The organism is Streptomyces cyaneochromogenes, from assembly GCF_003963535.1.
In the GTDB taxonomy this organism is placed as follows: Bacteria; Actinomycetota; Actinomycetes; order Streptomycetales; family Streptomycetaceae; genus Streptomyces; species Streptomyces shaanxiensis.
On record NZ_CP034539.1, the window covers coordinates 2,912,084 to 3,027,426 of the forward strand.

Annotated in this window: 93 protein-coding genes (1 of these 93 cut by a window edge); 56 read left to right on the forward strand and 37 right to left on the reverse strand. The window is 70.5% G+C overall.

The genetic code is table 11. From position 1 onward, the window contains the following. Nucleotides 1-19: 19 nt before the first annotated feature. The 7 genes from glnII (at nt 20) to EJ357_RS13005 (ending at nt 7,760) form a co-directional block, all read left to right on the forward strand. A complete protein-coding gene (glnII, locus tag EJ357_RS12975) occupies nt 20-1,051 on the forward strand; it encodes a glutamine synthetase (RefSeq protein WP_126391736.1) in 1,032 nt (343 codons plus the stop codon). A gap of 104 nt (nt 1,052-1,155) precedes the next feature. After that, on the forward strand, nt 1,156-2,079 hold the full coding sequence (locus tag EJ357_RS12980; protein WP_126391738.1) for a DUF6891 domain-containing protein: 924 nt from the start codon (nt 1,156-1,158) through the stop codon (nt 2,077-2,079). Nucleotides 2,080-2,329: 250 nt separating this feature from the next. Continuing rightward, entirely contained in the window at nt 2,330-2,887 is a 558-nt protein-coding gene (locus tag EJ357_RS12985) for a winged helix-turn-helix domain-containing protein (RefSeq protein WP_126391740.1), read from the forward strand. Nucleotides 2,888-2,971: 84 nt separating this feature from the next. After that, nucleotides 2,972-4,012 (forward strand): NAD-dependent epimerase/dehydratase family protein, encoded by a 1,041-nt coding sequence (locus tag EJ357_RS12990; protein WP_126391742.1) that lies wholly within the window; start codon nt 2,972-2,974, stop codon nt 4,010-4,012. Between the two features lie 52 nt (nt 4,013-4,064). After that, entirely contained in the window at nt 4,065-5,363 is a 1,299-nt protein-coding gene (locus EJ357_RS12995; RefSeq protein ID WP_126391744.1) for a sensor histidine kinase, read from the forward strand. Beyond that, complete coding sequence (locus tag EJ357_RS13000; RefSeq protein WP_126391746.1) at nt 5,348-6,001, forward strand: LuxR C-terminal-related transcriptional regulator; 654 nt, start codon at nt 5,348-5,350, stop codon at nt 5,999-6,001. The genes EJ357_RS12995 and EJ357_RS13000 overlap by 16 nt, the downstream gene beginning before the upstream one ends. A gap of 202 nt (nt 6,002-6,203) precedes the next feature. Beyond that, entirely contained in the window at nt 6,204-7,760 is a 1,557-nt protein-coding gene (locus tag EJ357_RS13005; protein WP_126391748.1) for a DUF1996 domain-containing protein, read from the forward strand. An 87-nt stretch (nt 7,761-7,847) separates the two neighbouring features. Here the strand turns inward: EJ357_RS13005 and EJ357_RS13010 are convergent, their stop codons facing one another. Then, nucleotides 7,848-8,282: a hypothetical protein gene (locus tag EJ357_RS13010; protein ID WP_175647381.1), complete on the reverse strand. Its 435-nt coding sequence runs from the start codon at nt 8,280-8,282 to the stop codon at nt 7,848-7,850. A gap of 121 nt (nt 8,283-8,403) precedes the next feature. Here EJ357_RS13010 and EJ357_RS13015 point away from each other — a divergent pair, with 121 nt between their 5' ends. The 5 genes from EJ357_RS13015 (at nt 8,404) to EJ357_RS13035 (ending at nt 13,684) form a co-directional block, all read left to right on the forward strand. Then, nucleotides 8,404-8,904 carry a tetratricopeptide repeat protein gene (locus EJ357_RS13015; RefSeq protein ID WP_228473039.1) on the forward strand — a complete coding sequence of 167 codons (501 nt, stop codon included), beginning with the start codon at nt 8,404-8,406 and terminating at the stop codon, nt 8,902-8,904. Nucleotides 8,905-8,998: 94 nt separating this feature from the next. Then, a complete protein-coding gene (locus EJ357_RS13020; protein WP_126391752.1) occupies nt 8,999-10,924 on the forward strand; it encodes a hypothetical protein in 1,926 nt (641 codons plus the stop codon). A 94-nt stretch (nt 10,925-11,018) separates the two neighbouring features. After that, a complete protein-coding gene (locus EJ357_RS13025; protein WP_126391754.1) occupies nt 11,019-11,915 on the forward strand; it encodes a metal-dependent hydrolase in 897 nt (298 codons plus the stop codon). Then, nucleotides 11,915-12,937 (forward strand): PDR/VanB family oxidoreductase, encoded by a 1,023-nt coding sequence (locus tag EJ357_RS13030; RefSeq protein WP_126391756.1) that lies wholly within the window; start codon nt 11,915-11,917, stop codon nt 12,935-12,937. Before EJ357_RS13025 ends, EJ357_RS13030 begins: the two co-directional genes overlap by 1 nt. A gap of 57 nt (nt 12,938-12,994) precedes the next feature. Beyond that, nucleotides 12,995-13,684: a TetR/AcrR family transcriptional regulator gene (locus EJ357_RS13035; RefSeq protein WP_126391758.1), complete on the forward strand. Its 690-nt coding sequence runs from the start codon at nt 12,995-12,997 to the stop codon at nt 13,682-13,684. A 35-nt stretch (nt 13,685-13,719) separates the two neighbouring features. Here the strand turns inward: EJ357_RS13035 and EJ357_RS13040 are convergent, their stop codons facing one another. From EJ357_RS13040 to EJ357_RS13080, 9 genes are all read right to left on the reverse strand, one after another. Then, a complete protein-coding gene (locus EJ357_RS13040; protein WP_126391760.1) occupies nt 13,720-14,067 on the reverse strand; it encodes a 5-carboxymethyl-2-hydroxymuconate Delta-isomerase in 348 nt (115 codons plus the stop codon). Nucleotides 14,068-14,095: 28 nt separating this feature from the next. Further along, entirely contained in the window at nt 14,096-15,805 is a 1,710-nt protein-coding gene (locus tag EJ357_RS13045) for a fused response regulator/phosphatase (protein ID WP_126391762.1), read from the reverse strand. A 90-nt stretch (nt 15,806-15,895) separates the two neighbouring features. Beyond that, nucleotides 15,896-21,307, reverse strand: a complete 5,412-nt coding sequence (pulA, locus tag EJ357_RS13050; protein WP_126391764.1) for a pullulanase-type alpha-1,6-glucosidase — start codon at nt 21,305-21,307, stop codon at nt 15,896-15,898. 153 nt (nt 21,308-21,460) lie between these two features. Further along, nucleotides 21,461-22,753: an RNA-guided endonuclease InsQ/TnpB family protein gene (locus tag EJ357_RS13055; protein ID WP_228473040.1), complete on the reverse strand. Its 1,293-nt coding sequence runs from the start codon at nt 22,751-22,753 to the stop codon at nt 21,461-21,463. Between the two features lie 256 nt (nt 22,754-23,009). Next, nucleotides 23,010-24,368 carry an alpha-amylase gene (locus tag EJ357_RS13060; RefSeq protein ID WP_456114840.1) on the reverse strand — a complete coding sequence of 453 codons (1,359 nt, stop codon included), beginning with the start codon at nt 24,366-24,368 and terminating at the stop codon, nt 23,010-23,012. Between the two features lie 353 nt (nt 24,369-24,721). After that, a complete protein-coding gene (locus EJ357_RS13065; protein WP_126399422.1) occupies nt 24,722-26,395 on the reverse strand; it encodes a glycoside hydrolase family 13 protein in 1,674 nt (557 codons plus the stop codon). 192 nt (nt 26,396-26,587) lie between these two features. Further along, on the reverse strand, nt 26,588-27,496 hold the full coding sequence (locus tag EJ357_RS13070) for a sugar ABC transporter permease (protein ID WP_126391766.1): 909 nt from the start codon (nt 27,494-27,496) through the stop codon (nt 26,588-26,590). 13 nt (nt 27,497-27,509) lie between these two features. Beyond that, nucleotides 27,510-28,514: a carbohydrate ABC transporter permease gene (locus EJ357_RS13075; RefSeq protein WP_126391768.1), complete on the reverse strand. Its 1,005-nt coding sequence runs from the start codon at nt 28,512-28,514 to the stop codon at nt 27,510-27,512. Nucleotides 28,515-28,665: 151 nt separating this feature from the next. Next, entirely contained in the window at nt 28,666-29,934 is a 1,269-nt protein-coding gene (locus tag EJ357_RS13080) for an extracellular solute-binding protein (RefSeq protein WP_126391770.1), read from the reverse strand. Between the two features lie 381 nt (nt 29,935-30,315). Between EJ357_RS13080 and EJ357_RS13085 the strand changes: the two genes are divergently transcribed. Together EJ357_RS13085 and EJ357_RS13090 are read left to right on the forward strand one after the other, a co-directional pair. Next, the gene (locus EJ357_RS13085; RefSeq protein ID WP_267132848.1) at nt 30,316-31,350 is read left to right on the forward strand and encodes a LacI family DNA-binding transcriptional regulator; all 1,035 of its coding nucleotides are present in this window, start codon (nt 30,316-30,318) and stop codon (nt 31,348-31,350) included. Nucleotides 31,351-31,492: 142 nt separating this feature from the next. Further along, nucleotides 31,493-32,467 carry a phosphatase PAP2 family protein gene (locus tag EJ357_RS13090; protein ID WP_126391775.1) on the forward strand — a complete coding sequence of 325 codons (975 nt, stop codon included), beginning with the start codon at nt 31,493-31,495 and terminating at the stop codon, nt 32,465-32,467. Nucleotides 32,468-32,483: 16 nt separating this feature from the next. On the opposite strand, the gene EJ357_RS13095 is transcribed toward EJ357_RS13090, so the two are convergent. Beyond that, nucleotides 32,484-35,483, reverse strand: a complete 3,000-nt coding sequence (locus EJ357_RS13095) for a bifunctional [glutamine synthetase] adenylyltransferase/[glutamine synthetase]-adenylyl-L-tyrosine phosphorylase (RefSeq protein ID WP_126391777.1) — start codon at nt 35,481-35,483, stop codon at nt 32,484-32,486. Between the two features lie 149 nt (nt 35,484-35,632). Between EJ357_RS13095 and EJ357_RS13100 the strand changes: the two genes are divergently transcribed. Together EJ357_RS13100 and EJ357_RS13105 are read left to right on the forward strand one after the other, a co-directional pair. Next, a complete protein-coding gene (locus EJ357_RS13100) occupies nt 35,633-36,154 on the forward strand; it encodes a pyridoxamine 5'-phosphate oxidase family protein (protein WP_126391779.1) in 522 nt (173 codons plus the stop codon). A gap of 2 nt (nt 36,155-36,156) precedes the next feature. After that, nucleotides 36,157-36,609: a VOC family protein gene (locus EJ357_RS13105; protein WP_126391781.1), complete on the forward strand. Its 453-nt coding sequence runs from the start codon at nt 36,157-36,159 to the stop codon at nt 36,607-36,609. A 278-nt stretch (nt 36,610-36,887) separates the two neighbouring features. On the opposite strand, the gene glnA is transcribed toward EJ357_RS13105, so the two are convergent. Further along, nucleotides 36,888-38,249, reverse strand: a complete 1,362-nt coding sequence (gene glnA, locus EJ357_RS13110; protein ID WP_126391783.1) for a type I glutamate--ammonia ligase — start codon at nt 38,247-38,249, stop codon at nt 36,888-36,890. Between the two features lie 341 nt (nt 38,250-38,590). Between glnA and EJ357_RS13115 the strand changes: the two genes are divergently transcribed. Next, on the forward strand, nt 38,591-39,778 hold the full coding sequence (locus tag EJ357_RS13115) for a globin domain-containing protein (protein ID WP_126391785.1): 1,188 nt from the start codon (nt 38,591-38,593) through the stop codon (nt 39,776-39,778). A gap of 13 nt (nt 39,779-39,791) precedes the next feature. Here the strand turns inward: EJ357_RS13115 and EJ357_RS13120 are convergent, their stop codons facing one another. Further along, the gene (locus EJ357_RS13120) at nt 39,792-40,226 is read right to left on the reverse strand and encodes an Rrf2 family transcriptional regulator (protein WP_126391787.1); all 435 of its coding nucleotides are present in this window, start codon (nt 40,224-40,226) and stop codon (nt 39,792-39,794) included. A 209-nt stretch (nt 40,227-40,435) separates the two neighbouring features. Between EJ357_RS13120 and EJ357_RS13125 the strand changes: the two genes are divergently transcribed. Continuing rightward, nucleotides 40,436-41,092, forward strand: a complete 657-nt coding sequence (locus tag EJ357_RS13125) for a DUF3105 domain-containing protein (RefSeq protein ID WP_126391789.1) — start codon at nt 40,436-40,438, stop codon at nt 41,090-41,092. Further along, nucleotides 41,089-41,715, forward strand: coding sequence for a DUF305 domain-containing protein (locus EJ357_RS13130; protein ID WP_126391790.1), 627 nt, complete (start codon nt 41,089-41,091; stop codon nt 41,713-41,715). Before EJ357_RS13125 ends, EJ357_RS13130 begins: the two co-directional genes overlap by 4 nt. Nucleotides 41,716-42,180: 465 nt before the next feature. Here the strand turns inward: EJ357_RS13130 and panB are convergent, their stop codons facing one another. After that, on the reverse strand, nt 42,181-43,056 hold the full coding sequence (gene panB, locus EJ357_RS13135) for a 3-methyl-2-oxobutanoate hydroxymethyltransferase (protein ID WP_126391791.1): 876 nt from the start codon (nt 43,054-43,056) through the stop codon (nt 42,181-42,183). A gap of 204 nt (nt 43,057-43,260) precedes the next feature. Between panB and EJ357_RS13140 the strand changes: the two genes are divergently transcribed. From EJ357_RS13140 to EJ357_RS13165, 6 genes are all read left to right on the forward strand, one after another. Further along, a complete protein-coding gene (locus EJ357_RS13140) occupies nt 43,261-44,850 on the forward strand; it encodes an MFS transporter (RefSeq protein WP_126391792.1) in 1,590 nt (529 codons plus the stop codon). A 124-nt stretch (nt 44,851-44,974) separates the two neighbouring features. After that, nucleotides 44,975-45,604, forward strand: coding sequence for a TetR/AcrR family transcriptional regulator (locus tag EJ357_RS13145; protein ID WP_126391793.1), 630 nt, complete (start codon nt 44,975-44,977; stop codon nt 45,602-45,604). A 269-nt stretch (nt 45,605-45,873) separates the two neighbouring features. After that, nucleotides 45,874-46,860 (forward strand): endonuclease/exonuclease/phosphatase family protein, encoded by a 987-nt coding sequence (locus EJ357_RS13150; RefSeq protein WP_407698516.1) that lies wholly within the window; start codon nt 45,874-45,876, stop codon nt 46,858-46,860. Nucleotides 46,861-46,957: 97 nt separating this feature from the next. Beyond that, nucleotides 46,958-48,184 (forward strand): MFS transporter, encoded by a 1,227-nt coding sequence (locus EJ357_RS13155; RefSeq protein ID WP_126391795.1) that lies wholly within the window; start codon nt 46,958-46,960, stop codon nt 48,182-48,184. A 164-nt stretch (nt 48,185-48,348) separates the two neighbouring features. Then, nucleotides 48,349-49,374: an ATP-binding cassette domain-containing protein gene (locus EJ357_RS13160; protein ID WP_126391796.1), complete on the forward strand. Its 1,026-nt coding sequence runs from the start codon at nt 48,349-48,351 to the stop codon at nt 49,372-49,374. After that, complete coding sequence (locus EJ357_RS13165; protein ID WP_126391797.1) at nt 49,371-50,195, forward strand: ABC transporter permease; 825 nt, start codon at nt 49,371-49,373, stop codon at nt 50,193-50,195. The genes EJ357_RS13160 and EJ357_RS13165 overlap by 4 nt, the downstream gene beginning before the upstream one ends. 47 nt (nt 50,196-50,242) lie before the next feature. Here EJ357_RS13165 and EJ357_RS13170 read toward each other — a convergent pair whose 3' ends face one another. Both EJ357_RS13170 and EJ357_RS13175 read right to left on the reverse strand, forming a co-directional pair. Beyond that, a complete protein-coding gene (locus tag EJ357_RS13170; protein ID WP_126391798.1) occupies nt 50,243-54,073 on the reverse strand; it encodes an AfsR/SARP family transcriptional regulator in 3,831 nt (1,276 codons plus the stop codon). Nucleotides 54,074-54,207: 134 nt separating this feature from the next. Then, nucleotides 54,208-54,876: a DUF6578 domain-containing protein gene (locus tag EJ357_RS13175; protein ID WP_126391799.1), complete on the reverse strand. Its 669-nt coding sequence runs from the start codon at nt 54,874-54,876 to the stop codon at nt 54,208-54,210. A gap of 115 nt (nt 54,877-54,991) precedes the next feature. Here EJ357_RS13175 and EJ357_RS13180 point away from each other — a divergent pair, with 115 nt between their 5' ends. Further along, entirely contained in the window at nt 54,992-55,792 is an 801-nt protein-coding gene (locus tag EJ357_RS13180; protein WP_126391800.1) for a site-2 protease family protein, read from the forward strand. Between the two features lie 6 nt (nt 55,793-55,798). Here the strand turns inward: EJ357_RS13180 and EJ357_RS13185 are convergent, their stop codons facing one another. Genes EJ357_RS13185 through EJ357_RS13195 form a run of 3 tightly spaced genes read right to left on the reverse strand, consistent with a single transcriptional unit; the run spans nt 55,799 to nt 57,874 of the window. Further along, nucleotides 55,799-55,984 (reverse strand): hypothetical protein, encoded by a 186-nt coding sequence (locus EJ357_RS13185; RefSeq protein ID WP_126391801.1) that lies wholly within the window; start codon nt 55,982-55,984, stop codon nt 55,799-55,801. 53 nt (nt 55,985-56,037) lie between these two features. Next, the gene (npdG, locus tag EJ357_RS13190) at nt 56,038-56,763 is read right to left on the reverse strand and encodes an NADPH-dependent F420 reductase (protein WP_126391802.1); all 726 of its coding nucleotides are present in this window, start codon (nt 56,761-56,763) and stop codon (nt 56,038-56,040) included. 37 nt (nt 56,764-56,800) lie between these two features. After that, on the reverse strand, nt 56,801-57,874 hold the full coding sequence (locus tag EJ357_RS13195) for a sialidase family protein (RefSeq protein WP_126391803.1): 1,074 nt from the start codon (nt 57,872-57,874) through the stop codon (nt 56,801-56,803). Nucleotides 57,875-58,068: 194 nt separating this feature from the next. On the opposite strand from EJ357_RS13195, the gene EJ357_RS13200 reads away from it, so the two are divergent. Together EJ357_RS13200 and EJ357_RS13205 are read left to right on the forward strand one after the other, a co-directional pair. Beyond that, entirely contained in the window at nt 58,069-58,671 is a 603-nt protein-coding gene (locus tag EJ357_RS13200) for a hypothetical protein (RefSeq protein ID WP_126391804.1), read from the forward strand. Nucleotides 58,672-58,747: 76 nt separating this feature from the next. Next, a complete protein-coding gene (locus tag EJ357_RS13205) occupies nt 58,748-60,082 on the forward strand; it encodes an MFS transporter (RefSeq protein WP_126391805.1) in 1,335 nt (444 codons plus the stop codon). Here EJ357_RS13205 and EJ357_RS13210 read toward each other — a convergent pair whose 3' ends face one another. Next, nucleotides 60,083-60,313, reverse strand: a complete 231-nt coding sequence (locus EJ357_RS13210; RefSeq protein ID WP_048587224.1) for a hypothetical protein — start codon at nt 60,311-60,313, stop codon at nt 60,083-60,085. 58 nt (nt 60,314-60,371) lie between these two features. Between EJ357_RS13210 and map the strand changes: the two genes are divergently transcribed. Both map and EJ357_RS13220 read left to right on the forward strand, forming a co-directional pair. Beyond that, a complete protein-coding gene (gene map, locus EJ357_RS13215; RefSeq protein ID WP_126391806.1) occupies nt 60,372-61,229 on the forward strand; it encodes a type I methionyl aminopeptidase in 858 nt (285 codons plus the stop codon). A gap of 135 nt (nt 61,230-61,364) precedes the next feature. Continuing rightward, nucleotides 61,365-62,012 (forward strand): biliverdin-producing heme oxygenase, encoded by a 648-nt coding sequence (locus EJ357_RS13220; RefSeq protein WP_126391807.1) that lies wholly within the window; start codon nt 61,365-61,367, stop codon nt 62,010-62,012. A gap of 3 nt (nt 62,013-62,015) precedes the next feature. On the opposite strand, the gene EJ357_RS13225 is transcribed toward EJ357_RS13220, so the two are convergent. Together EJ357_RS13225 and EJ357_RS13230 are read right to left on the reverse strand one after the other, a co-directional pair. Then, the gene (locus EJ357_RS13225) at nt 62,016-62,660 is read right to left on the reverse strand and encodes a PhzF family phenazine biosynthesis protein (RefSeq protein WP_126391808.1); all 645 of its coding nucleotides are present in this window, start codon (nt 62,658-62,660) and stop codon (nt 62,016-62,018) included. Further along, nucleotides 62,653-63,555, reverse strand: coding sequence for a hypothetical protein (locus tag EJ357_RS13230; RefSeq protein WP_228473041.1), 903 nt, complete (start codon nt 63,553-63,555; stop codon nt 62,653-62,655). Before EJ357_RS13230 ends, EJ357_RS13225 begins: the two co-directional genes overlap by 8 nt. Nucleotides 63,556-63,695: 140 nt before the next feature. On the opposite strand from EJ357_RS13230, the gene EJ357_RS13235 reads away from it, so the two are divergent. The 6 genes from EJ357_RS13235 to EJ357_RS13265 all read left to right on the forward strand — a co-directional run bounded on the left by EJ357_RS13235 (nt 63,696) and on the right by EJ357_RS13265 (nt 70,334). Beyond that, complete coding sequence (locus EJ357_RS13235; protein ID WP_126391809.1) at nt 63,696-64,781, forward strand: FecCD family ABC transporter permease; 1,086 nt, start codon at nt 63,696-63,698, stop codon at nt 64,779-64,781. A gap of 323 nt (nt 64,782-65,104) precedes the next feature. After that, the gene (locus EJ357_RS13245) at nt 65,105-65,917 is read left to right on the forward strand and encodes a heme ABC transporter ATP-binding protein (protein WP_126391810.1); all 813 of its coding nucleotides are present in this window, start codon (nt 65,105-65,107) and stop codon (nt 65,915-65,917) included. Between the two features lie 149 nt (nt 65,918-66,066). Beyond that, nucleotides 66,067-67,224 carry an iron uptake system protein EfeO gene (gene efeO, locus EJ357_RS13250; protein WP_126391811.1) on the forward strand — a complete coding sequence of 386 codons (1,158 nt, stop codon included), beginning with the start codon at nt 66,067-66,069 and terminating at the stop codon, nt 67,222-67,224. Nucleotides 67,225-67,237: 13 nt separating this feature from the next. After that, on the forward strand, nt 67,238-68,503 hold the full coding sequence (efeB, locus tag EJ357_RS13255) for an iron uptake transporter deferrochelatase/peroxidase subunit (protein ID WP_126391812.1): 1,266 nt from the start codon (nt 67,238-67,240) through the stop codon (nt 68,501-68,503). Between the two features lie 6 nt (nt 68,504-68,509). Then, the gene (efeU, locus tag EJ357_RS13260; RefSeq protein ID WP_126391813.1) at nt 68,510-69,382 is read left to right on the forward strand and encodes an iron uptake transporter permease EfeU; all 873 of its coding nucleotides are present in this window, start codon (nt 68,510-68,512) and stop codon (nt 69,380-69,382) included. Further along, nucleotides 69,342-70,334, forward strand: a complete 993-nt coding sequence (locus EJ357_RS13265) for a hypothetical protein (RefSeq protein WP_126391814.1) — start codon at nt 69,342-69,344, stop codon at nt 70,332-70,334. Before efeU ends, EJ357_RS13265 begins: the two co-directional genes overlap by 41 nt. 19 nt (nt 70,335-70,353) lie before the next feature. On the opposite strand, the gene EJ357_RS13270 is transcribed toward EJ357_RS13265, so the two are convergent. Then, complete coding sequence (locus EJ357_RS13270; RefSeq protein ID WP_126391815.1) at nt 70,354-71,085, reverse strand: bifunctional DNA primase/polymerase; 732 nt, start codon at nt 71,083-71,085, stop codon at nt 70,354-70,356. A 156-nt stretch (nt 71,086-71,241) separates the two neighbouring features. Beyond that, a complete protein-coding gene (locus EJ357_RS13275) occupies nt 71,242-71,898 on the reverse strand; it encodes a TetR/AcrR family transcriptional regulator (RefSeq protein ID WP_126391816.1) in 657 nt (218 codons plus the stop codon). A 138-nt stretch (nt 71,899-72,036) separates the two neighbouring features. Between EJ357_RS13275 and EJ357_RS13280 the strand changes: the two genes are divergently transcribed. Continuing rightward, nucleotides 72,037-72,273, forward strand: coding sequence for a DUF6243 family protein (locus tag EJ357_RS13280; protein ID WP_228473042.1), 237 nt, complete (start codon nt 72,037-72,039; stop codon nt 72,271-72,273). On the opposite strand, the gene EJ357_RS13285 is transcribed toward EJ357_RS13280, so the two are convergent. The 3 genes from EJ357_RS13285 to EJ357_RS13300 all read right to left on the reverse strand — a co-directional run bounded on the left by EJ357_RS13285 (nt 72,270) and on the right by EJ357_RS13300 (nt 76,010). Then, nucleotides 72,270-73,262, reverse strand: a complete 993-nt coding sequence (locus EJ357_RS13285) for a small ribosomal subunit Rsm22 family protein (protein ID WP_126391817.1) — start codon at nt 73,260-73,262, stop codon at nt 72,270-72,272. The genes EJ357_RS13280 and EJ357_RS13285 overlap by 4 nt on opposite strands. Nucleotides 73,263-73,518: 256 nt before the next feature. Then, a complete protein-coding gene (locus tag EJ357_RS13295; protein ID WP_126391818.1) occupies nt 73,519-74,646 on the reverse strand; it encodes a serine hydrolase domain-containing protein in 1,128 nt (375 codons plus the stop codon). Continuing rightward, a complete protein-coding gene (locus EJ357_RS13300) occupies nt 74,643-76,010 on the reverse strand; it encodes a multidrug effflux MFS transporter (protein WP_126391819.1) in 1,368 nt (455 codons plus the stop codon). The genes EJ357_RS13295 and EJ357_RS13300 overlap by 4 nt, the downstream gene beginning before the upstream one ends. Nucleotides 76,011-76,099: 89 nt before the next feature. On the opposite strand from EJ357_RS13300, the gene EJ357_RS13305 reads away from it, so the two are divergent. After that, nucleotides 76,100-77,134: a Gfo/Idh/MocA family protein gene (locus EJ357_RS13305; protein WP_126391820.1), complete on the forward strand. Its 1,035-nt coding sequence runs from the start codon at nt 76,100-76,102 to the stop codon at nt 77,132-77,134. Here the strand turns inward: EJ357_RS13305 and EJ357_RS13310 are convergent. Then, entirely contained in the window at nt 77,121-78,761 is a 1,641-nt protein-coding gene (locus tag EJ357_RS13310) for an alkaline phosphatase D family protein (protein WP_126391821.1), read from the reverse strand. The genes EJ357_RS13305 and EJ357_RS13310 overlap by 14 nt on opposite strands. A 134-nt stretch (nt 78,762-78,895) precedes the next feature. On the opposite strand from EJ357_RS13310, the gene EJ357_RS13315 reads away from it, so the two are divergent. Further along, nucleotides 78,896-79,660 (forward strand): SDR family oxidoreductase, encoded by a 765-nt coding sequence (locus EJ357_RS13315; RefSeq protein WP_126391822.1) that lies wholly within the window; start codon nt 78,896-78,898, stop codon nt 79,658-79,660. Nucleotides 79,661-79,942: 282 nt separating this feature from the next. Here EJ357_RS13315 and EJ357_RS13320 read toward each other — a convergent pair whose 3' ends face one another. Together EJ357_RS13320 and EJ357_RS13325 are read right to left on the reverse strand one after the other, a co-directional pair. Beyond that, on the reverse strand, nt 79,943-80,854 hold the full coding sequence (locus EJ357_RS13320) for an aldo/keto reductase (protein WP_126391823.1): 912 nt from the start codon (nt 80,852-80,854) through the stop codon (nt 79,943-79,945). Between the two features lie 87 nt (nt 80,855-80,941). Then, nucleotides 80,942-81,268, reverse strand: coding sequence for a nuclear transport factor 2 family protein (locus EJ357_RS13325; RefSeq protein ID WP_126391824.1), 327 nt, complete (start codon nt 81,266-81,268; stop codon nt 80,942-80,944). 141 nt (nt 81,269-81,409) lie between these two features. Between EJ357_RS13325 and EJ357_RS13330 the strand changes: the two genes are divergently transcribed. Together EJ357_RS13330 and EJ357_RS13335 are read left to right on the forward strand one after the other, a co-directional pair. Continuing rightward, nucleotides 81,410-81,976, forward strand: coding sequence for a DoxX family protein (locus tag EJ357_RS13330; protein WP_126399429.1), 567 nt, complete (start codon nt 81,410-81,412; stop codon nt 81,974-81,976). A gap of 46 nt (nt 81,977-82,022) precedes the next feature. Continuing rightward, the gene (locus EJ357_RS13335) at nt 82,023-82,373 is read left to right on the forward strand and encodes a MazG-like family protein (protein WP_126391825.1); all 351 of its coding nucleotides are present in this window, start codon (nt 82,023-82,025) and stop codon (nt 82,371-82,373) included. Nucleotides 82,374-82,479: 106 nt separating this feature from the next. Here the strand turns inward: EJ357_RS13335 and EJ357_RS13340 are convergent, their stop codons facing one another. The 4 genes from EJ357_RS13340 to EJ357_RS13355 form a co-directional block, all read right to left on the reverse strand. After that, nucleotides 82,480-84,123 carry an SMP-30/gluconolactonase/LRE family protein gene (locus EJ357_RS13340; RefSeq protein ID WP_228473043.1) on the reverse strand — a complete coding sequence of 548 codons (1,644 nt, stop codon included), beginning with the start codon at nt 84,121-84,123 and terminating at the stop codon, nt 82,480-82,482. A 5-nt stretch (nt 84,124-84,128) separates the two neighbouring features. Beyond that, on the reverse strand, nt 84,129-85,931 hold the full coding sequence (locus EJ357_RS13345; RefSeq protein WP_126391826.1) for a flavin-containing monooxygenase: 1,803 nt from the start codon (nt 85,929-85,931) through the stop codon (nt 84,129-84,131). Between the two features lie 177 nt (nt 85,932-86,108). After that, nucleotides 86,109-86,813, reverse strand: a complete 705-nt coding sequence (locus EJ357_RS13350) for a response regulator transcription factor (protein ID WP_126391827.1) — start codon at nt 86,811-86,813, stop codon at nt 86,109-86,111. A 66-nt stretch (nt 86,814-86,879) separates the two neighbouring features. Continuing rightward, complete coding sequence (locus EJ357_RS13355; protein WP_126391828.1) at nt 86,880-88,379, reverse strand: esterase/lipase family protein; 1,500 nt, start codon at nt 88,377-88,379, stop codon at nt 86,880-86,882. Between the two features lie 201 nt (nt 88,380-88,580). Between EJ357_RS13355 and EJ357_RS13360 the strand changes: the two genes are divergently transcribed. The 14 genes from EJ357_RS13360 to EJ357_RS13425 all read left to right on the forward strand — a co-directional run bounded on the left by EJ357_RS13360 (nt 88,581) and on the right by EJ357_RS13425 (nt 103,122). Beyond that, the gene (locus tag EJ357_RS13360; RefSeq protein ID WP_126391829.1) at nt 88,581-89,633 is read left to right on the forward strand and encodes a hypothetical protein; all 1,053 of its coding nucleotides are present in this window, start codon (nt 88,581-88,583) and stop codon (nt 89,631-89,633) included. Nucleotides 89,634-89,775: 142 nt separating this feature from the next. After that, nucleotides 89,776-90,798 carry a lytic transglycosylase domain-containing protein gene (locus tag EJ357_RS13365; RefSeq protein WP_126399433.1) on the forward strand — a complete coding sequence of 341 codons (1,023 nt, stop codon included), beginning with the start codon at nt 89,776-89,778 and terminating at the stop codon, nt 90,796-90,798. Between the two features lie 54 nt (nt 90,799-90,852). Continuing rightward, nucleotides 90,853-91,914 (forward strand): RNA polymerase sigma factor, encoded by a 1,062-nt coding sequence (locus EJ357_RS13370; protein WP_126391830.1) that lies wholly within the window; start codon nt 90,853-90,855, stop codon nt 91,912-91,914. Nucleotides 91,915-92,057: 143 nt separating this feature from the next. Then, nucleotides 92,058-93,008 (forward strand): ABC transporter ATP-binding protein, encoded by a 951-nt coding sequence (locus tag EJ357_RS13375; RefSeq protein ID WP_126391831.1) that lies wholly within the window; start codon nt 92,058-92,060, stop codon nt 93,006-93,008. Next, complete coding sequence (locus EJ357_RS13380; RefSeq protein WP_126391832.1) at nt 93,005-93,775, forward strand: MlaE family ABC transporter permease; 771 nt, start codon at nt 93,005-93,007, stop codon at nt 93,773-93,775. Before EJ357_RS13375 ends, EJ357_RS13380 begins: the two co-directional genes overlap by 4 nt. Before the next feature lie 12 nt (nt 93,776-93,787). Further along, nucleotides 93,788-94,603, forward strand: a complete 816-nt coding sequence (locus EJ357_RS13385) for an MlaE family ABC transporter permease (protein WP_048584423.1) — start codon at nt 93,788-93,790, stop codon at nt 94,601-94,603. An 8-nt stretch (nt 94,604-94,611) separates the two neighbouring features. Next, the gene (locus tag EJ357_RS13390) at nt 94,612-95,874 is read left to right on the forward strand and encodes an MCE family protein (RefSeq protein ID WP_126391833.1); all 1,263 of its coding nucleotides are present in this window, start codon (nt 94,612-94,614) and stop codon (nt 95,872-95,874) included. Beyond that, nucleotides 95,871-96,929 (forward strand): MCE family protein, encoded by a 1,059-nt coding sequence (locus EJ357_RS13395; protein WP_126391834.1) that lies wholly within the window; start codon nt 95,871-95,873, stop codon nt 96,927-96,929. The genes EJ357_RS13390 and EJ357_RS13395 overlap by 4 nt, the downstream gene beginning before the upstream one ends. Then, complete coding sequence (locus tag EJ357_RS13400; protein WP_228473044.1) at nt 96,926-98,086, forward strand: MCE family protein; 1,161 nt, start codon at nt 96,926-96,928, stop codon at nt 98,084-98,086. The genes EJ357_RS13395 and EJ357_RS13400 overlap by 4 nt, the downstream gene beginning before the upstream one ends. Further along, complete coding sequence (locus EJ357_RS13405) at nt 98,083-99,219, forward strand: MCE family protein (RefSeq protein ID WP_228473045.1); 1,137 nt, start codon at nt 98,083-98,085, stop codon at nt 99,217-99,219. The genes EJ357_RS13400 and EJ357_RS13405 overlap by 4 nt, the downstream gene beginning before the upstream one ends. Further along, nucleotides 99,216-100,550 carry an MCE family protein gene (locus EJ357_RS13410; protein WP_126391835.1) on the forward strand — a complete coding sequence of 445 codons (1,335 nt, stop codon included), beginning with the start codon at nt 99,216-99,218 and terminating at the stop codon, nt 100,548-100,550. Before EJ357_RS13405 ends, EJ357_RS13410 begins: the two co-directional genes overlap by 4 nt. Beyond that, nucleotides 100,547-101,824, forward strand: a complete 1,278-nt coding sequence (locus EJ357_RS13415) for an MCE family protein (RefSeq protein WP_126391836.1) — start codon at nt 100,547-100,549, stop codon at nt 101,822-101,824. Before EJ357_RS13410 ends, EJ357_RS13415 begins: the two co-directional genes overlap by 4 nt. An 8-nt stretch (nt 101,825-101,832) precedes the next feature. Next, nucleotides 101,833-102,312: a hypothetical protein gene (locus tag EJ357_RS13420; protein ID WP_228473046.1), complete on the forward strand. Its 480-nt coding sequence runs from the start codon at nt 101,833-101,835 to the stop codon at nt 102,310-102,312. Nucleotides 102,313-102,339: 27 nt separating this feature from the next. Next, entirely contained in the window at nt 102,340-103,122 is a 783-nt protein-coding gene (locus EJ357_RS13425) for a hypothetical protein (protein ID WP_126391837.1), read from the forward strand. 127 nt (nt 103,123-103,249) lie between these two features. Here EJ357_RS13425 and mads8 read toward each other — a convergent pair whose 3' ends face one another. Genes mads8 through mads6 form a run of 3 tightly spaced genes read right to left on the reverse strand, consistent with a single transcriptional unit; the run spans nt 103,250 to nt 114,680 of the window. After that, nucleotides 103,250-108,784, reverse strand: a complete 5,535-nt coding sequence (gene mads8 / locus EJ357_RS13430) for a methylation-associated defense system ATP-binding protein MAD8 (protein ID WP_126391838.1) — start codon at nt 108,782-108,784, stop codon at nt 103,250-103,252. Between the two features lie 5 nt (nt 108,785-108,789). After that, nucleotides 108,790-110,478, reverse strand: a complete 1,689-nt coding sequence (mads7, locus tag EJ357_RS13435; RefSeq protein ID WP_126391839.1) for a methylation-associated defense system protein MAD7 — start codon at nt 110,476-110,478, stop codon at nt 108,790-108,792. Then, a complete protein-coding gene (gene mads6 / locus EJ357_RS13440) occupies nt 110,478-114,680 on the reverse strand; it encodes a methylation-associated defense system protein kinase MAD6 (protein ID WP_126391840.1) in 4,203 nt (1,400 codons plus the stop codon). The genes mads7 and mads6 overlap by 1 nt, the downstream gene beginning before the upstream one ends. Before the next feature lie 149 nt (nt 114,681-114,829). On the opposite strand from mads6, the gene EJ357_RS13445 reads away from it, so the two are divergent. Further along, on the forward strand, nt 114,830-115,343 hold the 5' end (the start) of the coding sequence (locus EJ357_RS13445; protein ID WP_228473047.1) for an AIPR family protein. 1,622 nt of this gene lie beyond the right edge of the window; 514 of the gene's 2,136 nt are visible here — the first part of the coding sequence; its start codon is at nt 114,830-114,832; the stop codon falls past the right edge of the window.

A 115,343-nucleotide genomic window follows, 5' to 3' on the forward strand; every position in this document is an offset into this window, starting at 1 on the left:
ACCCCGAAGGATGTGGCCCGTGACCTTCAAGGCTGAGTACATCTGGATCGACGGCACCGAGCCGACGGCCAAGCTGCGTTCCAAGACGAAGATCATCGCGGGTGAGCCCGCCGGTCTGGACGCGCTGCCGATCTGGGGCTTCGACGGGTCGTCCACGAACCAGGCCGAGGGCCACTCCTCGGACCGTGTCCTCAAGCCGGTCTTCACCTGCCCCGACCCGATCCGCGGTGGCGACGACGTCCTCGTCCTGTGCGAGGTCCTCAACATCGACATGACGCCGCACGAGTCCAACACCCGTGCCGCGCTCGTCGAGGTCGCCGAGAAGTTCGCCGCCCAGGAGCCGATCTTCGGCATCGAGCAGGAGTACACGTTCTTCCAGGACGGCTACCCGCTCGGCTTCCCCAAGGGCGGCTTCCCGGCCCCGCAGGGCGGCTACTACTGCGGCGTCGGCGCCGACGAGATCTTCGGCCGTGAGGTCGTCGAGGCCCACCTGGACAACTGTCTCGCCGCCGGCCTGGCGATCTCCGGCATCAACGCCGAAGTCATGCCCGGTCAGTGGGAGTTCCAGGTCGGCCCGGTCTCCCCGCTGGAGGTCTCCGACCACCTGTGGGTCGCCCGCTGGCTGCTCTACCGCACCGCCGAGGACTTCGGCATCTCCGCGACGCTGGACCCGAAGCCGGTGAAGGGCGACTGGAACGGCGCCGGTGCGCACACCAACTTCTCCACCAAGGCGATGCGCGAGACGTACGAGGCGATCATCACCGCCGCCGAGTCGCTCGGTGAGGGCTCCAAGCCGCTCGACCACGTCAAGAACTACGGCGCCGGCATCGACGACCGCCTGACCGGTCTGCACGAGACCGCCCCGTGGAACGAGTACTCCTACGGCGTCTCCAACCGCGGCGCCTCGGTCCGTATCCCGTGGCAGGTCGAGAAGGACGGCAAGGGCTACATCGAGGACCGCCGTCCGAACGCCAACGTCGACCCGTACGTCGTGACGCGTCTGCTCGTCGACACCTGCTGCTCCGCGCTGGAGAAGGCCGGCCAGGTCTGATCCGCCCAGTAGCTTCCCGAGGGGCGCCCACCAGGACGGTGGGCGCCCCTCGGCGTTGGCGGGCGGTGATCGCGTTGTCAGTGGCGGGTGTCATCGTGGGGGGCATGGAGATCGACGAGGGACTGTCCGTCAAGGTCGAGACGGAGTTCGGCGAGAGGTATGCGCGGCCGTCCGAGGCCCAGCTGCGGGATCTGGTAGGGCGCCTCGGGGAGCCCGGTGACAACTGGCTGGTGATGCAGCGGATACCGGACGTGCCGGACGTGTTCGCCCAGCTGTGGCACGAGCGGGGCGGTGACTACCAGCTGGAGCACCGTGAGAGCCGCGAGCGCTTCCTCGGCACGATAATCCCGGACGCGGAGACGGTGGCCGACGCGCTGGTGGGGTGGGCGAGGCAGCGGGGCGGCTGGGACGGCCGGTTCGGTTGGACGCCGGTCGCGGCGGATCCGCCCGAGCAGGTGCCCGAACTTCCCCGCGCGATACGCGAGGAGGTGGAGGAGCGGGTGCGTGAGCTGCTGCGGTGCGGGTACGACACCCGGGCGACGCTCGCGGAGGCCGCCGAGGAGTATCTCGTCGAGGGGCGCAAACGGCCCGTGTCGGCGGCGCAGGCACGGGAGTTGGTCGACCGGCTGTGGCTGGAGAGGCTTGCTGAGCAGGCGACGTGGCAGGGGACGACGGATCCTGAGCGCCTCACGCGTGCGTTCGAGGCGCTCACCGCACGCGGGGTCACGGCGCGGGAGGACTTCGCCTGCTGCCGCAACTGTGGCACCGCGGAGATCGGCGCTGAGCGCGCCGAAGGGGACCACGGGTTCGTGTACTTCCACAGCCAGTGCACCGAGGGCGCGGCCGCGGGGCACGGGCTGATGCTGCTGTACGGGGGGTTCGACGGCTCGGCGGAGACGACCGCCGCCGTCGGGCGCGAGGTCGTGGACGCGCTCACCGCGGCAGGGCTGTCCACGGAGTGGGACGGCGATCCGAGCAGAGCGATCACCGTCACACCGTTGACCTGGGAAAAACGGCTGGAAGGATGAGACGAAGGGTCCCGTCGAGGGCGGGCGTCTGCTTCAATGGGGACATGGCCAGCTACCAGAAGTACTCCGCGACAGGTCGCCATGACCTCGAGCCCTTCTGGCCTTCCCGTCAGCACCACGACTTCGACCGGGTGTGTTGCCGCGCGATGAACGCGCGGGCCCTGTAAAGCCGTATTCCCTCGGCCTTCGGCCAGCGCGAAACGACGTACGTCCCCCAACGGACCTCTCGCGCGAAAAGAGCTGACCTCTCATGGCGACCACTCGTTCTCTCTCCACCGCCACGCTCAACTCCCCCGCCCCGAACGCGCCACGGCATCATCTGCGCGCCGTGGACCGGGACGAGGTGATCGATGTCGCGGACCTCCTGCCGCCGGGTGCCACCTGGCTGCCCGCTCCCCAGCACTCCCTGCCCACCCTGCCGGGACAGCCGCCGATGATCGGCTACCTGGTGCTGGTGCCGGCCGACCAGCAGCTGCCGGTCGCCCCGGTCCCGCCGGTCCGTGACACCGTCGGCGACCCGCTCGTCACCGTCGACACCGTGCGGCGCGCCGCCGCGGTCGACGGGCGTGAACTCGACCTCACCTACCTGGAGTTCGAGCTGCTCGCCCATCTGGTGGCCAATCCCCACCGGGTGCACACCCGCGACCAGCTGGTCACCACGGTGTGGGGGTACGGACATGTGGGCGACGGCCGTACGGTCGACGTGCACATCGCCCGGCTGCGCCGCAAGCTGGGCGCCGAGCACCGGGACACCATCCGGACCGTGCGACGGGTGGGGTACAAGTACGCCCCGCCGGCCGGGCGCTGACCTCCCGGGCCGCTCCCCCGCCGGCGCTCTGCTGACGGCAGAGTGCTGTTCCGTCCCGCGCCCGTACCGTGCAGAGTCGGCGTCATGAGACTTCTGATGCTGGGTGGTACGGACTTCGCGGGGCGGGCCGTCGTGGAGGCGGCCCTCGGGCGTGGCTGGGACGTGACCGTCTTCCACCGGGGGCGGCAGGCCCCGCCGGCCGGGGTACGGTCGCTGCACGGTGACCGCACCGCGCCCGACGGGCTCGCCGCCCTCGCGCGGGCGGAGGGCGAGTGGGACGCCGTCGTCGACACCTGGTCGGCGGCTCCGCGTGCGGTGCAGGACTCGGCGCGGCTGCTGCGGGACCGCGCCGGGCGGTATGTGTACGTGTCGAGCTGCTCGGTGTACGAGTGGGCCCCGCCCGCCGGGTACACCGAGGACGCGCCCGTCGTCGAGGGCGCCGAGGCCGGTGCCGAGCAGACCGACTACGCGCGGGACAAGCGGGGCGGCGAGCTGGCCGCCGTCGAGGAGTTCGGCGCGGACCGCTCGCCGCTCGTGCGCTCCGGGCTGCTCATCGGGCCGTACGAGAACGTCGGCCGGCTGCCGTGGTGGCTGACGCGGATCGAGCGGGGCGGGCCCGTGCTGGCGCCGGGGCCACGGGATCTGCCGCTCCAGTACGTCGACGTGCGCGACCTCGCGGAGTGGACCCTGGGCGCGGTGGAGCAGGAGCTGACCGGGCCGTACAACCTGATGTCACCTCAGGGGCACGCCACCATGGGCACGTTCCTCGACGCCTGCGTGGCGACCGTCGGCGGTACGGCCGAGCTCCGCTGGACCGAGCCCGAGGTGATCCTGGACGCCGGAATCGAGCCCTGGACGCAGTTGCCGGTGTGGGTGCCGCCGGCCAGCGACCTGCACGACGCCCTGCACAGCGCGGACGTGTCCCGGGCCGTCGCGACGGGGCTGCGCTGCCGTCCCGTCGAGGAGACCGTCGCCGACACCTGGAGGTGGCTGCAGGACATCGGGGGCAGGGCGCCGACGCGGCAGGACCGGATCTTCAAGTGGCTCGACCCTGAGGTGGAGGCGAAGGTCCTCGCCGACGACACGAGCGGCACCGGCGGGGGTGTACCTGGCACCACCTCCTGATCCGGGGCCTCGGCCCCGTGACCCCCGTCCTGGCCTCGGCCAGACTGACGCCATGACCATCGACACGAAGAGCGGCACGAACAGCGGCGCAGGCGGCGACGGGCGAACGAGGGCGCGGGGCATGGGACTTGCGGCCGTGCGGGGGCTGGCCCTGGCCCTGGTCGCGCTGCCGGGGTCCGTCCTCTGCCTCGTCCTCTCCCTCGTGTCCATCGCGCTCGTCCCGATCGGCGTCGGCATCGTCACCACGCCGTGGGTGCTGACGGGGGTGCGGGCGTTCGCCGACTGGCGGCGGGTCCTCGCGGCCGAGTGGGGCGGGGTGCGGATACCGCCGGCGTACCGGCCGTTGCCGAAGGACGCCAATCCGTGGACCCGCACCTTCGGGATGCTGGGCGACCCGGCGACCTGGCGGGACCTGAGGTGGCTGCCCGTCGACATGACGGCGGGGTTCCTCACCGCGCTGCTCCCGGCCGTACTGCTGCTCTATCCGCTGGAGGGGTTCGCGATCGCGGCCGGGCTGTGGCGGGTCTTCACGGACGTCGGGGGCGGCACGTACTGGTACGGCTTCGTCCCGGTCACCGGGCAGGCCTCCGCGCTCGGCGCCGGCGCCCTGGGCCTCGGCCTGCTCTTCCTCGCCCACTTCTACACCCCGCGCCTGCTGCAGACCCACTTCCGGCTCACCCGGGCCGTCCTCGGCTCCAACCAGGGCGAACTCGCCGAGCGGGTCAGGGTGTTGACCGAGACCCGGCGGGACGCCGTCGACACCTCCGCCGCCGAACTGCGCCGTATCGAACGCGATCTGCACGACGGGGCGCAGGCCCGGCTGGTGGCGATGGGCATGGATCTCGGCACCATCGAGATGCTGCTCGACAAGGACCCGGAGCAAGCGAGGCGGCTCGTCGCCCAGGCCCGTCAGTCCTCCGTCGACGCGCTGTCCGAGCTGCGCGACCTGGTGCGCGGCATCCACCCGCCCGTGCTCGCCGAGCGCGGACTGGGCGACGCCGTGCGGGCGTTGGCGTTGCGGCTGCCGGTCTCGACCGAGGTGAGCGTGGAACTGCCCGGGCGGGCGGAGGCGCCCGTGGAGTCCGCGGGGTACTTCGCGGTCAGCGAGGTGCTCACCAACGCCGTGAAGCACTCGGGCGCCGACCGGATCTGGATCGACCTGCATCACACGGACGGCATGCTGCGCATCACCGTCACCGACAACGGCAAGGGCGGCGCGGTGATCGGGGCCGGTTCGGGCCTCGCCGGAGTCGAGCGGCGACTGGGTACATTCGACGGCGTCCTGGCCGTCAGCTCTCCCGCGGGCGGCCCCACCATGGTCACCATGGAGATTCCTTGCGCGTTGTCCTAGCCGAAGACCTGTTCCTGCTGCGCGACGGGCTCGTCCGGCTCCTTCAGGCCTACGACTTCGAGATCGCGGCGGCCGTCGAGACCGGCCCCGAGCTGTCCCGCGCGCTCGCCGAGCTGGAGCCGGACGTCGCCGTCGTCGACGTACGCCTGCCGCCGACGAACACCGACGAGGGGCTGCAGTGCGCGCTCGAGGCCCGCCGGAGGAAGCCCGGGCTGCCGGTGCTGGTCCTCTCCCAGCACGTGGAGCAGCTGTACGCGCGGGAGCTGCTCGCCGACGGCAGTGGCGGGGTGGGGTATCTGCTGAAGGACCGGGTGTTCGACGCGGACCAGTTCGTGGACGCCGTACGCCGTGTCGCGGCCGGCGGGACCGCGATGGACCCGCAGGTGATCCAGCAGCTGCTGAGCCGGCGGGCGGCCGACGACCAGCCGCTGGCCCGGCTCACGCCCCGCGAGACCGAGGTGCTGGAGCTGATGGCGCAGGGGCGGACGAACGCGGCGATCGCCGAACGGCTCGTCGTCACGGAACGGGCCATCGCCAAGCACACCGCCAATATCTTCGCCAAACTGGGCCTGGAGGTGTCGGACGACGACAACCGTCGCGTGCTGGCGGTTCTCGCGTATCTCGACCACGGCCGGTGAAACCGGACCGGTCCTTTCACCCGCCGTGTGGGATCAACAACTCCTGGTGTTTCAGGGGCTGTTGAGAACACCGCGTTCTCACGAATCTCTCAACAATTTCCGAGGCGGGTGAACACCCCTGGGACGCCCTCCGTATCAGAGGGAGCCGCTTCACTCCTGTCGGGCGCCTCGATAGCCCGGAAAAGGAAGTCAGAGGAGTTCCATGGGACGCAACACACGAAAACGCCGTACGCCGCTGGCCACCAAGGCCATAGCCGCATCGGCGGCCCTAGCGCTCGGTGGGGGCGGGCTTGTATGGGCCAACTTCTATGCTTCGGCGCACGAGGACAACTCTGGGTGGAACCAGACGAAGTCCACGAACGCCCAGGTCGCGACGATCAACTGCCCTGATGTCGGCCAGAAGCTGACGAAGGTGCCGAGGAGCGCGCGCAGGGGTGTCGCCAAGGAGCTGGCGCTGCTGGACAGGCAGGTCACGGAGGCCTACAAGCGTCTCGCCGAGACGCGGCAGGCCCAGGCGGGGGACGCCAACTTCGTCAACAACGCCATCCTCGGCCCGCTGAAGTCCAAGCGCGTTGCCACGCTCGACCGGATCGGCATCAACATCAACCGGGCCGGCGGCCAGCGACCGCAGAACCTCGAACAGCTCGCCCAGTGCCAGGGCGTCCCGGCCGAGCAGCCGCAGACCAACGACGGCCAGCAGGACGGCGACCAGAACCAGGACGGTCAGGACCAGAACAACGACGGTCAGGACCAGAACCAGGACGGTCAGGACCAGGGCGGCCAGGACGGCGGACAGGACCAGGGCGGCAACGGCGGTCAGGCCGGCAACGGTCCGAACGCTGACGACTTCGTGGACATCACCCAGGTCCAGGGCAGCGCGCAGCTTGGTGTCGGCGCGAACGGCCTCCCCGCGAACGGGGACAGCGGTTCGACCGGTAGCTTCACGACGAATTGCGGCACCAACCAGAACGAGAACCGCAACTCGGACAACGTGATCGTCGCTCCCGGTGTCAGCAACGGTGCGCAGCACCAGCACGACTACGTCGGCAACCAGGCCAACAACGCTTTCGCGAGCGACCAGGACCTGGCGAACGGCGACACCACCTGCCAGAACCAGGGTGACAGGTCGTCGTACTTCTGGCCCGTGCTGCGCATCCAGGACGGTCAGAACGACATCGACGCGAACGCCCCGGGTGGCGGTCAGGACGGCAACGTCGGCACGATCGTCGAGCCCAGCGAGGCACAGCTGAAGTTCGTCGGCAACAAGACGAGCGATGTCGTCGCGATGCCGCAGGCCCTGCGCATCATCACCGGTGACGCCAAGTCCTTCGTGAACGGCACCAACAACGCCAACGCGAACTGGAGCTGCACCGGCTTCGAGGACAAGGTCCAGCTGCACGACAAGCTGCCGATCTGCCCCGAGGGCAGCTCCGTGGTGCGGACGTCCAACTTCCAGAGCTGCTGGGACGGTCAGAACATCGACAGCGCCAACCACCGCACGCACGTGGCGTTCGTCCAGGGCGACGGCACCTGCGCCAACGGTTTCCAGGCGATCCCCCAGCTCCAGGTCCGCCTGGTCTACGACGTCCAGGCCCCGCAGATCCAGAACGGACAGGTCCAGAACGCCTTCGCGGTCGACTCCTTCCCGGACCAGCTGCACAAGGCGATCACCGACCACAACGACTTCATCAACTTCTTCGACGAGAACACGATGAACGAGATGGTCCAGTGCATCAACAGCGGGCAGGACTGCCAGTAGTCCTGAACACCGGAAAGCCGGCGGTGGGATTTCCCACCGCCGGCTTTCGTATGCTCCCGGACTTCGGCGAACGGACTACGACGAACTTCAGCCGTGGTGGCTTCCGCTGCTGTTGTGGCTGCCGCCGGGATTCATGTGCTCGGACCCTTCCTCCATGCTCCCGCCCAGCGTGGTCTGCAGCGCGGCGACCGTCTTCTCCTGGCCGACGGCGACCCACTTGCGGCCGACGAGGTAGTAGCCGCCGTAGTCCTTCGCGCCGCTCAGCCACTCGGCCTGGCCGCGGTCGGTGGCGAAGGTGGCGAGGACGAACCTGCCGTCGGTGTTCTTGCAGAGGGCCTGCCGGATTTCGTCGGCGTCCGTCTGCATGTTCGGCTTGCACTTCACCTCGGCGGCCAGGTGCTCCAGGCTGCCGGTGGCGGTCTCGGGCACGGCGGCCTTGTCGTCGCCGCCGGATCCGCAGCCGGCCAGCGCGAACACCGCCACGGCGCCGGCCGCCGCGAGCATCGGTCGGGTCACCTTCATGTCTTCCTCCCTGCAGGGGCCTCCCGGTGGATACGGCTCCCACGCGCGGAGCGCTCAAAATGCCCGCGGAGCGCTCAAAATACCGCTGCCGGTGTTCGCCCACCCGTGCGAGAGTGACGCTGTGAACCAGGACTGGGAAGATCGCGTGGCCGGCGCATGGGCGTCCTTCGACGACTACGCCGAGGAGGGGGCGGCCGACTTCCGCGCCGTGATCGACACGCTCGTCGCGGAGCTGCCCGACGACAGCCCGCTGGGCCCCTTCGAGCAGGCCTGCGCCTGGGACTCGACGGGGCACTCGGACAACGCGGTTCCGCTGTACCGGGAGGCGCTCGCGCGCGGGCTGACCGGCTACAAGGGGCGGCGGGCCAAGATCCAGATGTCCAGCTCGCTCAGGAACATCGGCCTGGCGGAAGAGGGCGTCAAGCTGCTGACACCTGAACTGGACGCGCCCTCCGACGAGCTGGACGACGCGGTACGGGCGACACTCGCCCTGTGCCTGTCCAGCCTCGGGCGCGACCGCGAGGGCCTCTCCCTCGTCCTGGGCGCCCTCGCTCCCCATCTGCCGCGCTACCAGCGGTCGATGGCGAATTACGCCCGTGAACTGTTGGAGCCCGGGGACTGAGCCGACCTCAGGGCCGGCTGCGCGCCGGCTCCGAAACGCGCCGGGGCCGACCGGGTTCCGGTGACCAACCGACGATTCGCTCGTTCTGCTGAACGTGCAGTCTCAGGATGTCGCCCCGCGCCCCGCCCCCGCCTCGGACGATCCGGTCGTCGACGTCGAGCGGGCCGAGGCCGCGCTCGTCGAGCACTACCCGCGTCTCGTCCGCCTCGCCTACCTGGTGCTGCCGCCGAGCCTCGGCCGCAACCGGCGCGTCGTGACCGCGCACTCCCTCACCCAGCGCGCCCTGCCCCGGGGCCGGGCGGCGGCGACACCCGTGATCCCGGCCCAGTCCACCGGCCGTGAGAGCGACCCCGGGTACGCCCTGCTCCGGCTCCGCGTCCTGCGTACGGCGCTGGAGGCGGACCGTCCCCTGAAGCGCCTGGCCTGGCCCAAGCGCTCCCAACTGCCGCCCCTGCTGCCCCAGATCTGGGGCCTGCGCCTCTTCCCCCGGTCGGGCGGCGCCGACGAACTCGCCCTGGATCAGCGGCTGTCGGCGCTGTCCGGCCCGGCGCGGGCCGCCTACGTCCTGCGCGGCCTGGAGAAGCTCGACGACGGCGACGTCTGCGAGGTGCTGGACGCGGCCGGTGTCGACTACGTGGACGAAGCGCTGGAGGAGGCCGACACCGTCCCCGCGCAGTACGCCCTGCTCGACTCCCCCGAGTTCGACCCCTGCTCGCTCCAGGCCCGGCCCACGGACCTGATGCGGCGCAGGCAGCACATGAAGGCGGCGCTCGCCGCGGGTGCCGCCCTGCTGGTGTCCGGGGCACTGCTCGGACTGCCCGGTGAGGGCTGGGGCCCCGAGGGTCCCGCCGCGCCCTCGTACGCGCAGAACCCGGCGGCCGAGGCCGCCCTGGACCCCGCCCAGCTGACCAGGGTCCCCGCGCTGGCCTGGCAGTCCTCCGCCCGCACCGACTTCTCCGTGTGGCCCCCGCGCGGCGACCTGGCCCGCGACTCGGCCCTGCTGCGCCGCGCCCTCGCCGTCTGGGCCCGCCCCGGCGAGACGGTCCAGGTCTCGGCGACGCCCGGCACCCCGGCGGGCGGTCCGCCCGGGGCGCCGCAACTGCTGTACGCGGGGACGGTCGACAACGCCCGTGTGGTGATCCTCTACGACGGTCTGCGCATCGCCCGCTACGCCGAGCCGACGGACGGCACGGCGGGCGCCGCCCTGGACTTCTCCCGGGTCGACGGCGCGAGCAGGGCGGAGGCGAGTGCGGTGGTGCTGAGCCGGGCCGACGGCAACGTCCGTTATCTGCTGGCGCCCTGGGTGCGGAAGGCGGCCGAGCGGGATCTGCTGAAGTCGCGCACCGGGGCGATGGACCTCAGCGTGACCGACGGAGTGACCACGCCGATGGCGAGCCCCGTCACCCAGCAGACCGGCAGCTGCACCTCGTGGAACACCCTGCAGCTGACCGACAGCACCGGCACCCGGCTGCTGACCGACCTCTCGGAGCTGGTGCCGGCCCGCCTGACCACCGGCCGTCCCGGTGCGGTGAAGGAGGCGGCCGGCGCGGCGGCGCTGCGCACCTGGGCGCCGTACTCCTGCTGGCTGGGCGCGCTGCGCTCGGCGGGCGTGCGCACGGTCAACGCCTGGGCGTACGCCCGGCAGGCGCTGCCCGACGGGACCGGTTCGGCGGAATGGCTGTGCACGCGCGCCGAGACCTGGCGGGGCGGCGGCGAGCGGGTGCTGGCCCAGTTCCGGACGCCGGGTGCGACGCACGCGGCGGTGGCGGCGAAGGGCCAGAACGTGGCGGCGTGCGGGGCACGGGATCCGCATGTGCTGGCCGGGGTGCTGTGGAAGGCGCAGACGGGCGACTGGTATCTCCTGGCGGCGGGCGCCCGGGACACGGACTCGATCCGTGCCACGGGCGGCGTCGACGGCACGTCCCGGGGCAGCCTGCTGACCGTACGGGCCGAGCAGGGCGCGCGGGCCGAGTTGAAGGGCACGCTGGACAGCGGGCGTTCCATCAGCGGGCTCGGGTGAGCCCCGCCGCACGGGAACGGCCTTGCTGACGCTCGCGTAAACAAGCTCGTGCACAGGGGTTCACCCGGGACCTACCCGTCAGTACATTGACGCCATGTCTAACACTCAGGACCGGGTGCCCCTCAAGGCCCGCAAGGTGTCCTTCTCCTGGGACGACACCCCGCTGCACTGGGTGCCGGGGGATCCGTTCACCACGCACACCATCAACGTGCTGCATCTGCTCCTGCCTGCCGGTGAGCGGTGGTTCGTGCACGTGTACAAGCAGGTGCTGCCGTACATACGGGACGAGCGGCTCCGCGAGGACGTCATCGGGTTCATCGGGCAGGAGGCGATGCACTCGCAGGCTCATGACGAGGTGCTGCCGCATCTGCGCGAGCAGGGGCTCGATCCGACGCCGTACACCGCCCAAGTGGACTGGCTCTTCGAGAAGTTGCTCGGTGACCGCACCCTGCCACCGGGCCGGCCGCGCCGCTGGTGGCTGATGGAGCGGGTGGCGCTCATCGCGGCCATCGAGCACTACACGGCGTTTCTGGGCGACTGGGTGCTCAACGCCGGGGAACTGGACCGGCGCGGCGCCGATCCGACCATGCTGGACCTGCTGCGCTGGCACGGCGCCGAGGAGGTCGAGCACCGGTCCGTCGCCTTCGAGCTGTTCACGCACGTCGACGGCAGCTACCGGCGGCGCGTGCGGACCTGGGCGACCGCGTTCACGGCCCTCGTCTTCCTGTGGCAGCGCGGGGCGCGGTTCTTCATGGAGAACGACCCGACGCTCATCGACGGCAAGGCGACCTTCAAGGACTTCTACGTCCGGGGCAGGCGCGGCACGCTGCCCGCGACCGGGGACATGCTCAGGTCCATCCCGCGCTATCTGAGCCGCGCGTACCACCCCTCGCAGGAGGGTTCCACCGAACAGGCCGTCGCCTACCTGGCCTCCTCCCCCGCCGCGCTGGCCGCCGAGACCGCCGAGAAGTCCGCGAAGGGTGCCGTCTGATGCCGAAGCTCCGGACCGTCGCCGTGGTCGCCGGTGCCGCCCTGCTCGCCCGGCGGGCGATGCGGCGCCGCATCCAGGCCTCGCCGTTGTGGCCGATGCCCGCGCTGGAGGAGCCGGTCTCCGGGCGGCCGCGGTCGCGGTCGCTGCGTCTGCTGGTGACCTCGCGCGAGGAGGTCGCCGAGGGGGTCGTCCGACTACGGCTGGAGGGGCGGGAGTTGCCGGGCTGGGAGCCCGGTGCGCATCTCGATCTCGTGCTGCCGTCGGGGCTGGTGCGGCAGTACTCGCTGTGCGGCGACCCCGAGGACACCTCGTCGTACACCGTGGCGACGCGGCTGGTCCCGGACGGACGGGGCGGCTCGCGTGAGGTGCACGAGCAGGTGCGGGAGGGCATGGAGCTGGAGGTGCGCGGGCCACGGAACCGTTTCCCGCTCGTGCGGGCCGAGTCGTACGTCTTCGTCGCGGGCGGCATCGGGATCACGCCCGTGCTGCCGATGCTGCGGGCGCTGCCCGACGACGTCGAGTGGAGGCTGGTGTACTGCGGGCGCGGCCGCGCGTCCATGCCGTTCGTGGAGGACGTGGAGAAGCTCGGCCGCGACCGCGTGACCGTCGTGGAGGGGCTGCCCGATCTCGACGCGCTCCTCGCCGGCGTGCCCGAGGGCGCCGCCGTCTACTGCTGTGGCCCGGAGGGGCTGATGGCCGCGGTGCAGGAGCGGTTCCCGTCGGTCCACCTGGAGCGGTTCACGCCGCGCGCCTCGGGAGGCGATGCCTTCGAGGTCGAACTGCGGCGCAGCGGGCGGACGTTGACCGTCACCGCCGACTCGACCGTCCTGGCCGCCGTGCGCGCCGAACTGCCGGACACCCTGTACTCCTGCGAGCAGGGCTTTTGCGGGACCTGCCAACAGCGGGTGCTGGAGGGCGAGGTGGACCACCGGGACGAGTTGCTGACGGACGCGGAGCGGGGCGACTCCATGCTGATCTGTGTGTCACGGGCGCGGGGTGAGCGACTCGTACTGGACATGTGAACGCCCGTGATCGATCCGGTCCGTTCGGGGGCCGGAATCGATCGGTAAGGTGTTCGCATGACTACCGGGGTACGGCGAAGAATGGGAGTCGAGGAACGTCGGCAGCAGTTGATCGGCGTCGCCCTCGACCTGTTCAGCCAGCGCTCGCCGGACGACGTCTCCATCGACGAGATAGCCGCGGCCGCGGGCATCTCGCGGCCGCTCGTCTATCACTACTTCCCCGGCAAACTCAGCCTGTACGAAGCCGCGTTGAAGCGCGCTTCGGAAGATCTGGCGGGCCGGTTCGTCGAGCCGCAGGAGGGGCCGCTGGGGACGCGGCTGCTGCGGGTGATGCGCCGGTTCTTCGACTTCGTCGACGAGCACGGGCCCGGTTTCTCGGCGCTGATGCGGGGCGGCCCGGCGGTCGGCTCGACGGCGACCAACGCGCTCATCGACTCGGTACGGCAGGCCGCGTATGTCCAAATCCTTTCGCATCTGAACGTGGAGAACCCACCCGCGCGACTGGAACTGGTCATCCGCTCCTGGATCTCGCTCGCCGAGTCGACGGCGCTGATCTGGCTCGACGGCCGGCGCATCCCGCGCGCCGAGCTGGAGGTCCAGCTCGTGCACGACTTCGCCGCGCTGGCCGCCGTCAGCGCCGCCCACGACGAGGAGATGGGCGCGCTGCTGCGCGGCATGCTCAAGGAGGAGCCGGCCGACGGTCCGTTCAGCGACCTGGTCGCCCGGCTGATCTCGCTGGCGTCCTAGCCCCGCGCCGCCGGCATGATCCGCCGGAACAGGGCCTAGCGCTCGAACTTGCGGTACGACGGGTCGAGGTCGCGGACCTCGGCGGAGGCGTGCAGCACGATGCCGTTGTCCTCGATGTGCCGGCGCAGCAGTTCCAGAACCGCCTCGGTCAGCTTCGCCTTGGTCTCCTCGCTGCGTCCGGCGAGCAGGCCGAGCGTGACGTGGACGACCGCGTGGCCCTCCTCCTCGTAGCCGAAGGCCGTGTACTGGCCGGCCCGGAACTGCGTCTTGCACGCCTCCGGCTTGGCCGCCGCGATCTCGACGGTCGCGGTGTGCAGGTCCCGGGCAAAGGCCGCCCGGTCGAAGGAGATCGTCTGCGAGTGGTCGACGGTGATCTGCGGCATGAGCACTCCTGTTCTACGTCAGCAGCGCTCACCCTAACCTCAGCGCCAGCATCGCGATGTCGTCCTCCCGGTCCCGGCCGAAGCAGCCCAGCAGGGTGTCGCACAGCGCGTCGAGGCCGGCCGGGGCGTCGGTGGCGGCCGTGCGCAGTTGCTCCATGGAAGCGGTGAGGTCGATGCCGCGGGTCTCGATGAGGCCGTCGGTGACCATGAGGAGCCGGTCCTTCGGGTCCAGCTCCAGCTCGCTCGGCTCGGGCCGGTCGAGGCCGAGCCCGAGCAGTGGACCGCACACGGGGACGTACTCGGCCTCGCCCCCCTCCCGTACGACCAGCGGTGGGATGTGGCCCGCGTTGGCGATCCGGACCCGCCCGGCCCCGGGGTCGACCAGGGCCAGGCAGACCGTGGCGGTGACCTCGGGGTGGTAGTGCTGCAGCATCCGGTCGAGCCGTTCGGCCAGGGCCCGCGGGTCGCTCTCCTCGACGCAGTGGGCGCGCAGCGCGTGCCGCATCTCCACCATGACGGTGGCCGCCTCCAGCGAGTGCCCGACGACGTCCCCGACCGCGGTGAGCACGCCCTCCTCCGTGCGCAGCGCGGCGTAGAAGTCGCCGCCGATCTCGGTCTGCCGGGACGCGGGCACGTAGCGCACGACGAGGTCGACGCCCGGCAGATGGGGCAGCCGGTGCGGCTGGGGCAGAAAGCTGTGCTGGAGGGTGAGGGCGATGTCCCGCTCCGCCTGGTACATCAGCAGCGGTTCGGCGGCGAGCGCGGTGGCCTGGGCGAGGCGCTCCGCGGGGAGTGGCGCGAGCGGCAGAGCCGCGTTGTGCCGTCGGTCGCCCGCGGGTTCGTCGTGGCCGATCGCACCCCGCGGCGGAGCCGCATGTCGATACCGTCCCGCTCCCCTTGGGGACGCCGCACGTGCCGGCGTCGCGATGCACACCTGGGCCCGGCTCTCCTGGGCCGACGCCAGTATCAGGCGGGCGTCCTCGTTGACGCCGGGCCGGAAGAAACCCGCGGGCCACAGCGGGGCGGGGACGACGGTGCTGTGCACGCCGTTGCGTCCGTCCGCCTCCTCCGCGATCCGTGTGATCAGCCGTGCCGCCGACTCGTGGGCGCTGGCGTCGGGCAGCGCCGGGCGGCTGCGCGAGGAGCCGCAGTGCGTGTCGCCGTCCGGGCCGATGACGAACACGACGGCGGGCGCGCCGACGAGCCGGGCCGCGCCCGCGGAGGCGGCGTCGGCCAGCTCCCCCAGGCAGCGCGCGGTCTGGACGGCCACGATCGCCTCGGAGAGCACCGTCAGCCGGTGCGCGACCGTCTCGGCGGCGGCACCTCGACGCGCCCCGCGCACGGCGGCCCGCACGACGGCCTGGATCTCGCTCGGCTCGGCCGGCACCGTCAGGTAGGCGTCGGCGCCCGCGTCGAGCCCCCGGCACCGGTCCACCGCGTCCACGGCCATCGCCGAGAAGTGGACGACGGGCAGCGCGGCCGTGGAGGGCCGGGACTTGACCCGCCGGCACAGCTCGAAGCCGTTCATGTCCGGCAGCCCGACGTCGACGAGGGCAACGTCGGGCAGGGCGCCCGCACGCAGCCGCACGTCGAGCTCGCTCAGCGCCTCGCCCGCGCTCGCCACCGGTACGACGTCGTGGCCCGCGCGGCGCAGCACCGCGCCCATGGCATAGCGGCTGGCAGGGACATCGTCGACGACCATCACGGTCGTACCGAACTGCTTGTCGTAACCGTCCATCGTCAACCGTCCATCGTCGCCTGCCCCCCGCATACGCACGAATGGGGCGGACCCGGTGACCGGATCCGCCCCACTCAAGCTAGTGCCGTGTCACCGCGCCCGTGCGAAGACGGCGACAGTCCGACCCGGAACGGCGAACGTGCCCGTTTCCTCGTCGAAGGACGCCGACTTAACGATAGGGTCCGCCCCCGAGGCCTGCACGGGATGCAGCCGGTAGCCGTCGCCGGCGAGCGCGTCGATCCGCTGCTCCTGCTTCGCGGGCGTCGCGTTGAAGACGACGACGAGGTCACCGAGGCGCATGGTGATCACACCCGGCGTCTCGTCCTTCCCGGACAGCGGGAAGGAGAGCTTCGACTGCACCTGGTCGGCCGTGTCGAGGGAGAACGCCGACTCCGTCGAACGGATCCTCAACAGGTCCCGGTACGCCGCCGAGGTGCCCTCGATCTGCTCGCAACCCACCTTGACCGAGCCCAACAAGGGCTTGGCGAACGGCCACTTCGAGGCGTTGTCGGCCGCCATCGGCAGTCCCCGCCCGAAGCCATTGCCGTCCGCGCAGTTCCAGTGGATCGCGTTGAACCAGTCACCGCTGTCGTAGGAGTTGCGGTCCAGCGACTTCGAGCGCAGCAGGTCGGTGCCGGCCTGGGAGAGCGCCGGGCCCTGCGACAGGGTGGCCGTGGCCATGGCGAGGATCTGCATGCGGGCCCGGTCGGCCGCGCTCGTCGACGCCGGCAGCTTGAAGGCCAGGGCGTCGAACAGCGACTCGTTGTCGTGCGCGTCGGCGTAGGCGAGGGCGTCGCCGGGGGCGTCCGCGTAGCCGGCGGGCTGGCCGTTGTAGTCGACCTCGGCGCCGGTGACCTCCTTGCCGCCGGTGTCGGTGAACCGGTAGGCGGCGAGGTTGCCGGACAGGCCGACCTTGATCAGGTCCTGGTAGTGCAGCAGGCGGGCCTTCTGCTCGGCCGACGTTCCGTTGTTCTTGGAGGAGTTGGGGTCGGTGTACAGCCCGGACGCGAAGCCCTGGATGCCGGGGTCCTCGTCGAAGGGCCCGCCGCCGCGCACGGCGTCGCGCGCCCGGTCGGAGAAGGTCGCGATCCCCGTCCCCGCCATGTTCTTCTGGGTGGCCTGCACGAAGCGGGCGTCGTCGGCGATCTCGCCGAAGTTCCAGCCCTCGCCGTACAGGATGATCTTCTTGCCGTCGACGCCGTCCCTGGCCGGGGTCAGCGCGTCCAGGGCCTTGCGGACCGCCAGGATGTTGGCCTTGGGGTGGTGGCCCATCAGGTCGAAGCGGAAGCCGTCGACCTTGTACTCCCTGGCCCACGTGACGATCGAGTCGACGACCAGCTTGCCCATCATCGCGTTCTCGGGTGCCGTGTTGGCACAACACGTGCTGTTGGCGACCGAACCATCGGCCAGCAGCCGCTGGTAGTAGGCGGGGACCACCTTGTCCAGGACGCTGGTGTCCGCCTGACCACTCGACGTCGTGTGGTTGTAGACGACGTCCATGACGACCCGCAGACCGTCCTCGTTCAGCGCCTTGACCATCTCGCGGAACTCCACCGTACGGCCGGTGCCGTCCGGGTCGGTGGCGTACGAACCCTCCGGAACCGTGTAGTGGTACGGGTCGTAGCCCCAGTTGTAGGCGTCCTTCGCGGCGACCTTCGCCACGCACTCCTGCTGCTTGTCCGAGTCCGCCGGGAAAGAAGCCAGATCGCAGTCGACGGTCGCCTGGTCGGACTTCTTCTCGGGGATGGTGGCGATGTCGAAGGCCGGCAGCAGATGGACGTACGACGTGCCCGCCTTCGCCAGCTTCCTCAGGTGCTTGGAGCCGTCACTGAGCTTGTCGGTGAAGGCGAGGTAGGTGCCCTTGTCCTTCGACGACACCGTCTTGTCCGCGATGGAGAAGTCCCGGACGTGCAGCTCCTGGATCTGGGCGTCCTTCAGCGGCACGGCCCTGGGCTTGGTGTACGTGGACCAGCCGCTCGGCGCCAGCGCCTTGTCGCCCAGGTCCACGACCAGGCTCCGCTCGGAGTTCGCGGTCAGCGCGACCGAGTAGGGGTCGGTGACCTTGTTGGTGACGACCTTCCGGACGCTGGGCGCCCACACCTTCACCACGTACCGGTACGCCTTGCCCTTCCAGGACCCCGGGCCGGTGGCGGACCAGACTCCGGTCGTGTCGTTCCGCTTCATGGCGACGGTGGAGTCGCCGATCTCCAGCTTGACCGACTGGGCCGTGGGCGCCCAGACGGCCAGCGTCGGACGGCCCTTGTCGAAGGTCGGCCCGAGGTCGGCCTTCGTCGCGCCCGGGTAGAGGTCGTCGAGCACACCGGCGATCTGGACGCCGGTCGCGGCCAGGAGGGCACCGTTGGCGGCGCGCTGGGAGGCGACGAGCTGGCCGCGCAGGGCCTCGCGGACCCGGTCGCGGTCGCGCGGGTCGACGGACCAGGCGGTGTAGTTCCTCAGGTGCGGGAACTTCGCCTTCTGGGCGTCGGTGAGGGTGGACTTGGACAGGCGCAGCCAACGCTCGTCGTCGCCGGCCAGCGCGCCGTCCTTCACCTCGATCGAGCCGCCCCGGCTGTACAGCAGCTGGGTGGAGGCGGCCGTCTCTGAGCCGTTCCAGGCGAGCGTGTCCCGGTCGATCCAGACCGCCTTCGAGGTGGTCAGGTCGAGCGCGGCCGCGGAACCCGCCGGCTGCGGGAGCAGGTACTTCTCCTGGCCGCTCAACAGCCACACCTCGTGGCCGCTCGCGGTGAGGTCGAGGGACTGGTCGGCGGGCAGGTCCTTCTCGTCGCCCTTGTGGAGGATGTAGCTGAGGCTGGTGGCACCGTCGGTGAGCGGTACCTCGAAGACCGCACCATAGGTATCAGTCTTGACCGGCTTCAGGGGGTTCGACCACTCGGTGGGGTTCGCGGCACCCGTCCAGACGTGCAGACCCCAGCCGTCGTAGGCGCCGTCGGCGCGCTGGTAGTGGATGACGGCCTTGCTCTTGTCCTGCGCCGGGTAGTCGGGCCGTGTGGTCTGTACGGCTTCCTTGCCCTGCTCGATCCAGATCTCGCCGGCCTTGGAGATGTCGATCGTGCGGTCGGCGGAGACGTCCTTGTTGCCGTCCTTGTCGATGACGAGGAAGCCGACGTTCGAGGCGCCGGGCTTCAGCTTGACGTAGGCGAAGGCGCCGTAGGCGTCCCGGCCGACGAAGGGGTGGCTGTCCGGCCAGTTCGTGGCCTCGCCGTCGGCGAGGTCGCCCCAGGCGTACAGGCCCCAGTTCGCGTAGTCGCCGTCGGTGCGCTTGTAGTGGACGATCGCGTAGTCGCGGGAGGCGGCGCTGGGGACCTCCTCGGCGGGCGGGGTGCCCGTGGTGGAGGCCGCCGTGGCGCTCGCGGTCCGTCCGGCCGAGTCGATGACGACCGCCTTGTAGCGCAGGGCGGTTCCGGCCGGTACGTCCTTGCCGACGGTCTGCGTGACCTTGTACGGGGCGTGGTCGGCGGAGCCGAGCGTCTGCCACTTGCCGCCTCCGACCTGGGCGGCGAAGACGACGCGGTTGAGCTGTCCGCCGTCGACGTCGGCGCCGATCTCGACCGTGCCGGTGGCGCCGGCGGCCGGGGCCTTGAGGCTGACGGTCGGCGCGGTGGACGGCTCGGCGAGCTTGCCCGCCGCCTTGAGGACGATCGCCGCGCCGGCCGGGACGGTGACGGTGAGCTTCCTGTCGGCGTCGCTCTTCAGGGAGTCGTCGGTTCCGTGGATGCCCTTGAACGCCATGTCGGCGGAACCGGTCGCGAAGGTCGCCGACTTCGTCTCGCCGGCGTTGTTGAAGGCGACGACGTACTCGATGCCCGTCCTGGCGTCGGTGCGGGAGAAGGCGTAGATGCCGGCGCCGTCGGCCGCGTGGCGCTCGGTCTGGACGCCGTCGGTGAGGGCCGGGTTGGCCTTGCGGAGCTTGGCGAGTCCGGCGATCTGCCGGTAGAGCGGTGCGCTCGTGTCGTAGGCGTCGCTCGCGTGGGTGCGGTCGGTGCCGATCTGGTCGTCGTCGAGGTAGTCGGCGGTCTTCGAGGCGAACAGGGTCTGGCGGGAGTCCTTGTCGCCGCCCGCGCCGGTGAAGCCCTGCTCGTCGCCGTAGTAGACGACCGGGTTGCCGCGGCTGAGGAACATCAGCTCGTTGGCGAGCTTGTCCTTGGCGAGGAGTTCCGCGTCGGTCGCCTTCGGGTTGTCCTGGTTCAGGAAGTACCCGATGCGGCCCATGTCGTGGTTGCCGAGGAAGGTGACCTGCTCGTAGGCGTTGGCCTTGTCGGTCGTGTACTTGTAGTCGTCACCGAAGACGCCCGCGAGCTTCTGCGCGCTGCCGCCCTGGGAGGCGTACTGCCGTGCCGCCTCCTGGAAGGGGAAGTCGAGCGTGGCGTCGAGGCGGCCCTGGGTGACGTACGGCGCGGTGACGCTCGTGTCGGACGAATAGACCTCGCCGAACATGAAGAAGTCGTCGCGGCCCTGCTTGGCCGCGTAGGCGTCCAGCGCCGTGGCCCACTGGGTCCAGAACTCCGTGTTGACGTGCTTCACGGTGTCGATCCGGAAGCCGTCGATGTCGAAGTCCCGCACCCAGCGCTGGTAGATCTTCTCCATCCCCGTCACGACCTCGGGACGCTCGGTCCACAGGTCGTCGAGGCCGCCGAAGTCGCCGTGGGTGGAGCTCTCACCGGCGAAGGTGGAGTCGCCGCGGTTGTGGTACATCGTCGGGTCGTTGAGCCACGACGGGACCTTGACGTTCTTCTTCGCGGCGGGGACGGTCGGGGTGCGCGGGAAGGAGTCGGTGCCGACGGCCGGGAAGGCGGACTTCCCGTCCGCGTAGTCGGCGTCGTCGAACGGCTTGCCGTCCTTGGTGAGGTACGGGAAGGCGCCTTTGGAGAGGTAGTCGTAGGACTTCTCCTCGTAGTCCACGACATCGGCGGTGTGGTTGGTGATGACGTCGAAGTAGACCTTCATGCCCTTGGCGTGGGCCTTGGAGATCAGGGTCTCGAGGTCCTTGTTGGTGCCGAAGTGCGGGTCGACCTGGGTGAAATCGGCAATCCAGTAACCGTGGTAGGCGGCGGAGGCGGCGGCCCCCGTCCCCTGCACGGGCTGGTTCTTGAAGATCGGCGCCATCCAGATGGAGGTGGTGCCGAGACCCTTGATGTAGTCGAGGCGCTTGGTCAGGCCCTTGAGATCGCCGCCCTGGTAGAAGCCCTTGTCGGTGGGGTCGTAGCCGGTGGAGAGGCGGGAACCGGTGAGGCCGCCCTTGTCGTTGCCCTTGTCGCCGTTGGCGAAACGGTCCGGCAGGACGAAGTAGAACTGCTCGCGCGTGGCGTCGTGCCGGGCGGGCTCGGCGGCGAGCCTGGCGTCGGACGGAGGCGCGGGCGGAGTCTCCGCCTGCGCCGCGAGAGGCTGGACGAGCGCTGCGGCCAGCGCGGTGACGGTGACCGCAGCGACCCGTCCGACATGGGCGGTTCGGCGCCTCGACGGCACCGGCCATCTCGCTATCAAGATGTGGACTCCTTGCGATGTACGGCTCTTCGGGTCCGACCCCGCGCGACCGTACCGCCGCCGTAAGCCTTACAGCAAGGGTCCTGAAAGCGACAGAAAGGAATTTCAGCAGAGGAAGTTGGTCTGAGTGAAGTCGGTGATCCATTGACGTCCTCACCCACGTGAACGCGGGTGGCTCCCGCCTGCCCCGCCGCGCGCAGCGGCAAGGCTTCGGGTGGGTTCCTGCTTCATCGAGCGCAGCCCCGGCTTGCGGGGTCTTACGTGCTCTCCACAGGCGTTTTGACGCTCCGCCTCGTGCTGCATCTCAGCAACACGTTTCCGTCCAGCGGCGCGTAGGTTGGCCTCGGCGTTCTCGTCCCGGTTGTGCCGGGTTCCGCACTCCGCGCACGTCCACACCCGGACGTTCAGCTCCTCGCGACCCTTGGGGCCAGTAAGGCGCCCGCACCCGGGGCGGGAACACAGCTGGGTGGAGGGAAACCACCGGTCGACCCTGACGAAGGTCCGCCCGTACCGTTGGCACTTGGCCTCCAGGGTGCGGACGAATTTACCGAGGGAATGGTCATGGACGCTCTTGCCGAGCCTGCCGCGCCGAGTAGCCATGCCCTTCACGTTCAGGTCCTCCACATAGACCGCTTGGCTCTCGCGGACAATGCGGGTGGTCTCCTGCTCGATGAAGTCGCGTCGCCGGTCGGCGATGCGGGCATGGATCTTCGCGACGGCCTGCTTGGCCCTGCGCCGGTTGTTCGATCCTTTCCGCTTACGGGACACGGCCCGCTGGGCCCGCCTGAGTTTTCGCTCCTGGCGGCGGAAGAATTTCGGGGAAGCGATCTTCCGGCCGCGCAGTACGGCGTAGGAGGACAGGCCAAGGTCGATCCCGGTGTCCGTCTCCTCCACGTCCAGCCCGGGCAGAGGCTTGTCGTCCACCTCGACCACGAACGAGGCGAAGTACCGTCCGGACGGGTCCTGGATGACCGTCACCGACGACGGCTTTGAGGGCAGCTTGCGTGACCAGCACACCTCGATGTCGCCGATCTTCGAGAGCCGAAGTTTGCCGCTCCTGGTGACGGAATGGGCGTTCACGGTGAACCGAATCGCCTGCCGGGCGGTCTTCTTCTTCGTCTTCGGCGGACCCATCCTCGGCCCCTTGCGAGTGCCGTTCTTCGAGGCGAAGAAGTTGCTGTACGCGGTCTCCAGGTCGCGCAGCGACTGCTGGAGCACCACGGCGGACACCTCGCCGAGCCAGGCCCGTCCCGGAGTCTTCTTGGCCTCAGTGATAACCCGCTTCGACAACTCGGCCGCCGTCGGGCGGGGCAGACCCTGCGCATGGGCATCACGACGTAGTCGAAGGGCGTCGTTCCACACGACGCGGGCGCACCCGAACGCCCTCGCCAGACTGCCGCGCTGAGAAGCGCTCGGGTACACACGAACGTTGTACCGGAGCTTCATGTCGATCACCGTATGGGCACGGGATCCATCCCTCGCCCCAAAGATCACATCCAATCGAAACTGCACACTCTATGAGCAAACGCGTTCGAAACCCTGCAATCACACGACGGTTCGAATCCTCACTGGCCGCTTGCTTCCTCATCAGAGCCCAGTCCCGCTCGCCGCTTCCAAACCAGCCACAGGCGTACCGGTGCGACACGAGACGCGCTAACTCCCCTCGGAGCAACCGACCGAGGGGAGTTAGCTGACTTACAACTCAGCAGCTCGACTTGCCGGCGTAGATCGCGAGGGCGGTGTTGGAGCCGAGGGTGGCCGTGAACTGCCCGCTGGAGTTCACCGTCACGGTCGCGTTGTTCTGCACATCGCAGTACGTCCCCGCAGGCATCGACGTCTGGTACGTACGGCTCAGCGAACCCGACTCGTGATTGACGGTCACGAAGCCCTTGGCACCCCGCCCGAAGGCGATGGCGTCGCCCCCGTTGTCCCACCAGTTGGTGACGGCCTCACCGCGAGTGGCGTTACGGAATGCGACCATGGACTTGATCTCGGGCCAGTTGTGCTGGCACTTCCAGCCGTCCTGCCAGCAGGCGGTCACGGAGCCGCCGTTGGGCGGGCCCGCGTCCGTGTCGGAGAACTCGTACCCGGAGTTGATATCGGGGGCGCCGTAGGGCCAGGCGAGCATGAAGACGTTGGCCAGGGTGTAATTGGCGCCGTCCTTGTAGTTCAGGGTGCTGCCGTTGCGCTCGGTGTCGTGGTTGTCGACGAAGACACCGGAGACGCCGCTGCTCATGTAGCCCCAGCCCTCGCCGTAGTTCTTCAGGTAGGCGAGGTTCTCGCTGTTGAAGACCCGCTTGAGGTCGTAGGCGTAGCGGAACTCCTGCACGTCGCCGTTGCCCGTGTACTCGGAGGGCTGGACGGCCTCGCCGCTGCCGTGGATGGCCTCCTGCTTCCAGTAGACACCCGGGTTGCTGAGGCGGGACTTGATGTTGGCGAGGTCGGCCGCCGGCATGTGCTTGGCCGCGTCGATGCGGAAGCCGTCGACGCCGTAGCCGAGCAGGGTGTTCATATAACCGGCGATGGTGGCGCGGACGTACTCCTCGCCGGTGTCCAGGTCGGCGAGGCCGACGAGTTCGCAGTGCTGGACGTTGGTGCGGTTGGTGTAGTCGCTGATGGTCGCCGTGCAGTCGTTCATGTCGGCCGAGGAGTACAGGCCGGGGTAGTCGTACTTCGTGTACGACGAGCCGCCGGTGCCGGTGCCGCTGCCCGCGGACATGTGGTTGATGACGGTGTCGACGACGACCTTCACACCCGCGTTGTGGCAGGTGTTGACCATGTTCCGGAAGGCGGTGGCGTCACCGAGGCGGCCGGCGATCTTGTAGCTCACCGGCTGGTACGAGGTCCACCACTGCGAGCCCTGGATGTGCTCCTGGGGCGGGGAGACCTGGACGTAGCCGTAGCCGGCGGGGCCGAGGGTGTTGGTGCACTCCTTGGCGACCGAGGCGAATTTCCACTCGAACATCACCGCGGTGACGTCCTTGGTGCCGGGCGGGGAGGCGGAGGCGGTGCCACCCGGGGCCCACAGCGTCGCGGCCCCCGCTGCGGCGAACGCGGTCAGAGTGGCTGCGAGAGTGGTACGGCGTCGCTTCCTGTGGCGCTCCAGGGGCGCCGAGCGTGTCGATATCACAGGCTGAACTCCTTGCGAGAGCGGCTCAGTTGGGGTCCCCCCTGCACCGCGGCGCGGCTTCGTTGCCGGGCGTGGCGTGAACGTACCGCCATGAAAGGTTTACTGCAAGAGAGTTGAAATTCATAGTAAGTAGTTGCATCCGTAATCTTGACGTGCTCTCCACAACTCCCCCATCCTCACCACCAGTTGGACCACGTCCATGGACGACGAACGCCGACAGGCCTGGCCGGGAAGGGTTGTCGGTCCCTCGCGGCCAGGCCTGTCGGCGTTGGTCACATGGCTAGCTACGTCGTCCACCACACCGTGGTGTCCGACGGGACCTTCGTCTCGCCGTCCGCCTCGGTGATCTCGCCGCTGGTGAGCAGCACGCGGCCGTGGGCCGGCAGGGTCACGGACTCACCGGTGGTGTTGGTGACGCAGACGAACTCGCCGCGACGGAAGGCCAGGACGCCCTCGGGCGCGCGGAGCCACTCCACCGCGTCGCCGGCGCCGAGGTCGGGGTGCTCGCGGCGGGCCGCGAGGGCCGCGCGGTACAGCTCCAGGGTCGAGCCCGCGACGCCGGTCTGCGCCTCCACGCTCAGCTCGGCCCAGGTCGCCGGCTGCGGCAGCCAGCTGCCCCCGCCGCCGAAGCCGTACGACGATCCCTCGCGCGTCCACGGGATCGGCACCCGGCAGCCGTCACGGAAGCCGTCCTGGCCGGCGCCGCGGAAGTACGCCGGGTCCTGGCGCACCTCGTCGGGCAGGTCGACGACGTCCGGGAGGCCGAGCTCCTCGCCCTGGTAGACGTACGCCGAGCCGGGCAGGGCCAGCATCAGCAGGGTCGCCGCGCGCGCCCGGCGCAGGCCGAGTTCCCGGTCGCCGGCGGTGCGGATCTGGGTGCCGAGGCCGGGCGGGTTGGCGAAGCGGGTGGCGTGGCGGGTCACGTCGTGGTTGGACAGGACCCAGGTGGCGGGGGCCCCGACCGGGCGCATCGCGTCCAGGGTGCGGTCGACGACCTTGCGGAGCTCCTCCGCGTCCCAGTCGGTGCCCAGGTACTGGAAGTTGAACGCCTGGTGCAGCTCGTCCGGGCGGACGTAGTTCGCGGTGCGCTCGACGGTCGGCGTCCAGGCTTCCGCGACGAAGATCCGCTCGCCCGAGTACTCGTCGAGGATGACCCGCCACTGGCGGTACACCTCGTGCACGCCGTCCTGGTCGAAGAACGGCATGACATCGTTGCCCAGCAGCTTGAGCTGATCGTGGTCGCCCAGGTCCGGCAGACCCTCGGCCTTCACCAGGCCGTGCGCGACGTCGATTCGGAAGCCGTCGACGCCCATGTCCAGCCAGAAGCGGAGGATGGAGCGGAACTCGTCGCCGACCGCCGGGTGCTCCCAGTTGAAGTCGGGCTGCTCGGGGGCGAAGAGGTGCAGGTACCACTCGCCGGGGGTGCCGTCCGGCTCCGTCACCCGGGTCCAGGCCGGGCCGCCGAAGATGGACTCCCAGTCGTTGGGCGGGAGTTCGCCGCTCTCGCCCTTGCCGGGGCGGAAGTGGTAGCGGTCCCGCAGCGGGGAGCCGGGGCCGTCGGCGAGCGCCCGCTTGAACCACTCGTGCTGGTCCGAGGAGTGGTTGGGCACCAGGTCGACGATGATCCTCAGCCCCAGCCCGTGGGCGTCGCGGATCAGCGCGTCCGCGTCGAGCAGGTTGCCGAACATCGGGTCGACGGCCCGGTAGTCGGCGACGTCGTAGCCGGCGTCGGCCTGCGGGGAGGCGTAGAAGGGGCTGAGCCACACGGCGTCCACGCCGAGGTCGCGCAGGTACGGGAGGCGGGAGCGTACGCCTTCCAGGTCGCCCATGCCGTCGCCGTTGCTGTCGGCGAAGCTGCGCGGGTACACCTGGTAGATCACCGCGTCCCGCCACCAGTCGCTGCGCTTGGCTTTGGCGGGGGTCGGGGCCGGGGCGATGGCGGAGTGCTGCTGGCTCATGGCGTCCTTGATGCGTAACTGGATTCGGGTCACGTATGAATGGTGCTGCTTGCAGGTTTTCGGCGTTTTGCGAAAGTCCGGGGTTCTCCGGCGCACGGATGTGAGGCGGCCGCGGTGACAGCGGGGTCGGATGGCCACCGCGGCCGCCACCCGCGCGCAATCACGCACGGGAGCTCGTCGTCCTCGGGGCGGTCAGCCCTTGGTGCCGCCCGCCGTCAGTCCCGTCACCAGGTTCTTCTGCACGAAGTAGAAGAACGCGGAGACCGGTATGGCGATCAGCACCGCCGTCGCGGCCATGAGGTTGCGCTGAGCGTCATGCTCACTCACGAACGTCTGCAGACCGACCGCGAACGTGTACTTCGTGTCGGACAGCATGAACGTCGAGGCGAACGCGACCTCACCGAAGGCCGTGAGGAAGCTGTAGAACGCGGCGACCGCCAGGCCCGGCTTGGCGAGCGGCAGGATCAGCCGCCCGAACGTGCCGAAGGGGCTCAGCCCGTCGACGCGTCCGGCCTCGTCGATCTCGAACGGGATCGTGTCGAAGTACCCCTTCATCAGCCAGGCACAGTACGGCACGGTCGTCGAGCAGTAGACCAGGATGAGACCGAGGTAGTTGTCGATGAGCTGGAGCTCGGACAGGATCTGGTACATCGGCACCATGAGTACGGCCACCGGGAACATCTGGGTCACCAACAGCACCCACATGAACTTCTTGTAGCCCGGAAAGCGCATCCGCGAGACCGCGTAGCCGGTGGTGGCGGCGATGATGACGCCGATGAGCGTGGTGCCCAGCGTGACGATGAGCGTGCTGCCCAGCCAGTCGAAGAACTTGGTCTCCTGCAGGACGTACGTGTAGTTGTCCAGCGTCATCTTCTTCCAGATGCCGCCGGGGTGCAGGTAGTCGTCCTTGTCCGGGCCGAGGGACAGGAAGAGCAGCCAGGCCACGGGGAAGAGCGCGATCAGGCTCGCCGCGATCAGGATGCCGTGGGAGACGAGGGACGTGGCGCGGCTGTTCTCGCCGCGGCGGCGCGCCTTGCGCGGGGCGGCGGTGGTCACGGAGTCCTGCTTGTTCACCGGGTTCTCAACAGTGGTCGTGCTCATGGGGACTCCTGCCTCAGATCGCGAGCTGCGGATCATTGCGGTTCAGCCAGCGGCGGTAGAAGGAGGTGAAGACGATCAGGATGGCCAGCAGCAGGATGCCGTAGGCCGCCGACTGCGCGAAGTCACGCGGCTGCTGCCCGAAGCCGAGGTAGTAGGCCCAGGTGACAAGGATCTGGGCGTCCGGGGCGGTGTCGCCGAACAGCAGGAAGATGATGGCGAACTGGTTGAAGGTCCAGATGATGCCGAGGAGTACGACGGTGGAGCTGACGGACCGCAGACCCGGCAGGGTGACGTAGCGGAACTGCTGCCACCTGCTGGCGCCGTCCATCTCCGCGGCCTCGTACAGCGAGGAGTCGATGGACTGCAGGCCGCCGAGCAGCGAGAGCATCATGAACGGCACACCGCACCAGGTGTTCACCATGATCGCGGCGAACCGCTGCCAGAAGGTGTCCTCCAGCCACAGCGGCGTCGGCAGGTGCAGCGTCTCCAGGAACGAGTTGATGACGCCGCCGTCGGCGAGCATGAACCGCCAGCCGAACACGGTGACGAAGGTCGGCACGGCCCACGGCAGGATCAGGATCAGCCGGTACAGGGTGCGCCCGCGCAGCTTCTGGTTGAGCAGCAGGGCGAGGCCGAGGCCGATGGTGTAGTGCAGGGTGACGCAGAGCGCGGTCCAGACGATCGTCCAGATGAAGTGCGACCAGAAGCGGTCGTAGGCCGTCTCGCCCCACAGGATGTCGGCGTAGTTGTCGAAGCCGATGAACTTGTACGTCGCCTCGATCTCGTTGACGCCGATGGTGCGCGCGCTGTTGAGGCTGTTGGCGTCGGTGAGGGTCAGATAGAAGCCGTACGCCAGGGGGTAGAGCACGAGGACGCCGAGGACGATCACCACCGGAGCGATCATGGCGTAGGCGTACCAGTGCTTCCGGTAGCCGTGCTTGAGGCGTTGGACCAGCCCGGGGCGCGGCGCGCGGTCACCGCGGCGCTTGCCGGTCGCGCGGTCGATGGCGACTGTCATGGTTCGACAACCTTCGTGGAGATCGACAGATCGAGGGGTGTACGGCGGTACGGCTCAGGGGGGTGTGCGGCGCAGGGGGTGTACGGCGCACAGGCCGGTGGCCGCCGGAACTCTCCCCCCATGATCAGGGAGTTCCGGCGGCCACTCGGGGTCACTTGCTGAAGTCCGGGACCAGCTTGGCGATCGCGGTCTCGGCGGTGCTCAGGCCCTTGTCCAGGGACTCCTTGCCACCGGCGACCTTCAGCAGTTCGGTGTCCACCGGGCCCCACAGGGAGCTGTACTCGGGCAGGGCCGGGCGCGGCTGGGCGGAGGCGAGGACCGTCTGGTAGCCGGCGATGCCCGGGTCGGCCTTGACCTCGGCGGTGTAGGCGTCGTCGCGGGTCGGCAGCGTGGAGTTCTTGAGCGCGATCGTCTCCTGCGCCTTCTGCGACGTCATGAAGTTCACGAACTTCATCGCGGCCTTCTGGTGCGCCTCGTCGGAGCCGGCGTACACGGAGAGGTTGTGGCCGCCGGTCGGGGCGCCCGCCTTGCCGGAGGAGCCGGCCGGGACGGTGGCGATACCGAGGTTGTTCTTGTCCTTGAACGCCGAGCCCTTGTAGAAGTTGGTGATCTCCCACGGGCCCTGCATGATCGCGGCGACCTTGCCGTTGACGAACGCCTCCTGGATGTGGGCGTAGGCGTCGGCGGTGGTGTCGGCCTTGTGCAGGCCCTTGCCGTCGAACAGGCTCAGCCAGGTGCCGTAGCCCTTCTTGGCCTCGGCGCCGGCGACGGTGATCTTCTTGGCGTCGGCGTCGACGGTGTCGGTGCCCTCGCCGTAGAGGAACGTCTGGGCGTAGTAGGCCTGGGTGGAGCCCCAGTAGCCGTCGACGCCGGTCTTGTCCTTGATCTTGGCGGCGGCCTTCTTCAGGTCGTCCCAGGTCTTGGGGGCCTCGACGCCGGCCTTCTTGAACAGGTCCTTGTTGTAGACGAAGGCGAGGGTGTCCGTGGTGAACGGAACGCCGTAGACCTTGCCCTCGTACTTGGCCTGCTCGATCAGGCTGGGCTGGAACTTGGCCTGGTCGGCGAGGGCCTCGGTGCCGTCCAGCGGCGCGAAGAAGCCCTTCTTGGCGAAGGCGGGCGTCCAGCCGACCTCGGAGCGCAGCACGTCCGGGGCACCCTTGGAGCCGGCGGCCGTGTCGAACTTGTTCTGCGCCTGGTCGAACGGGACGTTGACGTACTTGACCTTGACGTCCTTGTTGGCGGCCTCGAACTCCTTGACCAGGGCCTGGTACGTCGGCGCCTCGTTGGTCGCGTTGGAGGTGTCCCACCAGGTGATGGTGACCGGCCCGTCGGCACTGTCGCCGCTGTCACTTCCGCCGCAGGCCGTCGCCGCGAGGGCGAGGGACGCCACCAGCGCGGTGGCCGCTATGCCACGCCGCATGAGATCTCCTTGAGGGTGAAAGCCCGTGTGCTGCAGGGGCGGCCCCGTCTGCCTTTCCCTGCTGTCTTACCGACTGCGCCGTTGCCGCCGCCGGGCGACGTGAACGTAACAGCGTTGAAAGCTCGACGAAAGACCTTGCAGAAAAAAAGTGCAAGAGAACGTCGAAGTTACCGCTGTGTGACCTCCCGGCGACCGCCGTGAGACGCTTCTTTACAGGGGTGGAGCGGTGTGGAGACGGTCTGTGCAAGACTCTGCAAGCTCTTGCCATCACTGTCACGAGGGAGTGCGATGACACAGCAGCCGGGTCGGGGACGGCCAACGGGTCGCCCACGGCGTCCGATTGGTGTGCAAGGCGACATACGGCCGGTACAGTCCAGTGCCGTGACCACACGGCTTGCAGACATCGCTGCTCAGGCGGGGGTGAGCGAAGCGACCGTCAGCCGCGTCCTCAACGGGAAGCCGGGCGTCGCCGCCACCACTCGCCAGTCCGTGCTGGCCGCACTCGACGTGCTCGGCTACGAACGTCCGGTGCGGTTGCGGCAGCGCAGCGAGGGCCTGGTGGGGCTGATCACCCCGGAGCTGGAGAACCCGATATTCCCGGCCCTGGCCCAGGTCATCGGCCAGGCACTGACCAGGCAGGGCTACACCCCGGTGCTGGCCACGCAGACCCCGGGCGGCTCGACGGAGGACGAGCTGACCGAGATGCTCGTCGACCGCGGCGTCGCCGGCATCATCTATGTCTCCGGCCTCCACGCCGACACCACCGCCGACATGCAGCGCTACGAGCGGCTGCGTGCCCAGGGCGTCCCCTTCGTCCTGGTCGACGGCTTCTCCCCCAAGGTCCAGGCACCTTTCATCTCCCCCGACGACCGTGCCGCCATGACGCTCGCGGTCACCCACCTCGCCTCCCTGGGCCACACCCGCATCGGCCTGGCCCTGGGCCCCAAGCGCTTCGTGCCGGTCCAGCGCAAGATCGAGGGGTTCGTCCGCGCGATACAGGACCAGCTGAACCTGCCGGCGAACGTCATAGAGGCCGAGCTGATCCAGCACTCCCTGTACACCCTGGAGGGCGGCCAGGCGGCGGCCACCGCGCTGATCGACCGGAACTGCACCGCGGTCGTCTGCGCCAGCGACATGATGGCGCTGGGCGCGATAAGGGCGGCACGGCAACGCGGCCTGGAGGTCCCGAAGGACATCTCCGTGGTCGGCTTCGACGACTCCCCCCTGATCGCCTTCACCGACCCGCCCCTCACCACGGTCCGCAAGCCGGTCCCGGCGATGGGACAGGCGGCGGTGCGCACGCTGCTGGAGGAGATCGGCGGGACTCCGGCCCCCCACAGCGAGTTCGTGTTCATGCCGGAACTGGTGGTGCGCGGTTCGACTGCTTCGGGGCCTGGGAACAGGAACCACTCCTAGCTCGTCCCCAGGGCGGAGAATCCCCGCACCCGGCCCTGCGTCGGTAGGAGAATGGGGCTGTACGCCCGCCGTAGAACATGCGTCCTGAACCCACCCGAGGGATGATCGGTCGGGGAAGGCTTATCTGGCAGACTCTGTGCCCATGGGTGAGACGACCGTGACGACACTGGAAGGCCGCGAACCGGCCGTTCCGCACCCCGTCACGGCCGAGACGCGTCCCGGCCCCCTGCGCCGACTGCGCACCCCGCGCCGCCCCCGCCTCTGGTTCGAGATCCTGCTGATCGCGGTGAGTTACTGGACGTACTCACTCATCCGCAACGCGGTTCCGGAGCAGAAGGCCGAGGCGCTGCGCAACGCCGACTGGCTCTGGGAGCTGGAACACCATCTCGGCATCGCCGTCGAGGAGTCGATCAACCACACCGTGGACTCGGTGACTTGGCTGATCGTCGGCATGAACTATTACTACGCGACCCTGCACTTCATCGTCACGCTCGCGGTCCTGGTCTGGCTCTACCGCAGCCATCCCGGCCGCTACGCGGCGACCCGCCTGGTCCTCTTCGCGACGACCGGCGTGGCCCTGGTCGGTTACTACCTGTATCCGCTCGCTCCCCCGCGGTTGATGACCAACGGCGGCTTCATCGACACGGTCCTGGTCCACGACACCTGGGGCTCGATGGCCTCGGGCGACCTGAAGAACATGTCGAACCAGTACGCCGCGATGCCGTCCATGCACATCGGCTGGTCCGTCTGGAGCGGCGTGACGATCTTCGCGCTGGCGAGGGTCCCCTGGGTCCGCGTCCTGGGCCTTCTGTACCCGACGGCCACTCTGGTGGTGATCGTCGCGACGGCCAACCACTTCTGGCTGGACGCGGTGGGCGGCCTGCTCTGCCTGGCCTTCGGATACACGGTGGCACGCCTCTGGTACGGAGCGCTCCCGCACGCCCTGCCGCGGCAACCGCGCACGAAGCCGCACCCGCGCACGGCGGGTAGGGGACGTGCCGGGGAGCGTCCGCCCGCAGCGGCGCGCGTCAGCGCCGACCAAGCCCCTCACGAACCGATCCGCCCGACCGAGGACGGACATCCCCCGGCACAGGCCCGCCCCACGACACACGCGTAGGCGCCGAACCGCACCCTCACGCCCCGTAGAACAGCTCCTCCACCACAGCCCGGGCCCTACGCGTGGTACGCCGGTACGCGTCGAGCATGTCCCCCACATGACCGGGCTCGTACCCCAGATACCGCCCCACCGCCGCCACCTCCCGGGCATCGGACGGGAAGGTGTCCCCGGCCCGCCCCCGCACCAGCATCACGGCGTTGCGCACCCGCGTCGCCAGCACCCACGCCTCGTCCAGGACGGCCGCCTCCTCGGCCGGCAGGAGCCCGGCCGCACACGCGGCGGCGAGGGCCTCCCGCGTCCGTGTCGTCCGCAGCCCCGGCTCCGCCCAGCCGTGCTGGAGCTGCAGCAGCTGAACCGTCCACTCGACGTCGGAGAGACCGCCGGGACCGAGCTTGGTGTGCAGCTTGGGATCGGAGCCGCGAGGAAGCCGTTCGGACTCCATGCGGGCCTTCAGCCGACGGATCTCCCGCACTGCGTCCTCCCCCAGCCCCTCGGCGGGGTAGCGCAGGGGGTCGATCAGGTCGATGAAACGCCGCCCCAGTTCCTCGTCACCGGCCACCGTCTCGGCCCGCAGCAGCGCCTGTGACTCCCAGATCAGGGACCACCGGCGGTAGTACGCGTCGTACGAGTTCAGCGTGCGCACCAGCGGCCCCGACTTGCCCTCCGGGCGCAGATCGGCGTCGATCAGCAGCACCGGATCGGCGCTCGGGATCTGCAGCAGCCGGCGCATCTCCGAGACGACCCGGTTCGCGGCCGCCGAGGCCTCCTGGTCGTCGACGCCGTCCCGCGGCTCGTGCACGAAGACGACGTCCGCGTCGCTGCCGTAGCCCAGCTCGTGCCCGCCGAACCGCCCCATGCCGATGATCGCGAACCGGGTGGGCAGTTCGTCGCCCCACCCCTCCCGCACCACCGCACGCAGGGTGCCCGCCAGTGTCGCCGCCGTCAGGTCGGACACCGCCGCCCCGACGCGGTCCACCAGGGCACCCTGGTCGGCCTCGGCCGGCTTGGTCTCGGTGCCGTAGGAGTCGATGATGTCCGCGGCGGCCGTACGGAACAGCTCGCGGCGGCGCACCCCGCGGGCCGCCGTGACCGCCTGCGCGGCGTCGTCCGCGCGGCCCACCGCGGCGAGGATCTCCTGCTCCAGGTGGCCGCGCGAGCGCGGCTCCAGACCGGAACCGCCGTCGCCGTCACCGAGCAGGGCCACCGCCTCCGGCGCCCGCATCAGCAGGTCGGGGGCGAGGCGGCCGGCCGACAGGACGCGGGCGAGGTTCTCGGCGGCGGCGCCCTCGTCCCGCAACAGCCGCAGATACCAAGGGGTCTTGCCGAGCGCGTCCGACACCTTGCGGAAGTTCAGCAGGCCCGCGTCCGGCTCCGCCGAGTCCGCGAACCAGCCCAACAGGACCGGCAGCAGGGTGCGTTGGATGGCCGCCTTGCGGGTGACGCCGGAGGCCAGCGCCTCCAGATGCCGCAGCGCGGAGGCGGGGTCGGCGTACCCGAGCGCGATCAGCCGCTCGCGCGCCGCCCCGGCGCTCAACCGGGCCTCGCCCGGGGCGAGTTGGGCGACGGCGTCGAGCAGCGGGCGGTAGAAGAGCTTCTCGTGCAGACGCCGTACGACACTCGCGTGCCGTTTCCACTCGCGGTTCAGCTCGGCGACCGGGTCGACGCGCAGGCCGAGCGAGCGGCCGATGCGGCGCAGGTCGGCCTCGTCCTCGGGCACCAGGTGCGTGCGGCGCAGGCGGTAGAGCTGGATGCGGTGCTCCATCGAGCGCAGGAAGCGGTAGGCGTCGTCGAGCTGGGCGGCGTCGGCACGGCCGACGTAGCCGCCCGCCGCGAGCGCCTGCAGCGCGTCCAGCGTGGTGCCGCTGCGCAGGGACGCGTCGTCCCGGCCGTGCACCAGCTGCAGCAGCTGTACGGCGAACTCGACGTCCCTGAGCCCGCCCGGGCCGAGCTTGAGCTGGCGGTCCACCTCGGCCACGGGGATGTTCTCGACGACCCGGCGGCGCATCTTCTGCACGTCGGCGACGAAGTTGTCCCGCTCGGCGGCCTTCCAGACCAGCGGTTCCAGCGCGGCGACGTACTCCTCGCCCAGCTCGATGTCGCCCGCGACCGGGCGCGCCTTCAGCAGCGCCTGGAACTCCCAGGTCTTGGCCCAGCGCTGGTAGTAGGCGAGGTGGCTGCTGAGGGTGCGCACCAGCGGACCGTTGCGGCCCTCGGGCCGCAGATTGGCGTCCACGGGCCAGATGGACCCCTCGACGGTCGTCTCGGAGCAGATCCGCATCATGTGCGAGGCGAGCCTGGTGGCCGACCGCACCGCCTTGCCCTCGTCCGCGCCGTCCACGGCCTCGCCGACGAAGATGACGTCGACGTCGGAGACGTAGTTCAGCTCGTGACCCCCGCACTTGCCCATCGCGATCACCGCGAGCCGGCACAGCGCGGCGTCCTCCGGCGCGGCGGCGCGGGCGATGGCGAGCGCGGCGCGCAGGGTCGCGGTGGCGAGGTCGGCGAGCTCGGCGGCGGTCTGGGCCACGTCGGTGGTGCCGCACACGTCGCGGGCGGCGATGGACAGCAGACAGCGCCGGTAGGCGACGCGCAGGGACACCGGGTCGGTGGCCTCGGCGAGGCCGAGCTCGAACTCCTCCACCTCCGGGTGCAGGTCCCGCGGCTCGTACATGACCAGCGCCTGCCAGTCGTCGGCGTGCCTGGCGAGGTGGTCGGCGAGCGCGGAGGAGGCGCCGAGCACACCGAGCAGCCGGTCGCGCAGGGGCTTGGCCGCTATCACCGTGTCCACCAGTTGCCGCTGGGCGACGGGGTCGGGCTGCGCTTCGAGGAGCCGGACGAGACCGTGCAGGGCGAGGTCCGGGTCGGCGGTGGCGCCGAGGGCCTCCAGGAGGACCGGGTCGTTTCTGATCGGTGCGAGCTCGGCGCTCTCCAGGAGCCGCTCGGCGGCCGACGGGTCGGTGAATCCGTGCCGCAGCAGCCGCGTGAAGGTACTGCTCCTGCGCCCCGGCGCCGTCATGGTCGGCCTCCCGTTCCGATCAGGTTCGTACGCGCCCGATCAAGGTCGTACGCGGACGAGCCTAACCGGAGTACCTGGGAGTGGCGCCGATGAGTTCCGGCGGCCCGCGCGGTCAGCCTTGTGCGACGACATGTCTGGAGGGCGTCCCGATGACCGACAAGCAACCGCAGACCCGGCTGGATGCGCGCTACAGCGACGAGAGGGCCACGGCGACCGACTGGGCCGAGGCCGAGAAGCTGCTGGCCGGGGCCGAGCTGTTCTGGATCTCGACGGTACGGCCGGACGGGCGGCCGCACGTCACCCCGCTGCCGGCGGTCTGGTCGCAGGGGGCGCTGCACTTCTGCACCGGCCCGCAGGAGCGCAAGGCGCGGAACCTGGCGCTGAACCCGCACGTCGTCCTGACGACCGGCACGAACACCTGGGACAAGGGGTACGACCTCGTGGTCGAGGGCGAGGCGGTGCGGGTCACCGACGACGGCCGACTACGCGAACTGGCCGCGGAGTGGGAGGCGAAGTACGGCAGCTTCTGGCATTTCGAGGTGGACAACGGCCGCTTCCGGCACGGGCCGGGGCACGCCTATGTCTTTTCGGTGGCGCCGGGCACCGTTTTCGGCTTCGGTAAGGGGGAGCCGTTCAGCCAGACCCGCTGGCGATTCACCATGGAGGACTAGCGATGGACTTCACCCTCGAAGTGATCCCGCTGCCCGTGAGCGACATCGACCGGGCCCGCGACTTCTACCGGGACAAGGTCGGCTTCCACGTCGACATCGACCAGGAGGTCATGCCGGGCATGCGCATCGTCCAGCTGACGCCTCCGGGCTCGGGCTGCTCGATCGCCCTCGGCGACAGCATCTGGGACATGACCAAGGGCGAAACCGTACCCGAGCCCGGTTCCTACCAGGGCCTGCAACTCTGCGTCGCCGACATCAAGGCGGCCCGGGCGGAACTGGTGGAACGGGGCCTGGAGGTCTCGGAGCCGGTCCAGTACGCCCCGGACGACGGCGCGACGTTCATGTACTTCAAGGACCCGGACGGCAACGGCTGGTCGATCCAGGAGTACCGGCGCCGGGTGACGGAGCCGCTGCACCAACTGCTGGCGGAGCAGGCGGACAAGCGACCGCGGTAACGCGGCCGAGGGGCGTGGGAGGGGACCCCGCGCCCCGATCCGCTGTCGGACGCCGCGGGTGGCCACATCGGCCCGCGGCGGCAGCGGGCACGCAAGAGCCGCGGCGCATGTACACCGCGGCGCTGGTCGAGTCGGTCACTTGTCGAAGCCGCCGGGAGCGTTCCCTCCGGGGTTCTGGGTCTCGAGCCCGCCGCCCTTGCACTCCGGCTGCCGGCCGGCCGGGAGGTCAGCGGGGCCGACGGCTCATCGCCGTCGGCCCGCACACCCGTCGGGAGCCCCTACAGCACCGGCAGGTTCTTCCGCAGCTCGAACGCGGTCACCTCGGAGCGGTACTCGTGCCACTCCGCGCGCTTGTTGCGCAGGAAGAAGTCGAAGACGTGCTCGCCCAGCGTCTCGGCGACCAGGTCGCTGCGCTCCATCAGCGTCAGCGCCTCGCCGAGGTTCTGCGGCAGCGGCTCGATGCCCATCGCGCGGCGCTCGGCGTCCGAGAGGGCCCACACGTCGTCCTCGGCGCCGGGCGGGAGCTCGTAGCCCTCCTCGATGCCCTTGAGGCCTGCGGCCAGCAGCATCGCGTAGGCCAGGTACGGGTTCGCGCCCGAGTCCAGCGACCGGACCTCGACGCGCGCGGAGCCCGTCTTGCCGGGCTTGTACATCGGGACACGGACCAGGGCGGAGCGGTTGTTGTGGCCCCAGCAGATGTACGAGGGGGCCTCGCCGCCGGCGCCGGCGGTGCGCTCGGAGCCGCCCCAGATGCGCTTGTAGGAGTTCACCCACTGGTTGGTGACGGCCGCGATCTCCGCGGCGTGCTTCAGCAGGCCCGCGATGAAGGAGCGGCCGACCTTGGAGAGCTGGTACTCGGCGCCGGACTCGTAGAACGCGTTGCGGTCGCCCTCGAAGAGGGACAGGTGGGTGTGCATGCCCGAGCCCGGGTGCTCGGAGAACGGCTTCGGCATGAAGGTCGCCTGGACCCCCTGCTCCAGCGCCACCTGCTTCATGACCAGGCGGAACGTCATGATGTTGTCCGCCGTGGACAGCGCGTCGGCGTAGCGCAGGTCGATCTCCTGCTGGCCCGGCGCGCCCTCGTGGTGGGAGAACTCGACCGAGATGCCCATCGACTCCAGCATGGTGATCGCCTGGCGGCGGAAGTCCATGCCGATGTTCTGCGGGGTGTGGTCGAAGTAGCCGGAGTTGTCGGCGGGGGTCGGGCGAGAGCCGTCGAGGGGGCGGTCCTTCAGCAGGAAGAACTCGATCTCGGGGTGGGTGTAGAAGGTGAAGCCCAGGTCGGAGGTGCGGGCCAGGGCGCGCTTGAGGACGTAGCGCGGGTCCGCGAAGGACGGTGAGCCGTCCGGCATGAGGATGTCGCAGAACATCCGGGCCGTGCCGGGCGCCTCGGCGCGCCAGGGCAGGATCTGGAACGTCGACGGGTCCGGCTTGGCGATCATGTCGGACTCGTATACGCGGGCGAAGCCCTCGATCGCCGAGCCGTCGAAGCCGATGCCCTCGTCGAAGGCCTGCTCCAACTCGGCCGGGGCCACGGCCACGGACTTGAGGAAGCCCAGCACGTCCGTGAACCACAGCCGTACGAACCGGATGTCGCGCTCCTCCAACGTCCGGAGCACGAACTCCTGCTGCTTGTCCATCTTCCGCTTCCCCATCCTTGCTGGTCAGGCCGCCTGTCTCCGGTACCGCAGGAGGCGGTCGGGCACCTGAGCATCACACCACAACACCATTTCAGGCGCGTTGCGCACCTTGATCGCCGGAGCGACCTCGGACTGAACGCCCGGCATACGGCAGGTGTCCTGCCGCGGCACGCGGTGAAGTGCTCTTCCGCCCATCTTGCCTGCTCGGACCGACATCCGTAATGCCCGGCCCCTTATGACCCACCCAAGACCCACCCCGCTTTAATTTGCATCCCAGATGCAAGTTTTAATGAAGGCGGGCGGTCACCCTCGCACCGCCCCGTCGACCCTGAGGAGAACCGATGCTGTCCGAACAGTCCGCCGCCACCGTCCGTGCCACCCTCCCCGCGGTCGGCGCAGCCCTCGCCGAGATCACCGAGCGCTTCTACGCCGGGCTGTTCGCCGCCCGCCCCGAGCTGCTGCGCGACCTGTTCAACCGCGGCAACCAGGCGGCCGGCACCCAGCGGCAGGCCCTGGCGGGGTCGATCGCCGCCTTCGCGACGTACCTCCTGGACCACCCCGAGGAGCGGCCGGACGCGATGCTGGGCCGCATCGCTCACAAGCACGCCTCCCTGGGCGTCACGGCGGAGCAGTACGCCCTCGTCCACGAGCACCTCTTCGCCGCCATCGCCGACGTGCTCGGCGAGGCCGTCACGCCCGAGGTCGCGGCCGCCTGGGACGAGGTCTACTGGCTGATGGCGAACGCGCTCATCGCCATCGAGAAGCGGCTGTACGCGGAGCGCGGCGGGAGCGAGTGGCGGGAGTGGGAGGTCGTCGGACGCGTCGAGGAGACCGCCGACGTCGCCACCTTCCGGCTGCGCCCGGCCGACGGCCGCCCGGCGCCCGGCTTCCGGGCCGGGCAGTACGTCTCCGTCCAGGTCGAACTGGCGGACGGGGCCCGGCAGACACGCCAGTACAGCCTGTCCGCCGCGCCCGGATCGCCGGTGCGCCAGATCAGCGTGAAGCGGGTGCGCGGCGGCGCCGCCGCGCCCGACGGCGAGGTCTCCAACCACCTCCACGCGCGCGTGCGGGTCGGCGATCGCCTGCGCCTTTCGGCGGCGTACGGCGATCTCGTACTCGCCGGCACCGAGGCCCCGCTGCTGCTCGCCTCCGCCGGCATCGGCGTGACCCCGATGGTCGCGATGCTGGGTGAGCTCGCGGACGCCGGGCACGAGGGCCGGGTGATCGTCGTGCACGGCGACCGCTCCCCCGCCGAGCACGCCCTGCGCGCCGACCACGAGGTGTACGCCGAGAAGCTCGCGGACGCCTCGGCGCACTTCTGGTACGAGACGGACGCCGACGGCTCCCACGGCACCGGGCTGGTCGACCTGACCGACCTCGCTGTACCGCGGGGCACGCGCGCGTACCTGTGCGGTCCGCTGCCCTTCATGCGGGCGGTGCGGGCGCAGTTGATCGAGCAGGGCGTGGCGCCCGCCGACATCCACTACGAGGTGTTCGGGCCGGACCTCTGGCTGGGGCAGGAGGGCTGAGGCCCGTGCGGGGCTAGGTCGCGCGGCCGATCTGCAGGAGCAGCGGGCCGGTGGGGTCCGCGGTCACGTCGGCCACCGTCAGCGGGTCCAGCGAGGCGAAGAAGGCCTCCTGGGCCCGCCGCAGCGCGCCCCGCAGCCGGCACCCGGAGTGCAGCGGGCAGGGGTTGTCGCCCTCGCACTCGACGACGTCGCCGTCCCCCTCGAAGGCGCGCACGATCGCGCCGACCGACGCGGTACGGCCCTTGTCGCTGAGCGAGAGCCCGCCGCCGCGGCCCCGGCGGGCGTCGACCAGGCCCATGTGCTGAAGCTCGGCGACGACCTTGGCGGCGTGCGTGTAGGGCACCTCCATGTCCGCCGCGACCTCGCGGGTCGTCGGCGTGGCGTCGCCCAGGACGGCGAGCCGCATCAGGAGCCGCAGTGCCAGGTCGGTGGAGCGCAACAACCGCATGAACTGCAGCGTAGATAATGCGCATCCCCGGTTCAAAATATCCGGCGAGAATATCCGGCGATCGAAGCGACCGGTCAGATGGCCGGACGGGCCCCGGTCCCCATCCGGCCTTTCCGGCCTTTCCGGCTGACCGCACTACTGGAGGTCACACCTCCCCCATTACGATCAGCGAACCCGACCGTCCCACCCCTCCCAGAAGGGCACGCCTCATGGGCTCCGCCAAGAACAAGAGCAGCGCCGCGCGCAAAGCGCGAATAGAGGAGATGCGGCGCGCCGAGCAGGCCCGTGAGCGGCGCAACCGCATCCTCACCATCGGGGCCAGCCTGGTGGTCGTCGCCGGTCTCGTCGTCGGCGGTGTCGTCCTCATCCAGTCGCAGTCCGAGGAGAAGGCACAGGCGGACAAGACGCCCGGGAAGTTCGTCACCGGCAAGGACGGCGTGAAGACCTGGAACAAGACCTTGACCCAGACCCACGTGAAGACCGGCGTGACGTACCCGATGGAGCCCCCGGTCGGCGGCGACCACCACGCGGCCTGGATGAACTGCAACGGCGACGTCTACACCAAGGAACTCAAGAACGAGAACGCCGTGCACTCGCTGGAGCACGGCGCGGTGTGGGTGACGTACACCAGCAAGGCCTCCAAGGCCGATGTCGCCGCGCTGGCGGAGAAGGTCAAGAAGACGCCGTACTCGCTGATGAGCCCGGACGAGAAGCAGAAGGACCCGATCATGCTCAGCGCATGGGGGCACCAGCGCACGGTGACGAGCGCGAGCGACCCGAACGTCGACAAGTTCTTCGAGACGTACGTCCAGGGTGAGCAGACGCCCGAGAAGGGCGCGGTCTGCACGGGCGGTCTGACGGAGTGAAACAGCACGTCGGATGGATAGCGGGGACCGCGGCGGCCGTGCTGGTCGCGGCCGGCGCGGTCACCTACGCGGTTGCCGACGGCGACGGCGGCGCGGGCAGCACCCCGAGCCGCGACTCGGCGGACGCCGGGTTCGCCCGGGACATGGCGGTACATCACCAGCAGGCCGTGGAGATGTCGTTCATCGTGCGCGACCGCACGAAGGACGAGGAAGTGCGGCGGCTCGCGTACGACATCGCACAGACGCAGGCCAACCAGCGCGGCATGATGCTGGGCTGGCTGGATCTGTGGAAGCTGCCGAAGGTGTCCTCGGACGCGCCGATGACCTGGATGGGCATGGGCGACATGGCCTCCGGCGAGGACGGCGCGCTGATGCCGGGCATGGCGACCAACACGGAGATGAAGAAGCTCGCGAGCCTCAGCGGCAAGCAGGCGGAGATCTTCTATCTGCAGTTGATGACGGACCATCACAAGGGCGGCATCCACATGGCCGAGGGCTGCGTCGACAAGTGCACGGTCGATGTGGAGAAGGGCCTCGCCCAGGGCATGGTGAACGGGCAGGAGTCGGAGATCGCCCTGATGAAGGACATGCTGGCGGACCGGGGCGCGAAGCCGCGCCCGTAGCCGTCCGGCCGCGCCCGCAGGGCCTGCCGGCCCTGCCGGTCCTTCGGTCCTGTCGGGCCGTCGAAATGGCCTTGTCATCAGGTTGGTTGGGACCTTCTTGGGCCTGGCATTCCCCCCCCGCGTGAACGGTTCGTCGCGAGAGTGGCCACCGGCCCGCGTACGCCGCGGGCAACCCTGGCTGGGACACGCTCGTCGGCACTAGGCCCGCGTGGGCCACGGCCAGGGCGGACCGCGGCGCTGCCTCGGACGGCGCCCAGGTCGCCGTACGCGTCTACCTCGCGGGCCGGGACGCGCCGGCCTCGCCGCCCTACGCGGAGGCCGTGTCCGACCGGGCTCGGGCGGTTACGTGGAGTCGTACCGCCGCTGACCGGCACCTTAGGGAAACGGGGCGCCCCGCCGACGGGGGAAGATCGGCGGGGCGCTTTGGTGCCGCAGTGGTTCAGGGGGGGCGGATCCCCACCGGGATCAGTGGACGGAGTGCTCCTCCAGCGGGAACGTTCCGCCGACGACGTCCTCCGCGAACGCCTTCGCCGCGTTGCCCATGACCTCGCGGAGGTTGGCGTACTGCTTGACGAACTTGGGGACGCGGCCGCCGGTCAGGCCCAGCATGTCCGTCCAGACCAGCACCTGCGCGTCGGTCTGGGAACCGGCGCCGATACCGACCGTCGGGATGTGCAGCGTGCGCGTCACCTCGGCCGCCAGCTCCGCCGGCACCAGCTCCAGGACGACCGCGAACGCGCCCGCGTCCTGGACCGCCTTCGCGTCCCGCAGCAGCTGCGCGGCCGCCTCCTCGCCGCGGCCCTGGACGCGGTAGCCCATGGCGTTGACGGACTGCGGGGTCAGGCCGATGTGGGCCATCACCGGGATGCCGGACTCGACCAGCAGCCGGATCTGGTCGTACGACCGCTCCCCGCCCTCCAGCTTGACCGCGCCGACCCCGGCCTCCTTGACCATCCGGGTCGCCGAGCGCAGCGCCTGCACCGGGCCCTCCTGGTAGGAGCCGAAGGGCAGGTCGCCGACGATCAGGGCGCGTGACGTGCCGCGTACGACGGCCGCCGACAGCATGGTCATCTCGTCGAGGGTGACGGGCACGGTGGTGTCGTACCCGAGGTGACAGTTGCCCGCGGAGTCGCCGACGAGCATGACCGGGATACCGGCCTCGTCGAACACGGACGCGGTCATCGCGTCGTACGCGGTGAGCATGGGCCACTTCTCGCCCCGCTCCTTGGCGAGCGCGATGTCGCGGACGGTGATACGGCGTGTGCCCTTCCCCCCGTACAGCGCCTTGCTGCCGTCGGAGGGCTTCGCCTGAGGCGTCTGGGCAGCCGAAAGCTGCGTCATTGCAACGGCTCCTTCATGTCATCTCGAGGCGCCCTGACGGCGTCCCCGGATCCCCTCCATGGTGGCACTTCGTGCCGAGCAGAACCAGGCCCCCCTGTGTGAGTTCCGCCCCCGGCTCCGCCGCGCCCCGGATCCGCGTAAGGTCTCGGCAAAAATTTACGATACGAGACGGTGCCGTATCGAAAATCTCCTACGCTCGACGCCATGACTTCTCCCGCCTCTGACACCGGCCCCCGGATACCGGAGGCCGTGCACCGGCGCCGCTGGGCCATCCTCGGCGTGCTGATGCTCAGCCTGCTGATCGTCGTCCTCGACAACTCGATCCTGAACGTCGCCATCAAGACCATCTCGACTCCGGCGCCGACGGGCCTGGGCGCCACCCAGAGCGAGCTGGAGTGGGCGATCAACTCCTACACGCTCGTCTTCGCGGGCCTGCTGTTCAGCGCCGGTCTCCTCGGTGACCGGCTGGGCCGCAAGAAGGTGCTGCTCGGCGGGCTGGCCGTGTTCGGCATCGGTTCCGCCCTCGCCGCGTTCTCCGGCTCGCCCGGCGAGCTCATCGCCTTCCGCGCGGTGATGGGCCTCGGCGCCGCCTTCGTCATGCCGGCCACGCTCGCCGTCCTGATGAACGTCTTCGAGCGCGACGAGCAGCCCAAGGCCATCGGCATCTGGGCGGGCGGCGTCGGGCTCGCCATCGCGATCGGGCCGATCACCGGCGGCCTGCTCCTCGACCACTTCTGGTGGGGCTCGGTCTTCCTCATCAACGTGCCGATCGTGCTGATCGCGGTCGCGCTGATGGTGTGGCTGGTCCCGGACTCGCGGGATCCGAACCCCGGCCGCATCGACCCCGTCGGCGTCGTGCTGTCCGTGGTCGGCCTGGTCCTGCTGGTCTACGGCATCATCAAGGGCGGCCAGCTCGCCGACTTCACGGACGTGACGGTCCTCGCGACGATCGCCGCCGGTCTCGCCGTCCTCGTCGGCTTCGTCGTGTTCGAGAAGCGCAGCGACCATCCGTCCATCGACGTCACGTACTTCAGGAACAAGGTCTTCTCGGCCGCGATCGGCGTCATCGCGCTGGTCTTCTTCGCCCTCATGGGCGTGACCTTCTTCTCGGTCTTCTACACCCAGAGCGTGCGCGGCTACTCGCCGTTGGAGACCGGCCTGCTGATGCTGCCGCTCGCCGCCGCCCAGATGCTCTTCGCGCCGCGCGCCCGGCTCGTCGTCGACCGGTTCGGCAACCGGGCCACCACCACCGGCGCCATGCTGCTCATCGCGGCCACCCTGACCGCCTTCGCCACGTTCGAGGCGGACACGCCGATCTGGATCCTGGAGGTGGTGTTCTTCCTCATGGGCGCCGCGATGGCGCACATCATGACACCGCTCAGCGTCGTCATCATGCAGGCCCTGCCCCGCGAGAAGGCCGGCTCCGCCTCCGCGCTCAGCAACACCTTCCGGCAGGTCGGCGGCGCCCTCGGCATCGCCGTCCTGGGCTCGGTCATGTCGGCCACCTACCGGGGCGGCATCGAGGACCGGCTCACGGTGCTGCCGGAGGGCGTGCGGCACACGGCGGGCGAGTCCATCGAAGCCACGCTGGGCGTCGCGGACCGGCTCGGGCAGCGGGGCGAGGCCCTCGTCGGCCCGGCCCACGACGCCTTCCTGCACTCCATGCACGTCACGGCGCTGTGGGGAGCGGGCGTCGCGGTGCTCGGCGCGGTGGTCGTGGCGCTGTTCCTGCCGGGGCGGCCGACGGCGCCTCAGGAGGGGGGGGCGCCACGGGAGTTGGCCGCCGCGGAGTAGGACACGCACCGGGCCGGCCGGACACCCGCCGGGCCGAAAGGACACGCTCCGGACCGCGCCTCGTACCCGCAGCCGTCGTACACCAGGGAGAATCAGCACAGCCCACGGAAAGGACCGAGTTCGAGTGAGCCTCGCCGACAGCCACCCCCGGCAGGACGGCCCCGGCAGGGGCCGCCCCCGCAGCGAGGCCGTGGAGCGGTCCATCATGGAGGGCGTTCTGAAGCTGCTGGAGGAGGGCGTGCCGCTCGCGGAGCTGTCCATCGAGCGCATCGCCCGTACCGCCGGCGTCGGCAAGGCCACCATCTACCGCCGCTGGAGCGGCAAGGAGGCGCTCTTCGTCGACGTCGTGCGGGCCGCCGAACCCCCGGACCCCGAACTGCCCGGCACCTCGGTGCGCGACGATCTCGTGGCGCTCATGGAGCAGTTGCGCCGGCGCGGCCTGATGACCCGCTCGCCGGTGCTCCTGCACAACGTCATCGCCCAGATGAAGAGCAGCCCGAAGATCTGGGACGCCTATCACGCGAACGTCGTCGAGCCGCGGCGCAGGAAGCAGCACGCGATCCTGCGCCGCGCCCAGGAGAACGGCGAACTGCGCACGGACATCGACGTCGACGTGATGAACGACATGATCTTCGGCCCGATGCTGGTGCGTGCCGTCATGCGCCCGGACGCCGACCTTCCGGAAGGGCTGGCGGAGCAGATGGTCGACGCCGTGCTCGAAGGTCTACGGCCCGTCAGTTCACGCACCCCGTAGATCGCATGTGCGCGTTTCGTCACAGAGCGCGCTTTCCCCCGCCGCGACCGGAACTCGCGAAGGGGACTTGTACGTCCTCGCCCCCGTACGGCCGTCATGAGAACGGCAGGAACGGAGCCGATCATCCCCTAGGGTTTCTTTGGGCGCGGGGGGACGACGGTGTGCACGGCAGGTAGTGAGGCGACGGTATGGCGCAGCAGGCGTACGTGACGGATACGGACAGCGGCGGCTCGGGGCCCGAGCGCCGGGAATCCGGGCCCCGACGCCTGATGAACCGCCTGCGCAAGAGCCGTCTCGGCGCCGGCCTGCTGAGCGGCGACCGGGGCGTCTGGCGGCGCGGCATCGTGCTGGCCGCCCTCGCGGTGATCCTCGCCCTGGTGATGCTGCTGCACGCGCAGATCCCGAACACGATCGGCAACCTCGGCAGCCTGACCGAGACGTTCCTGCCCTGGCTGGGCCTGTTCGTCCCGGTGCTGCTCCTGCTGGCCCTGGTCCGCAGGTCCGCGACCGCGCTGATCACCGTGCTGATCCCGGCGCTGGTGTGGCTGAACCTCTTCGGCGGCCAGCTCACCGACAAGACCGGCACCGGCGGCGACCTGACGGTGGCCACGCACAACGTCAACGCCGACAACACCGACCCGTCCGGCACCGCCCGGGACGTGGCATCGTCCGGCGCGGACGTGGTCGCCCTGGAGGAGCTGACGGCCACGGCGGTCCCGACGTACGAGAACGCGCTGGCGTCGACGTACAAGTACCACTCGGTGCAGGGCACGGTCGGGCTGTGGAGCAAGTACCCGCTGAGCGGCGTCAAGCCCGTCGACATCAAGCTGGGCTGGATCCGTGCGATGCGGGCCACGGTGACCACGCCGTCCGGGCAGGTCGCGGTGTACGTCGCCCACCTGCCGTCGGTGCGGGTCAAGGTGGAGGCCGGGTTCACCGCCCGGCAGCGTGACAAGAGCGCCGACGCGCTGGGCGAGGCCATCGCCGACGAGCCGCTCGAGCGGGTCGTCCTGCTCGGCGACCTGAACGGCACGATGAACGACCGCGCGCTCAACGCCGTGACCGCGCAGATGCGCTCCACCCAGGGCGCCTCGGGCAGCGGGATGGGGTTCAGCTGGCCGGCGTCGTTCCCGATGGCGCGGATCGACCAGATCATGGTGCGGGGCGTCGAGCCGGAGAGCTCGTGGACGCTGCCGGAGACGGGGAGCGACCACCTTCCGGTGGCTGCTCGTGTGAAGGTCGACACGTCCTCGTAACCGGACGGAATACCGGGCCTGAGAGCCTTTGTTCCGAAGCTGAACATAAACTTCGTACGGAACTCCGCTCTCTCCCCGGAAAGGCACGGCTGCTTTCATGCCCCTGGCCCTGCTCGCCCTCGCCGTCGGCGCCTTCGGCATCGGCACCACCGAGTTCGTGATGATGGGCCTGCTGCCCGAAGTCGCCGACGACCTGCACATATCCATCCCCGCCGCCGGACACCTGGTGTCGGCCTACGCGCTCGGCGTCGTGATCGGCGCCCCGCTGCTGGCGGCCGTCACAGCGCGGATGCCCCGCCGTACGGTCCTGATCGGGCTGATGGCGCTGTTCGTGGCGGGCAACGCGGCGTCCGCCCTCGCGCCGGACAACTCCTGGCTGCTCGTGGCCCGCTTCGTGAGCGGCCTGCCGCACGGTGCCTTCTTCGGCGTCGGCGCGGTGGTCGCGACGAGCATGGTCGCGCCGGAGCGCAAGGCCCGGTCGGTGTCCCTGATGTTCCTCGGCCTGACCGTCGCCAACATCGCGGGCGTGCCGGTCGCCACCCTCATGGGGCAGCACCTGGGATGGCGGGCGACCTTCCTGGGCGTCAGCGCGATCGGCCTGGCCGCGATCGCCTCGCTCGTGCTGCTGATCCCGCACGACCGGGTGCCGGCGCCGTCCGCCGGGCTGCGCGGTGAGCTGGCCGCGCTGAAGTCCCTGCCGGTGTGGCTGGCCCTCGGTACGACGGTCGCGGGCTTCGGCGCGCTCTTCGCCGCGTACAGCTACATCACGCCGATGCTGACCGACTCCGCCGGATACGCCGACGCCAGCGTGACGCTGCTGCTCGCGCTGTTCGGCGTGGGCGCGACCATCGGCAACCTGCTGGGCGGGCGGCTGGCGGACCACGCGATGCGCAGGACGCTGTTCGGCGGCCTGTTCTCCCTGGCCGCGGTCCTGGCGCTGTTCCCGCTCCTGATGTCCACGGCGTGGAGCGCGGCCCTCGCGGTCGCCCTGCTCGGCATGGCGGCGTTCGTGACCGGCACCCCGCTGAACCTGATGGTGATGGAGAAGGCCTCCTCGGCCCCGTCCCTGGCCTCCTCGGCCAACCAGGCCGCCTTCAACCTCGCCAACGCGGGCGGCGCCTGGATCGGCGGCCTCGCCCTCGCCGCCGGCTTCGGCGCGACGTCTCCGGCGCTCGCCGGGGCGGCGCTGGCCGTGCTCGGGCTGGCGGTCGCGGGTGCCGCGTACGCGGTGGACCGGCGCCGGGCTGCCGCCGCTCCGCGGGCCGGGCGCGAGCGGGTGGTCGCCGGGCATGTCCCGCAGCAGGTGGAGACGGTTGGGCACTGAGTTCCACGAGCCCTACGACTGCCGAGGGGGCGTCCGGTGATCACCGGGCGCCCCCTCGGCGTACGCCGCGCCACCGTCGCGCCGCTGACGCGCTGTCGGTGGCCTGTCGGCGCTGTCGGTGATCTGTCGGTCGTTTGTCGGTGGCCGCTGACACCGTCGTGCACATGACGCGAATCGACAAGAACCCCGACGGCGTGAGCAGCGCCGTGACCGTGCGGGGGTTGGTCAAGCACTACGGCGAGACCAAGGCTCTGGACGGTGTCGACCTCACGGTGCGCGAGGGCACCGTCATGGGTGTGCTCGGGCCGAACGGTGCCGGGAAGACCACCCTGGTGCGGATCCTGTCCACGCTCCTGGCACCGGACGCCGGGCAGGCCACCGTCGCCGGGTACGACGTCCTCAGGCAGCCTCGGCAACTGCGCCGGGTGATCGGGCTGACCGGGCAGTACGCCTCCGTCGACGAGAAGCTCCCCGGCTGGGAGAACCTGTATCTCATCGGGCGGCTGCTCGACCTGCCCCGCAAGGAGGCACGCACGCGTGCCGACGAGCTGCTGGAGCGCTTCTCGCTGACCGAGGCGGCCAAGCGCCCGGCCGGCACGTACTCCGGCGGTATGCGGCGGCGGCTCGACCTCGCCGCCTCCATGATCGGGCGGCCCGAGGTGCTGTTCCTCGACGAGCCGACCACGGGACTCGACCCGCGGACCCGCAACGAGGTGTGGGCCGAGGTCAAGGCCATGGTCGGGGACGGGGTGACCGTGCTGCTGACCACCCAGTACATGGAGGAGGCCGAGCAGCTCGCCTCCGAGCTGACGGTCGTCGACCGGGGCAAGGTCATCGCGGGCGGCGGCATCGAGGAGCTCAAGGCCAAGGTCGGCGGGCGGACCCTGCGGGTGCGGCCGACCGATGCCCTGCAGTTGCGCCCGCTCGCCGGGTACCTGGACGAGCTCGGCATCACCGGCCTCGCCACCACCACCGTGGACACCGAGACCGGCACCCTGCTCGTCCCGATCCTCAGCGACGAGCAGCTCACCGCCATCATCGGCGCCATCACCGCGCGCGGCGTCACGCTCGCCTCCATCACCACCGAACTGCCCAGCCTGGACGAGGTGTTCCTGTCCCTCACCGGCCACCGCGCCAGTGCCCCGCAGGACGCCGTGCCCGCCGACGACCGCGAGGAGGTCGCCGTATGAGCGCCACCACCACCGCCACGCCCACCACCGGCGACGTCCGCATACCGCTGCGGGCACATCTGCGGCACACCGGTGCGCTCGTGCGCCGCAACCTCCTGTGGATCCGGCAGGACCCGGAGTCGATGTTCGACGCCATCCTGATGCCGATCGTCTTCACGCTGCTGTTCGTGTACGTCTTCGGCGGCTCCATCGGGCAGGCGCTCGGCGGCGACCAGCACGCCTACGTGCAGTACGTGGTGCCCGGCATGATGGCCATGATGGGCATGAGCATGGCCATGTCGGTCGGGACCGGGTTCAACCAGGACTTCAACACCGGCGTCATGGACCGCTTCCGGTCGCTGCCGATCGGGCGGGGCTCGGTGCTCTTCGCCAAGATCGCGGTGGAACTGCTGCGGATGATGATCGCGACCACGATCATGCTGATCGTCGGTGTCCTGGTCGGCTTCGACATCACCGACTGGGGCGGGCTGCTGGCCGCCGTGGCGCTGGCCGCGCTGTTCGGCTCGGCGCTGATGTGGGTGTTCCTCACCCTCGGCGTGGTGCTGAAGAACGCGCAGTCCGTGCAGGGGCTGGGCTTCCTGGTGCTGATGCCGCTCCAGTTCGGCTCGTCGATCTTCGCGCCGACCGACTCGATGCCGGGCTGGCTGCAGTCCTTCACCGACGTCAACCCGCTGTCCTCGCTCGCGGACGCCGCGCGCGGGCTGATGGTGGGCGGCAACGGCCCGATCGCGCACGACGTGTGGGTGACGGTCGGCTGGTCGGTGGGGCTCACGGCGGTGATGGCGCCGATCGCAATCCACAAGTTCCGCACCAAGAGCTGACTCCCCGGTGCCTTGAAGGCCTCGGGGACCCCAGCCGTCGGCGCCGGTCACACGAGGGCGGCGGCCTCCACGGAGGAGAGGCCGCCGCCTTCGGCGTACGCCGCCTCGTACGCGGCGTCGCCGAGCGCCGCGCGCGTGCCCGCCACCGCCCGCTCGTACACCTCGCGCTCCTGGGACGACGGGACGTGCCGGGGCGGCAGCAGCGCGTCCGCGGCGCCGAGGCAGCGGGCGGCGTCGTGGGCCCGGCTGCCGCCGTCCACGCGGGCGAGGGCGTACGCGGCGGTGGTCAGATACCCCGAGCGCATCTGTGGGGCGATGGCCTGGGACAGCGGGTCCTCGGCGCGTTCCAGCGCCCCTCTGATCCGCTCCAGGGACTCCGGATAGCGCCCGTCGGCCGCGTCCAGCCAGGCCTCCGCACCGAGGATGAAGGCGTCGAAGACGATGAAGTGGGCGATCTTGAACTGCTCGCGCAGCAGCCGCAGTTGCTCACGCGCCTCGGGAACACGGCCGGTCATGCCGAGCCGGCCGGCCAGGATCAGCCGGGCGAAGGGCATCGACTGGTCGTGCGGGCCGCCCGCCTGGTCGAGGACCTCGCGCAGCAAGCGCTCTCCCCGCTCGGCCTCGCCCGCCTCGATGAGGACACTGGCGAGCCGGGCCTTGAGCACACCCGTGTGACCGCGGGCGCCGAGGTGTGCGGCGCTTTCGAGCGCCGCCTCGTAGTCGGCGGCGGCCATCCGGTACTCGCCCCTGCGCTCATGTGCCTCGGCGCGTGCGGCGAGCGCCTCCGCGGTGCCCCACAGATCGCCGAGGCGGCGGTAGATGGCCAGCGACTCGTCGGCGTCGCGGGTGGCGTCGCCCGACCACTCGGTGCGGTTGGCGAGCAGATTGGCCCGCATCTGCAGATTGGCGGCGAGGTCCCACTCGTATCCGGGCACGCCCCGGCAGGTGTCGACGGCTGCGTCGATGATCGTCCGCACCCGTTCCAGATCCCCGGTGAGCAGGACGGCGTAGAACCACAGGGAGCCGGGGAACCGGCACCCCTGCGGGAGTCCGGGCCGGTACGTCCCGCCGACAGCGCGCAGTTTCCGCTGCCCCTCGGGCGACTGCCAGGCCTCCAACTCGGTGTCCATACAGGCGAGATGGACCAGGTGGACGCCGCGCCGGGCCTCCGCGAGGACCTCGCCGGTCCAGGGCGGCGGCGTGGTGATGCAGCGCTCCCACATCGGGGCGGCGGGCCGGACGGGCTCGCTGAAGGGGTCGGGGCCGAGGTCCTGGATCTCCCGGGCCCAGTTGCGGGCGACGACGCGCTGGTCGCGCATCAGCCAGTACCAGGCCATCGAGAGCACCAGGCACATCGCCTCCTGCTCGTCGCGCACGGCCACGGCGTGGTGCAGGGCGGCGCGGATGTTCTCGCTCTCGCGCTCGAGCCGGCGGATGGCGGCGAGTTGTCCGGCGCCGCGCAGCGAAGGCTCGCCGGTGCGGGCGAGTTCGCGGTAGTACGTCAGATGCGCGCGCTCGACCTCCGCCCGCCCGCCGGTCTCGTCGAGCCGTTCGGCGGCGTACTCGGCGACGGTCTCCAGCAGCCGGTAGCGCATCTCCCCGTCCCCCGAAGGGGCCGCCACCACGAGGGACTTGTCGACGAGCGAGCCGAGCGCCTCCAGCGCGCCGGGTCCGCACACGGCCTCGGCGGCGGCGAGCTCGCATCCGCCGGCGAACACGGACAGGCCCCGCAGCACGTCCCGTTCGTCCTCGTCCAGCAGCTCCCAGGACCAGTCGACGACCGCGCGGAGGGTCTGCTGGCGGGGCAGGACGGTACGGCTGCCGGAGGTGAGCAGACGGAAGCGGTCGTCGAGCCGGTCAGCGATCTGACGCGGCGTCAGCACGCGGAGCCGGGCGGCCGCGAGCTCGATGGCGAGGGGAAGGCCGTCGAGGCGGCGGCAGATCTCGGCGCACGCCGCGGCGGTCTCCTCGTCGGTGTCGGTCCGGAACCCGGGCCTGGCCGCGGCTCCCCGGTCGGCGAGCAGCCGCAGCGCGACCGGCTCGGGCAGCGGGTCGACAGGGCGCAGCAACTCCCCCGGTACGCCGAGGGGTTCACGGCTCGTGGCGAGCACCGTCAGCGCCGGGCAGCGCTCCAGCAGCTCCTCCACGAGGCGGGCGGCGGCCTCGACCACATGCTCGCAGTTGTCGAGGATGAGCAGCATGCGGCGCTTGCCGCAGTGCTCGGCGAGCCGCTCGACGGGGTCGTCGTGCCGGTCGGACCCGGCCCGCATGGCCTCGGCACCGGCGCCGTACAGCACGGTCTCCCGTGCGCCGACGGCGGTGAGCACGGCCTCCGGCACGGCCTGCGGGTCGTCGACGGGCGCGAGCTCGGCCAGCCACACCCCGTCCGGGGCGGCGTCCCGCCCGCTCTCGGCGGCCTCCTGCGACAGCCGTGTCTTCCCGGCGCCGCCGGGGCCCAGCAGGGTCACCAGACGGGCGGCGGTCAGGTCGCCGCGGATGGCGTCGATGTCCGCTTCCCGGCCGACGAAGGAGGTGAGGCGGGCCCGGAGGTTGCCGGTGGGCGGGGCGGGCGCGGTGCCGGGACGCGTACCCGCGGCGCGGGCCTGGGCAGGGGGTTCGCCGGGGCCGGTCCGGGAGTCGAGGGAGTGGAGTGGGCCGGGTGCGGCATCGGCTGCGGCCGCGGTGCGGGCACGGGGGGCGGAAGGGGCACCGGAACCGTCCGGGGAACCGGGGACAGGCGCCCCGCTCTGATCGGCCGGGGCGCGAGGATCGGGGGCGGCGGGAACGGCGGGGTGGGTCGACGTGCGGGGTGCGCCCGCGCCGGAACCGCTCGGCCAACGCCGAACTCCCGGGCCTGCACCGGGCGCCGGGCGGGACGTATCGGCACCTTCGCCGGGCGCCCTGCCGGACGTGCCCGTGCCCGTGTCGCTCGGCGCAGCTGGCGTGCCGGCGCCCCAGCCCGCACCTGCGCCCCCCGGCATGCCGGACGCCCCCGCCCCGCCGCCCGCGAACCTCGGAGGACGTCCCTCCACGTCGGCAGCACCGTCCACCCCGGCCCCACGCCCGTCACGGGAGCCCCGCCGCGCACCCGGGGCGAATCGCCCCCCGTCGCGCGCACCCTGCCCCGCACCACCCCCGTCCGTATCCGCCCCCGACCGGAGCAACTCCCCGTGCAGCGCGCGAAGTTCCCGCCCCGGGTCGGAGCCGAGCCGGTCGGCCAGCAGTCGTCGTACGGCGTCGTAGGCGGCCAGCGCCTCCGCCGTGCGGCCCGCGTCGCGCAGGGCGCGCAGGCGCAGGGCCTGGAGGGGTTCGTCCAGGGGGTGGGTGTCGCACAGGGCCGTGAGTTCGGGCAGGGCGTGCTCGGCGTGGCCGAGGGCGAGGGCGGCGGTGTGGCGGGCGCGCAGGGCGTCGAGGCGCCGGGTCTCCTGGCGGGCCGCCTCGGCGGTGCGGTCGGGGAGGTCGGCGAGGGCGGGGCCGTGCCACAGGGCGAGGGCGTCGTCGAGGGCGACGGCGGCCTTGGCCAGGTCGCCGTCGGCCAACGCGCGCGTGCCCTCACCCGCGAGGCGCTCGAAGCGGTACAGGTCGATGTCCTCGGGCGCGGCGGCGAGGCGGTACCCGCCCTCGGCCGAGACCACCGCGTCCGCGCCCAGCGCCCGCCGCAGCCGGCCGACGAGCGCCTGCAGCGCGCCCGACGCGTCGGCGGGCGGATCCCCGTCCCACACCTCCTCGACCAGCCGGCTCACGGGCACGGCACGCCCGCCCCGCAACGCCAGCACGGTCAGCAGGGCACGCAACCGCGCCCCGCCCACCGGAACAGGGGTGCCGTCGGGGCGGAGAGCCTGGGTGGTGCCGAGGATGCGGTAGCGCACGGGGTCCATTGTCTCTGGTCGGATCGGGGACGGTCACAGGGTTCAGTGGCGCGGCGCGCGAGGGCGGGTGGAGCCGTTTCGGCGCGGCGCGCCAGGGGTGTACGGCCGTCTCAGCGCGGCGCGCGAGGGGGCGGGCGCGGGCTTCAGCGCGGTTCCCGGACGGTGCTCAGGGTCTCCAGCAGGTCCGCGAGGGCGGCCGGCGGCAGGCCCGTCACCTCCCTGCCCGGTGCGGTGTGCGGGATGCCCCGGGCCTCGCGCAGCGCATGGGACAGCCACGAGTCCGTGCCCGGCACCTCCAGGGTCACGATCACGCCCACGCCGGCGTCCCCGAACCACTTCGGGCACTCCCACACCGGCCTCAGCGACCGTTCCCCGGGGACCGGTTCGCGCGTGGGCGAACCCGGCGCCGTCTCGGCCCAGCCCTGGGTGACGACCTGGATCGCGCGGACCCACCCCCGGGTGTCCGGCAGGTCGGCGCCGGTGTGGCACTCGACCGTGAGCAGGCCGACCAGACGGATCCGGTCGCCCGGCGCCACCTCGCCCAGGTCCTCCTGAGGGACGAGGGCGACCGGCTCCTGGTGCAGGGCGACCGTCAGGCCGTTGTCGTCCCGGGCCACCCGGACCGCGCCTCCCTTCGCCGGCAGGTCCTCCACCGGACCGGCGATCTTGGTGAGCTGGTCGTGCCAGCGGCCGCCCAGTTTGCCGTCGGCGTCGCTCATGAGCAGCGGCCAGCTCACCTCGTCGCCCACCTTGAACGGCGTACCGCAGCACTCCATCTGCCAGTCGTCGTAGAACACATGCCAAAGCCCCATGCCCCCACCCTCCCCGGAACCAAGGCCCCACCGCGAGACGTTTTCCCCGTACGCCCGGTACGGTCGGGCAGTCCCCCCGCGGTCCCCGCGCGGGTACGAGACTTCAGGGAGCCCCATGACCACCGCCCTCACCCGCCGCAGCGACCGGCGGATCAGCCCCGTCTTCGTGGGGATCCTGGCCGTCACGGCGGTGACCGGCTGGGCCACCTGGACGGGGTTCGCCGAACAGCCCGGCCTGGCCGTGTTCCTGTTCGTGACGGCCGCCTGGATCGTGTCCCTGTGTCTGCACGAGTACGCACACGCGCGTACGGCCCTGCACAGCGGCGACATCTCGGTCGGGGCGAAGGGCTATCTCACGCTCAACCCGCTGAAGTACACGCACGCGCTGCTCAGCATCGTGCTGCCGGTCATCTTCGTGATCATGGGCGGCATCGGACTTCCCGGCGGTGCGGTCTTCATCGAGCGCGGGCGGATCCGGGGCCGCTGGCGGCACAGTCTGATCTCGGCGGCGGGGCCGCTGACCAACGTCCTCTTCGCCGTGGTCTGCACCGCCCCGTTCTGGCTGGACGCCCTCGACGGCGTCCCGCGGGACTTCCGGTTCGCGCTCGCCTTCCTCGCCCTGCTCCAGGTCACGGCCGCGATCCTGAACTTCCTGCCGGTCCCGGGTCTGGACGGCTACGGCGTGCTCGAGCCCTGGCTGTCGCAGAAGGTCAAGCGCCAGGTGGAGCCGTTCGCCCCGTTCGGCCTGCTGTTCGTGTTCGCGCTGCTGTGGGTGCCGGAGATCAACGGCGTGTTCTTCGACATGGTCGACGCCGCCCTGCGCGGCCTCGGGATCAGCGACTTCGAGACGTACTGCGGCTACGACCTGTTCCGCTTCTGGCGGGACTCGAACGAGCTCTGCACGATGGGCTCGTGACCCCGGTCAGCCGGTGGCGGAGTCCCGCCGGGCGTCCCTGGCGGTCTTGACGTAGTACCAGGTCATGTTCGACGACAGCCCCGCCAGCAGCACCCACACGATCCCCAGCAGGCTGCCCTGGACGAAGGAGACCACGGCCGCGGCCACGGCGAGCAGACAGACAATCAGGGCGTACACACCAAGGCGGGGCATCTCAGTCGGCTCCTTCGGGGGACACTGCTACGGAACCAGTGTCCCCCATCCCCTCATACGTCCGTGACGCGGAGCCCGGCGTGTGCCTTGTACCGCCGGTTCACCGAGATCAGGTTCGCGACCAGCGACTCCACCTGGTGGGCGTTGCGCAGCCGCCCCGCGAAGATGCCGCGCATGCCCGGGATACGGCCGGCCAGTGCCTGGACGATCTCGACGTCCGCCCGCACCTCGCCGAGGACCATCACATCGGTGTCGATCTCGTCGATCTCCGGGTCCTGCAGCAGCACCGCCGACAGATGGTGGAAGGCCGCCGTGACCCGCGAGTCCGGCAGCAGGGCGGCGGCCTGCTCGGCGGCGCTGCCCTCCTCCGGCTTGAGCGCGTAGGCGCCCTTCTTGTCGAAGCCGAGCGGGTTGACGCAGTCGACGACCAGCTTGCCGGCCAGCTCCTCGCGCAGGGACTCGAGCGTCTTGCCGTGGCCGTCCCACGGCACGGCGACGATCACGATGTCGCTGCGCCGCGCGCACTCGGCGTTGTCGGCGCCCTCGACACCGTGCCCGAGCTCCTCGGCGGCTGCCTGGGCGCGCTCGGCGGCCCGCGAGCCGATGATCACCTTCTGGCCCGCCCTGCCGAGCCGGTAGGCGAGGCCCTTGCCCTGCGGCCCGGTCCCGCCGAGCACGCCGACGACGAGCCCGGAGACGTCGGGGAGGTCCCAGGGGTCCTTGGCCGGGGCCTTCGCGGGGGCGTCGGTGGGCTGCTGTGCACTGTCGGTAGAGGTCATGGGTGGACTTTACGTCCGCCCCGGCCGCCCCGTCGGCTCAGGTGAGCCGGCTCACGGGCACCCGCCGGAAGGCGATGCTCTCGTACGGGCCGAAGTCGCCGGTCTCGTAGAGGAGTCCGACCGTGCCGGCGTCGATCCGTACGAGATCCGAGTACGCGGCGGGCAGCCCGTCCACCGTGTACGCGGACCGCCAGGTGACGCCGCCGTCGGTGGAGGCGCGGATGGTCATCAGGGCCCGGGCGGCCGGGTCGGCGGGGCCGGAGAAGAGCAGGACGTCGGGGTCGCGGAGCTGGAGCACGCTGCCCTCGCAGATGGGGGCGACGAGGCCGGCCTGCGGGCGGAAGGGTCTCACCAGCGTCTCCCCGCCGTCCTCGGAGTACGCGTCGGCGCGGTTGCCCGGGGACGGGGAGTCGTTGCGGGTGTTGAAGTAGACGCGGCCGTCGGGGAGTTCGGCGGCCGTGGTCTCGTTGACGTTGATGTAGCCGTCGGTGTTCTCGTCGACGTAGCCGATGCGCCAGGTGGCACCCCGGTCGTCGCTGAGCAGGCAGTGGCCGCTGTTGTACCTGGGCTCGGTGCCGATGTCGGCGCCGGTGGGCGGGATCGTGTGGTTGGCGGGGACGACGACCCGGCCGGTGCTCAGCTGGATCGCGTGGCCGGGCGTGGTGGCGTACCACCGCCACCCGGGCCGCTTCACCTGCGCGGTGATCTCCTTCGAGCTCGACCAGGTGACGCCGTCGTCGTCGCTGTACCGCACCCAGATCCGGCGGCCGTCGGCGTCGCTCACCTCGCCGCGCAGGATCCCGGCCTCGGTGGCGTGGGCGTGGTTGCGGATGTAGACGAGCAGGATGCGGCCGGTGTCGAGGACGACGGGGGCCGGGTTGCCGGCGAGGTGCCAGTTGTTGTCGGCGGCCACCTGGAGGGGACCCCAGGTGCGGCCGCCGTCCGTCGACCGCCTCAGCACGATGTCGATCTGCCCGTGGTCGGCGGCGGACTCGACGCGGCCCTCGCAGAAGGCGAGGAGGGTGCCGGCGGAGGTGGTGACGACGGCCGGGATACGGAAGCTCGCGTAGCCCTCGTGACGGGCGCGGAAGGGGACACTGGTCTCTGTCATGGCGGGCTCCTCGGATGGCCGGTCGCCGCGGCTCGGTCGCCGGTGGTGGCGGCCGGGCCCGGGCCGGGGCACGGACGGTTGTGCGGGGTGGGGCACGGACGGTTGTGCGGGGTAACGGATCCGTCTGCCCAAGTCGGGCGAATTCGTGGTGAACTCCGGGTCACGAGTGGTCGGTTGCGGCAGGATGCGGTCGTATGGACGCCGTACGTGTCGCGTTGCTGCGTGAAGTGCTCGCCGGGACCGAGTGGTTGGGCGAGACACGGCGCTTCGCGGGGGCGCTGCGGGCGTCGGCGGTGGCGCACGGGGGCGGGCTGCTGCTGGTCGGCACGCGGGAGTACGAGCCGTGGCATCTGGCGGCCCATCTGGTGGACGAGGCCGCGTGGTCGGGGACGCCGGAGCTGGCCCCGACTCTCGTACGGCATGACGCGCGCGCCTCGGATCCGGCGCATCTGGCGGTCGGCCTCGGCCGGTTGGCGGCGGCGCGGCGCGGGGAGACGCTGCTGGTGGTGTCGCCGACAGGGCCCGGGGCGCCGCTGCTGGAAGGGGTGCACGACGCCCGCCGGGCCGGGGCGACGGTGCTGGCGCTCGGCGCCGACGAGGGCGAGCTGACGGCCATGGCGCACGAGACGCTGGCCGTCCCCGAGGCCTCCGAGCTGGACCTGGACACCGTGCAGCACCTGGTGAGCGCGGCCGCCGGCGAGAACGCGCTGCCCCCTCCGAGAGGGCGCCGCCGCTTCCGTGACCGCCTGTCCCGCCTGGCGGAGTCACTGACGGCACCGCCACCTGCGCGCTGGTGACCGGTCGCCCACCTTTCCCTCCCGGGCCCGCAAAACCGTTTGCCTCCACCACGGCACCGCCCGAGCATGACCCCTCGTGACCGCCGACTCCCCCACACCTCCCTCCCGGCTCCGGGCCGTACTCCCCGACCTCGCCCCCTGGCACGCCTCCGCCGAATTCCGCAAGCTGTGGCTGGCCGGGCTGATCTCCTCCTTCGGCAGCTTCCTGACGTTCGTCGCGCTGCCCGTGCAGATCAAGGAGCTCACCGGGTCGGTGGCGGCGGTCGGGGCGATCGGGGCCGTGGAACTGGTGCCGTTGATCGTGTTCGGGCTGTACGGGGGCGCGCTCGCCGACGCGCTCGACAAGCGCAAGCTGATCCTGTGGACGGAGGCCGGGCAGGCGGTGCTGAGCGCTGCGCTGCTGGTCAACGCGCTGCTGCCGAGCCCCGCCGTGTGGCCGCTGTTCGCCGTCGCCGCCCTGTCCTCCGCGCTCGTCTCGGTCCAGCGCCCCGCCCTGGACGCCCTGGGGCCCCGGATCGTGGCCCACGACCACCTCCCGGCCGCCGCCTCGCTGAACGCGCTGCGCTGGCAGGTCGGCGGGGTCGCGGGCCCGGCGCTGGCGGGCGTGGTCGTCGCGTACGCCGGGCTCGGCTGGGCATACGGCGCGGACCTGCTGACCTTCGTCGCCTCCGTCCTGCTCACCCTCGGCATCGCCCCCTCCCCCGCCTCCCACGCGGCCGCGAAGCCGTCCCTCAAGGCCATCGCCGAGGGCGCCCGGTACGCCTGGAGCCGCAAGGAACTCCTCGGCACGTACGTCATCGACATCGCGGCGATGCTCTTCGCGATGCCGCTCGCCGTACTGCCGTTCCTCGCCGACGAGTTGAACGCCCCGTGGTCGCTCGGCCTGATGTACGCCGCCGTGCCGGCCGGGGCGATGCTGGTGAGCCTGACCAGCGGCTGGACCTCACGGGTGCACCGGCACGGGCGGGTCGTGGTCCTGGCGGCGGCGCTGTGGGGCCTGGCGATCGCGGCCGCCGGTGTCTCCCGCGACGTCTGGCTGGTGCTGCTGTTCCTGACCCTCGGCGGCGCCGCCGACATGGTGAGCGGGATCTTCCGCGGGGTGATGTGGAACCAGACGATCCCGGACGAGCTGCGCGGCCGGCTCGCCGGGATCGAGCTGCTGTCGTACTCGGTCGGCCCCCAGCTCGGCCAGACCTACGTGGGCGGCGTCGCCGCCTGGAAGGGCGTCAGGACGTCCGTCTGGTCGGGCGGGCTGCTGTGCGTGGGCGCGGTGGGGCTGCTGGCGCTGTGCCTGCCGAAGCTGATGTCGTACGACGCGCGCACGAACGAGCACGCGGTACGGCTGCGGGAGCAGCGGGCGGCGGCAGCGGCGGGCGTACCCGCGCCGTCGCCGACACCGGCGGAGAGTTGATCAGTCGTCGTCCGCCGGACCCGTCGGGGCGTCGTGCCACCGGGGGTCGTTCTCCCATTCCAGGTTGCGCTCGCGCGCGAGGTCCATCGCCTGCTGGGCCTCTTGCCTGCTGGTGTACGGCCCGAAGCGGTCCTTGGCCGGGCACTCCGGCCCTTCCTCGACCTTCTTGTGGACGAGGCAGTAGTACCACTCCCCAGGCTTCCCGACCGTGCGCTTCTTGAACAAGGCCATGACCGGCTCCTCTCGCCACCGACATGTTCCCCCATGCCCGCTGGTTAGACTCGCTTGCATGTCTGGCCAGTCGCTGCTCGTCCCAGGGGAGCTGTCCCCCACCCGTTCCGTGCCCGGAAACATCCGCCGCCCCGAGTACGTCGGCAAGCCCGCGCCGACGCCGTACACGGGGCCGGAGGTGCAGACTCCGGAGACCGTCGAGGCGATGCGCGTCGCCGGCCGTATCGCCGCGCGCGCGATGGCCGAGGCGGCGAAGCTGATCGCGCCCGGCGTCACGACGGACGAGCTGGACAAGGTGGCGCACGAGTACATGTGCGACCACGGCGCCTACCCCTCCACGCTCGGCTACCGCAACTTCCCCAAGTCCCTGTGCACGAGCGTCAACGAGGTGATCTGCCACGGGATCCCCGACTCCACAGTCCTGCGCGACGGCGACATCATCAACCTCGACGTGACGGCGTACATCGGCGGGGTGCACGGCGACAACAACGCCACGTACCTGGTGGGTGACGTCGACGAGGAGAGCCGCCTGCTGGTGGAGCGCACCCGTGAGTCGCTGAACCGCGCGATCAAGGCGGTCAAGCCGGGCCGCCAGATCAATGTCATCGGCCGCGTGATCGAGTCGTACGCCAAGCGCTTCGGCTACGGGGTGGTCCGCGACTTCACCGGCCACGGAATCAACTCGTCGTTCCACTCGGGCCTGATCATCCCGCACTACGACAGCCCGCACGCGACGACGGTCATCCAGCCCGGCATGACCTTCACGATCGAGCCGATGCTGACGCTCGGGACGCACGAGTACGACATGTGGGACGACGGCTGGACGGTCGTCACGAAGGACCGCAAGCGCACGGCTCAGTTCGAGCACACGCTGGTGGTGACGGAGACGGGCACGGAGATCCTGACGCTGCCCTGATCACCGGTTCACGGATCACCGGTCACCGATCACAAAGCCCGCCCTGTCAGGGCGGGCTTTCTCTTGTACGCTTTTACCGACAGGGTGTCGGCAAGCTATTGACTTAGGTAAGCCTTACCTTAGAGGATGTGCCCCATGGAGTCCTTCTCGACACTCATCCGCACCGCGTCCCATGAACAGCACGTGGAGGCCGAGACCTCGACGTTCATGAGCGACCTGCTCGGCGGACGGCTCGGCGTCGACGCGTACGCGCGCTACACCGAGCAGCTGTGGTTCGTGTACGAGGCGCTGGAGACCGGCACCGAGCAGCTGGCGTCGGACCCGGTGGCGGGCCCGTTCATCCAGCCCGAGCTGTTCCGGCTGGCGTCACTGGAGCGGGACCTGGCGCACCTTCGGGGCCCGGACTGGCGGTCGGGCGTCTCGGCACTGCCGGCCACCCGCGCCTACGCGGACCGGGTACGGGAGTGCGCCCGCGACTGGCCGGCCGGCTACATCGCCCACCATTACACCCGCTACCTCGGCGACCTCTCCGGCGGCCAGATCATCCGCGACAAGGCGGAGAAGACCTGGGGTTTCACCCGCAAGGGGGACGGCGTCCGCTTCTACGTCTTCGAGGAGATCGCCAACCCGGCGGCGTTCAAGCGGGGTTACCGCGAACTGCTGGACGGGGTGCGCGCGGACGACCTGGAGAAGCAGCGGGTCGTGGCGGAGTGCAAGAAGGCGTTCGCCCTGAACACGGCGGTGTTCAGGGCGTTGGGCGAGGAGTTTCCGCTGAGCGCCTGAGGCTCAGCGCTCCAGGACCACCCGGCCGCCGAGTTCGACCCAGTCCCCGGGCTGGGGCGCGGTGAGCAGCTGGGAACCGGCGCCCTGGGTGATGTTGAGCGCCCGGCCGAGCCGGTGGGTGAGCTGGATGGCCGCGGCGCCGGTCGCCTCGTCCTCCTCGACGCCGTCACCCCGGCCGGGGAAGCCGCGGGCCCGGACCCGTCCGGCGGCCTCGTCCTCCCAGGCCCAGGCGTAGATCCACTCCCCTGGTGGCGGTACGTCCAGGTCGTCGACCTCAGCCGCAGTCGCGTACTGCCGCAGGGTGCGCGGCGGGGCCCACTCCGCCCGCGCCTCGATCCAGCTGAACTCCCCGTCCAGCCGGGTGCCCACCACGCCGGCGGGTGTGACCAGCTCGGGGACGTCGAGGAGCCAGGCCGCGCCGACGCAGGGGTAGCCGGCGAAGGGGAGTCGTACGGAGGGCGTGTAGATGTCGATGACGCCGCGCTCGGGGTCGTCCACGAACACGGTCTCGCTGAACCCGAGCTTGCCGGCGAACGCCTGCCGGTCCGCCCGGTCGGGCATGACGGAGCCCTCGCGGACGACGCCGAGTTCGTTGCCGTATCCGCCCTTGGGGCCGCAGAAGACGCGGAGGACGTCGTAGTCAGTCACGGGGGCATTGAAACATCTGAGGCTTGGCGCCCACGGCAAGGTCGTCCCAGGCGGGGGCCCCGCCGGGCAGCGACCAGGAGTCGGTGGGCGAGGTGTCGTACGGAAGCGATGCGAGGGCGTCGGCGTGGCCGCGTTCCAGAGCGACTCGTTGATGCATGAGGTTCGGATGAGGCGCGCGGGAGTCCAAACGCTCCATGCGCTGCTCGTGCGCCGCCGTGATCTCGTCGGCCTCCCGCCGCCACCGCTCCTCGTCCGCCACTTTCCTCAGTTCCACGCCCACCGGCTCGGCCCCTTCCGCCAGCGCGGCCACGGCGCGGTCGTGGCCGTCGAGGATCAGCCAGCCGTCGAGGAACGTCACCCACCACAGGAGTACCGGGGCGAGTGTGCCGTCGCGCGCGTGCTTGCGGTACGCCTTCACGCGCGGGGCGTCCGGCGCCGAGAGACGGCGCAGGGGCAGCACTCCGTGCCAGCCGCCTCCGCAGTACAGCTCCAGGCTCCCGCCCGGCCAGTCCCGGACGAAGTCCTCGGTCCAGATGCCCGGTGCGAAAGAGGCCCGGCGGGAGACGAGCCAGCGGCCGTCGTACAGAGGGCTGTCCTCCGCCTCCTCCAGCCAACGCGCGTACTGGTGCGTCCAGTCGGTCCGGTCGCGCATCGCGCCCGAGCGCAGCGGCGGGAGGGGCGAGCGATGGCCGTCGAGTCGGTGCATCGCCAGGTCCTTGCAGCAGCCCGTACCGTCCGCGCGACCCAGCAGCAGCGGACGCTCCCCCTGGCGCAGCAGCAACCGGCCCGCGTCCGCCGTCTCGAAGCGGAGTGGAGGCGGAGCCGACCGGCCCGACACGGCCAGGACCAGTCCGCCGCCCGGGGCGAACTCCCTGGTCCCCCTGGTCGCGTTCACGGGGCCAGTCTGATGACCCACAGCCGCCTTCCGCAAAGAGATTGCCACCACGAGCAAAGGTAAGGCTAACCTAAGCTCTGCCAGCCGACTGGGCTGCGGCCGAGCCACTACGGCAGTGACCGAAAGGAACGGACAACGGCATGACCGTACTGGAGAAGGCCGCGCCCGAGGCGGTGCCCCAAGTGCCGCCCCGCAGACGGCACACCACCGCCTGGCTGCTGACCGTCGGTATGAGCGTCGCCCTCCTCGTCCTGGTCCCGGTCGCCGCCGGGATCGGCGCCTATCCGGTCCCGGTCGGGGATGTCCTCGCCTCCGTGCAGCACAAAGTCGGGCTCGGTGGCGGCGAGTTGGACCGGGTCGCCGAGTCGGTGCTGTGGAACGTCCGCTTCCCGCGGATCGCGCTCGCGTTGCTCATCGGGGCGTCGCTCGGCTGCGCCGGCGCGCTGATGCAGGGGGTGTTCGGCAACCCGCTGGCCGAACCCGGCGTCATCGGCGTCTCGTCGGGCGCGGCGGTCGGCGCGGTGGCCGCGATCTCGCTCGGGCTGACCTTCCTCGGCAACTGGACCCTGCCCGCGATGGCGTTCGTCGCCGGGCTCGGCACCGTGCTGCTGGTGTACGTGATGTCTCGCTCGGGGGGCCGCACGGAGGTCGTGACCCTGATCCTCATGGGCATCGCGGTCAACGCCTTCGCCGGGGCGCTCATCGGCCTGTTCCTCTTCCTCGCGGACACCGCCGCCATCAACCAGATCACCTTCTGGCAGCTCGGCTCCCTCGCCCAGTCCACCTGGCCCAAGGTGACGGCCGTCCTGCCCTGCGCGGTCCTGGGGCTGGCGGTGGCGCCGCTGTACGCGCGCCGCCTGGACCTGCTCGCCCTCGGCGACCGGCCCGCCCGGCATCTGGGGGTGGACGTGGAGCGGATGCGGGTCGCGCTGATCCTGGTCGTCGCGCTGCTCACGGCGGCCGCGGTGAGCGTCTCCGGCGTCATCGGGTTCATCGGCCTGGTCGTGCCACACCTGTTGCGCATGGCCGCGGGGCCGCGGCATCGGTTTCTCATTCCGGGCAGTGCGCTGGGTGGGGCGGTGGTGTTGCTGGCGGCGGATCTCGCCGCGCGGACCATTGCGGCGCCGGCGGAGCTGCCGCTGGGCGTTCTCACGGCCCTGCTGGGCAGCCCGTTCTTCTTCTGGCTGCTGCGTCGGACCCGGCGGCGACAAGGGGGGTGGGCCTAGGCCCTGTCGTTTGGATCAGGCCGGCTGTGAGGGGCAGTGCCTTCCGGCCGACCCGAGCGGGGTCTGGTGCGTGCAGCTGCAAGGCGGAGGAGGGAGTCGACGCGGAGCGTCGGCGAGTGACGACAACGCGGCAGATGCGCGTGCCAGACCCCGCGACGCCGGCATGATCCAAACGACAGGGCCTAGGGGTCGTGTGTCGTCTGCGGGCGGGTGGGGGCCGGTCGCGCCCACGCGGCGGAGCCGCACAGTGATACAGCCCCGCGCCCCTCAAGGAAATCGGCCCCACCGGCGATAGCACCTGACCCTCTGCTGAAGGATCCCTCATGAGACTCCTCCGCGCACACCCCACGCCCCCACCACCCTCCCGACCCGGCGACATCCTCGCCGAGGCCGAGGACCTCCACGTCCGTCTCGGCGCCCGCCCCGTCCTGCACGGTGTCTCCGTGACCGTCCGGGCCGGCGAGGTCCTCGCCCTCGTCGGGCCCAACGGTGCCGGAAAGTCGACCCTGTTGAGCGCGCTGGCCGCCGACCTCCCGGCCGCCGAGGGTGTCGTACGGATCCACGGGCGCCCGGCGACCGACTGGTCGGCCCCCGAACTCGCCCTGCGCCGTGCGGTGCTGCCGCAGTCGGCGACGCTGTCCTTCCCGTTCCCGGTGGAGGACGTCGTGCGGATGGGCCGCGCACCCCACGCCTGCTCTCCCGCCGAGGACGACCTCGCCGTCACCGAGGCGATGGCCGCCACCGAGGTGGCCGCCTTCGCCGTCCGGCCGTTCTCCGCGCTCAGCGGTGGTGAGCGGGCCCGTGTCGCGCTGGCCCGGGTGCTCGCGCAGCGCGCCCCGTTGCTGCTGCTGGACGAACCGACGGCCGCGCTGGACCTCAAACACCAGGAGCTGGTGCTGCGGCTGTGCCGGGAGCGGGCGCGGGCCGGGGACGCGGTGGTCGTCGTGCTGCACGATCTGGGGCTCGCGGCCGCCTACGCGCACCGGGTCGCGATCCTGCGCGCCGGACGGGTCGCGGCCGACGGGCCGCCCGCCGAGGTGTTCTCCGAGCAGTTGCTGTCCGAGGTCTACGACCAGCCCGTCGAGGTGCTGCCGCATCCGCGGACGGGTGCGGTCCTGGTGACCCCCCGCCGCTGACCCCCACGGCACAACCTTTGACGTTCCTTTGACTTCTCCATGGGGTCGATTTTGGTCACTTAGGCAATCCTTATCTCCGTTAGGCGAGCCTCACCTTCCTCGCTGTGAGGCTCGTCACGCATACTTTCCGGCCACCTCCTGGAGCCCTCATGCGCGCCGTCAGACTGCCCGTCACCACCGCCATCGCCACCGTGGCGGCCCTGACCGCCGTCACGGGCTGCACCGAGAAGGGCAGTTCGGCGGGGAGCGACCGGGTCGTCAACGTGACCGCGACGGACGACAGGTGCGAGGTGTCGAAGAAGGAGTTCCCGGCCGGACACGTCGAACTCGCCATCGAGAACAAGGGGTCGAAGGTCACCGAGGTCTACATCCTCTTCCCGGACGACCGCATCGTCACCGAGCGCGAGAACATAGGCCCCGGCACCAAGCAGACCGTCACCGCCGAGGTGAAGGCCGGCGACTACACGATCGCCTGCAAGCCCGGCATGAAGGGCGACGGCATCCGGCAGACCGTCAAGGCCACCGGCAAGGGCTCCACGGCCAAGCGCGACCCGCGGCTGGACAAGGCCGTCGCCGCCTACCGCGAGTACGCGCAGGAGCAGGCCGACGAGACGCTGCCGCTCGCCGAGGCCTTCGCCAAGGCCGTCAAGGACGGCGACATCGAGGCCGCGAAGAAGGCCTACGCCACCTCCCGCATCGGCTGGGAGCGCACCGAGCCGGTCGCCGAGTCCTTCGGCGACATCGACCCGAAGGTCGACGTCCGCGAGGACGGTCTGGATGTGGGCCAGGACCCGGAGAAGGACTGGACCGGCTGGCACCGTCTGGAGCGCTCGCTCTGGAAGGACAAGAAGCTCACCGACCGCGACTCGGAACTCGCCGACCAGCTCATCACCGACCTGAAGGACTGGCAGAAGCGGGTCGGCAAGGCCGAGATCACCCCGACCTCCATGGCCAACGGCGCAAAGGAACTCCTCGACGAGGTCGCCACCGGCAAGGTCACCGGCGAGGAGGAGCGCTACTCGCACACCGACCTGGTCGACTTCAAGGCCAACGTCGAGGGCGCGCAGAAGGCGTACGAGCTGCTGAAGGCGGTCGCGAAGGAGAACGACCCGGCGCTGGTCACCGAGCTCGACAAGCAGTTCGCCGCGCTGAGCGCCCTGCTCGACAAGTACCGGGCCGACAAGTCGTCGTACGACTTCACCTCGTACGACAAGGTCGGCGAGGCCGACCGCAAGGAGCTGTCGGACGGCGTCAACTCCCTTGCGGAGCCGCTGTCCAAGCTCGCCGCCGCCGTCGTCGTGAAGTAAGGCAGGCGCCCTCATGACCGAGAACTTTGATTCCCCGTCCCGGCGTGCGCTGATCGGCTGGGGCGGTGCCGGGCTCGCGCTCGGTGCCGTCGCGGCCGGCGGTGCCGTGGCGATGACCCGTGACGGCGACGCCGTCGGTGACGCGGCCCCGGCCGGTGCCGCGACGGGCGCGGCGATCGACTTCCACGGCGACCGGCAGGCGGGCATCGCCACGCCGGTGCAGGACCGGCTGCACTTCGCCGCGTTCGACGTGAAGACCGACGACCGCGCCGAGTTCGTGCGGATGCTGAAGGACTGGACGGCGGCCGCGCGCCGGATGACGGCCGGGCAGGCGGTCGGTGAGGGCGGGTACGGCGGGCCGGCCGAGGCGCCGCCGGACGACACCGGTGAGGCGCTGGGGCTGAAGCCGTCGCGGCTGACGCTGACGATCGGCTTCGGGCCGTCGCTCTTCGAGAAGTTCGGCGAGGCGTTCGGCATCGCGGACGCCCGCCCCGAAGCCCTCGCCGAATTGCCGAAGTTCGCAGGGGACAACCTCGACCGGAACCGCAGCGGCGGCGATCTGTGCATCCAGGCCTGCGCCGACGACCCGCAGGTCGCCGTGCACGCGATCCGCAACCTGGCCCGCATCGGCTTCGGCAAGGTCGTCATCAAGTGGTCCCAGCTCGGCTTCGGGAAGACGTCGTCGACGACGCCGGACGAGCAGACTCCGCGCAACCTCATGGGCTTCAAGGACGGCACCCGCAACATCGCGGGGACGGAGACGGACCGGCTGAAGAAGTTCGTGTGGGTGGACGAGAAGGACGGTCCCGCGTGGATGGCCGGCGGCTCGTATCTCGTCGCCCGCCGCATCCGGATGCACATCGAGACCTGGGACCGCACCTCCCTGCAGGAGCAGGAGGACATCATCGGCCGCGACAAGGGCGAGGGCGCCCCGGTCGGCAAGGCCAAGGAGCGCGACGAGCCGTTCCTGAAGGCGATGCTGCCCGACGCGCACGTCCGGCTCGCGCACCCCGACTCCAACGACGGGGCGACGATCCTGCGCCGCGGCTACTCCTTCACCGACGGCACGGACGGCCTCGGACGGCTGGACGCGGGCCTGTTCTTCCTGGCCTACCAGCGCGACCCGCGCACCGGGTTCGTCAGGATCCAGCGCAACCTGGCCATCGACTCGCTCAACGAGTACATCCAGCACGTGGGTTCGGCGCTCTTCGCCATCCCGCCCGGCGTCCGCGACAAGGACGACTGGTGGGGCAGCACGCTGTTCTCCAAGGAGGCGTGAGGACTTGTGTTCTCCAACTACCTGATCGGCCTGCGCGAGGGTCTTGAGGCCAGCCTGGTCGTCTGCATCCTCATCGCCTACCTGGTGAAGACGGACCGCAGGGACGCCCTCAGGCCCATCTGGATCGGCATCGGCGTCGCGATCGCCCTCGCGCTCGGCTTCGGCTGCGCGCTCGAATTCGGCTCGCAGGAGCTGACGTTCGAGGCACAGGAGGCCCTCGGCGGGTCCTTGTCGATCCTCGCCGTCGGGCTGGTGACGTGGATGGTGTTCTGGATGCGGCGCACCGCCCGGCACCTGAAGTCCGAGCTGCACGACAAGCTGGACGCCGCCCTGCACATGGGCACCGGCGCGCTGGTCGCGACCGCGTTCCTGGCCGTCGGCCGCGAGGGTTTGGAGACGGCCCTGTTCGTGTGGGCGTCGGTGCGCGCGGCCGGCGACGGCAGCACGCACCCGCTGGCCGGCGCCGCCCTCGGCATCGCCACGGCGATCGTCCTGGGCTGGCTCTTCTACCGCGGTGCCCTGCGCATCAACCTCGCCCGGTTCTTCACCTGGACCGGCGGCATGCTGGTGGTCGTGGCGGCGGGCGTGCTGGCGTACGGCGTTCACGACCTGCAGGAAGCGCGCTGGCTGGGCGGCCTGAGCGACAAGGCGTTCGACATCAGCGACACGGTCGATCCGGCAAGCTGGTACGGCACTCTGCTGAAGGGCGTCTTCAACTTCCAGCCCGATCCGACGGTCCTCCAGGTCACGGTGTGGCTGCTGTACCTGATCCCGACGCTCACGCTGTTCCTGGCCCCGGTAGGGTTCGCCTCCGGGAAGGGGAAGGTGAAGGGACCTGATGAGCAGGGAACGCGGCCCTCGAAGGCTCCGCAGGCTTGACCGGAGCGCACTGATTGCAGCCTCACTGACCGCTTTGTCGCTGACGGCAAGCGGATGTGTGGTCGTCCACGGGGAGCGGGAGATCCTCCCCTCGGCCACCAAGGCGGAGGCCACCAAGGCGCTCGAAGAGTTCACTTCCGCGTACAACAAGGCGGACAAGGCGTACGACAGCTCCCTCGACGCGGACTACGTCACCGGCGCCCTGGGCGACATCGACGGGGCGCGGCTGAAGGCGGGCAAGGCGGTCAGCCCCGGCGGCAACGCGGCGCACACCCCGCTGAAGCTGTCGGACACCAAGATCACGATCCCCAAGAAGGCGGGCTGGCCACGGTGGTTCGTGGTCGACGCGGCCGGCAACAAGTTCGGCAGCGCGCGCTGGGTCTTCGTGTTCACCCGCAGCGGCCTGGACGAACCGTGGGAGGCGGCATATCTGACGCTGGTGGCCCCCGGCGACATGCCGAAGTTCAAGACGGACAAGGACGGCTGGGCCGAGGCCGTCCCCGCGAACTCGACCGAACTGGCCGTGCCGCCGTCGGACTTGAGCAAGCAGTACGCGGGCTACCTCAAGGAGGGCGGGGACGTCTTCGCGGACGGCCGTCACACCAGCGAGTGGCGTGCCGACCGGACGAAGGCCGCCAAACGGCCGGGCCTGGTCAGCCAGTTCATCGACGAGCCGCTCACGAGCGGCGACTACGCCCCGCTGGCGCTGCGCACCACGGACGGCGGTGCGCTGGTGTTCTTCACCACGCGCTACTACGAGAAGCGGACGGCCTACGCGGGCACGTCCGTCCCCTCTCCGGGCAAGGGCGTGGAGGCCCTGACGGAGGGCGAGGTCAAGCAGTCGCTCACGATGGAGATCATCTCCAACGAGATGGCCCTGGACCCGAAGGGATCCGGGAAGGTCGAGGTCATCGGCCGGACCCAGGGTCTGACGTCGGCGAAGGGCGAGTAGCGCCGCCCCGTGCGGTGGCTCAGTGGCGCAGGGGCCAGGCCGCGGTGACGTGGTCGGGCTCCTCGCCGACGTGACGGGCGCAGGCGTCGGTGAGGGTTTCCAGCAGGCTCAGCGGGTCGGGCAGCGGGTGTTCGAGACCGCGCACCCAGTGCACGGCCCGGCCCTCGCCGGACAGCCGGGCGGGCGGTACGAGGACGTAGGACCCGCGGCAGTGCCAGCGCAGTCCCGGATGCTCGTCCATGGTCTCGGGGTGGCAGTCCAGCTCGCAGGGCCACCACTCGTCCTCGTCCTCGGGGGTGCCGCGGGTGAGGGTGAAGAACAGCAGCCGTCCGTCGTCGCTCTCGGCGACCGGGCCGACCTCGATACCGGCGCCGAGCAGCCGCTCCAGCGCCTCGCGTCCGGCCTCCAGCGGCAGGTCGAGGACGTCGTGCACCATGCCGGTCGCGGTGATGAAGTTGGCCTGCGGCTGATGGCGGGCCCAGCGTTCGATCTGGGCGCGGTCGGTGGTGGACTGCGTCTGCCAGGCGAAGGACACCGGGTGCCGGGCGGGGGTGGGACAGCCGACGCGGTCACAGGAACATCGGTAGCCGGCGGGGTGCGCGGCGGGCGCGAGGGGCAGTCCCGCGGCGGCGGCGGCCAGCAGCAGGGCTTCCCGGCCACCGTCGTCGGTGGCGTCCTTCGGGCGGCGTCCGCGCAGCCACTGGGAGAGTTTGCCCTGCAGGCCGGTCCGGCCGCCCAACTCCGCGCTCATCTATCCCCTCGCCTCGCCGTCGTGCGGAACAGCATGCCCTATGGTCCCATCATCGTGCGCTCCGGGGGGCCGTAGCGGACAACCGGGGTAGGTGGGGCGAGGTGTGCACAGCACTGTGATCAGGGGTAATGGACCGCTTTGGCGGGATTTACGGCCCTACTGTGCACGCGGTGCGAGGCCGTGGAGGGCGTAGTCGACGAGGGTGTCGGTGTACTCGTACGAGATCGGGCCCGTGTGCTGGAGCCAGCGCTGGGCCAGGGGTGAGACGAAGAGTTCGAGGGCGATGCGCGGGTCGATGTCGCCTCGCACCTCCCCGGCCTCCTGGGCGGCGCGCAGCCGGTCGACGTAGAGCTGGAACGAGGGTTCCATCAGCTTGGCGACGTACTCCCGGCTGAGCGGCTCGTTGACCAGGCCCTCGGCGGCGAGGGCGCGGGCCGGGGCGGCGAAGCGCGGGTCGGTCATCTGGTCGATGGTGGCGCGCAGCACGGCCTTCAGATCGGCCGCGAGGTCTCCGGTGTCCGGGATGACGTACGGCTCCTGCCCGGCGGCCTGCGCGGCCTGCTCCCCGAGATCGAGGAACGCCTCCATCAGCACCTCGGCCTTCGACGACCACCACCGGTAGATCGTCTGCTTGCCGACTCCGGCCCGGGCGGCGATGCCCTCGATCGTCGTCTTGGGGTAGCCGACGTCGGCGACGAGGGCGAGGGCGGCGTCGTAGATGGCGCGGCGGGACTTCTCGCTGCGGCGGGTGGCGTTGGGGGCGGGGTGATCGGTTCGCCCCGGGGGCTTCTGGGCGGATTTCTGGGCTGCCATGGCTCGAATTTATCAGGTTGACAAGACGGAGCGTCTCGCTGGACCCTGAAGGGGTTGCGATGTCGAGACGATACGTCTCGTGTCTCGTCTTGTCACTGGTCCTTGACAGTCCTTGATCGATGACGAAAGGAGCTCACCATGGCCCGAAGCGGAGCCGGAAACATGCTGGGAGTCGGCGGGATGCGGCGGAACCTCGGCCGTAGGGCACTGCGCGGCGGCGGTCGCGGCGGCCGGATCGGCGGCGCAGCGGATCCGGCGGCACAGAAACGGGAGCTGCTGCGCAGGTTCCAGGAGAAACAGGAGACGTCGGACGGGGAGAGTTCGGCGGAGCGGAGTTCGGCGGAGGACAAGAGTTCGGCGGAGGAGATGTCCTAGTCGGACGCCGGGGGCCAGGCGTCGCCCCAGTCCGCGTCGCGGGCCGCCTTGTAGAGGTCGCCGTGCCGTTTGGTGATCGTGGTGCGGCGCAGGGAGGGTTCGGTCTCGCACAGGTCGAGGAGGACCTGGCCCTTGCGGATCTGGGGTTTGCGTACGACGCGGGCGGGGGCCGGGGTGACGGGGAGGCGGGTGGCGGCGACGTACGCGAACTTCTCGTCCTCGTAGGGGAGGGAGCCGCCCTTGATCTGGCGGTGGAGCGAGGAGCGGCTGACCCTTGCCGAGAAGTGGCACCAGTCCGTGCCGGGGACGATGGGGCAGGCGGCGCTGTGCGGGCAGGGGGCGGCGATGCGGAAGCCGGCGGTGATCAGGCGGTCGCGGGCCTCGATGACGCGGGTGTAGCCGTCCGGGGTGCCGGGCTCGACGATCACGACGGCCTGGGCGGCGGACGCGATGGTGTCGACGAGGGTGGTGCGGTCCGGTGCCGTGAGTTCGTTGAGGACGTAGGAGACCGTGACCAGGTCCGTGGGGTCCAGGGTGAGCGCCGAGCCGATCCGGGCGCGGTGCCAACGGGCGTCCTTCAGCGCCGGGTTGGCGGCGGCGATCTCCCGGCCGATCGCCAGGGCGGGTTCGGCCCAGTCCAGCACGGTGACGCCGCGCTCGCCCGGCCAGGTCGCGGTGACGGCCCAGGTCGCGGCGCCGGTTCCGCCGCCCACGTCCGTGTGGCTGCCCGGGGTCCATTCCGGGACGGCCTGCGCGAAGGCCTCCAGGGCGGCGTGGACCGCCTCGAAGGTGGCGGGCATGCGGTAGGCGGCGTAGGCGGCGACGTCCGCGCGGTCGCGGAGGATGGGGGTGTGGGTGGGGGTGGCGCCCCGGTAGGTGGCGATCAGCCGGTCGACGGCCTGGGCGGCCTGGCGGGGCGGGAGGCCGTCGAGGAGGGTGGCGAGGCTGTGGCGCAGGGTCTCGGCGGGCGGGGGGACGGGGGCGTTCACTCGGCGATTCTACGAGGGCGCGCGGCGGTGGTGTGAGGGGTGTTTTTTTCGCCCCCGCCGCCCCTACCCGTCCCGTCCCTGGGGGCTGCCGCCCCCAGACCCCCGCATCGGCCCGAAGGGCCTCGTCCTCAAACGCCGGACAGGCTGAGTTTGCCTGGTCCGGCGAAATCCAGCCCCTCCGGCGTTTGAGGAGCGGGGTCTGGGGCGGAGCCCCAGAAGGACGGGAAGGGTAGGGGCGGCGGGGGCGAAAACCCTCCTACCCCCGAACCGCCCGCGCCACCCGCGTCCCCACCGCCGCCCTCGGCCCACTCTCCGCCGCCCCCCTCCGCGGATGCACCGTGTTCGCCAGCAGCACCACGAACGTGTCCGTCACCGGATCCAACACCAACGACGTCCCCGTGAACCCGGTATGCCCCGCCGCCCCCCGCCCCGCCAGCTCCCCCATGAACCACGCCTGGTCCACCGCGAACCCCAGCCCGGGCGGGGTCAGGAGCAGTTCCACGAAGTCCGGGCCGAGGATGCGGGCGGGCCCGTACGCGCCGCCCGAGAGCAGGGCGCGGCAGAAGACGGCCAGGTCACGGGCAGTCGAGAAGAGGCCGGCGTGCCCCGCCACCCCACCCAGCGCCCACGCGTTCTCGTCGTGGACGACCCCCCGCAGCATCCCCCGGTCCGCCTTGGCCCACGGCCGCCGCTGGTCCTCGGTCGCCGCCGCCGCGGGGCACGGGCCGAAGCGGGTCGCAGTCATGCCGAGGGGGCGGGTGATGCCGTCGTGGACGAGGACGTCGAGCGTGCGGCCCGTGATGCGCTCCAGGACGTGCTGGAGCAGGAGGAAGTTGAGGTCCGAGTAGCAGTACGTGCCGGGCACACCGATCGGCGGCTCGGCGCGCAGCATCTCCAGCCGCTCCGCGTCGTCCGCGCAGTCGTACAGCGGCAGTTCGGGCCGCAGCCCCGAGGTGTGCGTGAGCAGCTGACGCACCGTGACGTCGTGCCGGGCCGCCGCCCGGAAGTCCGGCAGATACGCCCCGACCCGCGCGTCGATGCCGAGCGTGCCCCGCTCGATCTGCTGCACGGCGGCCACCGAGGTGAGGAGTTTGGTGAGGGAGGCCAGGTCGAAGGGGGTGTCCGTGGTCATCGGGACGCGGGAGTCGGGCGGCAGTTCCACCCCGGCGTCCTTCTCCTCGTCGTAGGAGGCGTACCGCACCGCCCAGCCCGCCGCCTCCTCCACGGCGAGGTACGGTCCTCGCCCGACGGCCAGCACCGCGCCGGCCGCCCAGGGGCGGGAGCCGGTGGTGAGGTCGTGGACCTCGCGGACGAGATGACGGATCTCCTCGGGGTCGAGTCCGGCCCTTTCCGGCGTGTCCCCGCGCAGTCTCGGCGCGCTCAGCTGTCCGCTCCCTCCACACCCGCTACTTCATCCGCACGTCTGTTCCAAGGACGGCACATTCCCATGAAGCAGGCCAGCGCCACCAGTGCTGCGGCCAGTTGGACGACGGCCATCGGAACGGCGGTGTCCTCCCCGGCGACGCCCACCAGGGGTGAGGCGATGGCGCCGACCAGGAAGGAGGACGTACCGAGGAGCGCGGACGCGGAGCCGGCGGCGTGCTTGGTGCGCAGCAGGGCGAGGGCCTGGGTGTTGGGCAGGGTGATGCCCATCGCGGACATCAGGACGAAGAGCGCGGCGGCCACGGGGACCAGTCCGACCTCGCCGAACACCCCCAGGGACATCAGCAGCAGCGACGCGGCCGCCAGGATGACGATCAGCAGGCCCGCGCCCAGCACCCGGTCCAGGCTGACCCGCCCCACCAGCACCTTGCCGTTGATCTGGCCGACGACCACCAGCCCGACCGAGTTCAGTCCGAACAGCAGGCTGAAGGTCTGCGGCGAGGCCCCGTAGATCTCCTGGATCACGAACGGCGACGCCGATATGTACGCGAACAGCGCGGCGAAGGCGAAGCCGCCGGCCAGCATGTACCCGGCGAAGGCACCGTCGGCGAGCAGGCCCCGCATGGCGCGCAGGGCCGCGCCGACCCCGCCGCTGTGCCGTTCGTCCGCCGGGAGGGTCTCGGGGAGCCGCCACCAGACGAGTGCCGCCAACAGCAGCCCGACCACCGTGAGTACGACGAACACGCCCCGCCAGTCCGTCACCCGCAGGACCTGCCCGCCGATGAGCGGGGCCACGATGGGGGCGACCCCCGAGATCAGCATGAGGGTGGAGAAGAAGCGGGCCATCGCCAGGCCGTCGTACAGATCGCGTACGACCGCCCGCGCGATCACGATCGCCGCCGCACCCGCGAGGCCCTGCGCCAGCCGGAAGGCGATCAGGAGCTGGACGGTGGGCGCGAGGGCGCAGAGTGCCGTGGCCAGCACATACACCGCCAGGCCTGCCAGCAGCGGGCGTCTGCGTCCCCACCGGTCGCTCATCGGGCCGACCACCAGCTGCCCGAAGGCCATGCCGGCCAGGCAGGCGGTGAGCGTGAGCTGGACGGTCGCGGCGGGGGCGTGCAGGGATCCGGTGACCTCGGGGAGCGCCGGGAGGTACATGTCCATCGCCAGCGGAGGCGTGGCCGTCAGACCGCCGAGGACGAAGGTGACGAGGAAGCCGGTGCGGCGGAGGGAGCGGGTGGACGGTTGTTCCGCCGTCGTCGAAGTTGTCGAAGTTGTCGATGCCGTCGATGCCGACGTTGTCGCCGATGCCGTCGATGTCTCCGACTGCGATACGTCCGGTATCGGCCCCCCAGGGTCGCCCATGCGCCCCTCCCTCTCCTCGTGATCCGCGCTCTATGCTCTCAGCTCGTACGGAGTGCCGAGGGTCACATGAGCGAGGGGTGGAGGCCGTGATGGCCGAGCGGAGCGTGCGGTGGGGGATCCTGGCGACCGGCGGGATCGCGGCCGCGTTCACGGCCGATCTGGTCGACATGCCCGATGCCGAGGTGGTCGCGGTGGCCTCGCGGAGCCAGGCCTCGGCGGACGCGTTCGCCGAGCGGTTCGGGATAGCGCGGGCGTACGGCGACTGGAACGCGCTCGCCCGGGACGGCGACATCGATGTCGTGTACGTCGCCACCCCGCACTCGGCCCACCGCGTCGCCGCCGGGCTCTGCCTGGAGGCAGGGCACAACGTGCTGTGCGAGAAGGCGTTCACCCTGAACGCGCGGGAGGCCGGGGAGCTCGTCGCGCTGGCCGAGGCGCGCGGCAGCTTTCTGATGGAAGCCATGTGGATGTACTGCAACCCGCTGATCCGGCGACTCAAGGCCCTCGTGGACGACGGCGCGATCGGCGAAGTGCGCCATGTCCAGGCCGACTTCGGGCTGGCTGGCCCCTTCCCGCCCTCGCACCGCCTGCGCGACCCGGCGCAGGGCGGCGGCGCGCTGCTGGACCTCGGTGTGTACCCGGTCTCCTTCGCCCAGTTGCTGCTCGGGGAGCCGTCGGACGTCACGGCCCGCGCGGCGCTGTCCGCCGAGGGCGTCGACCTCCAGACGGGAGCCCTGCTCTCCTGGGACAGCGGCGCGCTCGCCTCGGTGCACTGCTCGATCATCGGCGGTACGGCGACCTCGGCGTCCGTCACCGGCTCGGGCGGCCGTATCGACGTGCCGAACGGCTTCTTCTTCCCGGACCGCTTCGTCCTGCACCGCGACGGCCGGGACCCCGAGCAGTTCACGGCCGACCCGGCGGACGGGCCCCGTAACAGCCTGCGGCACGAGGCCGCCGAGGTGATGCGCGCCCTGCGCGCCGGGGAGACCGAGTCCCCGCTGGTGCCGCTCGACGGCACGCTCGCCGTGATGCGGACGCTCGACGCGATCCGGGACCGCGTCGGCGTCCGCTACCCGGGCGAGGCCCCCGAGGAGGACCGCGCGCCCGAACTCACACCGGCGTGAGCCCCGGTTCACCGGCCTGGGTGACGAAGGACTCGGCCGTCGTGACCGGCGCGCCGGGGCTGGTCACGTACGGCACCGTCTTGAAGTCGGCCCGTGCCTGCTCCTCCCCCAGCGCGACGGTCACGTATCCGCGCCGCCCGTTGTAGAACCTCATGTGCGGGTTGGCCCGCATGTAGGTGTCCCAGTTGGCGGGCCTGTCGACGCCGTCCCGGCCGCTCGCGATCGACGTGGCCACGATCTCGGTGCCGAGCGTGGCGGAGTCGGGGTCGTCGAAGTCGTCCTTGATGTCGAAGCCGTAGCCGACGTGGACGTCGCCGGTGAGCACCATCAGGTTCTCGATCCCGGCGTCCTTCGCCCCGTCCAGCACGCGGCGCCGGGAGGCGCGGTAGCCGTCCCAGGCGTCCATGGACACCCGGGACGGCGTGGTGAGGTCGAAGTTGCGCTGGGAGAAGGTGACCTGCTGCGGGACGACGTTCCACAGGGCGTTCGACGAGCGCCATCCGTCGAGCAGCCACCGCTCCTGCGTCCCGCCGGTCATCGTGCGCGCCGGGTCGTCGACGTCGGGGCCGGGGATCTGGGAGCCGTCGCCGTAGGCCTGGTTGGAGCGGTACTGCCGGGTGTCCAGGACGTCGAACTGGGCGAGCCGGCCCCAGTGCAGGCGCCGGTAGAGCTGCATGTCGGGGCCCGTGGGCTGCTGGGGGCTGCGCAGGGGCTGGTTCTCCCAGTAGGCGCGGTAGGCGGAGGCGCGGCGCAGCAGGAACTCCTCCGGCGGGACGCTGTTCTCCGGGGTGTCGTCGGCGTAGTTGTTCTCGGTCTCGTGGTCGTCCCAGGTGACGACGAAGGGGTGCGCGGCGTGCGCGGCCCTGAGGTCGGGGTCGGTCTTGAAGAGGGCGTAGCGCAGGCGGTAGTCCTCGAGCGTGACCGTCTCGCGGTTGAAGAGCGAGGGGAGCGTGCGGTCGGTGTAGTTGCGGTAGCCGCCGACGGAGTTGACCGCGTACTCGTAGAGGTAATCGCCGAGGTGGAAGACGACGTCCACGTCGTCCTGGGCGAGATGGCGGTACGGCGTGTAGTAGCCGTCGGTGTAGGCCTGGCAGGAGACGGCGGCGAGGGTGAGGGAGCCCACCTCGCTGGTGGCGAGCGGGGCGGTGCGGGTGCGGCCCGTCTCGCTGATCCAGGTGCCGGCGCTGAAGCGGTAGTAGTAGACGCGGTCCGCGTCGAGCTGGTCGACCTCGACGTGGACCGTGTGGTGGAACTCGGGGTGCGCGGTGGCGGTGCCGCGCCTGGCCACGCGGCTGAACTGCTCGTCGTGGGCGAGTTCCCAGTGCACGGTGACGCGTTCGGCGGGCAGTCCGCCGTCCGGCTGGTACGGGGCGGGGGCGAGCCGGGTCCACAGGACGACGGAGCCGGGGAGCGGGTCGCCGGAGGCGACGCCGAGGGTGAAGGGGTTGTCGGTGATCTTGCGGGCGTCGAGCCGTGCGGCACTGGCCACGCCCGCTGCGGGCAGGTTCACGGCGAAGGCGAGCGCGGCGGCCGCGCCGGTGAGGGTCAGAAAGCGCCGTCGGCCGATGTGCCGGGCGGCGGCGCGCAGTTCGGGGGCGTGCTGGGGCGAGTCTGTCGTCATGGTCATCCGGTCCTCCCCTGACTGATGGATGCATGACGCATTGGAGTGGCCGGGGACGACACTCGCTTGGCGCGTACACAACACCCGGATGGCAGACAGATGAGTTCCGAATGGCGGACCCTCCCGTACGCTGCGGCCCCATGAACGACAGGCAAACGGACACGAGGATCGCCGTGGTGACCGGCGCGGGCTCCGGCATCGGACGCGCGGTCGCCGTGGAACTGCTGCGCGCGGGCTGGTCGGTGGCGCTGGCCGGGCGGCGCGTCGAGACGCTGGAGGAGACGGCGGGGCTGGTGCCCGGCGGCGCCGCCGTCGCCGTACGCACGGACGTGTCACGGCAGGAGGACGTGGCCGCGCTGTTCGCCGCCACCGTGGAACGGTTCGGGCGGGTGGATCTGCTGTTCAACAACGCGGGGACGTTCGGGCCGGGCGGGGTGCCGGTGGAGGAGCTGTCGTACGACGCCTGGCGGCATGTGGTGGACACCAACCTCAACGGGGCGTTCCTGTGCGCGCAGGCGGCGTACCGGCAGATGAAGGAGCAGGACCCGCAGGGCGGCCGGATCATCAACAACGGCTCGATCTCCGCGCACACCCCGCGACCGCACTCGGCGGCCTACACGGCGACCAAGCACGCGCTGACCGGTCTGACCAAGTCGCTGTCGCTGGACGGGCGGCCCCACAACATCGCCGTCGGCCAGATCGACATCGGCAACGCGGCGACCGACATGACCGCGCGGATGGAGGCGGGCGTCCTCCAGGCCAACGGGTCCGTGGTGCCCGAGCCCGTGATGGACGTGGCCGACGTGGCGCGGACCGTGCGGCACATGGCGGAGCTGCCCCTGGAGGCGAACGTGCAGTTCGCGACGGTGCTGGCGACGGCCATGCCGTACGTGGGGCGCGGCTGAGGTCCCGGCGCCCTCCCGCGCCCTCCTCCCGTCACCTCCACAACTTGCACAACCGGAATGTGGAGTTCCGCTGCATCGCCCCCGGTGGGCGGCTTATGCTCAAGGTCTCCTGCACCAGAGCTTCACATTTGGAGCACGGAGCTTCCGTAGGCCACACCGAGGGGGGAGGCGGCAGCCGTTCCACGATCACCGGGTGGGGGTGGACCTCGCGTGGGACCGCGAGGGACGCACCGGTGCGCGGAACGGCTGCCGCACAGGCCGTAGGGACGCCTACGGCGATGCTCAGCGACCGAGGATCCGGTCGATCTCGCGCACCTGTCCGGCGGTGAGCGGCCCCTTCGCCAGTGCGCCCGCGTTCTGCTCGGCCTGGGCGACGGAACGGAACCCCGGGATCGGCACGGCACGCGGGCTGCGGGCCCACAGCCAGGCGAGGGCGCCCTGGCCGAGCGTACGGCCGTCGCCGGTGAGGACGTCCTTCAGCGCGTCGACGCGGGCCACCCACCGCGGGTCGGCGCCGGACCCGTCCGCGAAGCCCTGCAGCCACTGCGGCGGCCGGCTGCGGATGTCCCCGGCCTCCAGGGCCTCACCGGTCCTGCGCCTGCCGGTCAGCAGACCCATCGCCAGCGGGCTGCGGATGGGGGGTCCCCCCGCTCGAGCGAAGCCGAGAGTGGGGGAGCTCGCCAGCTCCAGTTCCTCGCACAGCGCGAACATCTCCGGCGCGTCCTGCAGCACATTGGCCATGTGCTGTACGGCCGCACAGTGCTCCCCGCGCGCGAAGACGGCGGCGCGGGCCGGGTCGTCGGTGCTCCACGCGTAGGCGCGGACCAGCCCTTCGCGCACGAACTCCTCGCAGGCGTCGCGCAGTTCGGCCGCCCGCCGCGGGTCCGCGTCGGACAGGTGCAGCTGGTAGAGGTCGATGTGGTCGGTGTCCAGCCGCTTCAACGAGGCGGTCAGCGCACGGCGGGCGTACTCCGGGGAGTCGTCGGCGCCGGTGAGGGTGCGGGTCTCCTCGTCGAAGACGTTGCCCCACTTGGTGGCGACGACGACCTCGGCGCGGCGCTTGCCGAGGGCACGGCCGAGGACCCGCTCGCTGTGGCCGGCGCCGTAGGTGTCCGCGGTGTCGAAGAAGGTGACGCCCAGGTCGAGAGCGCTTACCCCGATGCCGGTGCGTCCCAAAGTCCGCTTGGTCTCCATGAGGGGGACGCTACGAGTTGGAGCGCACGCGAGGACAAGCCCCTGGGCGACTTCCTGCGGCTCTCTACGGCTTCCTCGCGCCCCTGGCTACGCCTGGCCGGTCTCGAAGCGGGAGATCCTGCCGTCGTCCTCGACCTCGAAGTGCCACCGGGTGCGCATCTCGCCCCAGGCGTCGTTGCGGTAGGAGGCGATGAGGTCGCGGCCGCGGTTCGACTCGTTGTCGACCTCCATATGACCGTTGGAGGTGAAGATCTCCCGGTCGATCCAGTCGGCGAGGTCGCGGTCGGTGCCGTCGTCCGCCATGGTCGCGCCGGGCGCGAGGATGCTCAGGAAGGCCTCGCGGTCATGGGCGTTGACGGCGGTGACGAAGGCGCGGACGGCCGGGTCGCTGAGTTTGGACGTCTGAATCGTCATACCGGCAGCCTCACATCGCCCCCGCCGGCCCGCCACCCGAACGGCGGCGAGTGGAGGCCGAGCGGGTGTCGGGGATGCGACGGTGGACACGCGGGAGGGGATTCGTTCCTGCTGTCTGCTCCGGGAGTCGCTGTGAGTGCTGTGAGTGCTTTCGACCGACGTGATCTGGGTCTGCTGTTGCTCCGGCTGGGTGCCGGCGGGGTGCTGGCCGCGCACGGCACGCAGAAGCTGTTCGGCTGGTTCGGCGGACACGGCCTCCACGGGACCGGCCAGTTCATGGAGTCCGTCGGCTACCGGCCGGGCAAGGCGAGCGCCGCGGCGGCGGGCCTCGCGGAGACCGGTGGCGGCACGCTGCTGGCGCTGGGTCTGGCGACGCCCGCGGCGGGTGCGGCGGCGGCCGGGGCGATGGCGGGTGCGTCCGCGGTGCACGCCCCGAACGGCTTCTTCAACCAGGGCGGCGGCTACGAGTACGCGGCCACCCTCGGCCTCGCCGCGACCGGCCTCGCGATCGCGGGCCCGGGCCGGCTCTCCCTCGACCACGCCCTCCGCCATGTCGTCGACCGCGGCTGGATGGTGCCCACGGCACTCGCGGCGACGGCGGCGGTGACGGCGCTGGTGGTGGGGGCGCGGAACAGGAGGCTGGACCGCCCGGAGAAGGAGGAGGGAGCGGCCGGGTTCGACGGTCAGGAGGCCTTGTTCGGGGAGTAGGCGGCCTCTTCCGCGGGGGCGGACGCCCCTGTGCCAAGCTGCCCGCATGACTGATCAGGCCACCCCTCCCGAGACCTCCACCGACCTCTGGTCCGCCATCGACGCCCTGTGGACCTGGCTTGAGACGGACCAGCCGATCGGCGGCAGGGAGGGCGTGCTGCTGCGCATGCTGAAGCTGTCCGAGGAGGTCGGCGAGGTCGCCGAGGCGGTGATCGGGGCGACGGGGCAGAACCCGCGCAAGGGGGTCACCCACACCTGGGACGACGTACAGGGCGAACTGTGCGATGTGGTCATCACCGCACTGGTCGCCCTGCGCACGCTGACGCCCGACGCCCGGGAGGTCTTCGACCGCCATCTGACCCGGGTGACGGAGAGGTCCTTGGGCTCGCCTTCCTAGGCACACCTTGCGAGACACGGTGCGGGAGCGCCCCTTTTTTGGGGCGCGGGGAACTGCGCGACAAGCCACGACGCCCCCGCAGACGCCCGACGACATGTCACGGCACTCACAGCGGAGCGCCCGGCGTCAGCCGCAACACCGTCCCCTCCCCATTCGCCGACAACAGCAGCGAACCGTCCGCCCCCACCGCCAACCCCGCGAACCGCCGAGCCATCCCCGGCATCCCGTTGGCGAACAGGTCGGGCTCGGCACGCGGCACCACCCCCGGCGGCGCCCCGACCGGCAGGTCCTCCGCGTCGGTGCGGGACTCCCCCGTCGTCAGGGACACCACCCGCAGCCGACGCGCCCCGCTCTCCACCGTGAACAGCTCGTCGCCGAGGACCGCGACCCCCTGCGGCGCGTCGAGCCCGTCCACGACAACCGTCGCCGACCCGTCCGCCTCGATCCGCAGCACCGCGCCGAGCCCCTCGTCGCTGACGTAACAGCGCCCGTCGGCGTCGAAGGCGACGTCCACGGGCCGGTCGAGCCCGTTGTCGGCGAGCACGCTGACGGTGTCGTCCTCGTCGACGGCCACCACCCGCCCCGCGTCCGACTCGGCGACGACGAGCGAGCCGTCCGGCGCGACCGTGATGCCGAGGGGCCGGCGCAGCCCGCCGGCCCGTTCCCGCGTGGTCCCGGTCCCGGGGTCGTACGTCTGGACCTGCCCGAACTGCGAGGTGATGTGCAGGAGTTCGCCGTCGGCCACGATGCCGTGCGAGAAGTGCAGCAGGGAGTGGGTGGTGACGCCGCCCTCCGGTGAGGGCTCGGGGCGGGCCACGCGGTAGTGGTCGGCGGCGTACACCGTGCCGCCGAGGTCGACGGTCACGCCGTACGGTCCGTCGAGTCCGCGCGGCACGATCTCGCGGGTGCGTCCGTCGGGGTGCATCTCGGTGACGCCGCCGCTGGAGTAGCTGGAGACGAACATGCGGTTCTCGGTGTCGAAGGCCGCGTTGTCGAGCCCGACGACCCCGCTGGTGACCAGGGTCCGCGACCCGCTGCCGTGCAGGTCGATGCGGGTGACGATGCCTTCGGGGCCGCGGGAGAGCACATGCAGCACCCCGCCCTGGTCGAACCGCACGGCGACCGGCTGGTGGACGTCGTCCGCGACCACCTCGGGCGCGCCCCCGTCCGGCGGGATCCGCCATACCTGGCCGGTGAGCAGGGGGTTCGCCCCGCTCATCATGTGCGGGTAGTACAGGTGGCCGTCCGGCCCGAGCTGCATCGCGTTGCCGAGGGCGAGCCCCTGGGTGAGGACCACGGGTTCGCCGCCGTCGGGGAAGAGCTCCATCAGCCGGCCGTCCGGCTTCATCTCGTTCACGAACAGCCGGTCGCCGACGCAGGTGATGCCGTTGGGGTTGTCCACATCGCCGGAGACGAGCGTGTACTTCCCCTGCGGGCTGCGCCGCCACACTCGCCCCGGCACCAGGTCGGCGATGTACATCGAGCCGTCCGCGCCGAAGGCGAGGTCGTCCGGCGACTGCACGGGGCTGTCCATCGGTACGACGACCTCGACGTCGCCGGTGGCCGGGTCGACGGCGCTGATCTGCCCGGCGAGGAACTGGGCGACGTACAGCCGCCCGTCCGGTCCGAACGCCACACCGTTGGACCCCCACAGCCGGCTGGGCGGATTGAGCCGCTCGATCGCCCAACGGGCGCTGGTGGCATGCCGCTTGCCGGTGCTGTCGTACCTGCTCGGTTCCCTGCCCGTCACGCCCCTCACCCCTCGCTCTCCGCCAGCACCTCGCGCATGCCGCCCTCGGAGCGCCAGCGCCGCAGCAGCTCGTGGAAGGCGACCGGTCCGTCGCCGTACGACTCGCTGCGCTCCCTCGGACTGCCCTCGTTGTTGTAGTAGCCGGGCGTGCACTCGGCCTGGAACTTGTAGAGGTCGGCGGCCTTCTGACGGATCGTCGTCACCCAGGCGTCCTGCGCCTCGGCGGTCGGCTCGACGTACCGGGCCTCGCGCTTGCGGGCCTCCGCGACGACCTCGGCGACGTGCGTGGCCTGTTCGTCGAGGATGTGGACGTAGTTGACGGAGGCGGCGTTCTGCATCGAGCCGAGCAGGAAGAGGTTGGGGAAGCCGCGGGCGGTGAAGCCGTGCAGCGTCTTGAGCCCCTCGGTCATCCAGGTCTCCAGCAGCCCGGCGCCGCCCCGCCCGTACACGGGGAGCTTCCCGGACAGCACGCCCGAGCGGCCGACGTCGAACCCGGTGGCGAAGACGATGCAGTCGACCTCGTACTCCGTCCCGCCCACCACGACGGCGTTCTCGGTGATGCACTCGACGCCGTGGGTGTCGGCGGTGTCGACGAGGGTGACGCCCGGCCGGTTGAAGGTCTGGAGGTAGGTGTCGCTGAACGTGGGCCGCTTGCACATGTAGCGGTACCAGGGCTTGAGCTTCTCGGCGGTCTCCGGGTCCTCGACGACCGTCTCGACGCGGGTGCGCAGCTCGTTCATCTTCTGGAAGTCGGCGATCTCGTAGGCGAGTTCGCGCTCCTCGGTCGGCACGTCCGCGTAGGCGTTGGTCGGGATGAGCTTCTCCTGGAGCCGGGCGCTGGACGTCCAGGCGTCGTTCACCAGGTCCTCGTCCTGCCGGACGCCGGTGACGACCTTGAGGAAGTTCTCCCTACGGCGCCGCTGCCACCCGGGCCGCAGCGACTTCGCCCACTCCGGGTCGGTGGGCCGGTTGCCGCGTACGTCGACGGAGGACGGGGTGCGCTGGAAGACGTACACCCGCGCCGCGTCGGCCCCGAGGTGCGGTACGACCTGGATGGCGGTGGCGCCGGTGCCGATCAGGGCGACCCGCTTGTCGGTGAGGCCGGTGAGGCCGCCGGTCGCGTCGCCGCCGGTGTAGGCGTAGTCCCAGCGGCTGGTGTGGAAGGTGTGCCCGCGGAAGGTCTCGATGCCGGGGATGCCGGGGAGCTTGGCCTGGCTGAGGGTGCCCGTGGAGACGACGACGTAGCGGGCGCGGACGCGGTCGCCGCGGTCGGTGGCGACCTCCCACTCCGACTGCTCGTCGTCCCAGCGCAGTTCGGTGACCTGCGTCTGGAAGCAGGACTGGTCGTAGAGGCCGAAGTGGCGGGCGATGGCCCGGGCGTGCTCGCGGATCTCCTCGCCGGGCGCGTACTTCCACTCGGGGACGTAGCCGAGCTCTTCGAGCAGCGGGAGGTAGATGTACGACTCGATGTCGCAGTGGATGCCCGGGTAGCGGTTCCAGTACCAGGTGCCGCCGAAGTCGCCGCCCTTCTCGATGACCCGGATCTCCTGCACACCGGCCTGCCGCAGCCGCGCCCCGGCGAGCAGCCCGCCGAACCCGCCGCCGACGACCACGGCCTCGACCCGGTCGAGCAGGGGCTCGCGGGTGAACTCCCGGTCGGCGTACGGGTCTTCGTCGTACGCGCCGAACTCACCGGCGAGGTGCCGGTACTGCCCACTGCCGTCGGGGCGGATCCGGCGGTCGCGCTCGGCGCGGTACTTGGCGCGGAGGGCTTCGAGGTCGAAGTCCAGGTCCTGCGGCTCCGGCATGGGCGTGTTCTCCTCGGTCGTGGGGCCGGCCGGGGGGAGGGCCGGGACAGGGGAAGTCGAGGGCCAGTGAAGCGAAGCGGGCTGACAGCTGCCGGACATATCCCGGACACGTGATCAATGTGAGCCAGGACACAAATGGGTGCAAGTGGCTTACGGCCGGGACCGGCCACTGCGGACCTACGACCGTGCGGCCCGGCCCAGCCAGTAGCCGAAGCCCCGCCGGGTGTGGATGAGGGCGGCCTGCTCGGCGTTCACCTTGCGGCGCAGGCGCGAGACGAGCCGGTCGATCGCGCCGTCGGTCGGCGGGTCGTCCCAGACGTGCCGCCCGATCTGCTCCTTGGACAGCACGCGTTCGGCGTTGACCAGCAGACAGCGCAGCAGGCGGTACTCCGCGGGCGTGAGCTCGATGGTGCGCTCGCCGCGGCGGGCCCGGCGGGTGGCGTCGTCCAGTACGAGGTCGCCGTAGCGCAGCGCGCCGTCCCATCCGGCGGGCTCCCCGACACGCACCAACTGGCGTGCGCGGGCCAGGACTTCGGCGACTCTGCCCGGAGCTCCGCCCGCCTGCCCGTCCGCGCCGGGGCCGCCCCCGGGGAGGCTGCCCAGGAACTCGCCGGTCCCGGTGAGCAGCAGGACGGCCGGGCGGTCGGGGGCGAGAAGGCGGCGGCTGTGCCGGAGCGCCTCGGTGTCCGGCAGCGTCACATCGAGGATGACCAGATCGAACCGGCGCTCGGTGAGCAGTGCCGTGGCCTCGGTGCCGCGGTCCACCGCGACGGTCCGGTAGCCGGCGAGCTCCAGCAGCGCGGAGAGCGGCTCGCTGGTGCGGGGGTCGCCGAGGACGAGCAGGACGTCCGGTACCGCGTCGGTCGACGGCGGTTTCGGCATGCGGCCACTTTACCTGCGGGGTGCGGCAGGGGAATGAGTGCCGATCAGGTCGCGTTCGTCGGCGCCTCACGTCCAGGGTGTGGCGACGAGCCGGATCCTGGCGTCGCCGCCGACGAGGCGGGCGGTGGTGCCGGGCAGCGGGATGTGGGCGACCCAGCGGCCGGGGGCGGGGTCCTCGTCGGAGCGGGGCGATCCGGCGACGCGGTGGTCGCGGACGGCGCCTTCGATCTCCGAGTTCCAGGTGGCCCAGATGCCGGGGCCGGCCTCGGGTGTGCCGACGTCGATGACGAGGGTGTCGGAGAAGTCGGCGGTCTGCTCCAGGTGGTCGCCGAGACCGAGGATGCCGCCCCGCTCGCGCAGGGAGATGAGCCGCAGATCGAGGACGAACCGCATGGGTTCGTCCGCGAGGGACCGCAGGCCGCTGTTGAGGAAGGTGGTGGCCAGCGAGACCGACGCCTCCTGCCCGGCCGGGCGCCCGTCGAGCTGGATGGGGCACCAGTGCGCCGCGAGCCGCTCGTGCATCACGACGGGCAGCCCGCGCACCGACAGCCGGGCCTCGGCCTGCCATACGACGTCGTCGTCATCGGGCAGCCGGTAGTCGACCAGCGAGGCCTCGATCCGGGTGTCGCCGAACAGGAACCGCCGCAGGTTCTGGTAGCCCTCCTCGGAGTTGACCATGCCGTAGCGCCCGCTGTGGCTGCGGTGCACGAAGGCCCGGTGCGCGCCCGGCACATACGCGTTCTCGATCTGCACGAGCCCGTCGCTGTGCGGCCCGACGGCGGCCGAGGACAGCCCGAAGGCGACGTCGTAGTCGGTCGGGTTGGTCCCCACCAGGCAGAAGATCCGCTCGACGGGCAGCGTTCCCGGCCCCTGCGGCATCTCCCGGGCGTCCCAGCCCCTGGGCGGGCCGCCGGGATCCAGCTCGGCCTGCGGGGTGAGGTACTCGTACATCCGCCGAGGCCCGAAGATGTCCGCGCCCTGGATGCCGAACGTGTCCCGCATCTTCTCCAGCAGCCCGCCCCCGATGTCGAAGGAGATGCCGCCGTGCGGGGTGCCGTAGGTGAAGAACTTCGCGACGCATCCGGCGTCACGGCCCCGGTCGGGCAGGACCTTCTGCAGCAGGGACCGGCAGACCAGGCCGCCCATCGAGTGAGCCACGAGGATCACGGCGGGCGCGCGGGTCTTCGCGCACAGCCGGTCGATGAGGTCGAGCAGGTCTTCGGCCGCCCTCTCCAGCCGGTACTCCTGGGGTCGGCCGCCCCAGGTGGTCGCGGAGCGGTCGTAGAAGCGGTGGATCCAGACGGTGTTGGCGGGAATCTCCGCGTGGTCGGCGAGATAGGCCTCCTGGTTGCCCTTCACGAGCAGCTCGTAGCCCTCCTCGCGCAGCAGACGCAGCAGCGGGCTCTCGAACTGGTGGAAGAGCGGCTGGTTGTGCGCGCCGACGCGGACGTGCGTGGAGCCCTCGTTGAAGCCGTAGAAGGGGTCGTCCACAGCCTTGTCGATTCCCCGGGTTCCGCCGGCGAAGCCGCGGACGTAGACGATGGGGAGCCTGCGGTTGTCGTCCACGCCTTGCCTCCGAGAGTCCGGGGTCCACACCTCCTGGGTAGATGAACCCCGGAACTTCGGCCTCCAGGAATAGCCCGTACCGGTGACGGGCGGGCGGGGGGCGCGGGGCGGCGCCGTCACCCGTGGGGAGCAGGTCGCCTGGTCGTGCGGGCCGGGGCCGTGCCGTACTGGAGGTTCACGAGGGAAGCGACGGAGGCCCGGATGTCCGCGCGGCAGAGGAACAATCTCGCGTCGTGGCGCGAGCTGCCGCTGACCGTCGTCGCCCGGCTGCGGACGCAGCTCACCAAGGAGCAACGCCGTGCCATGGTCGATGACGACGGCCGACGGCAGGCTGTGCTCGACGGAGTGGAAGGGCATCTCCAGGAAGCCGAGGAAGCGTGCCTGAAGGGATCGAGGTTCCGACCCCGATCCGGAACCCTGGAACGCACCTGGTCGAACATCCGCGCCGCGGAGACCGACCTGCTCTCCCTCGCCTCCGACGACGACCTCCGGGCGAAAATCCCCGAGGTTCTGGGCGCCGTACGCCGGAATCTGCCCGAGGACAGTCCTCAACGAAAGGCCGTCGAGGAGATCGCCGCGAAGGTCGACAGCGGTACGGCGCCCCTTACGGATCAGGACCGGAGCACGCTGGTCAGATCCGTCACCTTCGCCTACGCGGCGGTGGACAGCAGATACCGCCGCGTGCGCCTCATGGCGGACCTGGTCTGGATCGTCACCGGGGCGGCGACACTGGGGCTCGTCGTGCTCGCGTTCTGGGGACTGGCCGACGAGCAGTCTCTGGACATGTGCTTTCGCCCTCAGCCGCCCGGCAACAGGGTGGTCTGCCCCACCGGCGAACATGAAGTCCCTCCCGACGGTTCGCCCCCGTGGGCGCAGGCGCCTGCCGTCACCGAGATCGTCACGAGCGAGTACTCCGACAGGATGGACGTGCTGACCGTGGAGTGCGCGGGACTCATCGGCGCGGCCTTGACCGTGGTCACGGCGGTGCACCGGATCCACGCGAACCACGCCACGATTTACCAGTTCCGCCTGCCGCTGGCCGTGGCCGTCCTGAAGTTCCCCGTGGGCGCGCTGTCCGCGGTCGCTGGAATTCTGCTGATCAAGGGTGCCTTCGTACCCGGCCTGAGCAACCTCGACAGCTCCGCCCAGATCATCGGCTGGTCCATCGTCTTCGGAGCGGCCCAGCACCTGGTCACCCACATCGTCGACCAGCGCGCGGAGGAGGCGTTGAGCGGCGTACGGAAACCGCCGTAGCGGCACGCGCGAAAATCCCGCGACGGACCGGCCGCCCCGTCCCGTAGAGCAGACGGCAGACAGACGTCTGCGGGGAGGGGAACAGCACGTGGCAGGGCACGGAGTGAGAGCCGCAAAGGGTACGGCGGCCGCGATCGCGGCGATGGTCGCGCTGACCGCCTCACAGGCACCGGGAGCGGTCCCGGCGCGCGCCTCGGCGCCGGCACCGAGGCAGACCCCCGCCGAGGACGGACCGAGCGTCTCCGGCGACACCCCTTACCGCACCGAACTGCCGCCGCTGCGGACCGGCAAGCCCGACGGCGACGAGGCACCGGCGCAGACGCACGCCGCGCTGCCGGCCAGCGTGTTCGCCGCGTACCGGCGAGCGGCGGAGCGGCTCTCCCGGGAGGCGCCCGGCTGCCGGCTGCGGTGGCAGTTGCTGGCGGCGATCGGGCAGGTGGAGTCCGGGCAGGCGCGGGGCGGCCGGGTGACGTCGGACGGTACGACCGTGACGCCGATCCTCGGCCCGCGACTGGACGGCGTGGCGTTCGCGCTGATCCGGGACACCGACGGCGGCGCCCACGACGGGGACGGGGCGTACGACCGGGCGGTCGGGCCGATGCAGTTCATCCCGTCGACCTGGGCGCGCTGGGGCGCGGACGGCAACGGCGACGGACGCAGGGACCCGAACAACGTCTTCGACGCGGCTCTCGCCGCCGGACGGTATCTGTGCGCGGGCGGGCGGGATCTGTCCGTCCCGGCAGAGCTGGACCGGGCGATCCTCGGCTACAACCACTCGACGGCCTATCTGCGCACGGTGCGGGCCTGGTACGCGTACTTCCTCGAGGGGCACCGGGTGGTGCCGGACGGCTCCGCCGGTTCCGCCGCCCGCCCCGAGCCGTCGCGGACGCCCTCGAAGCCTGAGAAGGCCTCACCGACTCACCCCTCCACCCCTCCGAGCGCCACCCCGTCCCGCCCACCGTCGCCCCCCGCCTCACCGACCCCCACCGCCCCGTCCCGTCCGGCCACCGACCCCGAGGAGACCGAGAATCCACAACTCCCCCTCCCCTCCCCCGACATCGAGCCCCCCACCGACGACCTGCTGCCCAGCGGCGCCCCACTCACCAGTAACGGGGCGGACTCGATGACCGCTTCCCCCTCCACAACCGCCGATACTCGGCGGTAATGTCGCCACCCGCCGGACAGCACCAGGCCGGTGGGTGAGCGCGAAGGGGCCCTCATGGCGACGGACATGCCTGCGGACATGCCCGCAGAGTCAGCTGCGGAGATGGACGCCGTCGACGAGCGTTGGGAGCGCATGTGGAGCCACCGTGAGCACTTGCTCAAGGTGGCGCGGCGCAGGTCGATGAGTGCGGAGGACGCCGAGGACGCGGTGCACGAGGCGATGCTGCGCGCCGCCGAGCGCCCCGACCTGGACGACGAGCGGCTCGCGGCCTGGCTGACGACGGTGACGATGCGGATCTGCGTCGACCGCTACCGGCAGGTCAACCGTGAGGCACAGGTGCACACCAGCCCGACCCTCATCGCCCCCGGCCCCGTGCCCGTCGAGGAGGCGGTGTGCGACCGGGCCGAGGCGAAGTGGCTGGCGGTGCGCAGCGGCGAGCTGCCCGCGCGGCAGGCCGAGGCGCTGCGGCTGAAGTCGGAGGACCTCGACGTCGGGCAGGTCGCCGTCCGGATGGGCCTCAGCTACCGGACCGTCGAGTCGCTGCTGGCCCGGGCCCGGCGGACGCTGCGGCAGTCGCTGGCGGCCACGCTCGGATTCGCGCTGTTCCTGATCGGGTGGGGACGGCCGAGGCCGGCCGGCAAGACCCCGGCCATGATGGTGGCCTCGACGGCGGCGACCTTGGCCGTGGCCGGGTTCGTGCTGCCGTACGCCATGGACGGCGGTGACGGCGGAGGCGGTACGGCTCCTCAGCCCGTCGTCGCCTCGCCGGACGCGGAGGCGCTGCGGCCGGAGGGCGACGACGGCGGCCGTACCGACGGGGGGAACCGGCCCACGGCCACGGCGGCCGAGCGGAGGGCGACCGGGTCGCCGTCCGGGGAATCGTTCCTGCCGCTGTCCGTGCCGTCCCTGCCGCCCGTCCCGGAGGTATCGGTGTCCCCGCTGCCGAAACTGTCCGCGCCGGAGGTCCCGCAGGTGCCCGAGCTGCCCGAGGTCCCGGACCTGCCGGTCACGCCCTCCACCGTTCCGACGGACACGGCACTCCCGTCGGTCCCGGACGCCCCCACGGCTGTCCCGTCCGCCTCGCTCCCCGTGCCGACGGCGACCCCGCTGCCGTAACTCCGGACATACAGCCGTAAACCGACGCTGAAACATCGCCCGGAAACCCGCTCGAAAAAAATCCGCCATCCGAGCGACGGACGCCCGCCCCCTCCCCGTAGAGCAGATGTCAGAGCTGCTCCACAGGCTGAAGGGCGGACCGGATGGGTGTCGAGATCTGCGTGGAAGGGCTGACCAAGTCCTTCGGTCACCAGGTCATCTGGCAGGACGTCTCACTGACACTGCCCGCCGGGGAGGTCTCGGTCATGCTCGGCCCCTCGGGCACGGGCAAGTCGGTGTTCCTCAAGACGCTCGTCGGGCTGCTGAAGCCGGAGCGGGGCTCGATCACGATCCAGGGCCGGGACATCACCAAGCTCCGCGAACACGACCTGTACGAGGTGCGGAAGCTGTTCGGCGTGCTGTTCCAGGACGGCGCGCTGTTCGGCTCGATGAACCTGTACGACAACATCGCCTTCCCGCTGCGCGAGCACACCCGTAAGTCCGAGAGCGAGATCCGGCGCATCGTGCTGGAGAAGATGGACATGGTCGGGCTGATCGGCGCCGAGGGGAAGCTGCCCGGCGAGATCTCCGGCGGCATGCGCAAGCGGGCGGGACTGGCCCGGGCCCTGGTGCTCGACCCGGAGATCATCCTGTTCGACGAGCCCGACTCGGGCCTCGACCCGGTCCGCGTCGCCTATCTCAACCAGCTCATCGTCGACCTCAACGCCCAGATCGACGCGACCTTCCTGATCGTCACGCACGACATCGCCTCGGCCCGCCAGGTGCCGGACAACATCGGGCTGCTGTTCCGCCGCGAGCTGGTGATGTTCGGCCCGCGTGAGGAGCTGCTGACCAGCAACGAGCCCGTCGTTCGGCAGTTCCTGAACGGCCGGATGCAGGGCCCGATCGGCATGGCGGAGGAGAAGGACGCCGCACAGGTCGAGCAGGAGCTCGCCGCGCTCGGCGACAGCGACGGCAAGGGCACACAGACTCCCGGCAGCCAGGCCTTGACTCCCCGCCTGCTGCCGGGGCCAGGCATCCCCCGACCACCGCGCTGGGAGGCGATCGCCCGGCGCGAGGCCGCACTGCACCGGACGACGGTGGCGAGCGCATGAGCCTGTCACCGATCGGAGCGCTGCGGCACTCGGGAAGCCTCTTCGCGATGGCGCTGGACGTCATCCGCACCATCCCCCGACGCCCCTTCCAGGCAAGGGAGTTCATCCAGCAGGCGTGGTTCATCGCGAGCGTCACGATCCTGCCGACGGCCCTGGTCTCCATCCCCTTCGGCGCGGTCATCGCCCTGCAGATCGGCAGCCTGACCCGGCAGCTCGGCGCCCAGTCCTTCTCCGGCGCCGCCTCCGTGCTGGCCGTGCTGCGCGAGGCCTCGCCGATCGTCACCGCGCTGCTGATCGCGGGCGCGGGCGGCACGGCGATCTGCGCCGACCTGGGCGCCCGGAAGATCCGCGACGAGATCGACGCGATGCAGGTGCTCGGCATCGACCCCATCCACCGCCTCGTCGTCCCGCGCGTGCTGGCGTCGATGCTGGTGGCGGTACTGCTCAACGGGCTGGTGTCGGTGGTCGGCGTGGCGGGCGGCTATTTCTTCAACGTCGTCCTGCAGAACGGCACTCCGGGCGCCTACCTCGCTTCCTTCACCACCCTCGCCCAGCTCTCCGACCTGTGGGCGGCTGAGATCAAGGCGCTGGTCTTCGGGGCCATCGCGGCGATCGTCGCCTCGTACAAGGGGCTGACCGCGAAGGGCGGACCGAAGGGTGTGGGCGACGCGGTGAACCAGTCGGTGGTGATCACCTTCATGTTGCTGTTCGTCACCAACTTCGTGATGACCGCGGTGTACTTCCAGGTCGTCCCGCAGAGGGGTTAAGGGATTCAGCCGATGAGACTTCTCGACCGCCCGCTGCGCTCCCTCGAAGCGCTGGGCACCCAACTCTCCTTCTACGGCCGATCGTTGGCGTGGACCGGCCGCACCCTGCGCCGCTACAAGAAGGAGATCCTGCGACTGCTCGCCGAGGTGAGCTTCGGCCGGGGCGCGCTCGCGGTGGTGGGCGGCACGGTCGGCGTGATCGCCTTCCTGTCCTTCTTCACCGGCACCGAGGTCGGCCTCCAGGGCTACGCGGCCCTCAACCAGCTCGGCACCTCCAACTTCGTCGCGTTCCTCTCGGCGTACTTCAACACCCGGGAGATCGCCCCGCTGGTGGCCGGGCTCGCACTGTCCGCGACCGTCGGCGCCGGGTTCACGGCCCAGCTGGGCGCGATGCGGATCAGCGAGGAGACCGACGCGCTCGAAGTGATGGGCGTGCCCTCGTTGCCGTTCCTGGTGACGACGAGGATGATCGCCGGGTTCGTCGCGGTGATCCCGCTGTACGTGATCGGCCTGCTGTCCTCGTACCTCGCCGCCCGCACCATCACCACCGGCTACTACGGGCAGTCGGCCGGCACCTACGACCACTACTTCCAGCAGTACCTGCCCCCGGTCGACGTGCTGTGGTCCTTCGGCAAGGTGCTCGTCTTCGCCGTCCTGATCATCCTGGTGCACTGCTTCTACGGCTACTACGCGAGCGGCGGCCCGGCGGGGGTCGGCGTAGCCGTGGGCCGTGCGGTGCGGACGTCGATCGTGGCGATCAACGTCCTGGACTTCTTCCTGTCGCTCGCGATCTGGGGCGCCAACACGACCGTACGGATAGCGGGGTGAGCCGCCGTATGAGGGTTCTGAGACTGCGTTTGTACGGCGTCGTGTTCATCGCCGTACTCGCACTGCTGCTGGGCCTGTCCGTCGCCGTCTACCAGCAGGCGTTCACGCCGGTCGTGCGGATCACGCTGGAGGCCGACAGCCTCGGCAACCAACTGGACCCGCGCGCCGACGTCAAACTGCGCGGCCTGCTGGTCGGCGAGGTGCGCGAGGTGCACGCGGACGGGACGAAGGCGCGGCTCGACATCGCGCTCAAGCCGGAGCACGTCGCGCACATCCCGTCGGACGTGCACGCGCGGCTGCTGCCCAAGACGCTGTTCGGCGAGAAGTACGTCGATCTGGTGCCGCCCGCCGGCGCCGGGGCCTCCTCGGCCCGCCCGATCCGCGCCGGGGACGTCATCACCCAGGACCGCACCCGCGTCGGCATCGAGGTGCAGCAGCTGCTGAACGACCTGCTGCCCCTGCTGCGCACGGTCCAGCCCGGCAAGCTCAACGCCACCCTCTCCGCGATGGCCACCGCCCTGGAAGGCCGCGGTGACCGGATCGGCGACAACCTCACGCGCCTGGAGGCCTACCTGAGCCGCCTCAACCCCCACCTTCCGACCCTCACCGAGAACATCGCCCGCTTCGCCGAGGTAGCCGAGATCTACGGCGACGCCGCGCCCGACCTGCTGCAGATCCTGCGCAACACCGTCACCACCAGCCGCACGATCGTCGAGCAGGAGGACCGCTTGGCAGCGGCACTGAAGACCACGGCGACCGTCGCGGGCACGACGGAGGACTTCCTGGACGCGAACGGCGGCCGGCTGATCACCCTCGGCCGGGTCTCCCGCCCGACACTGGAGCTGTTCGCCCGCTACTCCCCCGAGTACCCGTGCCTGATGGCCGGTCTCGTCCGGCAGGAGAAGGCCTCGGAGGAGGCGTTCCGGGGCGGAAAGATGCACATCACGCTGGAGGTCGTACAGCCGCAAGGGGCGTACGAGCCGGGCGAGGAGCCACGCTACGCCGAGCGGTCGGGCCCCAACTGCCGTGATCTGCCGGGTCCTCCGGTGCCGGCGCCCGGCGCCCACCTCAACGACGGTTCGAAGTCCGGCGGTTCAGCCGGGGGCTCCTCCGCGGGCGGCCCGCTGGGCGTCTCCTCGACCCTGGCCGAGCAGCGGGCGGTCGGCTCGCTCGTGGCCCCGGTCATGGGCGTGCCCGCCGACGAGGTGCCGCCGGTGACGACGCTGCTGTTCGGGCCGCTTGTGCGCGGGACGGCGGTGAGTGTGGCATGAGCCGTACGAAGGCCAAGGGCGCCCGGCAGACGACCGCCCCGCTCATCAAGTTCGGCCTCTTCGCGCTGGTGACCATCACGGCTACGGCACTGCTCGCGGCCACCATCGTGAACATCTCCTTCAGCCCGAAGGACACCTACCGCGCGGTGTTCAGCGACGTCACCGGCCTGGAGGAGGGCGACGACATCCGGGTGGCCGGAGTGCGGGTCGGCGAGGTCGAGGGCATCCGGATCAAGGACCGGACACTGGCCGAGGTCACCTTCACCGTCAGCCGGGAACGGCCGCTGCTCACCGGCACGGGCGCGGTCATCCGGTACCGCAACCTGGTCGGCCAGCGGTACGTCGCGCTGACGGAGGGCGCGAGCAACGGGACCGAGCTGCGCCCCGGCGCGACGATCCCGCTCTCCCGCACGCAACCGGCGCTGGACCTCAACGCCCTGCTCAACGGCTTCAAGCCGCTGTTCGCCGCGCTCAGCCCGAAGGACGTCAACCAGCTCGCCACCGAGATCATCCGCACCCTCCAGGGCGAGGGCGGCACGGTGAACAGCCTGCTCGTGCACACGGCGTCCCTCACCTCGACACTGGCCGGCCGCGACGAGCTGATCGGCTCGGTGATCGACAACCTCAACACGGTTCTGGCGACCCTGGACCAGCGCGGCGCCCGTTTCTCCGGCCTGCTCAAGCAGCTGCGCCGGGTCATCTCGGGCCTGTCCGCGGACCGCAAGCCCATCGGGGAGTCGCTGGTGAGCATCGGCGACCTGACCGAGGCCACCTCGGGCCTGCTTCAGGACGCACGCCCGGCGCTCAAGGACGACATCGCCGAGCTGACCGAGCTCACCGGAACGCTGAACGACAACGAGGAGACCGTGGAGGGCGTGCTGAAGCGGCTGCCGAACAAGCTCAACGAGCTGACGGGGACGGCGTCCTACGGCTCGTGGTTCAACTTCTACCTGTGTGACTTCGACGGACGGATCGTGCTGCCGAAGACGGAGTCGACGTCCCAGCAGGTGCTCACACCCGACCTGCACGTGGCGAGGGCGAGGTGCGGGGCATGAGCCGTAAGCATCGTCCGGAGCCGATGTTCAGGGTGCGGGTGGAGCCGCCGAGGCTGCCACGCGTACGTCTGCCGAAGGTACGGCTCCTGCCGCGCCGCAAGCCCCGCCGACAGCCGCTGATCAAGGTGCGGGTCGAGTGGCCGAAGCTGCCGAAGATACGCCTGCGCCGCCCGCATCTCGGCCCGTTCCGGGAGCGCAACCCCGTCGTCATCGGCGCCGTCGGACTCACCGTCCTGGCGCTGCTGACCGCGGCGGCGTTCAACGCCGACCGCCTGCCGGTGATCGGCGACGGCGAGACGTACAGCGCGGCCTTCGCGGAGGCGGGCGGCCTCAAGCCGGGCGACGAGGTGCGGATCGCCGGTGTCAAGGTCGGCAAGGTCGAGGAGGTCGACCTGGACGGCGACCACGTCAAGGTCACCTTCAAGATCAAGGGCGAGCCGGCCTTCGGCACGGACACCGGTGCGTCGATCCGGGTCAAGACGATCCTCGGCTCGAAGTACCTGGCCCTGCACCCCAAGGGCAAGGGCCAGTTGGCGCCCGGCACCGAGATCCCGCTGAAGCGCACGGTCCCCGCGTACGACGTCGTACAGGCTTTCAGCGACCTCACGACGACGACGGAGGAAGTCGACACCGACCGAGTGGCGAGGGCCCTGGACACCATCTCCACCACCTTCGAGGACTCCCCCTCGGAGGTACGGGCCTCCATCAAGGGCCTGTCGCAGATCTCCCGCACGGTGGCCTCCCGCGACAAGGCCCTGCGCGAGCTGCTCGACCACGCGAACGGCGTCACTGACGTCCTGGCCGACCGCTCGGCGGACTTCACCGCCCTGGTCAGGGACGGCGACAAGCTGTTCCAGGAGATCAGCAGGCGGCGCGAGGCGATCCACAACCTGCTGAAGAGCTCCGCCGCACTGGGCGTCCAGCTCTCCGGCCTGGTCCAGGACAACGAGAAGGAGATCGGGCCGGCGCTCAAGGGCCTGAACCGCGTGGTGGAGATGCTCGAACGGAACCAATCCAGCCTGGACAGGAGCATCAAGCTCATGGCGCCGTACGTACGGCTCTTCACCAACACCCTCGGCAACGGCCGCTGGTTCGACTCGTACGTGCAGAACCTGGTCGCCGCTCCGGTGGAGCCACGGACGGGAGGGGCGCAGTGAGCAACCGTTGGAAGAAGCGCCTGGCCCTGTTGACCGCACTGGCCCTCGTCGCCGCGATCGGCTACATCCTGTGGCCGCGCCCGGAGCCGGTCCGCGTCACGGCGTACTTCCCGCGCACGGTCGGCATCTACCCGGGCTCGGACGTCCGCGTCCTCGGCGTCCGGATCGGCGAGGTCAAGGCGATCACGCCGGAGGGCGGCCGGGTGCGGGTGGAGCTGGAGTACGACGCGGACCGAAAGGTCCCGGCGGACGCACAGGCGGCCATCATCAACTCCTCGGTGGTCAGCGACCGTTACGTGCAGCTGCTGCCGGTGTACCGGGGCGACGGCCCGGTACTGCGGAACGGCGACGAGATCCCCGAGTCACGCACGGCCGTACCCGTCGAACTGGACCGCATCTTCGACAGCCTCCACACCACGGCGGAGGCGCTCGGCCCGGACGGCGCCAACAAGGACGGGGCACTGTCCCGGCTGCTCGGCGTGAGCGCCGACAACCTCGACGGCCAGGGCGCGAACCTCCACCAGACGGTCGAGGACCTCTCGGCGGCGGTCACCACCCTCTCCGACGGCCGCACCGACCTGTTCGGCACGATCCGCAACCTCCAGGTGTTCACGGCGGCACTGGCGGCCGACGACAAGAGCGTTCGGTCGTTCAACAGCAACCTCGCAAAGGTCGCCGAGCAGTTGGCGGGCGAGCGCGAGGACCTGGCGGCGGCACTGAAGAACCTCGGAACGGCGCTCGGCGACGTCTCCGACTTCGTGAAGAGGAACAAGAAGTCGCTGACCTCGAACGTGGAGGGCCTCAGCAAGGTCACCAAGGTCCTGGTCACCCAACGGGCCGCGCTGGAGGAGCTGTTGGAAGTCGCCCCGACCGGCATGTCGAACCTGAACAACGCCTACAACCCGTCGTCAGGCACCCTCGACACCCGCAACAACGCCGACCAGGCCCAGGATCCGGCATCGCTGCTGTGCTCGCTGCTCAGGACGACGGGAGACGAGGGCGGCAAGAACCCGGACTGCGGCGAGCTGAGGGAGCTGTTCGACTCCCTGCCGGAGGTGCCGCACGGCGGCGGTACGGCGGTCACCGGCACGGTCGATCGGACGCTCGGCGGGATTCTGGGGGCGCGCGCATGAGCATGCTGCGCAAGGGCGGGGCGGTCGCCTGGGCCGCCGTCGGCTGCATGGTGCTGTCCGGCTGCGAGTTCAACGGCTGGTACGACGTCCAGCTGCCCGGCGGCGCCGCCTCGGACGGCAACGCGTACCACGTCACCGTCGAGTTCCGTGACGTACTGGACCTGGTGCCGCAGTCGGCGGTGAAGGTCAACCACGTCACCGTCGGCGCGGTCGAGAAGGTGGAACTGGACGGCTGGCACGCGCGCGTGCACCTCCGTGTCGCCGACTCGGTGAAGCTGCCGGCGAACGCGATCGCCGAGCTACGGCAGACCAGCATGCTGGGCGAGAAGTACGTGTCGCTGTCGAAGCCGACGGGGACGGAACCGGTCGGCCGTCTCGCCGACGGCGATGTGATCCCCCTGTCCCGCAGCGGCCGCAACCCGGAGATCGAGGAGGTGCTGTCCGCGCTGTCGGCCCTGCTCAACGGCGGCGGGGTGGCCCAGCTGAAGACGATCACCGTGGAGCTGAACAAGGCGCTGGAGGGCCGTGAGAACAGGGTCAGATCACTGCTGACGGAGCTGGACACGTTCCTGGGCGGCCTGGACAAGCAGAAGGCCGACATCGTCCGGGCACTGAAGGCCGTGGACCGACTCGCCGAGCGACTCAGCGGCGAGAAGGAGACCATCGCCAAGGCCGTGGACACCATGCCGCCGGCCCTGAAGGTGCTGGCCGATCAACGCCGCGACCTGACGAAGATGCTGACGGCGCTGTCGAAACTCGGCACGACGGGCACCAGGGTGGTCAACGCCTCGCACGACGACACGGTCGCCAACCTGAGGCAGTTGCGCCCGATCCTGCAACAGCTCAACAAGGCGGGCGACGACTTGCCGAATTCTCTTGAGTTGCTGACGACTTATCCATTCCCCCGCAACGCGGTGGACGCGATCAAGGGTGACTACGTCAACCTGCACATCACGGCGGACCTGGACCTGGCCGGCATCTACGGCAACTTGACGGAGAAGCCGGGCGAGGGTGACGGCAAGGGCGACAGCCAGGACCCCACGCTCCCCGACACCCCCGACCTGCCGGACGTACCGGATCTCCCGGAGCTCCCAGGCGTGCCGAGTGCGCCGGGTGTGCCGACGCCCACGGCGCTCCCGAACGGCCCGAGCGCGCCGTCGTCGCCTTCGGCGCCGTCAGGGGAGGGCGGCGACGTGCTGTGCCCGCCGGTGTGCACGGCCGCCTACGGAACGAGCGGGTACGGCACAAACGGCTACGGCACCGGGGCCGACTGGCCGTCCGGAGTCAATGTGGAATTGGCCGAGCTGATGCTGAAGGGAGTCCAGCCGTGATCACACGCACGGTCAAGGTCCAGCTGCTCGCCTTCGCCACCATCACGGCCGTAGGCGTGTCGTACGTGGGCGCCGAGTACACGGGCCTGGTGGACGACGTCCTGGACCGCGGCTACACGGTACGGGCGGACTTCGCCGACTCCGGCGGCGTCTTCCCCGGCGCGGAGGTGACGTACCGCGGGGTGCCGGTGGGAAAGGTGGGCGCGCTGCGCCTGACGGGCCGCGACGGCGTTTCCGTCACCCTCGACATCGAGGACGGGGCACCGCGCATCCCGGCGAACACCCTGGCGGTGGTGGCGAACCGCTCGGCGATCGGAGAGCAATACGTCGACCTGCAACCGCGCACGACCAAGGGCCCGTATCTACTGGACGGCAGCACGATCCCGCGAGCGAGCACCCGCGTACCACTGCCGACGACGGACCTGGTCCTCAGCCTCGACCGCCTGGTGAACTCGGTCGGCAAGAAGGACCTGCGGGTGACCGTGGACGAGCTGGACAAGGCGTTCGCGGGAACCGGCCCGAACCTGAGCCGCCTGGTGGACTCCGGGAACGGCCTGATCGAGTCGGCGTCGGAGGCACTGCCGGAGACGATCGAGCTGATCGAGGACTCGCGGACGGTCTTGAAGACGCAGGCGGACCGGGGTTCGTCGATCAAGTCGTTCGCGCGTGATCTGGCGTTGCTTTCGGCCCAGTTGAAGAAGAGCGACGGGGACCTGCGCAAGCTGATCGGCAACGCGAGACCGGCGGCGCAGGAGGTGAACTCGCTGCTGAAGTCGGCGGGACCGGAGTTGTCGGTCCTGCTGGCGAACCTGATCAGCGGCGGCCAGGTGACGCTGGCGAGGCTGCCCGGCGTGGAGCAGGCGTTGGTCACCTTCCCGGTGATGGTGGCGGGTAGCTACACGGTCGTACCGGGCGACGGCACCACGCACTTCGGCATGGTCCTGAACGCCGACGACCCGCCGGCCTGCAGGCAGGGCTACGGCACGACCCGCCGCGACCCGGCGGACACGAGAACGCGCGAGGCGAATACGGCGGCTCGCTGCACGTTGCCACGGGGCAGCGAGTCGTCGGTGCGGGGGGCGCAGAACGCTCCGGGCGCGTCGCGCGCGTATGGCGGCGCGAACCAGGCCGCATACGTCACCCCATACGACCCGGAGACCGGCACGACGGTCGCTCCGGACGGCAGGAACGTCGAGATCGGCTCGACGGGCGGCCAGCAGGCCGTGTTCGGAAAGGAGTCGTGGCAATGGCTGCTCGTTGGCCCGATGGCATGAGGCGCACGATGACCTCAAGGGCAATGACGGTGGGGCTGATAGCGGCGACGGTCCTCACCACCGCACTGACGGTCTGGCTGGCCCTGGGCATGTACGCCCACCGAGAGGCGGACCAGCGCCGCCAGGACATCCTGGCCGCGGCCCGCCAGTCAGCCCTGAACTTCACGTCCCTCGACTACCGCCACTACGACCGCGACAGCGCGAACGTCCTGGCAGGCGCGACCGGCGACTTCAAGAAACAGTTCGCGGCCCAGACGAAGCAGCTGACGGATCTGGTGGACCAGAACAAGTCGGTCTCGGAAGGCCAGGTCCTGGAGGCGGGCATCGTCCGCTCCGACGACAACTCTGCCCGCGTGCTGGTGGTGGCGGACAGCAAGGTGACGAACACGGCGGTGCCGCAGGGGGAGGCGCGCACGTATCGCCTGCAACTGGACCTGGTCCATCGGGACGGCCGCTGGCTGACGTCGAACGTCGAATTCGTCGGCTGACAAGCACCACCACTGAGGAGTACGACCATGCCGAAGACGACGACCGCCGGCGGCCCCGGCACGAGCACCCGCCGCACGCTGACGGCGGCGGCCCGCGCAGCAGCCAAGCGCGCGGAACGCGGCACCGCTTCCGTGCCGGCAACCGAGGAGGAGTCCGGGTCCCCTGCCAGCGCCGAGCGCCCGCTCGCAGGCCGCACCGTACTGATCGACGCCCCGAAGAACGGCTGGCAGGACCCACCGGAGCCGTCACCGGAGGCGTTCGAGGAGGAGGATGCGCGGGAGGAGGGAAGCAAGCGGAGCACGCCCAGCCGCCGAGGTCTGCTCACGGCCCTGCTCGGCGTCCTGCTCGTGGCGGGCCTGGTGGCGGCTGCCGTACTGGGCTGGCAGTACTGGGACGCCCGACGAACGGAAACCGCCCGCACCGAGGCGGTCGCGGCGGCGCAGAAGGCGGCCCCGATCGTCCTGTCGTACGACTACCGCCGCCTGGACAAGGACTTCGCGGCGGCCCGCACCCACCTGACCGGCGACTTCCGCGACGAGTACGGCAAGACCACGAAGACGGTGGTCGGCCCGACGGCCCAGAAGTACCGGGGAGTGGTCAAGGCGACGGTCGCCGCCCCTGCCTCCGGCGGAGCTCCGGCGGCCTCCGTCGTCTCGGCGTCCCCGGACAAGGTCGTGGTGCTGTTGTTCGTCAATCAGGTCACTGAGAGCACGCAGGTTTCGGGGGCTCGGGTGGATCTGAACCGGGTGCGGCTGACGATGTCCACGACGGACGCGGGCTGGAAGGTAAGCGCGGTGGATGCCCTCTGAAGAGGGGCAGAGGAGGCGGGCTACGCGATGCGCGAGAACGTCCCCAGCCCATGCCACCTGTGCCAAAAGGTAGCCGCCTCACACCCCTGCATGGCGGCGACCGTCTCGCGCCCGAACGCGAATCGCATCACCCGATGGCGGTCTTGGTCGCACCCCCATGCCTGGTCACGCGCGGGCGGCACCGGACCTTGAGTGCGCTTCGAGTGAAAGCCTCGTCTGTGGCCTTGCCGGACCACACGAAGGCTTCACCGGGGTTCAGCGCCGCCATCTTCTCAGCTGTCAAGGAAGACAGTGCGGCGTTCGCCTTCTGCAAATGCTTCAGCCATGCGGGTGAGGTGAACTTGTGCAGCACCATGTGGTTCGACAGCTCGATCAGTGAGATCGGGACAGACGGCGGATCCTGGCTGGCCACCAGGATGGACATGCCCTTGTGCCGCATTTCACGGACGCTGGAAACCAGCCCGTCCACGAGATCAGGGCTACGGATGTACTTGTGCGCCTCGTCGAACACAACCAGTTTGTTGAATGCCTCCCCCTCATGTCGGGCATCGGCAAACAGCTGCATGAGGACGACGAACAGGCCCAGCGCCTCGTCCTCTCCGATGTAGCCGTCGCGCAGATCGACGATGATCAGCCGACCGGGCAATACGAGATCCTGCAGGCGAGCGTTGTCGTCGATGTACTCGGCGGCCAGCTCCAGGCGATCGTAGGCCAGTTGCTTCAGCGTGTCCGACAGTGAGGACTGCTCCACTCCGAGCCGGATTGCGTCCAGCGTGAGGCTGTTGCGGTTGGCCTTCATGATTCTGCCGAGCTGACGGATGTACAGGGCCTGGTTGCCGACTGCACCCATCAGGAACCGCCAGTGAGCGGCCTTCAGTTCGGAGGATGAGAACTTCAGTGGCCGTACATCCAGATCTGGGTACTCGTCCTCCCGCTCCTCCACCATGTCGGCGGGAGTCAGCAGCAGGACGTCCGACAGCGCAGCTGGCTCGGCTCCGTAGCGTTCCCGAAGTGCGGCCAGCTGATCCCGGTCGCCGTTGGGCTGGGTCATGCTGGTGAACTCGGGAGCATAGTCCTGGGTGTCGCTGTAGTGGAAGACGATGCTGGCCAGGGGATGTGGAAGTTCATTGACACCTGACGTCGGCAGGCTCGCCATCTCCAGGATCGAGCCGAGAGTGTAGCTCTTCCCCCCGCCTTGCACACCGAACAGGCTGATGGTGTGCGTCTCGTTGAGGTCCAGGGCGACCTTCCGACCAGCACTCATACCCAGCAGGCCATACTGTTTGGTCGGCTTCGAGACTCCGAGGAAGACATCCGGTGCGGGCGCGTCACCCACCAGACCAACCGCATCCGCCGAATCTCCTGGACCGGCCTGAGCCGGCATGGGTGGCTTCTCCACAGACGGCGCTGGTGCTGACACCGCCGGTACAAGGTCTGACAAGGGGCCCTCGGCATCCGGCGATTCCACAGCCTGCGTCCCGTCGGCGGCAGGTTCGGGCACCTGCTGCTCGGTGGTGTCCTGCGGCTCCGCATCCCCGGATGCCGCTGTGTCATCAACCTCTGCCGACACAGCTTCGTCGTCCAGCACGGCGCTGAGCGGACCGGGTTCCTCGGGCAGTTCGCGGCTACGGACCCGCGGTCGCAGGGTCTGAGTGGCCTCCCCTCGCTCGATCCCCGCCAGCTCTTTCTCCACCAGCAGATGGGGCGCGCTGCGGACCGGCCCGCCGAGATACTCGGTCTCCACGGCGTCGAGCAGGTCGGTCACCTGCTGACGGCCGATCCGATGGAAGGTGATACCGCCGTCGGTCTCGACGTCCGTGCCGTCCCCGCCCAGGTCGAAGATGAGGCCTGTGCCTGCGAACTCCAGTGTGTAACCGTGATCGAGGTGATCGAGGAGCCAGCGTGCCTCGTCAAACCCCTTCTCGTCGAAGAGGCCGTATCGGTTGGCGCGCGCCAGGTAGTGGCCGAGAAGCGAGCGCAGAGTGAGGTTCTGAAGTGGACGGTCGGGCCGTTCGATCCTGGGGTCGAACTGTGTGGCCAGGATCGTCCGGCTGTTGTCGATCTGCTGGCTGATCTGCTTCTTCTTGGTGTCGTACATACCCAGGCCACCCGCGCCTGAGAAGCACTTGACCTCGATCAACCGGCATACCACGGCCCGGCGTTCGGCGTCCAGATCGAACAGAGCCAGGTCGGTCCGGTGCAGCCGGACGGCACTGTCACCGGCGGCGGCGCGGCGTTGCGCCTCGCCGTAGAGGTCGATGTGCGCATCCAACGGGATGAGAACCTGGTTGTGCAGGGCACCTTGGTACCCCAGATACAGCCGGGCGAGTGCGAGACCCAGGACCTCGGTCCGGCTGCTGCTGCCGAGCGCGGCCAGCTTGAAGGCGAAGCTGCCGGAAAGCTCCCTGAGCTGGTCGAAGAAGGTCGTCACATGGCGTGGTTCGATGCTTAGTTGCTTGTCGTCGAGCACCGGCCCGACCAGCGCGCGCAACTCGTCGACCGATCGCGACGAGACCACGATGTGATGACCCATGCCGGTCTGGGCAGTCGCCGAGTACTCGATCACGTATTCGGGCCGATCGGCACGGCCGTGATCGAAGTACTCCACACCGAGGGTCCGGTCCACCGTGACGACCCAGTCGCTGGCCTGGTGCACATCGTGCAGCAGAGCCTTGTCCCTGGCGGACAGTCGCAGCGTTATCTGCGGCAGTTGCCCAGGGAGCGGTTCTCCGGATGTCACGGCGACCACGGCGGCCGACAGCGCTTCCGGCAGCGCCGCCACCAGGTCGCCGGTTTCCTCGGCTCCGGGTACTGGGTCCGTGGCGCCGTGCCGGGGCTGGCGGCTCCAGGCCACGAACTCCTCATCCTCGGCGTAGTAGCTGGTCAGCTCCTGAACGAGGCCGTGTGCCGCCGCTCTGCCTGAGGTGCGCGCACCCGGCGCAATGTCGAACTGTTCGCCGCCGAACGGATCGAACAGGATGGTGAGATGGGCCGGAAAATCGGTCGCACGAGTACGGAGGTCGGCGGCGTCACGCACCACAACAGCGAGCTTCGGCCGCAGCGGGTCACCGGGCGTGCCGAAGGGCTCGGCGGCGGTGGCTCTCGGTCCCGATCCTGGTGAGAACAGATCGGTGAGCGCTTCGCCGACCCATGGTTCCTGGGGGTGGTCGGTGAAAAGACGGACCGTATAGCGCAGATGGGAGAGATGCTTACGCCCTTGGAGCTCGATCAGCATCGAGGCCAGCACCTCACCCCGACCGACACCGAGAGCGTTGATGACAAGGCTGTCCGCATAGGGATGAAGGCGTACATAGCGCTCGACCCGGTCCGCGAGGTCGGCGCCGGTGATCACACCGGATGTGGTGGAGCTGTCACTCACTCCGAGGGCCGAAGCGAGCCGCGATACAGTGCCCCTCGGGTCGGCTGTCTCGCTGGGCAGGCAGACCTGCCAGTAGTCGGTGAGCTGTCCGGCCGCGAAGGTCAGTTCGCCTGTGGTGAGTGGCACGACGAACGGAAATCCCAGCGGCGCGAGCCGCTCGACAAGACTGTGCAGAGTCTCCAGGACGCGGTTCTTGTCCTGGCCCTCGGTTCGGCCGAGCCAGTGGTCGGCCAGTGCCGCCTGCCCGCACCACCACAGCACCCGCAGCGGATGGGTCGGCGCGACCAGCACTAGCTGACGCCGGCCGCCCTGTACATCGGCGAGTTCCGCCGCCACTGCGTCGGTGCGCAGCAGCAGCGCGAGTTCTGCCCGGTCCTGCTCGACTGTGCCGCTGCGGGGGTTCTCCAGCGCGCGGAGGCACCGGGTGACCGCTCTGAGGTACGCCTCCGCGCAGCTCTCGGCTTCCTTCCGGATGGTGCGCGGGTCGGTGCCTTCCAGGACGAGCGGCGCGGAGCCGTCCCTGTCGGCGCGGATGGCGGCGAACAGTGTGGCGCGGGCCCGCAGGTAGTCGTCGAAGGCGCTGTCCTCGGCAGGAGTGACGGCCAGGGACTCGTCGTCACTGAGCTGCCACCGCCCCGAGGCGTCGACGTTCAGCCGGGGGCCTTCGAGGGCATACGGCCGGGCCAGCATCCGTTCCTCGGCCTCGGCGAGCGGGATGGGCAGGTCGACGGTGACCAGGCCGGCGGGCCCGAAGGCCGCCCGCAACGGCCACGTCTTGGCTGTTTTGGCCCCCCAGCCCACGGTGCGGCAGGACACCCGCCAGGGATCGCGGCCCTCGGCCCGTGCCACGAAGCGCAGCCGGTTGATCGCCTGGGCCAGCCCGGGAGCGTGCTGGGAGCGCTGGACGGGCGGGTCGTCGAACTCGGCATCAGGGACGACGTAGAAGCGGTCGCTCTCGTGCGGCCGGTGGGTGCCGTCGGCACCGGCGACCCGCATGGGGTCGCCGTTGATGTCGAGAGGAGTGACCCTGACGAAGTGCCAGCCTTCCTCCCAGTCGGCTTTACGGCTCTTCTTCAGCTTGATGGACGTCTTGTAGATCGTCTTGGCGGTCTTGGCCACTGAGAGGGTGGCGGTGAACCCGGTCGGGCTGACCGTGGTGGAGCCGCGATCCTCATCGGTCTCGCTCTCGGAGAGGATCTGGATCGAGAAGCGTGCGAGACCGGCGATGTGGCGTGGATCGGGGTGGACGGTGAAGGAGACGGGCAACGAGGTCAGTCCGCCGGGCAGTAGATACTGCCCGCCGAAGAGCCGTTCCAGCGCCGGGTGGTTACGCAGGTCGTCCTCGTTCTGCCCCGCCTTGGGCAGCACGGTCAGCTCATGGACCTCGATGCCGACCTGTTCGTCGCCGGGTGCGTTCTCCTGCGGCCAGTGGTGGAAGGCGAGCGGCCAGTTGTCCGGGTCCACGGCGATCGCGCGGCACCAGCGGGAGGGGGAGTCGAGGCCGGTGCGGGCGGCGAAGCTCACGAGCCGGCTGACGAATTCCTGTGCCGCCGACGAGTTCTGTGGCAGCCCCAGGCTGAGCACCCGTTGGCGGTCGGTGGCCGTCGCCTCGGTGAGCTTGGCGACGGTCCTGCGGTTGCGGTCCGCCTTGCGGCCGACCAGCGTCGGGTCCTGGAACAAGCCGAAGTCGGGGATCAGACCGAGCAGATGGACCGCCGCCCCGGCCGCCTCGGGATCGTAGTCATTCTCCCGAAGCGTCAGCAGGTACCGCACCGCCGCCCGATCGTCCGCGACAGCGCCCCCTTCCTCGGCCTGCCGCTCCAGCAGTTCGGCAACCGCCGGACGCAGCGAGTCGGACAGCTCGCGCAGGAGCGAGCCCTTGAGCTTCGCGTGTACGTCGTCCAGAGACAGCTGCTCGAACGTGGCGACGCCGAAGGAGTCCTCGGCACTGGCCCGGGCACCGGGTGGTACGAAGACGAGCAGCGGCGGCCTCAGCCCCCCGTCCATATCGGGATTGCGCAGTTCGACGAGCTTGGTGCTGGTGACCACGACGTCGGCGGGGATCCGTCCGTCGCCCGCGCCCAGGACGAACACCTGCGCCTCGGGTACGAGCGTGCGCAGCCCGCGCACCAGCCGTGTGGCGAGGTCGGTGTCCAGATCTCCCAGCCTCATGCAGTGCCCGGCCTGTCTGGCACGCAGTACCGCGGCCAGCCGCGGCAGCAGCGCGTGCTCCAGGGCGTCCCGCCACTGCGCCTCGCTGATCTCGGTCAGTCCGCGTGCCATCCCGTTCACCTCCCGCCCGCAGTGACGGTGCCGTCCACGGAGATCGCGAACCTGGGCGTGATCACCTGGGTGAGGTATGCGTCGGACAGATCGCTGTAGAAGCCGATCTCCCGCATCCGCGTGGTGAACGCCTCGGCGTTCGCCCGCAGGGCGGCCTGCTCCTCGAACCCTGCTGTGGGAAACCCGTCGTCGGCCGGCAATTGGTCGATGTGGAGGCCGTAGCGGATGCGCAGGGTGTCCATGAACTCGTCCAGCCTCAATTGCTCGGTGTGATACGGGAAACGCGATCTCGTGCCGCGGGGGTTCGGCCGCAGCAGCGCGATCTGGACCAGAACCTCCAGCAGCGCGCTGTCCATGACGAAGCGGCGCCGACCCCGGTGGGGCTGGGTGATGACCGCACCCTGACGGTTCTTGAGCAGCAGCGAGTCGATGGCCTCGACGATGTAGTCGTAATGGTATTTGCCCCGGTATGCCATGATCAACTCGATGTACTGCTCGAAGGCGCTGAGTCCCATCCCCGCGCCGAGCAACGGCCGGACGGCCTCGGGCTGTTCATCGATCGGGGTCTCGTCGAGCAGGTTGTCCATGCGGGATGCGAAGAACCGCTCGCGCCGGTCCCGGTATGCGTCCGAGCCGTACTGCAGCAGCTCGGCCACGGTGAAGAATCCGCGGGACGGCTTGGTGATCTCCTTGCTGTCGGCGAGATGGTCGGCGAATTCGCCCAGCTTGCGCACCACATAGCCCGCACGCACGAATCCGGGGATGCGCCGTAGCCAGACCTCGGCGCTGTGCTCGGCAAGAGCGGCGGCGGGCGTGCCTGGCACGCCTGCCGCGTCGACCAGCAGCCCAACCCGGAACGGGCAGCTTGCCAAGCCGTCCCCCGCCGCACCCGACGGGCAGTTCTCCGGCCCGCACGAGGGTTCGGCCGAGGAGCGTGCCACGATGGCCGGCAGCAGCTTCATCGCCTTCAGCTGGCCGAGGGCCAGGTGGAACGCGAAGAGGATCTTCAGGTACTCGACCATGACGATCCGGGGCAGCAGGTCCTGCAGGGACAGCAGCCGCAGGACGTCGTCCGCGAGAAGGTCGGATTGGCCCACGCACAGCGGAGGGGCCGAGTACCAGCCCTTGACGCTCGTCGGGGAGTCCTGCTTGACCTGGCTGTTGAGGTGGAGCACAGCCTGGGTCTCGATGTCGACGCTGGTGCCGGGCAGCTGAGTGCCCAGGGCCGGATCGAGGCCGGTGAAGAAAAAGGCACGGATCCGCTCCAGGGACAGCGTGCCACGGCCGCCACGCGCATGCCGGAGCATCTCGTAGAGCTGGGCGTCGGCTCCATAGGCGCGGGAGTGGTTGTAGTTGCGGAACTTGTACGTCAGCCCGTGCAGAGGGCGCAGTCCGGCCACGGCCTGATTGGGCTTGCCGCGGTTGACCATATCCAGGAGCTGGGTCTCGATCCAGCGCTGCGCGATGTCCGGGGATTCTCTGAACCCCTGGAACTTCTCCGCATGTTCCTCGGCGAGGAATTCCTCGACGAACTCGTCCGCCAGTGCTTTGCCACGTGCGAGTTTGCTGGTCTGACCGTTGTGGTTGACCCGCATCAGGAACCCAGTGAGTACGCGGTCCATCTCGACGCGCTTGAAGTCCAGGTAGGACACACCCAGATGCCGGAACTCGCTGTCCCGCTTGCGCAGCACCATCACTTCCCCCTCTTCGCCGCGCCGTTCGTCTCACTCGCGGGCCCGAGCCGCAGCGTTCCCTCCGGCAGCCGGGTGATGCGGTGCGGCATGCTGCCCGGTGCGGTGAGCAGCACCTCCTGGTACGAGGTAGCCGACAGCGCGTTCTTGAACACCGCCAGGGCCAGGTTCTGTCCCTGGCGGTCCTCGACTCCTGGCTGATGGCCTGCGTGCAGCCGGTCGAGGAGTTCGTAGAGGTCGAGGCGGACCACAAGTTCCGCCCGGTGCTCCGCGGAACCGTCTGGGGTCCGTCCCCGGTACCGGACGATGAGCTCGCGGGAGCTGGTCTCGACGTAGTCGGATGCCGCTGGCCTGCCCGTTTCGATGGTGAAACGGTCGGCGGGAAACAGCCGGTGGCTGCGGACGGTGCCGCCGGGCACGGACCTGACCTGGAGCGCCAGAGCGCGCTCGCCGTCATACAGAGCCCCGGGCAGGCCTTCACCCCGGTTGACGGCTTCGATGATCCGGTCGAGTTCCGCCTGCCCGGGCCCGTCTCCGGCGAGCAGGTCGAGGAACCTGCCGCCCGCCCGATAGGTGAGCAGGGACTTCCAGCGCTCGCCGTCCAGGCTCTCGAAGAAGAAGCGGCGCCGGGCGGCGGCGAGGTAGGCGCGATGCGCTGCGGCCTCCGTCTGGCCGGCCGTCGGAGTGCGGGGCAGGGCGGCGAACCGGTCGATGAGGAGTTCCGCATCGTGACTGCCGCGCTGGTCGACCGAGATCAGGCTGTGGCCGCCGTCCGGGCCCACATAGTCGAGCTTACGGTCGAGTTGTGGGTCGGGCACGTTCGCCACGTCCAGCTCACGCAACTGGGCCAGCAGCCGGTCCTGTTCGTGTTCGCCGCCGGTGTGCAGGCCGGCCCAGCTGGTGAAGTAGAAGCTGTCCAGCCGCTCCTGGACACTGTCCGGGCGCTGGTAGAGCTCGTGGATCTGGGCACAGTCCCGGCCGGAGGTGAGCATGTATGCCAGGGCGGAGCGCAGGTCACGCAGCGTGATGTGAAGTCGTCCGCGCAGATGGGTCATCCGGTACAGGGCGGCGAGCCGTTCAGTGACCACCGACCCAGCGGTGGGGTGGGCGAAAGTTTGTGCGTTGTGCCGGGCGTAGCAGCGGGGTGCGAGCTCGCAGGAGACGCAGCCGCTCCAGTACTTGGGGTCCGTCATCGACTGGACCATGCGGTGCAGGATGGAGTCCCCGGTGCCTGCCGGGTCAGCGACGACGTCCCGCGTGTTGAGGTTGACGACGGCGATCCCATGCTCGGCGCCGCCACCCGCCAAACCTTTCCGCACGGTCTCCGCGAGCAGCGGGTAGCGCTCGGCGTGCGCGGTGACGAAGTCGGTCAGACGGCCCTCGTTGACGGCGATCAGCCGTGTCTGGTACTGCGGCCAGGCGTCGGCGTCCGCTCCCCGGAAAGGAGCGAGGAAGGCGTCGAGGACGGCGTCGTTGTCCTGGTCGCCTTCGTCCTGGCTGCCGTCGTGGTTGGTGAGGAAGGCGCGGCCCTGGAAGACGAAGTCGTCGCCGTTGACGCGCTTGACGCCCTGCTCGGCGCCGCGCTTGTGAGCCTCGACTGCCAGCTGTTCAAGAAAGGCGGTCTTCCCGTCACCGGCGTTTCCGGTGATGACGACCAACCGGTGCCGGCCGGCGAGGACGTCATCCCGCAGCGCGGTGTCCAGGGCGGTGGCCACGTACAGCGGGAACTGCGCCGGGTCGAGTCCCCGAGTGCCCGCGTTGGTACGGGAGTTCTGACTGTACAGGGTCTGGAGGTGGCCGACGAAGGCGTTGGTGCCGTCCCGACCGGCGTCCGTCGTGCAGACCGGCTCGGGCTCCGGCTGGACCTCCTCGTCGCCGCCCCGGGTCCGGCGCACCTCTCCTATGGCCCGTACGGCCGCGAGGAATGCCTCCGCATCCGAGTACCGGTCGGCGCGACGGGGCGCGATGGACCGCATCAGTACGTCGGCGAAGTGCCGACTCAGATCCCCCAGGCCACTGATCTTGCGCGGGTCCAGCGCCTCCTCGTCCTTGGGCGGCTGTGCGCGCCCTGGCCAGGGATACGTCCCGGTCAGCGCGATGTAGGCGGAGACGCCGAGGGCGTACAGGTCGAGGTCGGCGAGTTCTGCCTGCGTCGGGCGCCCCTTGAATCCCGTATCCGGTGCCTGGTAACGGGGCGAACCCAGCGTGGGCGTCAGGGTGGAGTCCGCCGAGACCGCCGCATTGAAGTCCAGCAGCTTCGTGCCGTCCGCAGTCCACAGCAGGTTGCTGGGCTTGATGTCGCAGTGATAGACGCCGTTTTCGTGCAGATGGCCGAGGCCGGCCAGACAGTCTTCCAGGAGCCGTACGACGTCGGCGGCCCCCAGACGGCGCTCGCGCGTGGCCGACGCCTGGAGGTCCTGGCCTTCCGCGAACTCCAGGCGTAGATAGGGGAATTTCCCCTTCGGCAGCCAGTCGGCGTCAATGACACGCACCAGGTTCGGGTGCGCGGGCAGCTGGCGCAGGACCCGGTACTCGCCCTTCAGCCGGACCCCGACCGACTCCGGATCACTGGTAATGATCTTCAGGACCTCGTCGGTGTCGTCGAGGGTGTTGAACACCTGGTAGACCACACCGAACTTGCCCTGCCCGAGCTTCTTGCGGACGTGGAACTTCTCGGTGAGCCGGAAGCCGTCGGGCAGGTTGCGATAGCTGTAAGGGTTCGACCAGTCGAAGGGATCGTCGGACGATCCCCCCCCGGCCGCCGTCCCGCCGAAGCCGCCCGAACCTGACGAACCACTGCCCCGCAGCAGTCGCTCCAGCTCGGCGATCGCCTCCCTGGCGGTCGGCCGCAGGGCCGGATCGGCGGCGAGCATCCGCCGGATCAACTCCCGGATCTCCGGGGTGACCTCCGCCGCCTCCAGACTGTCAGCCAGTCGCATCCCGCCGGTCACCGAGGGCAGTTCGCCGGTGTACAGCTCGTGGCAGAGCACGCCCGCCGCGAAAATGTCGGAGGCGGCCGAGAACCGTCCGGGCTCCTCCACGCACTCGGGCGCGAGATACGCGGCCTCGGCATGCTCGTACGCGTCCATGGCTACGGTGCCGGCCCGCTTCTGCCCGGTGTGGGCATAGTCGAAGCCGGTGAGCATCGCAGTGCCGTTGCGGGCGACCAGGACCGCGTCCGGGGTGAGGTGTCGGTGCACGACCCGGTAGGCGTGGGCGAGGGCGAGCCCGGACAGCACACCGGACAGGATGCGGCGCCGGGCGTCGGCGCCGAGCTGCGCCGGCCCGTCGGTCATCCGCACCCGCAGCGCCTCGGCCTGCACATCCTTCAGTACGACGAAGTATCCGGTCTCGTCCTCCAGCGGGAGTACCTGCACGCAGGGCACGATGTGCGGGTTGGGCGGCAGTTTGTTCAGCGCCTGGAGAGGGTTGCCGATCCGCTCCCGCTCGCGCGTCTGCTCCGCCTCGGGGAGCAGCGGGTCGACGGTGTGCACCTGGATGAGGTACGTCCCCGAGTTCGGCTGGTCCGGCTGCACGGCCCGGTAGACGGACACCCGGTCCTCGGCGTCCGCCTCCGCCCCGGCCTCCGGCTGGGGGTCCGCTTCCACGAGCGTCTCGATCGCCTCGTAGACCCCGAACCGGCGCACCGAAGGCGCTCGCGATACGGCGTTCAGGGCCCGGGCGATGTCCTCGTGCAGGCCCGTGATGGGCATCTGGGGCGTGTTCGCCCCGAGCCGCGACGGCTGGTGACCGGACAGGAAAGAAACGAGGTCTCGCATCTGGACGGTGTTCTTCTCGTCCCTCCCGTCGTGGTCGACGAACAGTGCGTCGTCGTACGGAAGGATCACCAGTTCCTCGCACCACACCGATCCGATCAGCGGGGACAGATGCGACTGCCGCAGCAGGTTTCCCACCGTCTTGGCGTGCTCGCGGAACTTCTTGACCGGACTCGGGAACGGCTGACGCCCCTGCGGGTACCACTTCTTGCCCCGCACCTCGATACGCCCGTGCGTGCCCTTGGTGTCGGCGATGTAGCAGGCCCGGTCGGTCAGGATCGCGAGGTCGACCTCGAAACACTGACGGCCGCGGTAGATCTCGAAGTTGGAGATCACCGTCCAGTCGTCCGGGGCGTTGTCACGGAGATGGCGGAGAACCATCCGCTCGGCGTCGTTGACGGGGTCGCCGACCTTGATGATGCGCGCCATGAGTGCCCGTGCCCCCGTTCGTTCCGGTCAAGTGCGGCAGGTGTGATGTGCGCCGCACTGCCATGTGCCATGGTCACTTTAGTACCAGGTGACGACACATCCATCTTGGTTAGGGTGATTGTCGGTCAGGCCGGTGACGGGGAGGTCATGTGTCGTATTCGTTCCACATCCGCAATTTGCGCAAGCGGCTCATCGAGCGATTCGATTCTCTGATCGACATGTCGGACGAGCCGTCAGCATCGGAGAAGAAGAAGGAAGAGAAATTCCTCAGCCGCGGAGTCGCCGCCCTCGCGGTCAAACGTGAGACCGGATGCGCGGACCGGGACGCGGCTCTGTCGATCATCGACGGTCGCGACGACTGGGGTATCGACGCGATCGCGGTCGAGTTGGCGGCCCCGGGACAGGGTGGCCGGCCGCATATCACCCTGGTCCAGGCGAAGTGGAGCGACAACGCCACTGCCGGCTTCGGGCAGAGCGAGGTCGACCGGCTCTTCCGCGGCCTCGACTACCTGATGAACTTGGAGTTCACGCGGTTCAACAAGCGCATCGAGCAGCATGTGGATGCCCTGGACAAGGCTCTGGACAGCGGTTCCCCCAAGGTCACCCTGCTGCTGGCGTTGGTGACCGATGGCGAAGTCCACCCGGACATCCGGACGTTGCTCA

Excerpts from the sequence above, each read along its gene's own strand:
- EJ357_RS13090 (WP_126391775.1), top strand. The coding sequence starts at position 31,493 with ATGGGTGAGACGACCGTGACGACACTGGAAGGCCGCGAACCGGCCGTT.
- EJ357_RS13070 (WP_126391766.1), bottom strand. The coding sequence starts at position 27,496 with ATGAGCACGACCACTGTTGAGAACCCGGTGAACAAGCAGGACTCCGTG.
- EJ357_RS12985 (WP_126391740.1), top strand. The coding sequence starts at position 2,330 with ATGGCGACCACTCGTTCTCTCTCCACCGCCACGCTCAACTCCCCCGCC.
- EJ357_RS13155 (WP_126391795.1), top strand. The coding sequence starts at position 46,958 with ATGCCCCTGGCCCTGCTCGCCCTCGCCGTCGGCGCCTTCGGCATCGGC.
- EJ357_RS13325 (WP_126391824.1), bottom strand. The coding sequence starts at position 81,268 with ATGACGATTCAGACGTCCAAACTCAGCGACCCGGCCGTCCGCGCCTTC.
- EJ357_RS13040 (WP_126391760.1), bottom strand. The coding sequence starts at position 14,067 with ATGCCGCAGATCACCGTCGACCACTCGCAGACGATCTCCTTCGACCGG.
- EJ357_RS13105 (WP_126391781.1), top strand. The coding sequence starts at position 36,157 with ATGGACTTCACCCTCGAAGTGATCCCGCTGCCCGTGAGCGACATCGAC.
- EJ357_RS13275 (WP_126391816.1), bottom strand. The coding sequence starts at position 71,898 with ATGGCAGCCCAGAAATCCGCCCAGAAGCCCCCGGGGCGAACCGATCAC.
- EJ357_RS13315 (WP_126391822.1), top strand. The coding sequence starts at position 78,896 with ATGAACGACAGGCAAACGGACACGAGGATCGCCGTGGTGACCGGCGCG.
- EJ357_RS13210 (WP_048587224.1), bottom strand. The coding sequence starts at position 60,313 with ATGGCCTTGTTCAAGAAGCGCACGGTCGGGAAGCCTGGGGAGTGGTAC.
- EJ357_RS13125 (WP_126391789.1), top strand. The coding sequence starts at position 40,436 with ATGGGCTCCGCCAAGAACAAGAGCAGCGCCGCGCGCAAAGCGCGAATA.
- EJ357_RS13245 (WP_126391810.1), top strand. The coding sequence starts at position 65,105 with ATGAGACTCCTCCGCGCACACCCCACGCCCCCACCACCCTCCCGACCC.
- EJ357_RS13235 (WP_126391809.1), top strand. The coding sequence starts at position 63,696 with ATGACCGTACTGGAGAAGGCCGCGCCCGAGGCGGTGCCCCAAGTGCCG.
- EJ357_RS13310 (WP_126391821.1), bottom strand. The coding sequence starts at position 78,761 with ATGACCATGACGACAGACTCGCCCCAGCACGCCCCCGAACTGCGCGCC.
- efeB (WP_126391812.1), top strand. The coding sequence starts at position 67,238 with ATGACCGAGAACTTTGATTCCCCGTCCCGGCGTGCGCTGATCGGCTGG.
- EJ357_RS13380 (WP_126391832.1), top strand. The coding sequence starts at position 93,005 with ATGAGCCTGTCACCGATCGGAGCGCTGCGGCACTCGGGAAGCCTCTTC.
- EJ357_RS13305 (WP_126391820.1), top strand. The coding sequence starts at position 76,100 with ATGGCCGAGCGGAGCGTGCGGTGGGGGATCCTGGCGACCGGCGGGATC.
- EJ357_RS13165 (WP_126391797.1), top strand. The coding sequence starts at position 49,371 with ATGAGCGCCACCACCACCGCCACGCCCACCACCGGCGACGTCCGCATA.
- EJ357_RS13025 (WP_126391754.1), top strand. The coding sequence starts at position 11,019 with ATGTCTAACACTCAGGACCGGGTGCCCCTCAAGGCCCGCAAGGTGTCC.
- EJ357_RS13030 (WP_126391756.1), top strand. The coding sequence starts at position 11,915 with ATGCCGAAGCTCCGGACCGTCGCCGTGGTCGCCGGTGCCGCCCTGCTC.
- EJ357_RS13185 (WP_126391801.1), bottom strand. The coding sequence starts at position 55,984 with ATGCCCCGCCTTGGTGTGTACGCCCTGATTGTCTGTCTGCTCGCCGTG.
- EJ357_RS13075 (WP_126391768.1), bottom strand. The coding sequence starts at position 28,514 with ATGACAGTCGCCATCGACCGCGCGACCGGCAAGCGCCGCGGTGACCGC.
- EJ357_RS13270 (WP_126391815.1), bottom strand. The coding sequence starts at position 71,085 with ATGAGCGCGGAGTTGGGCGGCCGGACCGGCCTGCAGGGCAAACTCTCC.
- EJ357_RS13120 (WP_126391787.1), bottom strand. The coding sequence starts at position 40,226 with ATGCGGTTGTTGCGCTCCACCGACCTGGCACTGCGGCTCCTGATGCGG.
- mads7 (WP_126391839.1), bottom strand. The coding sequence starts at position 110,478 with ATGGTGCTGCGCAAGCGGGACAGCGAGTTCCGGCATCTGGGTGTGTCC.
- panB (WP_126391791.1), bottom strand. The coding sequence starts at position 43,056 with ATGACGCAGCTTTCGGCTGCCCAGACGCCTCAGGCGAAGCCCTCCGAC.
- EJ357_RS13115 (WP_126391785.1), top strand. The coding sequence starts at position 38,591 with ATGCTGTCCGAACAGTCCGCCGCCACCGTCCGTGCCACCCTCCCCGCG.
- EJ357_RS13200 (WP_126391804.1), top strand. The coding sequence starts at position 58,069 with ATGGACGCCGTACGTGTCGCGTTGCTGCGTGAAGTGCTCGCCGGGACC.
- EJ357_RS13045 (WP_126391762.1), bottom strand. The coding sequence starts at position 15,805 with ATGGACGGTTACGACAAGCAGTTCGGTACGACCGTGATGGTCGTCGAC.
- EJ357_RS13010 (WP_175647381.1), bottom strand. The coding sequence starts at position 8,282 with ATGAAGGTGACCCGACCGATGCTCGCGGCGGCCGGCGCCGTGGCGGTG.
- EJ357_RS13150 (WP_407698516.1), top strand. The coding sequence starts at position 45,874 with ATGAACCGCCTGCGCAAGAGCCGTCTCGGCGCCGGCCTGCTGAGCGGC.
- EJ357_RS13170 (WP_126391798.1), bottom strand. The coding sequence starts at position 54,073 with ATGGACCCCGTGCGCTACCGCATCCTCGGCACCACCCAGGCTCTCCGC.
- EJ357_RS13055 (WP_228473040.1), bottom strand. The coding sequence starts at position 22,753 with ATGAAGCTCCGGTACAACGTTCGTGTGTACCCGAGCGCTTCTCAGCGC.
- EJ357_RS13265 (WP_126391814.1), top strand. The coding sequence starts at position 69,342 with ATGAGCAGGGAACGCGGCCCTCGAAGGCTCCGCAGGCTTGACCGGAGC.
- glnA (WP_126391783.1), bottom strand. The coding sequence starts at position 38,249 with ATGGACAAGCAGCAGGAGTTCGTGCTCCGGACGTTGGAGGAGCGCGAC.
- EJ357_RS13035 (WP_126391758.1), top strand. The coding sequence starts at position 12,995 with ATGACTACCGGGGTACGGCGAAGAATGGGAGTCGAGGAACGTCGGCAG.
- EJ357_RS13080 (WP_126391770.1), bottom strand. The coding sequence starts at position 29,934 with ATGCGGCGTGGCATAGCGGCCACCGCGCTGGTGGCGTCCCTCGCCCTC.
- EJ357_RS13390 (WP_126391833.1), top strand. The coding sequence starts at position 94,612 with ATGAGGGTTCTGAGACTGCGTTTGTACGGCGTCGTGTTCATCGCCGTA.
- EJ357_RS13175 (WP_126391799.1), bottom strand. The coding sequence starts at position 54,876 with ATGGGGCTTTGGCATGTGTTCTACGACGACTGGCAGATGGAGTGCTGC.
- EJ357_RS13365 (WP_126399433.1), top strand. The coding sequence starts at position 89,776 with ATGGTCGCGCTGACCGCCTCACAGGCACCGGGAGCGGTCCCGGCGCGC.
- EJ357_RS13425 (WP_126391837.1), top strand. The coding sequence starts at position 102,340 with ATGCCGAAGACGACGACCGCCGGCGGCCCCGGCACGAGCACCCGCCGC.
- efeO (WP_126391811.1), top strand. The coding sequence starts at position 66,067 with ATGCGCGCCGTCAGACTGCCCGTCACCACCGCCATCGCCACCGTGGCG.
- EJ357_RS13160 (WP_126391796.1), top strand. The coding sequence starts at position 48,349 with ATGACGCGAATCGACAAGAACCCCGACGGCGTGAGCAGCGCCGTGACC.
- map (WP_126391806.1), top strand. The coding sequence starts at position 60,372 with ATGTCTGGCCAGTCGCTGCTCGTCCCAGGGGAGCTGTCCCCCACCCGT.
- EJ357_RS13195 (WP_126391803.1), bottom strand. The coding sequence starts at position 57,874 with ATGACAGAGACCAGTGTCCCCTTCCGCGCCCGTCACGAGGGCTACGCG.
- EJ357_RS13420 (WP_228473046.1), top strand. The coding sequence starts at position 101,833 with ATGACCTCAAGGGCAATGACGGTGGGGCTGATAGCGGCGACGGTCCTC.
- EJ357_RS13320 (WP_126391823.1), bottom strand. The coding sequence starts at position 80,854 with ATGGAGACCAAGCGGACTTTGGGACGCACCGGCATCGGGGTAAGCGCT.
- EJ357_RS13350 (WP_126391827.1), bottom strand. The coding sequence starts at position 86,813 with ATGCCGAAACCGCCGTCGACCGACGCGGTACCGGACGTCCTGCTCGTC.
- EJ357_RS13375 (WP_126391831.1), top strand. The coding sequence starts at position 92,058 with ATGGGTGTCGAGATCTGCGTGGAAGGGCTGACCAAGTCCTTCGGTCAC.
- EJ357_RS13280 (WP_228473042.1), top strand. The coding sequence starts at position 72,037 with ATGGCCCGAAGCGGAGCCGGAAACATGCTGGGAGTCGGCGGGATGCGG.
- EJ357_RS13065 (WP_126399422.1), bottom strand. The coding sequence starts at position 26,395 with ATGAGCCAGCAGCACTCCGCCATCGCCCCGGCCCCGACCCCCGCCAAA.
- EJ357_RS12990 (WP_126391742.1), top strand. The coding sequence starts at position 2,972 with ATGAGACTTCTGATGCTGGGTGGTACGGACTTCGCGGGGCGGGCCGTC.
- EJ357_RS13385 (WP_048584423.1), top strand. The coding sequence starts at position 93,788 with ATGAGACTTCTCGACCGCCCGCTGCGCTCCCTCGAAGCGCTGGGCACC.
- EJ357_RS13410 (WP_126391835.1), top strand. The coding sequence starts at position 99,216 with ATGAGCATGCTGCGCAAGGGCGGGGCGGTCGCCTGGGCCGCCGTCGGC.
- EJ357_RS13395 (WP_126391834.1), top strand. The coding sequence starts at position 95,871 with ATGAGCCGTACGAAGGCCAAGGGCGCCCGGCAGACGACCGCCCCGCTC.
- EJ357_RS12995 (WP_126391744.1), top strand. The coding sequence starts at position 4,065 with ATGACCATCGACACGAAGAGCGGCACGAACAGCGGCGCAGGCGGCGAC.
- EJ357_RS13100 (WP_126391779.1), top strand. The coding sequence starts at position 35,633 with ATGACCGACAAGCAACCGCAGACCCGGCTGGATGCGCGCTACAGCGAC.
- mads8 (WP_126391838.1), bottom strand. The coding sequence starts at position 108,784 with ATGGCACGCGGACTGACCGAGATCAGCGAGGCGCAGTGGCGGGACGCC.
- EJ357_RS13220 (WP_126391807.1), top strand. The coding sequence starts at position 61,365 with ATGGAGTCCTTCTCGACACTCATCCGCACCGCGTCCCATGAACAGCAC.
- EJ357_RS13180 (WP_126391800.1), top strand. The coding sequence starts at position 54,992 with ATGACCACCGCCCTCACCCGCCGCAGCGACCGGCGGATCAGCCCCGTC.
- EJ357_RS13345 (WP_126391826.1), bottom strand. The coding sequence starts at position 85,931 with ATGCCGGAGCCGCAGGACCTGGACTTCGACCTCGAAGCCCTCCGCGCC.
- mads6 (WP_126391840.1), bottom strand. The coding sequence starts at position 114,680 with ATGGCGCGCATCATCAAGGTCGGCGACCCCGTCAACGACGCCGAGCGG.
- EJ357_RS13370 (WP_126391830.1), top strand. The coding sequence starts at position 90,853 with ATGGCGACGGACATGCCTGCGGACATGCCCGCAGAGTCAGCTGCGGAG.
- EJ357_RS13095 (WP_126391777.1), bottom strand. The coding sequence starts at position 35,483 with ATGACGGCGCCGGGGCGCAGGAGCAGTACCTTCACGCGGCTGCTGCGG.
- npdG (WP_126391802.1), bottom strand. The coding sequence starts at position 56,763 with ATGACCTCTACCGACAGTGCACAGCAGCCCACCGACGCCCCCGCGAAG.
- EJ357_RS13360 (WP_126391829.1), top strand. The coding sequence starts at position 88,581 with ATGTCCGCGCGGCAGAGGAACAATCTCGCGTCGTGGCGCGAGCTGCCG.
- EJ357_RS13005 (WP_126391748.1), top strand. The coding sequence starts at position 6,204 with ATGGGACGCAACACACGAAAACGCCGTACGCCGCTGGCCACCAAGGCC.
- EJ357_RS13400 (WP_228473044.1), top strand. The coding sequence starts at position 96,926 with ATGAGCCGTAAGCATCGTCCGGAGCCGATGTTCAGGGTGCGGGTGGAG.
- EJ357_RS13140 (WP_126391792.1), top strand. The coding sequence starts at position 43,261 with ATGACTTCTCCCGCCTCTGACACCGGCCCCCGGATACCGGAGGCCGTG.
- EJ357_RS12980 (WP_126391738.1), top strand. The coding sequence starts at position 1,156 with ATGGAGATCGACGAGGGACTGTCCGTCAAGGTCGAGACGGAGTTCGGC.
- EJ357_RS13300 (WP_126391819.1), bottom strand. The coding sequence starts at position 76,010 with ATGGGCGACCCTGGGGGGCCGATACCGGACGTATCGCAGTCGGAGACA.
- EJ357_RS13335 (WP_126391825.1), top strand. The coding sequence starts at position 82,023 with ATGACTGATCAGGCCACCCCTCCCGAGACCTCCACCGACCTCTGGTCC.